The sequence below is a fragment of the Streptomyces sp. NPDC026515 genome, from assembly GCF_055567595.1.
On the sequence record NZ_JBVHQD010000005.1, the window covers coordinates 222972 to 336289 of the forward strand.

At 73.1% G+C, this 113318-nt stretch carries 93 protein-coding genes and 12 pseudogenes (2 of these 105 cut by a window edge); 35 read left to right on the top strand and 70 right to left on the bottom strand.

Annotated features, from left to right (window positions below; genetic code table 11):
- The 10 genes and pseudogenes from ACZ4O3_RS11850 to ACZ4O3_RS11895 all read right to left on the bottom strand — a co-directional run.
- Window positions 1–287: the beginning of an asparaginase gene (locus tag ACZ4O3_RS11850; protein ID WP_467722050.1), read on the bottom strand. Its footprint begins 730 nt before the window's first position; the window shows 287 of its 1017 coding nt (coding positions 1–287); the start codon lies at window positions 285–287; the stop codon falls past the left edge of the window.
- 43 nt (window positions 288–330) lie between these two features.
- Window positions 331–996 (bottom strand): FadR/GntR family transcriptional regulator, encoded by a 666-nt coding sequence (locus ACZ4O3_RS11855; protein WP_362720498.1) that lies wholly within the window; start codon window positions 994–996, stop codon window positions 331–333.
- A 170-nt stretch (window positions 997–1166) separates the two neighbouring features.
- On the bottom strand, window positions 1167–2003 hold the full coding sequence (locus ACZ4O3_RS11860) for an undecaprenyl-diphosphate phosphatase (protein WP_362720486.1): 837 nt from the start codon (window positions 2001–2003) through the stop codon (window positions 1167–1169).
- Between the two features lie 72 nt (window positions 2004–2075).
- The gene (crcB, locus tag ACZ4O3_RS11865) at window positions 2076–2450 is read right to left on the bottom strand and encodes a fluoride efflux transporter CrcB (RefSeq protein ID WP_362720483.1); all 375 of its coding nucleotides are present in this window, start codon (window positions 2448–2450) and stop codon (window positions 2076–2078) included.
- The gene (locus tag ACZ4O3_RS11870; RefSeq protein WP_467722051.1) at window positions 2447–2827 is read right to left on the bottom strand and encodes a DUF190 domain-containing protein; all 381 of its coding nucleotides are present in this window, start codon (window positions 2825–2827) and stop codon (window positions 2447–2449) included. The genes crcB (ACZ4O3_RS11865) and ACZ4O3_RS11870 overlap by 4 nt, the downstream gene beginning before the upstream one ends.
- The gene (crcB, locus tag ACZ4O3_RS11875) at window positions 2824–3285 is read right to left on the bottom strand and encodes a fluoride efflux transporter CrcB (RefSeq protein ID WP_362720477.1); all 462 of its coding nucleotides are present in this window, start codon (window positions 3283–3285) and stop codon (window positions 2824–2826) included. The genes ACZ4O3_RS11870 and crcB (ACZ4O3_RS11875) overlap by 4 nt, the downstream gene beginning before the upstream one ends.
- Before the next feature lie 69 nt (window positions 3286–3354).
- Complete coding sequence (locus ACZ4O3_RS11880; RefSeq protein ID WP_467722052.1) at window positions 3355–4308, bottom strand: SMP-30/gluconolactonase/LRE family protein; 954 nt, start codon at window positions 4306–4308, stop codon at window positions 3355–3357.
- A 29-nt stretch (window positions 4309–4337) separates the two neighbouring features.
- Window positions 4338–4625, bottom strand: coding sequence for an ArsR/SmtB family transcription factor (locus ACZ4O3_RS11885; RefSeq protein WP_362720471.1), 288 nt, complete (start codon window positions 4623–4625; stop codon window positions 4338–4340).
- 202 nt (window positions 4626–4827) lie between these two features.
- Complete coding sequence (locus ACZ4O3_RS11890) at window positions 4828–5238, bottom strand: glycosyl hydrolase 53 family protein (RefSeq protein ID WP_467722184.1); 411 nt, start codon at window positions 5236–5238, stop codon at window positions 4828–4830.
- A 73-nt stretch (window positions 5239–5311) separates the two neighbouring features.
- Window positions 5312–5413: pseudogene (locus tag ACZ4O3_RS11895) on the bottom strand (hypothetical protein); the annotation flags it as partial.
- Here ACZ4O3_RS11895 and ACZ4O3_RS11900 point away from each other — a divergent pair.
- From ACZ4O3_RS11900 to ACZ4O3_RS11915, 4 genes and pseudogenes are all read left to right on the top strand, one after another.
- Window positions 5414–5545: pseudogene (locus ACZ4O3_RS11900) on the top strand (glycosyl hydrolase 53 family protein); the annotation flags it as partial.
- Window positions 5546–5740, top strand: a pseudogene (locus tag ACZ4O3_RS11905) (substrate-binding domain-containing protein); the annotation flags it as partial. It abuts the pseudogene before it with no gap.
- A 130-nt stretch (window positions 5741–5870) separates the two neighbouring features.
- Window positions 5871–6221, top strand: a complete 351-nt coding sequence (locus ACZ4O3_RS11910; protein ID WP_362720469.1) for a VOC family protein — start codon at window positions 5871–5873, stop codon at window positions 6219–6221.
- A gap of 122 nt (window positions 6222–6343) precedes the next feature.
- Window positions 6344–6745, top strand: coding sequence for a MarR family winged helix-turn-helix transcriptional regulator (locus ACZ4O3_RS11915; RefSeq protein WP_384991811.1), 402 nt, complete (start codon window positions 6344–6346; stop codon window positions 6743–6745).
- Here ACZ4O3_RS11915 and ACZ4O3_RS11920 read toward each other — a convergent pair.
- The 4 genes from ACZ4O3_RS11920 to ACZ4O3_RS11935 form a co-directional block, all read right to left on the bottom strand.
- Window positions 6742–6930, bottom strand: a complete 189-nt coding sequence (locus ACZ4O3_RS11920) for a hypothetical protein (RefSeq protein WP_467722053.1) — start codon at window positions 6928–6930, stop codon at window positions 6742–6744. The two genes, ACZ4O3_RS11915 and ACZ4O3_RS11920, sit on opposite strands and share 4 nt — an antisense overlap.
- Window positions 6931–7103: 173 nt before the next feature.
- Window positions 7104–7631, bottom strand: a complete 528-nt coding sequence (locus ACZ4O3_RS11925) for an MBL fold metallo-hydrolase (RefSeq protein ID WP_467722054.1) — start codon at window positions 7629–7631, stop codon at window positions 7104–7106.
- A gap of 61 nt (window positions 7632–7692) precedes the next feature.
- Entirely contained in the window at window positions 7693–8808 is a 1116-nt protein-coding gene (locus ACZ4O3_RS11930; RefSeq protein ID WP_362720464.1) for a hypothetical protein, read from the bottom strand.
- 49 nt (window positions 8809–8857) lie between these two features.
- Window positions 8858–9259 (bottom strand): SseB family protein, encoded by a 402-nt coding sequence (locus tag ACZ4O3_RS11935; protein ID WP_362720461.1) that lies wholly within the window; start codon window positions 9257–9259, stop codon window positions 8858–8860.
- 210 nt (window positions 9260–9469) lie between these two features.
- On the opposite strand from ACZ4O3_RS11935, the gene ACZ4O3_RS11940 reads away from it, so the two are divergent.
- Window positions 9470–10429 (top strand): ATP-binding protein, encoded by a 960-nt coding sequence (locus tag ACZ4O3_RS11940; protein WP_467722055.1) that lies wholly within the window; start codon window positions 9470–9472, stop codon window positions 10427–10429.
- A gap of 107 nt (window positions 10430–10536) precedes the next feature.
- Window positions 10537–10935, top strand: a complete 399-nt coding sequence (locus tag ACZ4O3_RS11945) for an SCO5389 family protein (protein WP_384991822.1) — start codon at window positions 10537–10539, stop codon at window positions 10933–10935.
- A gap of 43 nt (window positions 10936–10978) precedes the next feature.
- Here the strand turns inward: ACZ4O3_RS11945 and ACZ4O3_RS11950 are convergent, their stop codons facing one another.
- The gene (locus ACZ4O3_RS11950) at window positions 10979–11947 is read right to left on the bottom strand and encodes a threo-3-hydroxy-L-aspartate ammonia-lyase (RefSeq protein ID WP_362731566.1); all 969 of its coding nucleotides are present in this window, start codon (window positions 11945–11947) and stop codon (window positions 10979–10981) included.
- 152 nt (window positions 11948–12099) lie between these two features.
- Between ACZ4O3_RS11950 and ACZ4O3_RS11955 the strand changes: the two genes are divergently transcribed.
- Entirely contained in the window at window positions 12100–12783 is a 684-nt protein-coding gene (locus ACZ4O3_RS11955; protein WP_362731564.1) for a helix-turn-helix transcriptional regulator, read from the top strand.
- A 22-nt stretch (window positions 12784–12805) separates the two neighbouring features.
- Here the strand turns inward: ACZ4O3_RS11955 and ACZ4O3_RS11960 are convergent, their stop codons facing one another.
- The 3 genes from ACZ4O3_RS11960 to ACZ4O3_RS11970 are packed head-to-tail and all read right to left on the bottom strand — an operon-like array spanning window position 12806 to window position 16693.
- Entirely contained in the window at window positions 12806–14047 is a 1242-nt protein-coding gene (locus ACZ4O3_RS11960) for a vWA domain-containing protein (RefSeq protein WP_467722056.1), read from the bottom strand.
- A complete protein-coding gene (locus tag ACZ4O3_RS11965; protein ID WP_467722057.1) occupies window positions 14044–15261 on the bottom strand; it encodes an AAA family ATPase in 1218 nt (405 codons plus the stop codon). The genes ACZ4O3_RS11960 and ACZ4O3_RS11965 overlap by 4 nt, the downstream gene beginning before the upstream one ends.
- Window positions 15262–15304: 43 nt before the next feature.
- Window positions 15305–16693 (bottom strand): hypothetical protein, encoded by a 1389-nt coding sequence (locus ACZ4O3_RS11970; RefSeq protein WP_467722058.1) that lies wholly within the window; start codon window positions 16691–16693, stop codon window positions 15305–15307.
- Between the two features lie 237 nt (window positions 16694–16930).
- On the opposite strand from ACZ4O3_RS11970, the pseudogene ACZ4O3_RS11975 reads away from it, so the two are divergent.
- Together ACZ4O3_RS11975 and ACZ4O3_RS11980 are read left to right on the top strand one after the other, a co-directional pair.
- Window positions 16931–17128 (top strand): annotated as a pseudogene (locus tag ACZ4O3_RS11975) (sigma factor); the annotation flags it as partial.
- Window positions 17114–17565: pseudogene (locus tag ACZ4O3_RS11980) on the top strand (hypothetical protein); the annotation flags it as partial. The pseudogenes ACZ4O3_RS11975 and ACZ4O3_RS11980, both read left to right, overlap by 15 nt.
- A 40-nt stretch (window positions 17566–17605) precedes the next feature.
- On the opposite strand, the gene ACZ4O3_RS11985 reads toward ACZ4O3_RS11980, so the two are convergent.
- Window positions 17606–18403, bottom strand: a complete 798-nt coding sequence (locus tag ACZ4O3_RS11985; RefSeq protein WP_467722059.1) for an SAM-dependent methyltransferase — start codon at window positions 18401–18403, stop codon at window positions 17606–17608.
- Window positions 18404–18609: 206 nt separating this feature from the next.
- Here ACZ4O3_RS11985 and ACZ4O3_RS11990 point away from each other — a divergent pair, with 206 nt between their 5' ends.
- Window positions 18610–18999 (top strand): cold-shock protein, encoded by a 390-nt coding sequence (locus tag ACZ4O3_RS11990; protein WP_467722060.1) that lies wholly within the window; start codon window positions 18610–18612, stop codon window positions 18997–18999.
- Here ACZ4O3_RS11990 and ACZ4O3_RS11995 read toward each other — a convergent pair.
- A complete protein-coding gene (locus ACZ4O3_RS11995; protein ID WP_467722061.1) occupies window positions 18923–19810 on the bottom strand; it encodes an LLM class flavin-dependent oxidoreductase in 888 nt (295 codons plus the stop codon). The genes ACZ4O3_RS11990 and ACZ4O3_RS11995 overlap by 77 nt on opposite strands.
- 40 nt (window positions 19811–19850) lie before the next feature.
- Window positions 19851–20084: pseudogene (locus ACZ4O3_RS12000) on the bottom strand (hypothetical protein); the annotation flags it as partial.
- Window positions 20085–20919: 835 nt separating this feature from the next.
- On the opposite strand from ACZ4O3_RS12000, the gene ACZ4O3_RS12005 reads away from it, so the two are divergent.
- Window positions 20920–23952, top strand: coding sequence for a glycine--tRNA ligase (locus ACZ4O3_RS12005; protein WP_467722185.1), 3033 nt, complete (start codon window positions 20920–20922; stop codon window positions 23950–23952).
- A gap of 511 nt (window positions 23953–24463) precedes the next feature.
- A complete protein-coding gene (locus ACZ4O3_RS12010; RefSeq protein WP_467722062.1) occupies window positions 24464–25093 on the top strand; it encodes an NB-ARC domain-containing protein in 630 nt (209 codons plus the stop codon).
- Between the two features lie 41 nt (window positions 25094–25134).
- On the opposite strand, the gene ACZ4O3_RS12015 is transcribed toward ACZ4O3_RS12010, so the two are convergent.
- The gene (locus tag ACZ4O3_RS12015; protein WP_362730294.1) at window positions 25135–25614 is read right to left on the bottom strand and encodes an NUDIX hydrolase; all 480 of its coding nucleotides are present in this window, start codon (window positions 25612–25614) and stop codon (window positions 25135–25137) included.
- A 66-nt stretch (window positions 25615–25680) separates the two neighbouring features.
- Window positions 25681–27294, bottom strand: coding sequence for an apolipoprotein N-acyltransferase (gene lnt / locus ACZ4O3_RS12020; RefSeq protein WP_467722063.1), 1614 nt, complete (start codon window positions 27292–27294; stop codon window positions 25681–25683).
- Window positions 27295–27478: 184 nt separating this feature from the next.
- Here lnt and ACZ4O3_RS12025 point away from each other — a divergent pair, with 184 nt between their 5' ends.
- Window positions 27479–28507 (top strand): O-antigen ligase family protein, encoded by a 1029-nt coding sequence (locus tag ACZ4O3_RS12025; protein WP_467722064.1) that lies wholly within the window; start codon window positions 27479–27481, stop codon window positions 28505–28507.
- 70 nt (window positions 28508–28577) lie between these two features.
- Here the strand turns inward: ACZ4O3_RS12025 and ACZ4O3_RS12030 are convergent, their stop codons facing one another.
- On the bottom strand, window positions 28578–29135 hold the full coding sequence (locus ACZ4O3_RS12030; RefSeq protein ID WP_362731955.1) for a hypothetical protein: 558 nt from the start codon (window positions 29133–29135) through the stop codon (window positions 28578–28580).
- Between the two features lie 89 nt (window positions 29136–29224).
- On the bottom strand, window positions 29225–30016 hold the full coding sequence (locus ACZ4O3_RS12035) for a glutamate racemase (RefSeq protein ID WP_362731953.1): 792 nt from the start codon (window positions 30014–30016) through the stop codon (window positions 29225–29227).
- A gap of 39 nt (window positions 30017–30055) precedes the next feature.
- On the opposite strand from ACZ4O3_RS12035, the gene ACZ4O3_RS12040 reads away from it, so the two are divergent.
- Window positions 30056–31249 (top strand): glycosyltransferase, encoded by a 1194-nt coding sequence (locus tag ACZ4O3_RS12040; protein WP_467722065.1) that lies wholly within the window; start codon window positions 30056–30058, stop codon window positions 31247–31249.
- Window positions 31250–31266: 17 nt separating this feature from the next.
- Here the strand turns inward: ACZ4O3_RS12040 and ACZ4O3_RS12045 are convergent, their stop codons facing one another.
- Window positions 31267–32622: a TerD family protein gene (locus tag ACZ4O3_RS12045; protein WP_467722186.1), complete on the bottom strand. Its 1356-nt coding sequence runs from the start codon at window positions 32620–32622 to the stop codon at window positions 31267–31269.
- Window positions 32623–32918: 296 nt separating this feature from the next.
- Between ACZ4O3_RS12045 and ACZ4O3_RS12050 the strand changes: the two genes are divergently transcribed.
- The 3 genes from ACZ4O3_RS12050 to ACZ4O3_RS12060 all read left to right on the top strand — a co-directional run bounded on the left by ACZ4O3_RS12050 (window position 32919) and on the right by ACZ4O3_RS12060 (window position 37402).
- Entirely contained in the window at window positions 32919–33374 is a 456-nt protein-coding gene (locus ACZ4O3_RS12050) for a DUF6643 family protein (RefSeq protein WP_467722066.1), read from the top strand.
- 807 nt (window positions 33375–34181) lie between these two features.
- Window positions 34182–34787, top strand: a complete 606-nt coding sequence (locus tag ACZ4O3_RS12055; protein WP_362732472.1) for an Rv1733c family protein — start codon at window positions 34182–34184, stop codon at window positions 34785–34787.
- A 176-nt stretch (window positions 34788–34963) separates the two neighbouring features.
- Window positions 34964–37402, top strand: a complete 2439-nt coding sequence (locus ACZ4O3_RS12060) for a right-handed parallel beta-helix repeat-containing protein (RefSeq protein ID WP_467722067.1) — start codon at window positions 34964–34966, stop codon at window positions 37400–37402.
- Here the strand turns inward: ACZ4O3_RS12060 and ACZ4O3_RS12065 are convergent, their stop codons facing one another.
- The gene (locus ACZ4O3_RS12065; RefSeq protein ID WP_467722068.1) at window positions 37403–39733 is read right to left on the bottom strand and encodes a hypothetical protein; all 2331 of its coding nucleotides are present in this window, start codon (window positions 39731–39733) and stop codon (window positions 37403–37405) included.
- Window positions 39734–40028: 295 nt separating this feature from the next.
- Between ACZ4O3_RS12065 and ACZ4O3_RS12070 the strand changes: the two genes are divergently transcribed.
- Window positions 40029–40844: a DeoR/GlpR family DNA-binding transcription regulator gene (locus ACZ4O3_RS12070; protein WP_351712876.1), complete on the top strand. Its 816-nt coding sequence runs from the start codon at window positions 40029–40031 to the stop codon at window positions 40842–40844.
- Window positions 40845–40911: 67 nt separating this feature from the next.
- A complete protein-coding gene (locus ACZ4O3_RS12075) occupies window positions 40912–41370 on the top strand; it encodes an SRPBCC family protein (RefSeq protein ID WP_362729700.1) in 459 nt (152 codons plus the stop codon).
- A gap of 76 nt (window positions 41371–41446) precedes the next feature.
- Here the strand turns inward: ACZ4O3_RS12075 and ACZ4O3_RS12080 are convergent, their stop codons facing one another.
- Complete coding sequence (locus ACZ4O3_RS12080; RefSeq protein WP_467722187.1) at window positions 41447–42571, bottom strand: PLP-dependent cysteine synthase family protein; 1125 nt, start codon at window positions 42569–42571, stop codon at window positions 41447–41449.
- A 356-nt stretch (window positions 42572–42927) separates the two neighbouring features.
- Here ACZ4O3_RS12080 and ACZ4O3_RS12085 point away from each other — a divergent pair, with 356 nt between their 5' ends.
- Window positions 42928–43251 (top strand): hypothetical protein, encoded by a 324-nt coding sequence (locus tag ACZ4O3_RS12085; RefSeq protein WP_362729697.1) that lies wholly within the window; start codon window positions 42928–42930, stop codon window positions 43249–43251.
- 183 nt (window positions 43252–43434) lie between these two features.
- A pseudogene (locus ACZ4O3_RS12090) lies at window positions 43435–43870 on the top strand (ATP-binding protein); the annotation flags it as partial.
- Between the two features lie 342 nt (window positions 43871–44212).
- Here ACZ4O3_RS12090 and ACZ4O3_RS12095 read toward each other — a convergent pair.
- Window positions 44213–44497 carry an SHOCT domain-containing protein gene (locus tag ACZ4O3_RS12095; protein WP_467722069.1) on the bottom strand — a complete coding sequence of 95 codons (285 nt, stop codon included), beginning with the start codon at window positions 44495–44497 and terminating at the stop codon, window positions 44213–44215.
- 164 nt (window positions 44498–44661) lie between these two features.
- On the opposite strand from ACZ4O3_RS12095, the gene ACZ4O3_RS12100 reads away from it, so the two are divergent.
- The 3 genes and pseudogenes from ACZ4O3_RS12100 to ACZ4O3_RS12110 form a co-directional block, all read left to right on the top strand.
- On the top strand, window positions 44662–45231 hold the full coding sequence (locus tag ACZ4O3_RS12100) for a TetR/AcrR family transcriptional regulator (protein ID WP_467722070.1): 570 nt from the start codon (window positions 44662–44664) through the stop codon (window positions 45229–45231).
- Window positions 45232–45297: 66 nt separating this feature from the next.
- A pseudogene (locus ACZ4O3_RS12105) lies at window positions 45298–45850 on the top strand (DUF4865 family protein); the annotation flags it as partial.
- Window positions 45847–46752: pseudogene (locus ACZ4O3_RS12110) on the top strand (phosphotriesterase family protein); the annotation flags it as partial. The pseudogenes ACZ4O3_RS12105 and ACZ4O3_RS12110, both read left to right, overlap by 4 nt.
- A gap of 67 nt (window positions 46753–46819) precedes the next feature.
- Here ACZ4O3_RS12110 and ACZ4O3_RS12115 read toward each other — a convergent pair.
- Complete coding sequence (locus ACZ4O3_RS12115) at window positions 46820–48055, bottom strand: ROK family protein (protein ID WP_467722071.1); 1236 nt, start codon at window positions 48053–48055, stop codon at window positions 46820–46822.
- Between the two features lie 136 nt (window positions 48056–48191).
- Window positions 48192–48842 (bottom strand): alpha-ketoglutarate-dependent dioxygenase AlkB family protein, encoded by a 651-nt coding sequence (locus ACZ4O3_RS12120; RefSeq protein WP_362731354.1) that lies wholly within the window; start codon window positions 48840–48842, stop codon window positions 48192–48194.
- Between the two features lie 67 nt (window positions 48843–48909).
- Between ACZ4O3_RS12120 and ACZ4O3_RS12125 the strand changes: the two genes are divergently transcribed.
- On the top strand, window positions 48910–50040 hold the full coding sequence (locus tag ACZ4O3_RS12125; protein WP_467722072.1) for a methyltransferase: 1131 nt from the start codon (window positions 48910–48912) through the stop codon (window positions 50038–50040).
- Window positions 50041–50139: 99 nt separating this feature from the next.
- On the opposite strand, the pseudogene ACZ4O3_RS12130 reads toward ACZ4O3_RS12125, so the two are convergent.
- Window positions 50140–50262 (bottom strand): annotated as a pseudogene (locus ACZ4O3_RS12130) (fructose-bisphosphate aldolase); the annotation flags it as partial.
- Between the two features lie 380 nt (window positions 50263–50642).
- Here ACZ4O3_RS12130 and ACZ4O3_RS12135 point away from each other — a divergent pair.
- Window positions 50643–51422, top strand: a complete 780-nt coding sequence (locus tag ACZ4O3_RS12135) for a DeoR/GlpR family DNA-binding transcription regulator (protein ID WP_384991951.1) — start codon at window positions 50643–50645, stop codon at window positions 51420–51422.
- A gap of 30 nt (window positions 51423–51452) precedes the next feature.
- Here ACZ4O3_RS12135 and ACZ4O3_RS12140 read toward each other — a convergent pair whose 3' ends face one another.
- The 3 genes from ACZ4O3_RS12140 to ACZ4O3_RS12150 form a co-directional block, all read right to left on the bottom strand.
- Window positions 51453–51848: a luciferase domain-containing protein gene (locus ACZ4O3_RS12140; RefSeq protein WP_362725949.1), complete on the bottom strand. Its 396-nt coding sequence runs from the start codon at window positions 51846–51848 to the stop codon at window positions 51453–51455.
- Window positions 51849–52056: 208 nt separating this feature from the next.
- Window positions 52057–52716: a response regulator transcription factor gene (locus ACZ4O3_RS12145; protein ID WP_362725951.1), complete on the bottom strand. Its 660-nt coding sequence runs from the start codon at window positions 52714–52716 to the stop codon at window positions 52057–52059.
- Window positions 52689–53978 carry a sensor histidine kinase gene (locus ACZ4O3_RS12150; protein WP_362725954.1) on the bottom strand — a complete coding sequence of 430 codons (1290 nt, stop codon included), beginning with the start codon at window positions 53976–53978 and terminating at the stop codon, window positions 52689–52691. Before ACZ4O3_RS12150 ends, ACZ4O3_RS12145 begins: the two co-directional genes overlap by 28 nt.
- Before the next feature lie 262 nt (window positions 53979–54240).
- Here ACZ4O3_RS12150 and ACZ4O3_RS12155 point away from each other — a divergent pair, with 262 nt between their 5' ends.
- The 4 genes from ACZ4O3_RS12155 (at window position 54241) to ACZ4O3_RS12170 (ending at window position 60070) form a co-directional block, all read left to right on the top strand.
- The gene (locus ACZ4O3_RS12155) at window positions 54241–56082 is read left to right on the top strand and encodes an AfsR/SARP family transcriptional regulator (protein WP_467722073.1); all 1842 of its coding nucleotides are present in this window, start codon (window positions 54241–54243) and stop codon (window positions 56080–56082) included.
- A gap of 117 nt (window positions 56083–56199) precedes the next feature.
- Complete coding sequence (locus ACZ4O3_RS12160) at window positions 56200–56715, top strand: DedA family protein (protein WP_467722074.1); 516 nt, start codon at window positions 56200–56202, stop codon at window positions 56713–56715.
- Window positions 56716–56885: 170 nt separating this feature from the next.
- A complete protein-coding gene (locus ACZ4O3_RS12165; protein WP_362729249.1) occupies window positions 56886–57623 on the top strand; it encodes an ABC transporter ATP-binding protein in 738 nt (245 codons plus the stop codon).
- A complete protein-coding gene (locus ACZ4O3_RS12170; RefSeq protein ID WP_467722075.1) occupies window positions 57617–60070 on the top strand; it encodes an ABC transporter permease in 2454 nt (817 codons plus the stop codon). Before ACZ4O3_RS12165 ends, ACZ4O3_RS12170 begins: the two co-directional genes overlap by 7 nt.
- Before the next feature lie 315 nt (window positions 60071–60385).
- Here the strand turns inward: ACZ4O3_RS12170 and ACZ4O3_RS12175 are convergent, their stop codons facing one another.
- From ACZ4O3_RS12175 to ACZ4O3_RS12335, 33 genes are all read right to left on the bottom strand, one after another.
- On the bottom strand, window positions 60386–61330 hold the full coding sequence (locus ACZ4O3_RS12175) for a TauD/TfdA family dioxygenase (protein WP_362732785.1): 945 nt from the start codon (window positions 61328–61330) through the stop codon (window positions 60386–60388).
- Window positions 61327–62112 carry a 4'-phosphopantetheinyl transferase family protein gene (locus tag ACZ4O3_RS12180; RefSeq protein WP_467722076.1) on the bottom strand — a complete coding sequence of 262 codons (786 nt, stop codon included), beginning with the start codon at window positions 62110–62112 and terminating at the stop codon, window positions 61327–61329. The genes ACZ4O3_RS12175 and ACZ4O3_RS12180 overlap by 4 nt, the downstream gene beginning before the upstream one ends.
- Before the next feature lie 4 nt (window positions 62113–62116).
- Window positions 62117–63055 carry a TauD/TfdA family dioxygenase gene (locus ACZ4O3_RS12185; protein ID WP_467722077.1) on the bottom strand — a complete coding sequence of 313 codons (939 nt, stop codon included), beginning with the start codon at window positions 63053–63055 and terminating at the stop codon, window positions 62117–62119.
- Between the two features lie 3 nt (window positions 63056–63058).
- Window positions 63059–63847 carry a thioesterase II family protein gene (locus tag ACZ4O3_RS12190; protein ID WP_467722078.1) on the bottom strand — a complete coding sequence of 263 codons (789 nt, stop codon included), beginning with the start codon at window positions 63845–63847 and terminating at the stop codon, window positions 63059–63061.
- Window positions 63816–65099 (bottom strand): MFS transporter, encoded by a 1284-nt coding sequence (locus ACZ4O3_RS12195; protein WP_467722079.1) that lies wholly within the window; start codon window positions 65097–65099, stop codon window positions 63816–63818. The genes ACZ4O3_RS12190 and ACZ4O3_RS12195 overlap by 32 nt, the downstream gene beginning before the upstream one ends.
- Window positions 65096–66019: an ornithine carbamoyltransferase gene (locus tag ACZ4O3_RS12200; protein ID WP_467722080.1), complete on the bottom strand. Its 924-nt coding sequence runs from the start codon at window positions 66017–66019 to the stop codon at window positions 65096–65098. Before ACZ4O3_RS12200 ends, ACZ4O3_RS12195 begins: the two co-directional genes overlap by 4 nt.
- Before the next feature lie 34 nt (window positions 66020–66053).
- On the bottom strand, window positions 66054–76922 hold the full coding sequence (locus ACZ4O3_RS12205) for a non-ribosomal peptide synthetase (protein WP_467722081.1): 10869 nt from the start codon (window positions 76920–76922) through the stop codon (window positions 66054–66056).
- Window positions 76919–81952 carry an amino acid adenylation domain-containing protein gene (locus ACZ4O3_RS12210; RefSeq protein WP_467722082.1) on the bottom strand — a complete coding sequence of 1678 codons (5034 nt, stop codon included), beginning with the start codon at window positions 81950–81952 and terminating at the stop codon, window positions 76919–76921. The genes ACZ4O3_RS12205 and ACZ4O3_RS12210 overlap by 4 nt, the downstream gene beginning before the upstream one ends.
- Before the next feature lie 43 nt (window positions 81953–81995).
- Complete coding sequence (locus tag ACZ4O3_RS12215; protein ID WP_467722083.1) at window positions 81996–82214, bottom strand: MbtH family protein; 219 nt, start codon at window positions 82212–82214, stop codon at window positions 81996–81998.
- Between the two features lie 98 nt (window positions 82215–82312).
- Window positions 82313–83311 carry a 2,3-diaminopropionate biosynthesis protein SbnB gene (gene sbnB / locus ACZ4O3_RS12220; RefSeq protein WP_467722084.1) on the bottom strand — a complete coding sequence of 333 codons (999 nt, stop codon included), beginning with the start codon at window positions 83309–83311 and terminating at the stop codon, window positions 82313–82315.
- A gap of 134 nt (window positions 83312–83445) precedes the next feature.
- Window positions 83446–84798 (bottom strand): condensation domain-containing protein, encoded by a 1353-nt coding sequence (locus tag ACZ4O3_RS12225; RefSeq protein ID WP_467722085.1) that lies wholly within the window; start codon window positions 84796–84798, stop codon window positions 83446–83448.
- Between the two features lie 6 nt (window positions 84799–84804).
- A complete protein-coding gene (gene sbnA / locus ACZ4O3_RS12230; protein WP_362731655.1) occupies window positions 84805–85752 on the bottom strand; it encodes a 2,3-diaminopropionate biosynthesis protein SbnA in 948 nt (315 codons plus the stop codon).
- A 76-nt stretch (window positions 85753–85828) separates the two neighbouring features.
- Window positions 85829–86098, bottom strand: coding sequence for an acyl carrier protein (locus tag ACZ4O3_RS12235; RefSeq protein ID WP_362731657.1), 270 nt, complete (start codon window positions 86096–86098; stop codon window positions 85829–85831).
- Complete coding sequence (locus ACZ4O3_RS12240) at window positions 86098–87909, bottom strand: acyl-CoA dehydrogenase (RefSeq protein ID WP_467722086.1); 1812 nt, start codon at window positions 87907–87909, stop codon at window positions 86098–86100. The genes ACZ4O3_RS12235 and ACZ4O3_RS12240 overlap by 1 nt, the downstream gene beginning before the upstream one ends.
- Complete coding sequence (locus ACZ4O3_RS12245; RefSeq protein WP_467722087.1) at window positions 87906–91484, bottom strand: AMP-binding protein; 3579 nt, start codon at window positions 91482–91484, stop codon at window positions 87906–87908. The genes ACZ4O3_RS12240 and ACZ4O3_RS12245 overlap by 4 nt, the downstream gene beginning before the upstream one ends.
- A gap of 364 nt (window positions 91485–91848) precedes the next feature.
- Window positions 91849–92592, bottom strand: a complete 744-nt coding sequence (locus ACZ4O3_RS12250; RefSeq protein ID WP_467722088.1) for a DsbA family protein — start codon at window positions 92590–92592, stop codon at window positions 91849–91851.
- A complete protein-coding gene (fabG, locus tag ACZ4O3_RS12255; RefSeq protein WP_362730025.1) occupies window positions 92589–93362 on the bottom strand; it encodes a 3-oxoacyl-[acyl-carrier-protein] reductase in 774 nt (257 codons plus the stop codon). The genes ACZ4O3_RS12250 and fabG overlap by 4 nt, the downstream gene beginning before the upstream one ends.
- Window positions 93363–93373: 11 nt before the next feature.
- Window positions 93374–93877 (bottom strand): 3-hydroxyacyl-ACP dehydratase FabZ family protein, encoded by a 504-nt coding sequence (locus ACZ4O3_RS12260; protein ID WP_362730028.1) that lies wholly within the window; start codon window positions 93875–93877, stop codon window positions 93374–93376.
- Window positions 93874–94314, bottom strand: a complete 441-nt coding sequence (locus tag ACZ4O3_RS12265; RefSeq protein WP_467722089.1) for a 3-hydroxyacyl-ACP dehydratase FabZ family protein — start codon at window positions 94312–94314, stop codon at window positions 93874–93876. Before ACZ4O3_RS12265 ends, ACZ4O3_RS12260 begins: the two co-directional genes overlap by 4 nt.
- The gene (locus tag ACZ4O3_RS12270; protein WP_362730033.1) at window positions 94311–94574 is read right to left on the bottom strand and encodes an acyl carrier protein; all 264 of its coding nucleotides are present in this window, start codon (window positions 94572–94574) and stop codon (window positions 94311–94313) included. Before ACZ4O3_RS12270 ends, ACZ4O3_RS12265 begins: the two co-directional genes overlap by 4 nt.
- A 54-nt stretch (window positions 94575–94628) precedes the next feature.
- Entirely contained in the window at window positions 94629–95744 is a 1116-nt protein-coding gene (locus ACZ4O3_RS12275; RefSeq protein ID WP_467722090.1) for a beta-ketoacyl synthase N-terminal-like domain-containing protein, read from the bottom strand.
- A gap of 60 nt (window positions 95745–95804) precedes the next feature.
- Window positions 95805–96620, bottom strand: coding sequence for an SDR family oxidoreductase (locus ACZ4O3_RS12280; protein ID WP_467722091.1), 816 nt, complete (start codon window positions 96618–96620; stop codon window positions 95805–95807).
- Window positions 96614–97702, bottom strand: coding sequence for a beta-ketoacyl synthase N-terminal-like domain-containing protein (locus ACZ4O3_RS12285; protein WP_467722092.1), 1089 nt, complete (start codon window positions 97700–97702; stop codon window positions 96614–96616). The genes ACZ4O3_RS12280 and ACZ4O3_RS12285 overlap by 7 nt, the downstream gene beginning before the upstream one ends.
- Complete coding sequence (locus ACZ4O3_RS12290) at window positions 97699–98907, bottom strand: beta-ketoacyl-[acyl-carrier-protein] synthase family protein (protein WP_467722093.1); 1209 nt, start codon at window positions 98905–98907, stop codon at window positions 97699–97701. The genes ACZ4O3_RS12285 and ACZ4O3_RS12290 overlap by 4 nt, the downstream gene beginning before the upstream one ends.
- Window positions 98904–99878, bottom strand: a complete 975-nt coding sequence (locus ACZ4O3_RS12295; protein WP_467722094.1) for an acyl-CoA thioesterase — start codon at window positions 99876–99878, stop codon at window positions 98904–98906. Before ACZ4O3_RS12295 ends, ACZ4O3_RS12290 begins: the two co-directional genes overlap by 4 nt.
- A gap of 62 nt (window positions 99879–99940) precedes the next feature.
- Window positions 99941–100828 (bottom strand): alpha/beta fold hydrolase, encoded by an 888-nt coding sequence (locus tag ACZ4O3_RS12300; RefSeq protein WP_467722095.1) that lies wholly within the window; start codon window positions 100826–100828, stop codon window positions 99941–99943.
- Window positions 100825–101889, bottom strand: a complete 1065-nt coding sequence (locus ACZ4O3_RS12305) for a beta-ketoacyl synthase N-terminal-like domain-containing protein (protein ID WP_467722096.1) — start codon at window positions 101887–101889, stop codon at window positions 100825–100827. The genes ACZ4O3_RS12300 and ACZ4O3_RS12305 overlap by 4 nt, the downstream gene beginning before the upstream one ends.
- The gene (locus ACZ4O3_RS12310; protein ID WP_467722097.1) at window positions 101886–103079 is read right to left on the bottom strand and encodes a beta-ketoacyl synthase N-terminal-like domain-containing protein; all 1194 of its coding nucleotides are present in this window, start codon (window positions 103077–103079) and stop codon (window positions 101886–101888) included. Before ACZ4O3_RS12310 ends, ACZ4O3_RS12305 begins: the two co-directional genes overlap by 4 nt.
- Entirely contained in the window at window positions 103076–104362 is a 1287-nt protein-coding gene (locus ACZ4O3_RS12315; protein ID WP_362725776.1) for a beta-ketoacyl-[acyl-carrier-protein] synthase family protein, read from the bottom strand. The genes ACZ4O3_RS12310 and ACZ4O3_RS12315 overlap by 4 nt, the downstream gene beginning before the upstream one ends.
- Before the next feature lie 33 nt (window positions 104363–104395).
- Window positions 104396–104665 carry an acyl carrier protein gene (locus tag ACZ4O3_RS12320; protein WP_362725773.1) on the bottom strand — a complete coding sequence of 90 codons (270 nt, stop codon included), beginning with the start codon at window positions 104663–104665 and terminating at the stop codon, window positions 104396–104398.
- 89 nt (window positions 104666–104754) lie between these two features.
- Entirely contained in the window at window positions 104755–105576 is an 822-nt protein-coding gene (locus ACZ4O3_RS12325; RefSeq protein ID WP_467722098.1) for a helix-turn-helix transcriptional regulator, read from the bottom strand.
- A 346-nt stretch (window positions 105577–105922) separates the two neighbouring features.
- Window positions 105923–106264, bottom strand: a complete 342-nt coding sequence (locus ACZ4O3_RS12330) for a hypothetical protein (RefSeq protein ID WP_467722099.1) — start codon at window positions 106262–106264, stop codon at window positions 105923–105925.
- A 387-nt stretch (window positions 106265–106651) separates the two neighbouring features.
- Complete coding sequence (locus ACZ4O3_RS12335; protein ID WP_467722100.1) at window positions 106652–108271, bottom strand: alpha/beta hydrolase; 1620 nt, start codon at window positions 108269–108271, stop codon at window positions 106652–106654.
- A gap of 370 nt (window positions 108272–108641) precedes the next feature.
- Between ACZ4O3_RS12335 and ACZ4O3_RS12340 the strand changes: the two are divergent.
- From ACZ4O3_RS12340 to ACZ4O3_RS12350, 3 genes and pseudogenes are all read left to right on the top strand, one after another.
- Window positions 108642–108794: pseudogene (locus tag ACZ4O3_RS12340) on the top strand (arginine deiminase family protein); the annotation flags it as partial.
- 23 nt (window positions 108795–108817) lie between these two features.
- Window positions 108818–109522, top strand: coding sequence for a lysostaphin resistance A-like protein (locus tag ACZ4O3_RS12345; RefSeq protein ID WP_467722101.1), 705 nt, complete (start codon window positions 108818–108820; stop codon window positions 109520–109522).
- A gap of 140 nt (window positions 109523–109662) precedes the next feature.
- On the top strand, window positions 109663–110397 hold the full coding sequence (locus ACZ4O3_RS12350) for a maleylpyruvate isomerase family mycothiol-dependent enzyme (RefSeq protein ID WP_467722102.1): 735 nt from the start codon (window positions 109663–109665) through the stop codon (window positions 110395–110397).
- Here ACZ4O3_RS12350 and ACZ4O3_RS12355 read toward each other — a convergent pair.
- Complete coding sequence (locus ACZ4O3_RS12355; protein ID WP_362731197.1) at window positions 110329–110811, bottom strand: MarR family winged helix-turn-helix transcriptional regulator; 483 nt, start codon at window positions 110809–110811, stop codon at window positions 110329–110331. The genes ACZ4O3_RS12350 and ACZ4O3_RS12355 overlap by 69 nt on opposite strands.
- A gap of 86 nt (window positions 110812–110897) precedes the next feature.
- Here ACZ4O3_RS12355 and ACZ4O3_RS12360 point away from each other — a divergent pair, with 86 nt between their 5' ends.
- Both ACZ4O3_RS12360 and ACZ4O3_RS12365 read left to right on the top strand, forming a co-directional pair.
- Window positions 110898–112373 (top strand): MFS transporter, encoded by a 1476-nt coding sequence (locus tag ACZ4O3_RS12360; RefSeq protein WP_467722103.1) that lies wholly within the window; start codon window positions 110898–110900, stop codon window positions 112371–112373.
- A gap of 91 nt (window positions 112374–112464) precedes the next feature.
- Window positions 112465–112754: pseudogene (locus tag ACZ4O3_RS12365) on the top strand (DUF6332 family protein).
- Here the strand turns inward: ACZ4O3_RS12365 and ACZ4O3_RS12370 are convergent.
- A protein-coding gene (locus tag ACZ4O3_RS12370) for a response regulator transcription factor (RefSeq protein WP_467722104.1) crosses the window boundary here: on the bottom strand, window positions 112715–113318 show its 3' portion. 62 nt of this gene lie beyond the right edge of the window; 604 of the gene's 666 nt are visible here — the last part of the coding sequence; its start codon lies off the right edge, out of view; the stop codon is at window positions 112715–112717. The pseudogene ACZ4O3_RS12365 and the gene ACZ4O3_RS12370 overlap by 40 nt on opposite strands.

Genomic DNA, 113318 nt, shown 5'->3' on the forward strand with positions numbered 1-113318 from the left:
TGGCGTTCCTCGCCGGAGTGGCTGGCTGCGGCCAGCGAGAGCAGCTCGCCCTCGAGCGGCAGTCCGGCCCGCAGCATGGCCACGGCCTGGAGGGGTTTGACGGCCGAGCGCGGGTAGAACGCGGCCTCGATGTCGCCGAGCTGGAACTGGACCTCGCCGTCGGCGCCGAGGACGACGACGGAGCCGTGGTGGACACCCTCGACGACCCCGCCGCGTATGAGGTGGGCGACGGGGGCGTGCAGGGGTTCACGGACGACGGGTGCGGCCGCGGGGGAACTGCTGTACATCACTGCCTGGTCTCGGGTGGGCCGGGACGGACCGGTACGCGGTTCACGCGTCGGCTCCGCTGGACGGGTGTGCGGGTCGCACGATGTGGGTGAGGGTCGTCTCGACGCGGTCCAGGTGGTGGCTCATGGCGTCCACGGCGTCGGGTTCGCACCCGTCGACCAGCGCTTCGACGATGGCGCGGTGCTCCCGGTTGGACTGCTCGCGGCGGCCGCCCAGTTCGTTGAGGAAGGCCGACTGGCGCGCCAGCGCGTCCCGGATCTCCTCGATGACCCGGCGGAAGACCGGGTTCTGGGCGGCCTCGGCCACGGCGAGGTGGAAGAGGGTGTCCATCGCGACCCACGCGGTGGTGTCCGTCTCCCGGTCCATGCGGTCGAGGAGATGGGCCAGGTGGTCCAGGTCCTCCGGGGTGCGGCGCAGCGCCGCGTACCCGGCGACCGGGATCTCGATGTGCCGCCGCACCTCCAGCAGGTCGCTGGCCGCGTAGTCGCCGAAGGTGGGGTCCTCGACGGCGCCGGCGACGACGAAGGTGCCCTTGCCGGTCTTGGAGACGGTCAGGCCCATCGTCTGCAGGGCCCGCAGGGCCTCGCGCAGGACAGGCCTGCTGACCTCCAGGGAACGGCACAGCTCCGCCTCGGAGGGGAGTTTGTCGCCGATGGCGTACTCGCCGCGCTCGATGGCGCCGCGCAGGTACGACAGGACCGCCTCCATGGCACTCACGCGCCGCGGGGGCTGTCCGGCTGTCGGGCTGTCTGACAGGTTCACGAGTGAGATGGTCCGGGCTGCGGGACGCGACTGTCAAGGTGCCCCGGAAGAAACACGCACGGGGTGCGACACCTGAAGGGACAGGCGTCACACCCCGTGGCGGAGCGGTGACCGGGTCAGGCGCTGATCGTGTTGGTGGCGAGCAAGCCGAAGAGGGCCAGGCCGACGACGATCCGGTAGATCACGAAGGCGTTGAAGGAGTGCTTGGCGACGAACTTCAGCAGCCAGGCGATGGAGGCGTAGGCGACGACGAAGGAGACCACCGTGCCGACGACCAGCGGGGCGGCGCCGACGCCCGCACCCAGGGCGTCCTTGAGCTCGTAGAGGCCGGCGCCGGTCAGGGCCGGGATGCCGAGGAAGAACGAGAGGCGGGTGGCGGCGACCCGGTCGAGGTCCCGGATGAGCGCGGTGGACATGGTGGCGCCGGAGCGGGAGAAACCGGGGAAGAGCAGGGCGAGGATCTGGGAGGAGCCGACCCACATGGCGTCCGCGAAGGAGGTGTCGTCCTCTCCGCGCTTGTGGCGGCCCATCTGGTCGGCCGCCCACATCACACCGGAGCCGAGGATCAGCGAGCCGGCCACCACCCAGAGCGAGGCGAGGGGGCCGTCGATCAGCGGCTTGGCGGCGAGGCCCACCAGGACGATCGGGACGGTCGCGGCGATCACCCACCAGGCGAACTTGTAGTCGTGGTGGTAGCGCTCCTCCTTGTTGACCAGCCCCCGGCCCCAGGCCGAGACGATCCGCCGGATGTCCTTGAAGAAGTACACCAGCACGGCGGCGATGGCGCCGACCTGGATGACGGCCGAGAACCCGACGACGGACTGGTCGTCGACGGGGATGTTCATGAGCCCCTCGGTGATCTTGAGGTGGCCGGTGGAGGACACCGGGAGGAACTCGGTCACCCCCTCGACTACCCCGAGGACGGCGGCCTGACCGACGGAGATGGCGCTCATGGGATCCAGTTCTGCAGAGTTTGGTCGACAGTGCTGTAGACAGTCTTACAAGGCGCGCGTGTGAAGCAAGTCCTAGGACCACACCGCCTGGGCGATCGCCACTCCGGCGAAGGCCGACCCGAGACCCGCCGCCACGCTCGCGACGACATTGGCCGCAGCGTAGAGCCCGGCGCCGGTCTCGGTCAGCCGCAGGGTCTCGTAGGAGAACGTCGAGTAGGTCGTGAGCGCCCCGCACAGCCCGGTGCCCAGCAGCAGCTGGAGGTGGGGGCTCGCCGCACCCGCCTCGGCCGCACCGGTCAGCAGGCCGAGGATCAGGCAGCCGACGACGTTCACCACGAAGGTACCCCAGGGGAAGACGGAGTCGTGCCTGGCCTGCACGGCCCGGTCGGCGAGGTAGCGCAGTGGAGCACCTACGACGGCACCGGCGACGACCAACAGCCAGTTCACAACGACCTCTTACCCTTCGAGTCCGTTTTGCCGGATTTGACGTCCCGGCCGACGTACCTGATGACCTCGCAGTCGTCCAGGGTGACGAGACCTTCGCTCACCAGTTCGTCCAGCTGGGGCAGGAACGCCCGGATCCGTTCCTCCGTGTCCACGACGACGACCGCCACCGGCAGATCCTCGCTCAGCGACAGCAGCCGCGCGGTGTGGATGCGGGAGGTGGCACCGAAGCCCTCGATGCCCCGGAAGACGCTGGCGCCCGCGAGACCTGCCGCGTGGGCGCGGTGCACGATCTCCGTGTACAGGGGCTTGTGGTGCCAGCAGTCATCCTCGCCGATGTAGACCGTCAGGCGCAGGGCACGGCCGGTCAGTCTCGTCATCGCTGCCTCCGGGTCAGGAGTCGGCGGGTCACCGTGGCCGCGCACCACACCGCGGCGAGGGCCGCACACAGGGTCGCTGCGAGGTAGGCCAGGCCCGTGGCAGGCCTGCCGTGGTCGACCAGCTTCTGGATGTCGACGGCGTAGGTGGAGAAGGTGGTGAAGCCGCCGAGGACGCCGGTGCCGAAGAAGGGACGGACGAGGCGGTGCGCGGGCAGTCCTTCGGTGATCAGGACCAGGAAGGCACCGATGACCGCACAGCCGACGGCGTTCGTCCAGAAGGTCGCCCAGGGGAATCCGCCCGCCGCCGTGGGCAGGGCCTGGGCGATTGCGTAGCGGGCCAGCGCCCCGATCGCGCCGCCGGCGGCGACCACCGCGACGACCGGCGCCTGGGCACGCCACTCGGACCGCCGCTGGGGGCTCGGCTGGACACGGAGGCTCTCGGCTTCCGGGGCTGTCATGGGTCGTAGGTCTCCTGTTCGGCACCGCCCCGACGGGTGCCCCAGGGTACCGCCGCGGCTACCTGCCGGTCACTTCGCGAGGGGGGCCGCGCAGACCGCCACCCCGGGTTCCCGGACGCTGCCGAGGACCAGGTGGCGGCCGGTCACGCAGACGCTGGTGGCCATGCGGAAGCCGGAGTGCTGCCGGGCGAGGTGGTGGACGATCCTGCCGTGGTCGTCGAGGGCCGTCACGGCGACGGTGCCGGCCGGACGGTAGGGGGCGTGCACGGCGGCTCGCGCGGCGGCCCGACGGACGGCGGCCGGGGCCCGGTGGAAGAGGTCGAGCGGCGGATTGCGCGGACCGGCCAGGGCGACCCAGATCAGCTCGCCGTCGCGCCACATGTTGTCGGGCATGCCGGGCAGCTCGGCGAAGAACTCGGCGCGTCCGGCCCGCGGGCCGGACAGCCAGTAGCGGGTCAGGCGGTACGCGCCCGTCTCGGCGACGATCAGGAAGGTGCCGTCGCCGCCCACGGCCAGCCCGTTGGCGAACTGGAGTCCGTCGCAGACCACTTCGGCGCTGCGGGCGCCGGGCGTGAGACGCAGCAGGCGGCCGGTGCCGCTGTGCTCGACGATGTCGCCGATCCAGTGGTCCAGCGGGAAGCGTCGGCTGGAGGACGTGAAGTACACGGTCCCGTCGGGCAGGGCGACCACGTTGCTCGCGAACCGCAGCGGCTCCCCCTCCGCCGAGTCGGCGAGGACGCGGACGGCTCCGTCGGCGAGGCCGACACGCAGCAGGCCGCGCTCCGCGTCGCACACCAACAGGTCGCCGTCCGGGAGGAGTTCGAGGCCCAGCGGGCGGCCGCCGGTGCGGGCCAGCTCCCGGACCCGGGCGGTGTCCGGATCGCCGAGGCCGTCCAGGCGCAGGATGCGGCCGTCCTCGACGCCGGTCAGGACGCCGCCGTCCGGAGCCGTCACCACGTCCTCCGGGCCGCGGCCGCCGATGGCGACGTAGTGGAGCGGGACGAGGCGCGAGGGTCGGTCCATGAACCCCATACTGACAGGCGTGACCGGTCTCACCAGCCCTTCTCGAACATCCGGGCCACTTCGGCGATACGGATCTCGTCACGCTGGTAGTAGGTGCGGTGCCGGATGCGCCGGGTGCGCAGCAGCCCGAGCCGGGTCAGCATGCCCAGATGGCTGCCTGCGGCCTTGCGGGAGATGCCGAGTTTGGCCGCGACGGCCCGGACGGTGACGCCGTTCTCGGTGAGGTCCGCGTGACGCCGGGGCGGGAAGTGGGCCGCCGGATCCTTGAGCCAGTCCAGAATGTCCAGGCGGCTCACGCTCTGGGAGTTCCTCAGCATCCGACCGGCCTCCGTCCGTCCCCTGCCTCCTCGCAGTTCGTTTTCCCACTGTTCCGCAGCCGAAGCCACCATGGCAGCGAGTCGGAGAGCGTTGTCCGAGACCGGACGGCCGGCCGCGTCCGGCCGACGGGGGCCTTGCCTTCGTGCCCGGTCCAGGACCGGTGGAAGGGGCCCGGCCCTCCCCCTGCGGCCGGAACCCTCGTCAGTGGTGGTTCAGCGGCGGCTGAACCGCGCATGGAGGAGAGTGCCTTGCCGTCGTAGCCGAACAGGGCCTGGTTCTCCCAGCCGTTTCCGGACGTGGCGTCGGTCGGGTCCATAGCCGTTGCCGGTGACGGCGGTCCAGGGTCGCCTCCCAGCAGAAGACGCCGAGTCCCCGGCCGTTCGGGACCGTCTCCACGATGTTCGCGACGACGTTCATCCAGGCCGGCCGCGGTGGCCGGGTAGCAGGTGACCAGTTCGCCGCTGGTGTCGATCTGGTTCTGCGGCGAGGCGTCCTGGCCGAGGGTGAACGGGTGGGCGAGCAGGCGGTCTCGGCGACGAAGACCGGCCTGCCGTAGCGGGCGGCCGTGTCGTCCAGGGTGGTCCGGGGCGGCGGCGAGCGAGCCGTGCCGATGCCGTAGGTCCTGGCGTTGCCGAAACCACCAGCGGACCGTGGCGTCCTCGCCCGCGTTGGCCAGGTGCAGGGCGACCTGGGTGGCGGAGCAGACCGCCTTGGCCGCGCCGTAACCGGAGTTGAGCAGGCCGGCGAGCTGGGACCAGTTGCCGGTGGAGCCCTCGGACCGGAGCATGCCTGGTCCGGTCACTCCTACGGTCAGCTCAGGACGGACGTCTACCAGCACACCTACGACGTCCTGAACGCGCTGAAGTCCCGGGGCACCACCGCCGGCACGGTCCAGATCGGCTACGAGACCAACGGCGGCCCGGACGACATCGCTGTCGGCGGTTTCGACGACTCCGCGGTGGCGACGGCGGTGCCGCCGGCGCTCACCACGATCCGCCAGCCCTGGGACCGGATCGGCACCGGGACGGTCCGCGTGCTGCTGGCCCGGATCGGCGGTGAGGACCCGACGGCCGTGATCCTGCCGACGGAACTGGTGCGGCGCGAGTCGGCCTGAGGCGGAGGCAGGGGGCGAGCGGTCCGGCAGCCGGTCAGTTTTCGAGAAGCCGTGGCGCCCCCGGTGCTCCTAGCGTGGGATCCACCGGACGAACCGTGCCGGGCCGCCACGCACGAGGAGCGAGAAGACCATGACCGCAGGCATCCAGACGATCATCTACCCCGTGAAGGACGCGGAGCGGGCCAAGGCCCTGTTCGGCGCGCTGCTCGATGTCGAGCCGTATGCCGACGAGCCGTACTACATCGGGTTCAAGGCGGCCGGGCAGGACGTCGGTCTGGACCCGAACGGGCACGCCCAGGGCCTGACCGGGCCGACGCCGTTCTGGCATGTCACCGATCTGCGGGAGCGGCTCGCGGCGCTGCTCGCGGCGGGTGCGGAGCTGGTCCAGGACGCCCGGGACGTCGGCAACGGCCGGCTGGTCGCCTCGGTGAAGGACGCCGACGGGAACATGGTGGGTCTGCTCCAGGACCCGGTGGCCTGACCGGCCTGCCGCCCCTTGGTACGGCGGTCAGGCGAGTTCGTTCGGCGCCCCCCGCCACGACTGCTTGCATCCGCACTAGTTGCACACTCAATGATTGACCGGATCGGTGCTACGGTGCGGGTATGGCAGTCACAACGGCCGAGTCGCGGCTGGAGGAGCGCTGGCGGGACATCCTGTCGGTGCACGCGCGCACGATGTGCGAGATCGACCGGGTGCTGCACCCGCACGGGCTGGGCGCGAGCGACTTCGAGGTGCTCGACCGGCTGGCCGTCGGATCGCCCGACGAGGGCGACCACTGCCGGGTGCAGAACCTGGTGGGGCAGGTCCATCTCAGCCAGAGCGCCCTGTCCCGGCTGATCGGACGGCTGGAGAAGGACGGCCTGGTGGAGCGGTCGGTGTGCGTCGAGGACCGGCGGGGCGTGTGGGTGGCGCTCACCGAGAAGGGCCGCGCCGTGCACGCCGAGGTGAGGCCGCTGCAGCGGGCCGCGCTGCAGCGGACGCTGGAGGGTCCGGCCGGCGGCTAGAGCGCGGACTCGATGCCGTCCGGAAGTACCTCGATGCCCTCCTCGGCGACCTGGGCGCGGGCCCGGGAGGCCGAGTCGACCAGGGGGTCCGTGTCGTTCAGGTGGGTGTAGATCCGGCGGGCGCGGGGGTGCCGGGCCAGGGCGGCGAGGCTCCCGTGCGGGCCGGAGACGGGGAGGTGGCCCATGGCGGCCTGCCCGGGCCGGAGCGTACCGCGGTGCCCATCTCGTCCGCGGTGAAGACGGTGCCGTCCAGCAGGACGCAGTCGGCCTCCGCACACAGCTGGTCGAGCGTGTCGCTCCAGGCGCCGACACAGGGTGCGTAGAGCAGGACTCCCCCGGTGGCCAGGTCCTCGACCCGCTACGCCGTGACCCAGCGGCCGTCGGCCGCGGCGGGTCCGGCCGGTACGCACTTCGGGGCCTTGGCGCTCACCGGATGCGCGGTCACCACCAGGCCGCCGGACAGCACGAACCCGCCGTCGGCCAGGCTGTCCGCCCACTCCCAGGGAGCGTAGCCGTCGAGGGCCCCGCGGGCCGGGGCCAGCACCGTCCGCACCGGCGGGGCCGCGTACACCTTCAGGTCCGGCGCCCCGCGCAGCACGGTCAGACCGGTGACATGGTCGGCCTCGCCGTCGGTGAGCAGCACACCGCGCACCGGGGTCTCCCGGGGACCCGGGCCCGGCCAGAGCATCGCGGTGGCGGTGAGCTGGGCGCGGATGTCCGGGGAGGCGTTGAGCAGCCACCAGTCCCGGCCGTTGCCGGTCAGGGCGGCGCACTCCTGGGTACGGGACGGCAGCTTGCCGTCCCGGGCGGCCGCGCACGGCGCGCAGGCGCAGTTCCACTGCGGGTATCCGCCACCGGCGGCGGTGCCCGGCAGGACGACCCTCACGACGATCCGCCCCTCTCGGTCTCCCGGCCCCTGCTGGGATCTTCCCTCAGGACGGGCCGCGCTATCCGTGGCCGCCGGGATGAACTTCCGGCTGTCCTTCGGGAGGCTGCCGGTCCACCGGGCGCATCGGCGGGATCGGTTCCGACGGGAAGTCGCGCCTGCCGGTCCACAGCGCCGGTACGGCGTCGCACCGGCGGCACAGTTCGTAGGCGACGGCCTCGTAGTTGACCCGCCAGCCGTGGAAGTGCGGCCAGGCCTCCTCGGGGCCGCGTTCCGCGCGAAAGCCGGTCTTCTCCAACATGGCCACGGCCGCCTCGAATTCGCCGAACGTCAGGTCGATCGGGGCGTCGGGGGGCGGGTCGGCGTCGAAGGTGCCACGTACCGAGACGGCGATGTCGCGCAGCGCGGTGAAGCCGGCGCGGAGCACCAGGCGGGCCTCGGCGGGGGCGGTACGCGGGGCGAGCGCGAGCTGCAGGGCGGCCGCGTCCATGACGGCGATCAGCCCCACCAGCCAGCTGCGGTAGGGGCGCGGCGAGCGGAACGCCAGCAGCACCGGGTAGGTGGCGTGGCTCTCTCCCATGTCCGCGGCCAGCCGCTCCCAGTCCCGGTAGAGCTGGGGCAGCGCGACCTCGGTGTCCACCAGCCACTGCCGGGCCAGGATCTCCGGGCCCCAGGCGGGCTCGCCGGCCCGGGACTGCAGGAGGGTGACCTCCAGTTCCCGGCGGTTGTAGGCGGCGTACAGCGTGGGGAGGTAGGCGATCTGCAGGGCGATGACGACGGGACCGGTGGCGGCGGCGACGAAGTCGAGCGCGGACAGCCGCAGCCGGTCGCCGCTGGCGAACCCGAGGGTGAACAGGCTGGACCCGGCCTCCCGGAAGGCGGTGCCCCAGGAGAGCGGGGAGAACGCGTACAGGAGCATGCCGAAGCCGAGGAACGCCCCGCCCAGCCAGGCGGCGAGCATGCCGACCAGCATCAGCGGGGCGAGCCAGGTCTCCGCCCGGTCGATCGCCCTGTAGTCGCGGCCCCGCGCGACGAGACAGAGCAGCCTGCGCAGGGTCCACCAAAGCCGGTACACCAGCACGGAGTACAGGCCCCGGGGGACCACGAGGGTGCGCAGGATGCTGCGCAGGACCAGGATCAGCACCAGTCCCCCGGCCACCCCGGAGATCCATTCCATGGGGCCATTGTGGCCCGCACGGCGACCTCCCGGTGACCGGGAGGCGGCGTCAGCCCGCCGGGCGGGCCAGCAGGGTGCGCACGCCCTCGGACGTCAGCGTCAGCGCGTGCGCCGAGCTGCCGTCGATGGCGAGCGACAGGTTGTCCTCGGGCCACTGCTGGGCGAGCGCGCCCAGCGGCACCAGGCGGTAGCGGGAGACCGTCGGCAGCAGACCGGTCAGCTCTCCCTCCGAGGTGAACACGGGGACGACGGGATCGCCCTCGGGCCGTTCCAGCACGGGCAGCGCGATCATGGCGGGATCGGCCGTCTCCGCCGCGTCGTCCGGCACCGGGACCAGCACGTCGCTGTGGGCGAGCGTGTCCAGCGCGTCACGGTCCTCGGCGTTCACGGCCAGCGTGTCGAGTGCCCGCTGGGCCGGCGTCGGAAAGTCGTCGTGTGCGGGTGTCTCCATGACAGATCCCCAGGTAGTGGCGGTTCTGGCCGCAGGGACCGGTGAGTACCGGGCGGCCACGGCACGCGTACCCGGTCGGGGCCGCGGCATGCGTCCGGGCTCCCGGCCCCGCCCTCGTGACCCGATCGGCCCCTTCCGATTTGACACCGCCCAACCCCCTCTCCACCCTATGATTATGACATCCATTTTCAAAAGGAGGAGTAACCAGCGATGCGTGTGGCTTTCGTCGGCAAGGGCGGCAGCGGCAAGACCACCCTGTCGGCTCTCTTCGCCCGCCGGCTGGCGCGCTCCGGCGCGCCGGTCGTCGCGATCGACGGCGACATCAACCAGCACCTGGCCCACGCCCTCGGCCTCGACGAGGGCGAGCCGTTCACGGCACCGCCGCTGAGCACGCGGACCGGCGCGATCAAGGACTACCTGCGCGGCACGAACCCCCGGATCGCGTCCCGGGAGGCCATGGTCAAGACGACTCCGCCCGGGCGCGGCTCACGGCTGCTGCGCCTGCTCGGCGACGACGAGGTGCACCTCCACCACGTCCAGGAGGTCGACGGGGTGGCGCTGATGGTCACGGGGGCGTTCACCGAGGGCGACCTCGGGGTGGCCTGCTACCACTCCAAGCTCGGCGCGGTGGAGCTCTACCTCAACCATCTGGTGGACGGGCCGGGCGAGTACGTCGTCGTCGACATGACGGCCGGCGCCGACGCCTTCGCGTCCGGCCTCTTCACCCGCTTCGACATGACGTTCCTGGTGGTCGAACCGACCCGCAGGAGCCTGTCCGTGTACCGCCAGTACCGGGACCACGCGGCCGAGTTCGGCGTCCCGGTCGCCGTGGTCGGCAACAAGGTGACCGGCCCGGACGACCTCGCCTTCCTGCGCGAGCAGGTGGGCGAGGACCTGCTGGCCCACTGCGAACTGTCGTCGTACGTCCGTGCCCAGGAACAGGGCCGGGGCGGCGGCGCGCTGGAGCCGCACAACTCCGGGGCCATGGACCGGTTGCGGGCCGCCGTGGACGCGCAGGCCAAGGACTGGGACGCCTTCCAGCGGCACGCCGTGGAGTTCCATCTGCGCAATGCCGCCGCCTGGGCCGACGCGGCCACCGGCCAGGATCTGGCCGCCCAGGTCGACCCGGAGTTCCGGCACGGACCGGCGGCCCTGCCCGCCTTCGCCTGAGGATCCGCCGCCGCTCACTCCCTCTCGGCTCTCTCCCGGTTCTCTCCCAGTTCCCTTTTCGATTTCCTTTCGGGCACCGCCCCTTGAACAGAACAGGATCCAGCCCCATGTCGCTCGACGTCTCCCCGCAACTGCTCGCCGAAGCCGAGAACGGCCCGGTGCGGGAGGAGGACTTCGTGGAAACCGTGCGTACGTCACTGCCGTACGCATACCGCCTCGTCGCCCATCTGGCCGCAGAACTGCGCGACGGCGACGGCAGCCGCGAGTTCGCCGACAACCAGACCCCGCCGCCGTCGGAGCGGGAGCGCGGGCAGCTGCTGCGGGCACTGTCCTCCGACGCGATCCGGTCCAGCCTGGAGCGCCACTTCGGGGTCGTCCTCGCCTTCCAGAACTGCCACCGGGTGGCGGTGTTCCCGCCGCAGGCGCGGGGAGGCGAGACGCACTCCCGCTTCACCTCGGCACGCTCGCAGATCCTCAACCAGTCACCGGAGTTCCGCGACTGCTGAACCCCACCGGCGCGGACGGGCGGCCCGGCGCCGGGCCGCCCGCTCAGCCGGCGACGATCTCGGCGAACCGCTCGGCACCGACGTTCCCGCCGGAGAGGACCACCCCGATCCGGCGCGGCAGCGGCGCCACCCGATGGGCGAGCAGCGCGGCCAGTCCGCTGGCCCCGCTCGGCTCCAGGACGGTCTTCAGCCGCTCGAAGGCGAACCGCATCGCGTCCCGGATCTGGGCGTCGCTCACCAGTGAGATGTCGTCCACCAGAAGCCGGTTGACGGAGAAGGTCAGCTCGCCGGGGATGTCGGCCGCCTGGCCGTCGGCGATGGTCCTCGGCACCGGGACGGACACCCGGTGCCCGGCCTCCAGGGAGCGCCTGGTGTCGTCCCCGGCCTCCGGCTCCACCCCGACGACCCGGATCCCGGGCAGCACCCCCTTCGCCGCCGTGGCGCTGCCCGCGATCAGCCCGCCGCCCCCGACCGGCACCACCAGGGCGTCCAACTCGCCCACCTCCTCGATGAGTTCGAGAGCCGCCGTGCCCTGTCCCGCGATCACGTGCGGATGCTCGTACGGCGGGACCAGGGCGAGTCCGCGATCGGCCGCGAGCGCCTCGCCGATGGCGACGCGGTCGCCGGTGTACCGGTCGTAGGTCACGATCTCCGCGCCGTACCCGGCGGTCGCCTCCAGCTTGGCGCGCGGAGTGTCCTCGGGCATCACGATGACGGCGGTGGTGCCGAGTTCGCGGGCGGCGAGAGCGACGGCCTGGGCGTGGTTGCCGGAGGAGTAGGCGGCGACGCCCTTGGCCAGTTGCTGCGCGGAGAGGCGGGAGACGGCGTTGTAGGCACCCCGGAACTTGAAGGCGCCGATGCGCTGGAGGTTCTCGCACTTCAGGAACACCTCGGCGCCGACCAGTGCGTCCAGGGTGCGCGAGCGCAGCACGGGGGTGCGGTGGGCCACTCCCTTGATCCGCGCGGCCGCGTCCCGTACGTCCTGGAGGGTCACGGGCGGGGTGTCGGGCATGGTCTTCCTCCGTTCTGGGCGCCGCCGGGCGCCGGATGGCGTCGAGCACGGGCGTTCGACGCCGACAGCATGGAATTATTGTCTATCATCTGGACGAGAAGTCCAGACCCGGTCCGGGCGGCGGCTCCGGGAGGGGACACGGAGGCGGGCGGATGGCACAGGAACCGACGGGCACGGCGCGCGAGGCGGCGGCACGGGCCGAGCAGGACGCGATCATCGCCGCGCTGGCCCCCGTCGTGGACGGGATCGTGGCGACCTTCGGCGCCTTCTGCGAGGCCGTCGTCCATGACTTCCGCCGCCCCGAGCGCTCCGTGGTGGCCATCGCCGGGTCGGTCACCGGGCGCGGGGTCGGCGGGTCGATGAGCGAGATCGGCATGAAGCTGCTGGCCGCCGGGGACGCGGCGGCCGACGAGCTGAACTACCTCACCCGGACCCGGGACGGGAAGCTGGTCAAGTCCTCCACGATGGTGTTGCGCGACTCGGCCGGCACGGCGTTCGGGGCGCTGTGCGTGAACCTCGACGTCACGGCCGTGACCCAGGTCCACGCGCTGGTCGGAGACCTGGCCGGAGTCGCGGCCCTGCCCGATGCGCCGCCGACCACGACGTTCGGCGACGACATCACCGCCGTACTGGACTCGCTCGTGGACGCCCGCCAGCTGCGCGAGACCAGGCCGTGGCCGCAGCTCAGCCGCGCGGAACGGCTGGACCTCTTCCGGGACCTCGACCGGCAGGGCGTCTTCGCGGTGCGCGGGTCGGTCCAGCAGATCGCCGTGCGCCTCGGCATCTCCCGGGCCTCCGCGTACAACTACCTGGCGGCGACCCGGGCGGACGAGTGAGGGGCCGCCCTCGCGAGCGGTGTCATCCGATGTGGACGACCCGCGCCCAGGCGGGCGGTTCGTCCGGCAGGTAGTCGGGGTCGTTCTCGTCGTACGGCGTGCCGCTGTGCGTGCGGGGGAAGAGCCCGACCACCGTCCGGCAGGGCGGCCGGGCCGGCGGCCAGGGTGTCTGTCCGTCGGTCAGGGCCACGACGACGTCCGGGGCGGGGCGCGCCCGCAGAGCTCTGGCGAAGCCCTCGCGCAGATCTGTCCCGCCGCCGCCCACCAGCGTGATCCCCTCGGCACGGCACAGGGGTTGCGCGGTCCGCGCGGCCGCGTCGCAGGAGACCACGCTCACCAGGTCCCGGCGGCCGCCGACGGCGCGGGCGATGGCGGCCACCTCCAGCAGCGCGCCGCCCAGTTCGGCGTCGCTGACCGAGGCCGAGGTGTCGATGACGACCGAGACCCGGGGCGGCCGGCGGCGCAGGCTGGGCAGCACCACCCCGGGCACGCTCGCCGAACGGCGAGACGGGCGGCCGTAGTCGTAGTCGTCGCCGGTGCCCGCGGCGGAGGTCGCCGAGCGGACGGCCGCGCCCAGCAGCTCCCGCCACGGCTGCGGCGGCTGGAAGGCCTCCTCCGCCCAGCGGCGCCAGCCGTCCGGGGTGCTGCCCGGGCGCCCGGTGATGGCCTGCGCCACCCGGAACCGCACCCCGTCCCGCTCCTGCTCGCTGAGGCCGTTCGCGCCGTCCGGCCCGAGGTCCCAGGCGCGTTCGCCGCCGTCGGCGCCGCTGCCGCAGTCCAGCCAGGTGAGGTCCCGGGTCAGGGGTCCCAGCCGGAACTGCCGCAGGTAGTCCTCCATCAGCAGGCCCTCGGCCAGCCTCAGGTTCCGTGGCCGGACGGCACCCTGGGGCCGGGCCAGTCCGTCGCCGTAGGCGTCGTCGTTGATCTCCAGGTCCGCCGCGATGTTCATCCGCAACCGCTCGCCGGCCCCGGCCAGCCCGCGCTGCCGGGCGACCCGGTCGCTGCGCCCGTGGTGGTCGCGCAGCAGGTGCGACACCTCGTGCACCCAGACGCCCGCCAGGTCCTGCACCGGCATCCGGTCCACGAACGCGGGCGAGACGTAGCACCGCCAGTGGGGATCGACGGCCATGGTCGGCACCTGCCGGGACTCCACCACGTGCAGGGCGAACAGCGCGGTGGCCAGGTAGGGCCGGGCCCGGGCGGCCTGCAGCCGGGCGGCGTACAGCTTCTCCAGGTCCAGGGTCCCGGCCGGTTCGGCGCTCATCGTCCGGCCTTCGCGGCTACGCGCTGGGCGGCCCGGTCGGCCCGGCGGGACACGGAGACGGCCCCGGCGAGGCGTTCGACGGCCTCCGGCACGTCCCAGTCCTCCCGACGGAGAGCGGCGAGGCCGGCGGCGGGCACCACCACCAGGTCCGGGGCACCGGTGTCCAGCGCGCGGACCAGCAGCTCCCAGGCCGCGTCCCAGCGGGCCCGGTCGGGCCGCTCGCGCACGGCGGCGACCACGCCGTCGAGCACGGCCTGGCGCAGATCGCCGCGCTCGGGCAGCTCGGCCGCGCCCGGGTCGGCGAGCAGGGTCTCGGGGTCCGGGAGCTCCAACCGGTCCACGCTCGCGAGCAGTTCAAGCCCCGGACCGTCTCCGACCGTGCCCCGCACCAGCAGGGAGAGCACGTCCCGGGAGGAGCCGGCGGCGTGCGCGAAGGCGACCAGCGTCACGGTCATGTCCCAGCTGCGGGGCGACGGCCAGGCGCCGCCCCTGCGCATCTCGCCGCTGGGCAGCCGGTGGACGAGCGTGGGGCGGGTGGCGAGCAGCCCGCACACCGCGCGGCGGGCGAAGTCCACGGCGGCGGGAAGCTTTCCCGGGTCGAGCCGGGGCAGCGTCGCCCGGGGCCAGGTGCCGCCGAGCCCGCGCACCACGACCTCGTGGTCGTGGGCCCACTGCAGGTGCACGAACCGGTTGGCCAGCGGCGGACTCAGCTCCCAGCCGTCGGCCGCCGAGGACCGCGGGTTGGCCGCCGCTACGATCCGTACCCCGGGCGGGAGTCGCAGGGCGCCGACCCGTCGTTCCAGGACGAGCCGGAGCAGGGCGGCCTGCACCGCCGGCGGCGCGGTGGACAGCTCGTCGAGGAAGAGCAGGCCGCGGCCGGCCCGCACCAGCCGTACCGCCCAGTCCGGCGGCGCCATCGGGACGCCCTGGACGGCGGGGTCGTCTCCTACGACGGGCAGCCCGGAGAAGTCCGACGGCTCGTGGACGCTGGCGATCACCGTGGTCAGCGGCAGGTCCAGGGAGTCGGCCAGCTGGGTCAGGGCGGCGGTCTTGCCGATGCCGGGTTCGCCCCACAGGAGGACGGGCAGGTCGGCCGCGACGGCGAGGGTGAGCGCCTCCAGCTGGGTGTCGGGCCGCAGTTCCGTGGCGGAGTCGCCTAGCAGCTTCAACAGGTCGTCGGCAACGTCGAGTTGGGCGGAAACGCGCAGGGGCATGGGTGATCACCTTTGGGTTGGGGGATGAGCGAGTGAGCGTGGGTCAGCGCCGGCCGGCGGGGCGGGGTCCCAGGCGTGGGTCGCGGGACCGCGGTCGCGGCCGTTCCCGGGTCCGGACGGGGCCGATACCGGGTCCGGCGAGGCCCGCCCGGTAGAGGCCGTAGACGACGCGCCGGCGTGCGGCCGACTCCAGTTCGTCCTTCAACGGGCCGTCGCGCAGGACCGCCTGGGGCCCCAGCAGTCCTTCCACGACGGCGAGCGCGCCGGCGATGTCCCCGTGGTCGAGGCGTTCGCGTACACCGGTGAGGCAGTCCGGGCGGCGGTGCGCCTCGTCGATGATCCGCAGGCAGGGCAGCGGCGGGCCGCCGAGCGCCACCAGCAGTTCCTCGCGCCGCAGTTCGGCCGGGTCGTGGTCCAGCGGCGACAGCACCCCGTCGACCAGGCCGATGCGGTGGCGGGCGCCCCGGCACTCCACGAGGCGCGGCTGCCCGCCCAAATCCGGGTGCGGGTCCCGCCCGGCCGGCGCGTGTCCGGGGACGAGCGCGGCCGCGACCAGCGGATGCAGCCGCCCGGCGTCGATCAGCCCGGCGTCCAGCAGCTCCAGGTCGGGAAGGGTCCAGGTCGCCGCGTCGGGCAGGACGGGCAGCCCCCCGGTGTCCCCGTCGCACCCCGCGGCCATCGTCCCGTCGGCCGCGAGGTGCAGGGCGAGCCGCTGCCGTCCGCGCAGGTGCACGGCGACGGTTCCGCTGTCCCGTCCCTCGGCGCGCAGCAGGATGCGCGCCTCCTCCGCCCACCGGCCCGTGGCGCACGACTGCGGGACCGCACCCGCGCCGGACCGGGTGCGCGGTGCGCCGGCGAGGTCCGTGAACGCCCCTTCGCCGCCGGTCCCCCGGTCGCCGCGGGACCGGATCCGCAGGTCGTCGGCGCTGTCCGCGTCCCACAGATGGCGGTGCAGGTCGAAGCGGAACCGGCGGCTGGGGCGCGGATGCGGATGCCCCCGGGCGGCGGGCCCGACCGGGTCCCCGTCCCACAGCGCGAGGCTGATCCGCTGCCCGGCGTCCGCCCAGGCCGGCGGGGTCCGGGCCACGAGGCGCACGGATCCCGGCCCGGCGCCGTAGTGGGCGAGCGGCATGGTCAGCCCGGGCCGCAGCAGCCCGTCGGGCGCGATTCTCGGCAGATGCCAGCGCAGCAGGTCGGGGGCGAGCCGCCGCAGATCGGCACGGACCCGTTCCATGAGGTCCCGGCCCCGGGTGCGGGCCAGGACACGCAGGTCGAGGTCGACGTCGAAGCCGGCGGCGGCGCACGCCCCCGCCCAGTCCCCGGCCGTGCGCCGGGCGGTCGCGGTTTCGATCATGGCGGGCGGTACGGCGAACTCGCGTACCCGCCGCCAGAGGAGCAGCCGGGTGTCCTCGTCCATGGGGTGAGTGGCCATCAGCACTCACCTTGCGTGGACGGGACCCCCCATCTGTGCACAGATTCAGTGGTCATCGCCGGGAGCATACGGCGGCGCCGCAGCGGTCCGCCACGCAATTGTGCCGCGCTCCGCACGTGACGGGGATCACCCCGCCCGGGTGCAGCGTTCCGCCGCTCCCCGGGCCTTCTCCCAGGTGTAGGCAGCCGGGGAGAGCGGGGACCGTGGGAACCGAGGGAACGGAGCAGGCCCGGCCCGCTGGCGGGGTTGTTCCATCTGGCCCGTCTGCTCACCGGTGGCGACCGGCATCGGGCCGAGGACCTGTTGCAGGAGTCCTTGGTCAAGCTGTGGTTCGTCTGGCCGAAGATCGCCGACGAGGCGCCGGAGGCGTACGTCCGCAGGGTGCTGGCGCGCGCCGCCGCGCGCTCGGCACGGCGCCGTTGGTGGGGCGAGCGGATGGGCGACTGGGGCGGCTACTTCAGGCTCCAGTCGGATGCGTGGGGGCACGAGTTCGACTACGGCAGGCAGACCCTGGACGTCCTGACGTCCGTTGCCGTGGGCCGCTTCGACTATCTGTTCTCGCTCCCGTTCGCGGACGTCATCGGGGCCGGTGTCGTGCTGCTCGACCTCGCGCTGCTGCCACTGCTGTTCCGGCTGCGACCGCCGGCGGTGCTGGTCGTGCACACGGTGCTCACCCTGGTGCTGGTGCTCGGCAGTCAGCAGTACTTCGCGAACGTCTCACGCTATCTGCCGCCCGCCTTCCCGCTGTTCGTCCCGCTCGCGGTCGCGCTGCGCCGGGTCGCCCTGCCCTGCCTGTGTCTCGTGCTGAGCGTGGCCGCACTGGCCTCCGGATCGTACGCGGGGTAGCGCTGTTCGAACTCGGGGTGCCCTGAGGGGTGTCCGGCGGACCGCCGGAGACCTCCTGGCAACGGCTCAGCCCTTCTTGACGGCCACGCCGCCGTAGAAGCCGATCTCCTGGGAGCCGTCCGGCGGGGTGGTGTCCGGACGCCAGAACGGGACCTGGACCAGACCGGGTTCGACCAGTTCGAACCCGTCGAAGAACTGCTCGACCCGGGCTCGGGTCCGCAGGTTCATACTGGCCGTCGCGTTGTTGTAGACGGCCTGGGCCTCGCTGCGTTCGGCGAAGTCGTCCGTGGCGTGCGAGAGCACCAGGAAGCTTCCGGCCGGGAGCGCGTCGCGCAGGGTGGCCACGATCCGCTCCGGCTCCTCCGCGTCGCGGATGAAGTGCAGGATGGCGACGAGGAACAGGGCGACGGGCTGGTCGAAGTCGATGATCCGGCGGACCTCGGGGTGCTCCACCACGGACTTCGGGTCGCGCAGGTCGGCGAGGACGATGCTGGTGGTGCCGGCCCGGTTGAGCAGCGCGTCGGCGTGCGCCTTCACGATCGGGTCGTTGTCGACGTAGGCCACACGGACGTCCGCGGCGGCCTCCTGGGCGACCTCGTGCACGTTCGGCGAGGTGGGCAGGCCGGTGCCGACGTCCAGGATCTGGCGGACCCCGCTGTCGACGACGTGCCGGACGGCGCGCCGCAGAAAGCCGCGGTTGGCCCGTACCGAGATCCACACCTCGGGCGCGACGGCGGCGAGTTGGTTACCGGCCTTGCGGTCCACCTCGTAGTTGTCCTTGCCGCCCAGCAGGTAGTCGTAGATCCGCGCGGGATGCGGCTTGCTGGTGTCGATCTCCACGGGGCGATTACCGTCCTGCGTCACGTGCGCTCCTCTCGATGACCGCCCGGCCCCCCTTGGCACACCGACGGCTGGCGACAGCTTTCCACATCAACTTCGGTGTGCGTGTACCGAGTTCTGGCTAGGGACCCGCGTGGGCCGGTGGCCGAAGTCGCCTGCCACGGACCGCCCTGGCTACCATCTGGCCCAGGTGTCCGGGCAGGTTGCCCGAGTTTGGTTGGGGGTTTCACATGGTTACTGGTCGTGTGGTGCGGTTCGACAGCACGCGCGGGTACGGGTTCATCGCTCCGGACGGTGGCGGAGAGGACGTCTTCCTGCATGTGAACGACATGCAGATGCCGGAGTCCTACGTCCGCCCGGGCGTGGCCGTGGAGTTCGAGATCGAGAGCGGCGAGCGCGGGCCGAAGGCGTCCGGCGTCCGGCTCGCCCGGGGAGCCGACGTCCGCACGCCGGGCCCGGACGACGACTCGCTCTGCGATCTGCTGAGCGCGGACGAGTTCACCCGCGAGGTCACCGAGACGCTGCTGGCGTCGGCACCCACGCTCACCGCCGAGGAGATCGTGCGCGTCCGCGGCGCACTGGCCCAGTTCGCCAAGAACCACGGCTGGATCGAGGGCTGACCCACCCACGCCTGGCAGTGTGCCGTGACCGGCGGCACCAGCACCGCCGACGCCGCACCAGAGCGGTGCCCGCGCCGCCGCGCACCAGGCCGACGCCGGCCCAGAGGTTGGGATGGATCTCCAGCGCGTCCCGTCGGCCGCCGTGCAGCGCCGGCATCCGCCGCTGGATCGCGGACTCACTGCGCGCGAGCCCGGCCTGCACCGACCGCACCGTCTCCGGGTCGAACCCGTCGAGCAGCCGGTTGGCCTCCGCCCAGGCCTGCTCCGAGGTGTCCCGGGTGATGACGTGCAGCCGGATCCCGAACCGCAGGGTGCGCCCCTGCTCCGCCGCCGGCCCGCGGATCCACGCGATCTTTTCGGCGACCTGTGTGGGCGGCTCGCCCCAGGTCAGGTACACGTCCACGTGCCGGGCCACGACCTCCCCGGCGACCGGCGAGGACCCTCCGAAGTAGACCTCGGGAACCGGGTCCGGCACCCGGGCCAGCCGCGCGTCCTCGACCCGCAGGTGCTCGCCCGCCAGGTCGACGGTCCTGCCCTCCCACAACTGCCGCACCACTTCGAGGAATTCGCCGGTACGGCGAAACCGCGCGTCCTTGTCGAGGAAGTCGCCGTAGGCCCGCTGCTCATGGCTCTCGCCCCCGGTCACCACGTTGAGCAGCAGCCGTCCCCCGGTCTGCCGCTGGAACGTGGACGCCATCTGCGCGGCGAGCGTGGGCGAGACGAAGCCGGGCCGGAAGGCGACCAGGAACTTCAGCCGTTCGGTGTGCCGGCTGACCATGGCGGTGGTCAGCCTTGCGTCCGGAACCCGCACGCGCGCGGATCTCGTCGGGGGACACGTCCACGCCGTGGTGGCGCAGCACGGTCACGAGAGCGGCGGGACCGCAGTCGCTGACCTGGGTTTGGAAGCAGACCTGCAACCGCGCTCCGCGTGTGCGTCGCCCGAACCGCTCGCGGACCGCGGTGATCCGCTCGGCCGCTCCCCTGGGCCGGGTCACGGCAGGAGCGTCGCCGAAAACCGGTCCCAGGCCGTCGCTCCTGCGATGGTGTTCGAGCGCCTCGGCGTTGCAACGCGAATCGCCAGGCATGAGCCCCTTCCCGTTGTGAGTCGCTGGCCTGTCCGCCCGCGACAGGACGTCCGGACGCGAACCGTCAATCCGTCCGCCGAAGAAGCGCAGGCCCCTTCGGCGGACGGACCGCGGATCTCAGATCGTCAGATGACGCAGGTGAGGGAAACCCCGAACTGGCCGCCGACGATGTCGTCCAGCTCCTCTTCCGACAGGTCGGAAATGCCGATGTCGTCGAAGTTTTCCATGACTTCTCTCTTTCGAATGAGGCCTCTTCGCATCCGTGGATCGGATTCTGTAACCAGAGAAAGGTGTCGAGCCACACCAAGAAATCACCGAAAGCGGTGCCCGGACGAAATCCACTACAGGCACCGAACCACCTGCCGAGAGCATTATGCTCGATCTACGCCGAGTAAGAATTCCCGCCCCTCGGCACCGCGAACTGAATAGCATGGGCCAGAAGGAAGGGAAAGGAGCCACATAAACGTCCACACTCGTGGTGGCATGAAAATCGGCTGCCAGAACGGCGGCCCGGAAAGGCTAGTGGACTCCCTAGATCTTCGAGTTGTGCGCCCTGTTCGGCCGCCGGGCACGCGCGCGTCCGGCGGTGGGACACGGCCGAGGACGACGGGCCCGCGGCGACGGCCGCCGACAGCTCTCCGCCACTCGGGGGAACGTCGACCGGTCCGCCCGGCCGGCCGCCATTGGCCCGGACGTGGCGCCCGTTGGCCATCGGGGATGCCAAGCGGAAACGCCCTGATTGGTAGACTCCCGCAGGCCATGGTCTCCTGAGCGTCAGCCGGGAGATGCTCTGAGCATGCGCGGTACCCGTGGAGGAATGATCTCGGTGTTGACGATGCAAGAAGCACTGCTGGTGCTGAACAAGTACTGGACCGAACACGGGTGTCTGGTCGTTCAGCCCATGAACACCGAGGTGGGTGCGGGCACGCTGAACCCGGCTACGTTCCTGCGGGTCCAGGGACCGGAGCCGTGGCGTGTCGCATACGTGGAGCCGAGCGTCCGGCCCGACGACTCACGTTACGGTGAGAACCCGAATCGGCTGCAGACCCACACGCAGTACCAGGTCATCCTCAAGCCCGAGCCCGGAAACGCGCAGGAGCTTTTCCTGGGCAGTCTCCAGGCCCTGGGCATCGACACGGCGGCACATGACATTCGCTTCGTCGAGGACAACTGGGCATCCCCGGCGCTGGGCGCCTGGGGGCTCGGCTGGGAAGTATGGCTCGATGGTCTGGAGATCACCCAGTTCACATACTTTCAGCAGGCGGGCGGCATAACCCTCGACCCGGTGTCCGTCGAGATCACCTACGGCATGGAACGCATCCTGATGGCGCTTCAGGGCGTCAATCACTTCAAGGACCTCAAGTACGCGCCGGGTGTCACCTACGGCGAGGCGTTCGGCCAGGCCGAGTACGAGATGAGCCGCTACTATCTCGACGAGGCCGACCTGGAGACCCAGCGGAGCCTTTTCGAGGCCTATGCGGGCGAGGCACGCCGCATGCTCGACGCGCGACTTCCCGTACCCGCGTACTCCTTCGTCCTCAAGTGCTCGCACGCGTTCAACGTGCTCGACGCGCGGGGCGCCATCTCCACCACGGAGCGGGCGCGTTCCTTCGCCCGGATGCGCGGACTGGCCCACGAGGTCGCCGAGTTGTGGGTGGCGCGCCGCGAGGAACTCGGCTTCCCCCTCGGTCGCGTGTCCAGCGACGACTCCGCCCCGGCCGGCGCCGCCCTGGGCGGGGCCCCGGACCGGGCGGCGGCCGCCGAGCCCGCCGTGGCCGCGCAGGACACGGTGACCCCGCCGGCCGGGCCGGGGCCGGCCACCCTCGTGGTGGAGATCGGCGTGGAGGAGATGCCGCCGGCGGAGGTCACCCGGACCTCGCAGGCGGTGCGCACCGCGCTGACGGAGAAACTGGGGGCCACCCGGCTGGGACACGGTGAGATCAGGGTCGACGCCGGCCCCCGACGCGTGGTGGCCACCGTCCTCGGCGTGGAACCCCGCGAGGCCGACTACGAACAGACCGTGCGCGGGCCCCGGGTCTCGGCGGCGTTCGACGCGGAGGGAAACCCCACCAAGGCGGCCATCGGTTTCGCCAGGAGCAACGGCGCCGAACCGGCCGATCTCGGCCGTGTCACCGTCGGCGCCAACGAGCACGTCGCGCTCACCCGGCAGGTGGTCGGGCGCTCGGCCGAGGAGGTCCTCTCCGCTCTTCTCTCGGAGGTCGTGACCGGACTCCGCTCCGAGAAGAACATGCGGTGGAACGCCCCGCGGCTGTCCTTCACCCGTCCGATCCGCTGGATCATGGCTCTGCTGGGAGAGCGGGTCGTCCCTTTCACGGTGTCCAGCCTGACGTCGGGGCGTACGACGCAGGTGCACCGTGACGCGGTGCCGCCCACCGCGGAGGTGCCGACGGCCGACGGGTACCTGCCCTTTCTGAAGGAGCACGGAATCCTCGCGGACGCCGCGGAGCGGCGGCGCCTGGTGGTGGACGGCGCGGCGCGACTGGCCGAGGCCGTGGGCGGACATATCCAGACGGAGCAGTACAGCGCGCTGATCGACGAGATCACCAACCTGGTCGAGTCCCCCACCCCGATCCTCGGGAACTTCGACCCGAAGTACCTCACGCTGCCCGCGGACATCCTCGTCACCGTCATGCGCAAGCACCAGCGCTACCTTCCCGTGGTGGACGGCGGCGGCAGCATGCTGCCCCACTTCGTCGCGGTGGCCAACGGAAGGTGCGACCACGACGTCGTCCGCCACGGCAACGAGGCGGTGCTGCGGGCCCGGTACGAGGACGCCTCCTTCTTCTGGAAGGCGGACCTGGAGACCCCGCTGAGCGAGATGAGGCAGAAGACGCACCTCCTCACGTTCGAGGAGCGGCTCGGCTCCATGGCGGACCGCGCCGACCGCATCTCGGCCATCGCCCGCCGGCTGGCGAAGATCGTCGGCCTGTCCGGCACGGACCACGACGTCCTGGAACGGGCCGCGGCCCTGACCAAGTTCGACCTCGGCTCCCAGATGGTCACCGAACTGTCCAGCCTGGCGGGCATCATGGCGCGCGAGTACGCCGTGCGCGCGGGCGAGAGCCAGGCGGTGGCGCAGGCCCTCTACGAGAACGAACTGCCGCGCTTCGCCGGCGACGCGCTGCCCGAGACCCTGCCGGGGGCCCTGCTGGCGCTGGCGGACCGGCTCGACCTGCTGGTCGGTCTCTTCGCGATCGGGGCCGAACCCACGGGCAGCTCGGACGCGTTCGGGCTGCGCCGCTCCGCGCTGGGCGTGGTCAACATCCTCCTCAGCAGGAGCGACCTGTCCGCGATCAGGCTCGGCCAGGCGCTGGCCGTCGCAGCGGAGCATCAGGCCGTCGCGGTCGGGCAGCAGCATCTGGAGGACGCGGCCCAGTTCGTGCTGCGCCGCTTCGAGCAGCAGCTGATCGAGTTCGGGCACTCCACCACCGATGTCCGCGCGGTACTGGTGCGCGGCGACTCGCCGCGGCTGGCCACGCGCACCCTGGAGGAGCTGGAGGGTCTGCAGGGTGACGACCGGTTCGCCACCGTTCTCGCAGCGTTCCAGCGGGTTCGTCGCATCGTGCCAGCCGGCCTGGAGGCGGTGTACGACCCGGAGCAGCTCCATGAGCCCGCCGAGCAGGCTCTGCACGCCGCGTTGGCCAAGTGCCGGCAGGTCCTCGACGGGGAGACCTCACTCGTCCGGTTCAACGCGGAGACGGGCGAACTGGTCGACGCGGTGAACATCTTCTTCGACAACGTCCTGGTGATGGCCGAGGACCCCGCGGTCCGGGCCAACAGGCTGGGTCTGCTCGCCGGAGTGCGCGACCTCGCGGAGGGCATCGTCGACTGGGAATCCCTGGTCTGAGAAGTCCGGCCGCCACTGACGGTTCATGAGCGGGTGCCCGTACGGGCACCCGCTCATGTGTCTGGTCACCGGTCACGCGGCCAGAGCGGTGTCCACGGCATCCCGGCCGGCACGACGAGCACGTGCCGGCCGTTCGCATGTCCTCCCCCAAAGCCGGTGTCCCCGGCCCCCGATCCCGGCGGCGCCAGGTCGTATACACGTTTTCGAGGATGAACCGGCCTGACTGATGGGCTGGTTGCTCGCCGACCGCGGTCGGCTTGCCACCTCAGCGCACAGGCGATCGATCCAGGCGTGAACCGATCCCCACGGCGAGTTCGTGACCATGATGGCGACGACGGCGTTCGGAATGGTCGGGCAAGGAGGGCCTTGGCGAGGTGACGGAAGAACTGATCTTCGCCGTTCTCGGGGCGGTCCGTGCCTACCGGGGCGACACCGAACTGCACCTCGGTCCACCCCAGCTCCGGCGCCGCTGCTGCCCGACTTCGCCGGTCGCAACGACGCCGTCAGCGACATGCATACCCTGCTGACGACACCCGGTCGGCGATCGCCGACCGTCGTGGCGATCGCCGGGATGGGCGGGATCGGGAAGACCTCACTGGCCCTGTTCACGGCCCACGGTGTCCGTCACGCCTACCCGGACGGGCAGCTCTACGCCGATCTGCGGGGAGCGGACGACAACCCCGCCGAGCCCGCCGGAGTCCTGACGGGGTTCCTCCTGTCGCTGGGCGTCGCGGCCGAGGACATACCCGACGCCCTCGAGGACCGCTGCAAACTCTTCCGTTCGATGCTGGACGGGCGCAGGGTGCTGATCGTCCTGGACAACGCACGTGACGCGTCGCAGGTCCTGGACCTGGTGCCCGGATCGGTCGGCTGCGCAGTCATCATCACCGGCAGGTCCCGTCTCTTCGGCCTGCCGGTCTCCAAACAGCTGAGCATAGACACCTTCAGGCCCGACGAGGCCCTCTCGCTGCTCGGCACGGTCATCGGGCAGGAACGGCTGCCGGCGGCCGCGAGGCGCAGCGCGCAGGCGCGACCGGTGCCGCCGGCGGCACCGGTGACCAGAGCGACCCGGCCGCGCAGATCGAGGGCGGACGCGGGGAGGCCGGGAAGGGCGCTGGACGAACTCGTGATCCGACCCTAGGCGGCCCTCCCCCATGACCACATATGGTCAGCGCACATACTTCAGCTGAAAGCCGTAGCGTCGAACCATGTGGGTGCATCCGACATGGCCTGCTTGATACGGAAGACACCGAACTCGTTCAGCTCCGGCAGGGCGTCCACGTCGAACCAGGCCACCTCCAGCGACTCGTCGTCGTTGACGCGGGCCTCGCCGCCGACGGCCCGGCAGCGGAAGGTGATGTCCATGTACTGGCAGACATCGTCGTTGGGGTAGGTGACGGGGTTCAGCGCCTGGACGAGGACCACCCGCTCGGCGACGCACCGCACCGCCGTCTCCTCGAAGACCTCCCGCACGGCACAGGCCGCGGGCTGCTCACCGGGATCCGGGATACCGCCGATGACCGACCACTTGCGGGTGTCGGTACGGCGGCCCAGGAGCACTCTGCCCTCGTCGTCGAAGACGATGGCGGTGATCCCGGGCAGCCACAGCAGCTGGTGGCCGGCGGAGGCCCGGATCGTGTGGATGAAGTCAGGAGTGGCCATGCGCCGACCCTAACCGCCCGGTTCCCCCGGCCGGCCGAAGCCACGGGGCGTACGGCGGGTGTACGGCTACGCGTCACCGGCGCGCCGGGAGCGCAGCCCCGAGCCGATCGCCCAGCCGAGCCCACCCGCCGCGACCAGCACCAACGCGATCTCGGGCAGGATGCCGAGCTTGGTCGCGGGGGTCTGGGAGGTCCGCAGCGGCACCTTCTGGACCAGGTAGGCGGGCACGAACATGCCGGTCCTCTGGGTGATCTTCCCGTCCGGCATGATGACCGCGCTGACGCCGCTGGTCACCGGCACGGTGACGGTCCGGCTGTGCTCGACCGCTCGGATCCGGGACATGGCGAGTTGCTGGTAGGTCATCTCGCTGCGGTCGAACGTGGCGTTGTTGCTCGGCACCGAGATCATCTCGGCGCCGTGCGTGACGGTGTCCCGCACGTCCCAGTCGAAGGCGGCCTCGTAGCAGGTGGCGAGGCCGACCTTGGTGCCGTCGATGTCGAACACACCGGGCCTGGTACCCCGGCTGAAGTCCTGCCGGACCATGCTGGTCCAGTCCTTGTTGACGGCGCCGACCAGACCGCGCAACGGGAGGTACTCGCCGAAGGGCTGGATCTGCCGCTTGTCGTACGTCGCCGTCGGGCCCTTGACCGGGTCCCACAGGATCTGCTCGTTCAGGAGCTTGCCGTCCCGTTCGACGACCCCGCCGACCGAGATGGGCACACCCATGGCCACGGCGGCCCTGTCGATCACGGCGGCCGCGTCGGCGTCGGCGAACGGGTCGACGTCGGAGGAGTTCTCCGGCCACAGCACGAAGTCCGGCCTGGCGGTCTTGCCGGCCTTGACGTCGGCGGCGAGCTTGAGCGTCTCCTTGACGTGGTAGTCGAGCACGGCCTGGCGCTGGGAGGCGAAGTCGAGGCCCGCGCGGGGCACGTTGCCCTGGATGACCGCGACGGTGACGGAGCCGTTCTCCGCCTTGTCGCTCACCAGTGTGCGCGCGGCGACCGCGCCGGCCACGGGGACGGCCACACTCAGCAGGGCCGCGGCCGCCGCCCCGCGCCGGATCTCCCGGCTCCGGCGCCCCTCGACGGCCAGGCGCACCGCCTCGTACAGGCCGAACCCGCACAGCACGACCGCGAAGCCCAGCACAGGGGTTCCGCCCACCGCGGCCAGCGGCAGGAAGACGCCGTCCGCCTGACCGAAGGCGATCTTGCCCCAGGGAAAGCCGCTGAACGGCACGCGCGCGCGTGCCGCCTCACCGGCGATCCACACGGCGGCCGCCCACACCGGCCAGGCCGGCAGCCTGGACACGGCGGCGACGCCGACCCCCACCAGGGCGACGAAGATCGCCTCGATCGCGACCAGCGCGAGCCACGGCCCGGGGCCGACCTCGACGCCGGTCCACACCAGCAGGGGCAGCAGGAAGCCGAGGCCGAAGAGGTAGCCGAGGCCGAGGGCCGCCTTCCAGGAGCGGCCGCGCAGCACCCACCCGAAGCCGGCGAAGGCGGGCAGGGCCAGCCACCACAGCGTGCGCGGCGGGAAGCTGACGTACAGCAGCACTCCGCTGAGCGCGGCGGCGGCGGCCGGGACCGGACGGAGCAGCAGTCGCAAGCCGCGGGCGCGGGGCGCGAGGCGGGGCGTGAGCTGGTCCGACTGGTCGACGGAAGTTGCGGTGGCGGTCACTCCGGGAGTGTACGGCGGCGGCCTTGGGGGCCGACAGCGCGGTCTCGGCATGCAGGAACCACACCGTTCCTGCTCAAGTCATCCACAAAGCGGGCATCACCAGTTACGGTGAGCCGAGGCGGGCGGCGGGGCCTGCCACAGGTCGGGGGACCGGGTACGGGGGGCGACGGTGGGGTCGACCGGGATGACGTCCGCTGCCGGAACGGATGCGGACAGCGACAGACGAAACGTTTCTGATGCGGTCGGCGTCATGGTGCTGGGGGCGTGTGCCGTGTGGCCGCTGCTCTCCGCGGCCGGTCGGGACGGACGGCCCGAGGGCGTACTGCTGGCGGTGCTGGCCGTGGCCGCGGGTTACGCCGCGGGCCGGATGTCGGGGTCGCTGTGGCCGGTGGCCGCGCCCTGCGCCGGAGCGCTGGCCGGTTTGGCGTCGGCGGTGGCGATGCCGCAGGTCGCCACGGGCTCTCGGTTCACCACGCCGCTCGGCCAGGCCGGTGCCGTCGCCGCGCTGCTGGTCCTGGCCGCGGGCTGCATGTGCTGCGCCGCCTGGGCGACGCCGGTTCCGGCGCTGCGGTTCGGACTGCGGACCCTGGCCGCCGGGATCGCGGTGACCGGGGCGGCCGTGGGCTCGGCGGTGGGGTGCGCCGCCAGTGCGGCCGTACTCCTGAGTTCCCTGGCGGCGGGCCGGATGAGCCGTCGGGGCGCGGGCCTCGCGGGGCTGGCCCTGACGGCCGCGCTGGTGGCCGGCACGGTCTGGGCGGTCGCCGCCAACGCCCTGCCCGCCGGCCTCACCGCCGCCCTGACGGGCCCCCTCACCGAACGCCGCGTCCAGCTGTGGCGGGACGCGCTGCACCTCGCCCGCCGCAACAGCGCCCTGGGCGTCGGCCCAGGGCGGTTCGGCGAGCTGAGCGGCGCCTCGTCCGCGACCGTGCTGCCCGACGGCCGGCCGCACTCTGCACCGCTCCAGCAGGCCGCCGAACAAGGTCTGGTCGGTGTCCTGCTGCTAAGCGCCGCGTTCTGCTGGATCCTCTACGCCCTGTGGCGCTCGGCCCGCCGCACACCTGTCGTGCTCACGGCGGGCGCGGCCCTCACCGCACTGGCCGTGGTCGCCGCGGTCGGTGACGCCCTGAGCTTCACGGCGGTGTCGGCGGGCGCCGGCCTGCTGGCGGGCCTGGCGACGGCCCGGCCGTGGCCGGCGGGTCTCCCGCGGAGTTGAGACGCGCGGAGCGGACGCCGACGTCCCTGTGGCGCGCACCCGTGTCCGCCCCACCATCCCGTCGGCTGCCTCAGTGCGCGGCGCCGGGTGTGACCGTCCGCAGGCGTTCCCTGATCACCCGGACCGCCGACTCCGCGTTGTCCACGGTGATCGTGAAGGTGTGGCCGTCCCACAGGCGCAGCACGATGCCCTCGCCACGACGGACGACGACGGCAGTGCCCTTCTCGGGCCGCCAGCGGTAGCCCCAGCCGCCCCAGTGACGCGGTGTGATCTGCGGGGTGAAGTCGGCGCCGACCACATGGGAGAGCGGAATACGCCGACGCGGTACTCCTATATGACCGCACCGGACTTCGAGGCACTCCTCGTCGAGCTTCAGATCGACGTGCACGAAGGCCAGGGTGCCGAAGAGGACCAGCAGTCCGGCGGCGATGCAGCCCACTACCGACATCACCAGCGGTGCGATCCCCGAGGTCCAGGCCGATTCCACGGCCAGTTCGACGCCGAGCGCCAGGCAGGCCGCGCCGACCAGGGCCATCAGCCACTGGACCCGGTTGGTGGCGCGCCCCGTCCAGACATCCGGGGGTGAGGCGTCCTCGTCCGGGGAGCGGTCGTGGGAGTGGTCCCTCATGCCTATGAGATTACTCAGGTTTCGCTGCGCGGGTACCGCGTCGCGGACGGTGACTGCTCACATCGGCGGTATCCGGGGACCCGAAGGGCTCACGGGGACGTGGCGGGGCTGGCCGTCCGCAGCAGGCGTGCCTCGGCGTAGCCGAGCGCGGTCTCCGGGAGTTCGCCCTCGCGGCCGTTGAGCAGCACGGTCACCGTGCCGGTGGCCGGGGCACCGGGGTCGGGCTGCGCGCCGATGCGGCGCAGCGCCTGCGCGGCCACGGCTCCGGCGGAGCCGTGCAGGACGAGGGGTGCGGCACCGGGGGGCTGCACGGCGGCGCGGATACGTTCCGCCAGGAGTTCGTAATGGGTGCAGCCCAGGACCACGGTCCTCACGTCGTCCGGGGTGAGCGCGGCGGCGGCGCTCACTGCGGCCTCGACGCCCGCCTGGTCGGCGTGCTCGACGGCCTCGGCCAGGCCCCAGCACGGCACCTCGGTGACCGGCACGCCGTCGGCGAAGGACTCGATGAGGCCCCGCTGGTACGGGCTGCCGGTGGTCGCGGGGGTGGCCCAGATCGCGACGGGGCCACCGCCGGCCGCGGCCGGCTTGATCGCCGGGACGGTGCCGATGACGGGGATCCCGGGTTCCAGGCGGGCGCGCAGCGCGGGCAGGGAGTGCACGGTCGCCGTGTTGCAGCCGATGATCAGTGCGTCGGGACGGCGGGCGGCGGCCGCCTCGGCGACGGCCAGGGCACGCTCGGTGACGCCCTCGGGGGTGCGGGGCCCCCAGGGCATGCCCTCGGGGTCGAAGGAGAGGACGAGATCCGCGTCGGGGCGCAGCCGCCGTACCGCTGCGGTGGCCGCCAGCAGGCCGATGCCGGAGTCGATGAGCGCGATCTTCACCCGGCCACGATAGACGATGGGCCGTTGGGGGCAGATCGCATGGGGCAGACTGCGCGGGTGAGCGCCATCGTGTGGATCGCCGCCGTATCCCTCGCCGCCTGGCTGTGGCTGCTGCTCTGCCAGGGCTTCTTCTGGCGCACCGACGTCCGGCTGCCGCCCCGGGGCCGTCCCGGTCGGTGGCCGGACGTGTGCGTGGTGGTGCCGGCCCGGGACGAGGCGGCCGTCCTGCCCCTGAGTCTGCCCTCGCTGCTGGCCCAGGACTACCCGGGGCGGGCCGAGGTGTTCCTGGTGGACGACGGCAGTACGGACGGCACCGGGGAACTGGCCCGGGAACTGGCCGTGCGCCACGGCGGGCTGCCGCTGAGCGTGGTCTCGCCCGGCGAGCCGCCGGCGGGCTGGACGGGCAAGCTGTGGGCGGTGCGGCACGGCATCGCGCTGGCACGCGCGCGTGGCCCCGAGTACCTGCTCCTGACGGACGCGGACATCGCCCACGAGCCGGACAGTCTGCGGCTGCTGGTGGCGGCCGCGCGAACCGGGGGTTTCGACGTGGTCTCGCAGATGGCCCGGCTGCGGGTGGAGAGCCTGTGGGAGCGGCTCGTGGTCCCCGCCTTCGTCTACTTCTTCGCCCAGCTGTACCCGTTCCGCCGGATCGGCCGGCAGGGGTCGCGTACGGCGGCCGCGGCGGGCGGCTGTGTGCTGCTCCGCGCCGACGCGGCGGAGAGGGCGCGGATCCCGGACGCCATCCGCCACGCCGTGATCGACGACGTGGCCCTCGCCCGCGCGGTGAAGGGGTCCGGAGGGCACATCTGGCTGGGGCTGGCGGACCGGGTGGACAGCGTGCGGCCGTATCCGCGCCTGCACGACCTGTGGCGGATGGTCTCCCGGAGCGCGTACGCGCAGCTTCGGCACAACCCTCTGGTGCTCCTCGGTACGGTCGCGGGTCTCGCGCTGGTGTACCTGCTGCCCCCGGCCGCGGTGCTGACGGGAGCGGTCACCGGCAGCGCGGCGGCGGCGCTCCTCGGTGCGGCGGCCTGGCTGGTGATGACCGCGACGTACCTGCCGATGCTCCGCTACTACCGTCAGCCGCCGTGGCTCGCTCCCCTGCTGCCGTTCACCGCGTTCCTCTATCTCCTGATGACGGTCGACTCGGCGGTACAGCACTACCGCGGGCGCGGGGCGGCCTGGAAGGGCCGTACGTACGCACGTCCGGACGCAGTGGCCGACGAGGGCTGACCCGCGTCCGCGCGGGGCTACTTGCGGCCGGGTGTCCAGTTCATGCCCCAGCCGTAGGCGCGGTCGACGGTCCGCTGCGGGCTCACCCCGCGGTCCGGGACCAGATAGCGCGCCTCACGCTGTACGACGAGGTCGCCCCCGGTGTTGGTGAGCAGGGCGAGCGCGCACACGGTCGAGGGGACCGTGCACTCGTCCAGGGAGAAGTCGATCGGCGCGCCGTGCTGGGGCTGGAGGGTGACGGTGGCGTGCAGGTCGGCGAAGGACCTGGCGCCCTGGTAGATCGTGACGAAGACCAGGATGCGCCGGAAGTCCTGCCGGTGGTCGAGGTTGACGGTGAGGTTCTCCCCGCTCGCGACGGCGCCGGTGCGGTCGTCGCCGTCGAGATGGATGTACGGCGGCCTGCCGAGCGAGCCGAAGGCGTTGCCCAGCGCCTGGACGACGCCCTTGCGGCCGTCGGCGAGTTCGTACAGGGCGCACAGGTCGAGATCTAGGCCGGCGCCGCCCTGCCGACCGCCCCGGCCCGGCGACTGTGCGCGGACCTGCCAGTTGAGGTTGACGCGCAGTGAGCCGGAGGTGCCGCCCTGCTTGGCCAGCGAGACGGAGGGCGTGGCCTTGGTGAGCGTCACCTTGGACAGGCGCACGGGTGCGGGCGGCGGGGGCGGCGGGACGGGCAGGCCGCCGGTGGTGGGCGCCGGGTACTGCGGGACCGGCAGGCCGCCCGTCGTCGGCGCCGGGTGCTGCGGGAAGGGGAGGCCGCCGGGCGGTGGGGGCGCCGGGGCGGTGAGGGGCGCGGTGGTCACCGTGGGCTGGTCCGCCGGGGCGGCCTGCGGCGCGGGCGGCGACGCCGGGTGCTGTGGTTCGTCCACCGTGATCCCGAAGTCGGTGGCGAGCCCTTCGAGCCCGCTGCTGTAGCCCTGTCCCACGGCCCGGAATTTCCAGCCGCCCTGGCGCCGGTACAACTCACCGAGGACGAAAGCGGTTTCCACCGTGGCGCCGGTACTGTCGAACCGGGCGACTGTCTTCCCGTCCGCCGCGTCCCGGACCTCGATGTAGAGACCGGGGACCTGGCCGAATGTCCCGCCGTCGGCGGAGGCCGCGAGAACGATCTTCTCGACCGGCGCCTCCACGCGCGCGAGGTCGACGAAAAGGGTGTCGGCGACCTGGCCGCCGGAGTGGCGTTTGCCCTCGTGACGGACCGCCCCGGAGGCGTGCGCGGGCTGGTTGTAGAAGACGAAGTCACCGTCGGAGCGCACTTTTCCGGCGACCAGCAGCAGCGCCGAGGCGTCCGTGTCGGGCACACCGGGACCCGAGCCCCAGCCCAATTCGACACGCAGTGCCGTGGCCGGCACCGGTGTATTGGATCCTTTCGACATTGTCATGTCCGCCCCCATCACGTGTCGGCATGCCGGGCCTGCCCGGCGGTCCCAGGTCATCCCTACCCGCACAACCTATTCCGGGGTACGGCCAAGGCCCATGAGTGGCACCGGAAGATCCCCGTCCAACTGCCGGTAACCACCTCGGAACTCGGCCTTTACACGATCAGTACGATGATTGCCGTCCTTTTTTGCCGAGTTCGCTCGGATTGGGGATCCGGCGTCACTGCCGACACGGAAAACAACCCTCTTATCGGTCTCCCCAACCAGCACATCGTGGGCTTAACTTATGTGCCATGACCTCCCCCCGCTCCACCTATGGCGGCGGCTACTACTCCGCCTCCTTCCCGGACACCCCGATCTACGACTCCCTCGTGGCCGAACGGGGCACCCCGCAGATCGCCCCGATCCGGGTCCCCCCCGCCTACGACGCGCCGAGCGGCCTGAACCTGCCCGCGCTCCCGTCGGCACTGCCCGCCCTCCCCGCGGGCCCCTCCCAGCCGGCCCCCGGCTACGGCTACCCGCAGATGCAGCAGCCCGTTCCGATGCAGCAGGCGCCCACGGCGTACATCCCGCAGCAGGCGACGGCACCGCGCGGCTACCCCGGCCAGCAGCAGCCGCAGCCGCCGCGCCCGATGATGGGCGGCACCGGCTACGAGGCGATGCGCCCGGCGGCCCCGCGCCCCGCGCAGCCGGCTCCGTACCAGGACCCGTACAACAACCAGCAACAGCAGCAGTACCGCGGCTACTGATCGGCACCCCCTGATGTCGGTGCCGCGCGGCACGACGACGTCATGGGGATCGCCGAACCGGGGTCGCCGCATGTCCTCCCGGTCCAGGCACTCCGGGGCCTCTTGCCCCGGCAGGCCGTCGCAGGGACCTGGGGGCCGGCCGGTGACCGGCGCCTGGCTGATCGACGACGGGGGAAAGGTCGTCACCCAGCGCGCACACCGGCGCGTACGCGCGCGCTTCGCGCCTGCCGCCGCGGAGTTGCCGTCCAGCGGCGGAATCCCCCTGTCCGTGCCCGGGCAGGCCGCACGGAAGACGGCCCGTCCCGGAGGCGACGGCCACGGTGTGGACAGACTTCCTCGGCACGAGGTGGGGAAGGAAGGACGGACCTCGGCGCCTCACCGCGCGGGATCGGCGCAGTGACGGACAGGGAACCGGCACCGGTCACGCCGCTTCCGCACGCGCCCCTCCCCCTGCCCGACCGGCCCGAGTCACGCACGGCCGGGTGAGACCGTGCGCCGCACGGCCGCCCGCCCGCCGGCGGCCACCGCACGGACACCCCGTTCGACGCCCTCGCCCGCCTCCTGACACGCGGGGTCCGCGCCGGCGTGAACCCGCTCCCCTTCGGTCTCCTCCTCCCCCCTGAGCTGCCCCTGCTCCGGCTCGAGCGATCTCCACCCGTCGGGAACCCAAGCCCGCGGCCCGGTCGTTGGGATCGTGAGAAGTTCCTGAGAGCCCTTGCCGGGGTGGTTTCGCTCTCCCTCCGGCCTGGCTCGCGGGTGAACGGCTCGGGCGGGGGCTGTCACGGAGCGGAAGGGGGGTGGTGGACGGTGCGAGCGATCCGCGGCCTGTGGCGCTGGCGGCGCAATCCGCTGCGCCGGACGACCGACCTGGTCGAGGCCTGGGTGGCGCTGGTGACTCTGCTGCTGATCGTGGTGGCCGCGCCGGTGCTCGGCTCGCTCGTCGGGGTCGCCGCCCAGGACGCCCTCCAGCGGTCCGTCCGGCAACAGCACCACGACCGGCACCTGGTCACGGCCACCGTCGTGCGCAGGCTCGGCGGCTCCCCGGTCGAGCCGGACCCCGACGCCACCAACGCCCACGACCCCCGCAGCCGCGTCCTCGCCGACTGGACCGCGCCGGACGGCACCCGGCGGCACGGCTCGACCCTGACGGCCATCAAGTCGCCGCACAGGGGCGACCACTTCGGCCTCTGGACGGACCGGCAGGGTCTGCTGACCGCCCGGCCGCTGGACTCGGCCACCGCCACCACCCACGCCGTGCTGGCCGGGTTCGGCGCGGCCCTGCTCGCCGCGGGTCTGGCCGACAGCGGCCGGCGGATGATCGTCTGGCGTATGGTCCGTCGCAGATACGCACGTTGGGATCAGGCCTGGGACCGGGCGGGTCCGGACTGGGGCAAGGCCGGCACCGGCAGCTGAGGGCCTTTCCCCCTCTGGTCCGTGCACCACCTCGGCGCACGCTACGGTGGACCGGCCGAAGCGCATTCGGCATCGACCCGCGCGCGAGCGGACCGCAGCGGGCGGACACCCTTGCAGGTGACCGTCCCGAAGGCGAGCAAGCGATCTGTACGACGAGGTGGGGGCTCAGCAACGCCATGGCACAGGGCACGGTCCAGGTGACGCACACCGGCACATCGAGGTGGCGGCGCCGCACAGGTGAGTACGCATCGCTCGCCGCCGCCCTGGAGGCCGCCGCGGACGGCGACGTCCTGACGGTCGCGCCCGGCACCTACCGGGAGAACCTCGTCGTCCAGCGCGCGGTGACGCTGCGCGGACCGGAGGGCTCGCCCGGCTCGGTGCGCATCGCGCCCGCCGACGGGGTGCCGCTGACCGTGCGGGCCTCGGCGGTCGTACAGGACCTGCACGTGGAGGGCCAGGACGCGGCCGCGCCCGCGCTGCTGGTCGAGGAGGGCACACCCGAGCTGCTCGACGTGCGGATCGTCACCCGCTCCGCCGCCGGCATCGAGGTGCGCGGCGGCGCGCGACCGACCGTGCGGCGCTGCACCGTGGACAACCCGGCCGGCATCGGCATCGCCGTGCTCGACGGCGGCGGTGGCGTGTTCGAGGAGTGCGAGATCGTCGCGGCCGGTCAAGCGGGCGTGGCGGTCCGCGGCGGGGGTCACCCGCGGCTGGAGCGCTGCCGGATCCATCACGCCTCGGGCACGGGGGTGACGGCGACCGGGGAGAACACCGCGCTGGAGGCGGTGGGTTGTGAGATCTACGAGGTGCGCGGATCAGGCGTGCAGGTCACCGCGCGGGCCACTGCGCACCTCACCGACTGCGATGTGCACCGCACCACCGCCGACGGGGTCACCCTCGACACCGACGCGGTGCTCACCCTCGCCGACTGCCGTATCCACGACATCCCGGAGAACGCGGTCGACCTGCGCTCGCGCTCGGTGCTGACGCTGACCCGGACCACCGTGCGTCAGTTCGGGCGCAACGGGCTGTCGGTGTGGGACCCGGGCACCCGCGTGGACGCCAACCAGTGCGAGATCTTCGACAGCACCGGCGACTACCCGGCGGTGTGGGTGAGCGACGGCGCCACCGCCGTCCTGGACTCCTGCCGGGTGCACGACGTGCCGGACGCGCTGTTCGTGCTGGACCGCGGCTCGCGCGCGGACGTCGTCGACAGCGACCTCTCCCAGGTGCGCAACACGGCGGTGTCGGTGAGCGACGGGGCGACCGCGCAGCTGGACGACTGCCGGATCCGGGACGCGGCCACCGGCGCCTGGTTCCGCGACCACGGCAGCGGCGGCACCCTCAACAACTGCACGGTGGACGGCACCCAGACCGGAGTGATCGTCACCAAGGGCGCCGACCCCACGCTCGAACGCTGCACGGTGGACTCCCCCGCCGAGGCGGGCTTCTACGTGTCGGCGGGCGGCCGCGGCACCTTCCAGAACTGCCGGGTCACCGGCAGCGGCGGCTACGGGTTCCACGTGATCGACGGCTGCCGGACGACACTGCGCAAGTGCCGTACGGAGCGGTGCGCGCGCGGCGGTTACGAGTTCGCCGACGGCGGCCCGGACACGGGCTCCGGCACCGGCCCGGTGGTGGAGGACTGCACCAGCGACGAGAGCGGCAGTCTGCGCCCGTCCGCCATGCACGAGCCGGTCGTACAGACCGCGCACCAGACCCCCGGCCTGCTGGGCGCGATCCCCGTCCAGCGCAGCACCGAACAGGAACCGCTGCCGGCGCCCGCCGAGCCCCGGGAGCCGGCCCGCACCTCCCAGGCCGTGCTCGGTGAACTCGACGCGCTGGTGGGCCTGGAGAGCGTCAAGCGCGAGGTCCGCGCCCTGACCGACATGATCGAGGTCGGCCGGCGCCGTCAGCAGGCCGGCCTGAAGGCCGCCTCGGTCAAGCGGCACCTGGTCTTCACGGGCTCCCCCGGTACCGGCAAGACGACGGTGGCCCGGCTCTACGGCGAGATCCTCGCCTCCCTCGGGGTGCTGGAGAAGGGCCATCTGGTCGAGGTGTCCCGGGTCGACCTGGTCGGTGAGCACATCGGCTCCACGGCGATCCGCACCCAGGAGGCGTTCAAGCGGGCGCACGGCGGTGTGCTGTTCATCGACGAGGCGTACGCGCTGTCGCCGGAGGACGCCGGGCGGGACTTCGGCAAGGAGGCCATCGACACACTGGTGAAGCTGATGGAGGACCACCGCGACGCCGTGGTGGTGATCGTCGCGGGCTACACGGCGGAGATGGAGCGCTTCCTCTCGGTCAACCCCGGTGTGGCGTCCCGGTTCTCCCGGACCATCACCTTCGGCGACTACGGCCCGGACGAACTGCTGCGGATCGTGGAACAGCAGGCCGACGAGCACGAGTACCGGCTGGCGCCGGGGGCCTTCGAGGCGCTGCGGACGTACTTCACCGTGCTCCCCAAGGGCCCCGCGTTCGGCAACGGACGCACCGCGCGGCAGACGTTCGAGGCGATGGTCGAGCGGCACGCGAGCCGGGTCGCCCAGCTCGCCGACCCGAGCACCGACGACCTCACCCTGCTGTACGCGCAGGACCTTCCGGAGCTCGCCTGATCATTCCGCCTCCCGGGGCCGCTGCCCGGGCAGTTCCGGGCGCAGCCGTGCCAGCAGCCGTTCCCGTTCCCCGGCGAAGACCGGGTCCGCCTGGTAGTCGGAGTGGCCCAGGATCGGAGCGGGCAGCGGATGGCCCGGGGTGCGTCCGTAGGCCAGGGGGTCCTTCAGAGGCGTGTGGTCGACGGACGGGCCGTCGCCGCCGACGATGCGTACCGGGCCGCCGATGGGGTCGGTGAGGCGGTAGAGATTGCGCCAGCAGGCCACCTCGCGGTGCAGGAAGCCGAGTTCGGCCGGCCCGAAGTGGGCGGGGAACCAGCGGCCGTACAGCCGCTCCAGCGGGGAGCCGTACGTGAGCAGGCCGACCCGCCCGCGGACCGACGGGGTCAGCTGCCAGGCCGCCGCGGCCGCGAGGACGCTGCCCTGGGAGTGGCCGGAGAGGACGAGCCGGCCGCCGGTGCGGCGGATCCAGGTGTCCATGCGCCAGGTCAGGTCGGGCACCGCGCGCTCGGCGTAGCAGGGCGGGGCGAAGGGGTGGGCGGCGCGCGGCCAGAAGGTGCCGACGTCCCAGAGGATGCCGATGGTGCGCCGGGCGGAGGCGTCCTTGTAGGCGCGCCGGCCCCAGGTGACGAAGAGTATGAAGCCGAGCCCGACCAGCCAGGAGCCGAGCGCCTGCGAGGCCTGGGCCGCACCGTGCACCAGCGCGTACGTCCGGTCCGCGGCCGCGTCCGGTGTCTTGCCGGTGGCCAGCGCGCCCACCAGCGCGCCGGCGCCCAGCACCAGGGTGGCGGCGCACAGCACGGTGACGACGAGCGGCGTCCGGTCGGTGAGGGCCGCCATGGCACGGACACCGGCGATACGGCGGGTGCGTGCGGTGTCCTCCGGCTCGCCTGCGTGGTCGAGGCCGACGGCGGCACGTTCGGCGTGGCCGAGCCGCGAGGTTCGCCAGGAGAGCCAGGCGACCGCGGCGAGCAGCACCACGAGGACGGGCGGGATCACCGACGCCTGCCAGGTCAGCAGAACCGGCGGCCCGGCGATGGAGGTTGCGGTGCCGTCCAGCCAGTCGGAGACCCGCTGGGCGACCCCGCCGGAGATCACCCCGCCGAGCGCGCAGGCGAGCAGGGCGACCGCGGGGCCGCCGAGACCGCGCATCGCGGCGCGCGGATCGGGTCGCCGGCGGTGCAGGTCGTGGGCGACGGCCCCGAGGACGATCACCAGGACGCCCTGGGCCAGGACCAGGCCGCCGAAGGCCGGGTCCCCGGCGAGCCGCCCCACGGAGCGCCAGCCCGGCCGGGACCAGCCGGCGTACACCGCGACGAGGACCAGCAGGGCGAACGCGCCGAGCGGCAGGCGTCGTACCAGGTGCCGGTCGAGTTCCTGGTCGAGGATGTTCTCGCTGCGGCCCCGGCGGCACACCACCCCCACCGCGGCGGCCGCCAGGACGGCCAGTGCGCCGGACAGGAGCCACCCGGCCGCGTCCAGTAGGGCGGACCCGCCGGTCCGGCGGTCGAAGGCGGCCGCGGGTGCCAGGACCGCGGCGGCGACGGTGAGCAGGCCCACCGCGGTGTGGGCGGCGCGCAGCCGGGCCACCAGCCGGCGCCCGTACCAGAAGCCGGGGCTGCCGAGAGAGGTCCGCCCGGGCTCGGCGTCGTGCGCCAGGGGCCGGGTGGACTCGTAGGCGCTCCAGGTGCGGTGCGAGAGGTACCAGAGCAGGCCGGTCAGCGCGGCGGGCACCAGGGCGGCCAGGGCGAGGCGGCGGCCGGGGGCGCTCCACCAGCCGCCGGCCGTGCCGGTGGGTGAGAGGAAACCGAGCCAGGAGTGCCGGCGGGCGCAGGCGGCGGTGCCCGCGCACTGCCAGGCGGCCAGGTCAAGGGCGACCTCGCAGGCGGCGGCGACCAGCAGCACCGTCAGGGTGAGTCCGGCGAGCCGGACCAGCAGGCCGTAGCAGCGGACGGTGCGCGGCCGGTCCTGGGCGGCGGGGCGCATCCAGTGGGCGAGGTTGACCACCATGAACGGCAGGAGCAGCAGCCACAGGGCGCGGGAGGCGTTGCCGGAGGTGAGGTTGCACCAGACGTACGCCTCGGCCACCGGGCGGTCGCGGTAGTCGCCGGGCCGGGCCTCGGCGTCGGCGTCCACGGCGCGCCGGAAGACGGCCGCGGTGTCGTCGCCGGTGATCCGCACCGTGCGTGGATCGCCGAGCATCTTCTCGGGCGTGCTGCCGCCGACGCCGTGCACCCTCAGTTCCAGGTCGAGCTCCGGTGCGGCGGGCCCGGCTTCCGTCACCGCCGGCCGCTCCGCGAGGGCGTCGGCGGTGCCTTCCTGCGCGCGTTCCACTGTTCTCGCACTTCCCCCGTAGCCGCGCCGATGGATCTGTCTGCGTGAGGTTCCAGGATCTCCGATTCCGGTGTGACGTACACCACTCGCCACGGAATCTCCCCCGTTGTGTGTGACACCTGAGGGAACACGCGGTGACCGAATGACATGTGCGCACTGGCACAGGGAGTGGCGCAACCGGTGCACTCCCGTGAAAGGATGAGGCGCCCACGCACCGGAGCCGAGCGGAATGTCCTGGTCGGAGCCGGTACGCAGGGCGTGTCGGACGGCTTTAGGCGAGAGGACCGGAGCGTACGTGAGCGAGAACCAGAACCTCCTCGCGGAGCAGCGCCGCGCCCTGATCCTGGACGAGGTCCGGCGCCGGGGCGGCGTCCGGGTCAACGAACTGACCCGCAAGCTCGGCGTGTCGGACATGACGGTACGCCGGGACCTGGACGCGCTGGCCCGGCAGGGCGTGCTGGAGAAGGTGCACGGCGGTGCGGTGCCGGTGGTCGAGGCGAGCACGCACGAGCCGGGGTTCGAGGCCAAGTCGGGGCTGGAGCTGACGGCCAAGGAGGACATCGCCCGGGCCGCCGCGGAGCTGGTCGTGCCGGGAACGGCGATCGCCCTGTCCGGCGGTACGACGACGTACGCGCTGGCCCATCAGCTCCTGGAGGTCCCCGACCTGACCGTGGTGACCAACTCGGTGCGGGTCGCCGACGTCTTCCACGCCGCCCAGCGGGTCTCCGGGCAGCGGCAGGGCGCGGCGACCGTCGTCCTCACCGGCGGGGTGCGCACCCCGTCCGACTCGCTGGTCGGCCCGGTGGCCGACCAGGCCATCGGGGCCCTCCACTTCGACCTGCTGTTCCTCGGCGTGCACGGCATATCGGTCGAAGCCGGGCTCTCCACGCCGAACCTCGCGGAGGCGGAGACCAACCGCCGTCTGGTGCAGTCGGCCCGGCGGGTCGTGGTGGTCGCCGACCACACCAAGTGGGGCACGGTGGGCCTGAGTTCGTTCGCCAAGCTGGAGCAGGTCGACACGCTCGTCACGGACGCGGGGCTGCCCGCGGCGGCACGCGCGGAGATCTCCGAGCACCTGCGCCGGCTGGTGGTGGCGGGCGAAACCGACTGAGGGCGCAGACAATTGACGGACCGTCAGCTACCTTTTCGGGACAGCGTCCGTCGAGGAGGTCGGTCCATTGGTTCACCAACTGCGCCCGGTGGGAATCGACTTCGTCGAGACCGCACCCGTACGGCTGGTGTTCGGACGGGAGATGACGGCGGCGCCCCAGGCGGTCTTCCGGGCCCTCGCGGAGGACGTGCCGGGGTGGTCGCGGTGGATGACAGGGGTGAAGTCGGCCCGCCCGACGGAGCACGGCCGTGCGGTACTGCTCCGGGGCGGTGTCCGCTTCGAGGAGACGGTGATCGCGTCGACGTCGCCCGAGGTGTACGCCTACCGCGTGGACACGGCGAACGTACCGGGCGCGGGGGCCTGGCTGGAGGAGTGGCACCTCACCCCCCAGGGCACCGGAACCCGGGTGCGGATGACGTTCGCCCTGGACGGTACGGCGCCGTTCCGTGCGGTGTGCCGCCTGGCGGCACCGGGCATGGGCCGGGCGATCCGCGAGGGGATACGGGCCCTGGACGCCGGGCTGTGAACGCCGCGGGCCGCAGCGCCGCTCCAGAGGCCAGGACACCCGCGCGGCCGGCGGCCGACGGCTCGCGCCCTCGAACCTAGTCCGGCCACACCCCCGTGGCCAGCAGGGACTCGATGGCGGCCGCGAAGGGAGCGATGTCCAGACCCTGCTCCTCCAGCCAGGAATCGGAGTAGTACTTGTCGAGATAGCGGTCCCCCGGATCGCACAGCAGCGTCACCACGCTTCCCGTGCGCCCCGCCGCCACCATCTCGGACACGATCTTCAGCGCGCTCCACAGGCCGGTCCCGGTGGAACCGCCCGCCTTCCGTCCGATCGCCCACTCCAGCGCCCGCACCGCCGCCACGCTCGCCGCGTCCGGCACCTTCATCATCCGGTCGATGGCCCCGGGCACGAAGCTCGGTTCCATCCGCGGCCGCCCGATGCCCTCGATCCGGGACCCGCAGTCACAGGTGACGTCCTGCTCGCCGGTGGTCCAGCCCTCGAAGAAGCACGAGTTCTCGGGGTCCGCGACGCAGATCCGGGTGTCGCGCTGGGTGTAGTGGACGTAGCGCGCGAGCGTCGCCGACGTACCGCCGGTCCCCGCCGTGGCGACGATCCAGGCCGGCTCCGGGAACCGCTCCAACTCCAGCTGACGGAAGATGGACTCGGCGATGTTGTTGTTGCCGCGCCAGTCCGTGGCCCGTTCGGCGTAGGTGAACTGGTCCATGTAGTGGCCGCCGGTCTCCCCCGCGAGGCGCGCGGACTCCTCGTACATCTTGCGGGAGTCGTCCACGAAGTGGCACTGCCCGCCGTGGAACTCGATGAGCCGGCACTTCTCCGAACTGGTCGTACGTGGCATGACGGCGATGAAGGGAACGCCGATCAGCTTGGCGAAGTACGCCTCGGAGACCGCCGTCGAGCCGCTGGACGCCTCGATCACGGGACGGCCCGGCCGGATCCAGCCATTGCACAGACCGTAGAGGAAGAGCGAACGGGCCAGCCGGTGCTTGAGGCTTCCTGTGGGATGGGTCGACTCGTCCTTGAGGTAGAGGTCGATGCCCCATGCCTCGGGAAGCGGGAAGCGCAGCAGGTGGGTGTCCGCCGAGCGATTCGCGTCGGCCTGGACTTTGCGGACGGCCTCTTTGAGCCAGTCGCGGTACTCGCTGTCGCTGTGGTCGACGTCGAGGGTGGCGCCGGTGCGGATCTGCGGGGTGGTGCTCACGGCGGACTCCTTGCGCTGGGCGCCGACGGCGTCGAAGTGCGGCCGGCGCACCGATCATAAGCATCCTTCGCAGCGCTTCTCACCTGCATAAACGCATCTTTGGGCGTCTCAAAGGCACCCTGGGGAACGGTGGCTCGAATCCAACGGGGGCGCATTGTCCCGAGTGCTCCGGGCGCCCCCTGCCCGGCCGCCCGTGCGTACTGGTGCTCCTCGCCGGGGGCGGGCAGACTGCCACCGGACGGGACGAACGTCCCGAACGGGGGCGCACACTGGATCACCACACGATCCGGAGCACGCCGGCCCGGGCCACAAGCCCGCGGGCCGGTCAGCGAGGTTCTCGAAAAGGGGCGGGCAGGATGGCGGAGCCGGAGTTCACGGCGAAGGGCGTGCGGATCGACAAGCGGCTGCGTTCGCTCACCCGGGCCGGGCAGGTCCGGATAAGCGACGGCAGGCTGCAGTTGCTGACCAGCTACGGCAGTGAGATCGACAGCGCGCCCGTACAGGCGGTACGTGCCTCCAAGCCGTGGTTCGCGGCGCAGGACCGGGCCCTGGCCGACCTCAACGGCCAGCGCTACTCGCTCACCCTGGGCGAGCACGACCCGGCGCCGGGCGAGCCCGGGCCGCCCGCGGCGAGCCGCTTCATCGAGGCGGTGCGGCGGGCCGCCGGACGGGACCACTGAATCACGGCGAGTTGCGGGACCGTGTGCACTGGGTCACGCTTGTCTCACGTCACTCTGGGTTTACCGGCGATAACGCTGCGAACCAGCCCGCCGGCCACGACAGCAGGCGGCCCCATGGACGGCGGCACCCTGCTGGATCCGTTCTCCGTGTTCTTCCGGACCTCACGTCGGGGAGTCGCAGTCGTGATCGAACACCCAAGCAGACACTGCTCGGTGGAGCTCCAAGCCCTGCCCTCGCGGATCGGCCAGGTCCGCAGAATCGTATCTGCACAGTTGCGCTACTGGCGCCTGGACCCGTTGATAGACCGGGCCGCGCTCGGTGTGACGGAGTTGCTGACCAACGTCCACCGGCACGCCCAGCCCGACAAGAACTGCACCGTGGAGATCGAGCTCCAGCTCGACCGGCTCACGGTGTCCGTCCGCGATCACGATCCACGGCTCCCGGTGGTCGAGGACGGGACGGACGTCGCCCCCATGGCCACCTGCGGACGGGGCCTGGCGATGGTGGCGGCGGTCAGTGAGAGCTGGGGGGTGCGACCGCACGACGACGGCAAGGTCGTGTGGTTCACCCTGCCCGCGTCGGCCGCCGCGTCCAAGGCAGGCCGCCCGCAGCACCGTACGCCCGAGCCGGCACCCCGGCGGGTCGTGACGGCCGGACCGGCGGCCACCGGAGCGCCGGCCGTCGCGCACGCGACCGCGGGCACCCCCGCCACCGCCACCGCACAGGTCGGCGCCGGTGCCCCCGCTGCCGCACACCTGTCCGCCGGTACCGCCCCCGTCGCACCCCCGGCCACGGGTCCCTCGGCTGCCGTACCCGCGACCGCCGGTGCCTCTGACACCGCACACGCTCCCGCCCGCTCGGCTGTCGCCAGTTGAGCGGGCGGTGAGTTTCCCTCCCGGGCGCCCCCGCACGGCAACCGGGCGCCCGAAGCGGGGTCGCCCGGTGGCGCCGTCGTCGCGCTCAGGCCGCACCGCCCTTGCCGATGCGGCCGAACTGCTCCTCCAGGACCGACAGCCGCCGCCAGTACTCGTCCTCGTCGATCTCGCCGGAGGCGAAGCGCCGGCCGAGGACGGCGAGCGGTGAGTCGCCGGCCGGGCGCGCGACGCCCATCGGCCGCCAGGGGCCGCCGCGCCCCGCGGTGCGGCGCAGGACGGTGACGACGCCGATCACCACCGCCGCCCAGATCAGCGGGAAGAACAGGATCCACGGGCCGGGCCCGCCGTCCCAGTTCGCCAGGGTCTCCATCTCGGCTCAACTCCTTTGCCGCAACGTCTCGGTGTGTCGCATCGAGACTGGCCCGGCGGAGGGGCGCGGGTCGTCGTGCGGCCGGCGGCAGTCGCCGTACCTCCCGGGGAGTACGCGGCGGCGGCCGGGCCGCTTCCGCAGGCCGGCATTCTGTAACTACCAGTATGTACATCGGTCGTGTGAGCACGCCGGAGCGTCTGATCGAGTCCACCCGTGAGCTGCTCTGGGAGCGCGGCTACGTCGGCACCAGCCCGAAGGCGATCCTGGAACGCGCCGAGGCCGGCCAGGGCAGCATGTACCACCACTTCAAGGGCAAGCCGGACCTGGCCCTGGCCGCCATCCGGCGCACCGCCGAGGAACTGCTGGCCGCCGCGGAGGGTGTCCTCGCCGGGCCGGGCTCACCGTACGAACGGATCGAGGCGTACCTGCGGCGCGAGCGCGACGTACTGCGCGGCTGCCCCGTCGGACGGCTGACCATGGACCCGGACGTCATCGCGAGCGACGAACTGCGGGCACCCCTCGACGTGACCCTCGACCGGATCCGGAGGCTGATCGCCGGGATCGTCGAGGAGGGCAAGGAGCAGGGGCAGTTCGGGCCGCGGGTGGACGCCGCGGAGATCGCCGCGACGGTCCTGGCGACCGTGCAGGGGGGTTACGTCCTCGCCCGTGCCTCCGGCTCGCCCGCCGCGTTCGACGCCGGCGTACGCGGACTGCTGTCACTGCTCAGGAGCTGACGTACGTGCGCGGAGGTGCGCCGCCGAACGCCCCCTCGCCCGAACGCCCGAGAGAGAGGTCCGTTCATGCACGCCCTGCAGTACGAGCTGACGCTGCCGGCCGACTACGACATGGGCGTCGTCCGTGACCGGGTGGCCCGCGTCGGGCATCTGCTCGACGACTGGGACGGCCTCGGCTTCAAGACGTACCTGGCGCGCGAGCGCGGTGTGCACGGCTCACCGGTCGACCAGTACGCGCCGTTCTACCTCTGGAACACCGTGGCGGGCATGAACCGCTTCCTGTGGGCAGGCGCCTTCCAGGGGCTCGTGAACGACTTCGGGACTGGTGTACGAGGAGGGCGGTGCGGCCGATGCCCGTGCCGCCCTCGCGGTCCGGCGACGGGAGCCGGTGCCGGAGGGGACCGAGCTGTCCGGGCTGATGGCGGACGCGGTGCGGGAGACCGGGCGGGTCGCGGCCGAGGACGGGGCGGTGCTGGCGGCGGCCGTGGACACCGCCCGCTGGGAGCTGGTCCACTTCTCGCTCTGGGCGCACGAGGTCCCGGAGGCCGAGGGGGACGTGTTCCAGGTGCTGCACATGTCCGCGCCCGGCCGGGACCGGCTGCCGCGCGGACGGCAGTGGCGAGCACCGTCCGGACCGTCCTCGGCGACCTTCGGCCCGAGGACCTCGGCGTGTGCGACGCGCACGACCACCTCTTCCTGCGCAGTCCCCGGCTCCCGGGCCAGGAGCTGGACGACGCGGCCGCCGCGCGGGCGGAGCCGGCGGCGTTGCGTGCGGCGGGCGGGACGGGCGTCGTGCAGTGGACGCCGTACGGGATGGGGCGGCGGGCGGCCGACCTGCCCCTGCTGTCCCGGGCCACCGGCGTGCATCTGGTCTGCGCGACAGGACTGCATCAAGCGGCCCACTACACACCGGAGTTGCTCGAGGTGCTGGGCGGTCGGCTCGCCGGCGTCTTCGTCGCCGAACTGACCGAGGGCATCGGGACGCCCGGAGCGCGCGCCGGTCTGATCAAGGTGGCCGGCGGTTTCCACGCGCTCGACGCGCCCGCCCGCTGGACGATGACGGCCGCCGCGGAAGCCCACCACGCGACGGGCGCGCCCATCGGCGTGCACCTGGAGCTGGGCACCGGCGCACTCGACGTACTGGACCTGTTGTGCGGGCAGTTGGGCGTCCCCGGCGACCGCTTGATCCTCGGTCATCTCGACCGCTCCCCCGACCTGGCCGTCCAACGGCAGGCTGCCTCCTCCGGCTGCCGGCTGGCCTTCGACGGGCCGTCCCGGACGAACCACGCCACCGACCGGCGGATGCCGGCCGTCCGGGCCCTGGCCGAGGCGGGCTTCGGGGACCGGCTGCTGCTCGGCGGGGACACGGTGGTGGCGGGGGCCCGGTCGGTGGACGGCGGGCCCGGGATGCCGTACCTGCTGCGGCGGACCCGGCCGCGGCTGGAGGCGGAACTGGACGCGGAGGGGGTTCGCCGCATCCTCGTCGACCACCCGGCCCGGGCGTTCGCCGTCGACTGGCGTCGGTCCGCCTGGACCTCGGCCGAGAGCCACGGGGGCCCGACGGCGCGCGGGCCTCAGGGGCGGACGGTCACCGCAGCGCCCCCAGTGGGTCGTCCAGCACCGGCTGCCATGCCAACTCGGCCGCTCCCACGAGGCTGTTGTGGCTCAGCGTGCACGGCAGGATCGGTACGCCACCGCTCTGGCCCCACAGGCTGCGGTCGGCGACGACGGCACGCAGCCGCTCGGGGTCGGCGTCCAGCAGGGTGCGGTGCAGGCCGCCGAGGATGATGCGGTCGGGGTTGAGGATGTTGACCAGACCGGCCAGGCCCAGGCCGAGGCGGTCGATCAGGGCCTCGGCGGCCCTGCGCACGGTCGGGTCGGCGTAGTGGCCGCGGACCAGGTCCTCGGCCTGCCGGAGCAGCGACACCTCGGGGCCGGGTTCCCGGCCCGCCTCGATGAGCAACGCCAGCGGATCCGCCTCCACGTCCAGACAGCCCCGGCCGCCGCAGTGGCAGGGGCGGCCCTCGGGGTTGACGGTGAGGTGGCCGACCTCCAGGGCCAGCCCCGAACTCCCGGTGTGCAGGCGCCCGTCGAGGACCAGTGCGCCGCCCACACCCCGGTGCCCGGTGGCCACGCACAGCAGATCACGGGCGCCCCGGCCCGCGCCGTGCCGGTGCTCGGCGAGTGCGGCCAGGTTCACGTCGTTGCCCGCGAAGGCCGGGCCGGTGATCCCGGCATCGCGCACGCACTGGGCGAAGATCCGGCGTACCGGCGCGCCCACCGGCCAGGCCAGGTGCAGGGGGTTGAGGGCGAGGCCCTCCGGTTCGGCGACGGCGGAGGGCACGGCGAGACCGGCGCCGACGCAGTGCAGGCCGGTGGTGCGGAGCAGGCCGGCGCCGGCCTCCACCACCGAGCCGAGCACCTTCGCCGGGTCGGCGTCGACGGTCTCGCAGCCGGGTGCGGTGGCCAGGATCCGGCCGCCCAGGCCGACCAGCGCGGCACGGAATCCGTCGGCGTGGACCTGCGCCGCGAGCGCGACGGGGCCGCGTTCGGCGACCTCCAGGCGGTGCGAGGGGCGGCCCTGCGAGCCGGCCGCGGCCCCCGGGTGGGCGTCGACCCTGATCAGGCCGAGCGCCTCCAGTTCGGCGGCGACGGCGCCGGCCGTGGCCCGGGTGACACCGAGTTCGGCGGTGAGCACGGCGCGGGTGGGGGCGCGGCCGGTGTGCACGAGTTCCAGCGCGGGGCCGAGTGCGCCGCGCCCTCGGTCCAGCCGGGGCTTCGAGGTTCCGTTCCCCGTCGGGCCGGGGGCCGCCTTGCCGCTCATGAGAGGGAGTCTGCCATGATCCGTAGGAGCGGCCGTAGCGAAGGTACGGCGGCGTCGGGGCTGGTCGGGCCCACGCGGCGCGGCCGCACATCGGTTCAGCCGCGCGCCCCCGGCGGAGCGCTCCGGCCCGGGCACGTCACCATCCGCCGACTCTCAGTGTGATGTTCAGACGGCCGGTCAGGCCCAGCTCCGCCGGTCCGGTCCCCGGGTGGACCCGCGGTACCCCGTGATACGCCAGCCTGCTCTCGCCCCCGAACACGAACAGGTCGCCCGAGCGCAGTTCCACGTCCGTGTACGGCTTCGTCCTGGTCTCGGTGTTCCCGAAGCGGAACACGCAGGTGTCGCCGAGGCTCAGTGACACCACCGGTGCGTCGGACCTCTCGTCGGCGTCCCGGTGCATGCCCATCCTGGCGTCGGCGTCGTAGAAGTTGATCAGTGCGATGTCGTACGACAATCCGTCCGCCGCCCGCGGGCCCAGCGCGTCGGTCACCGCGCGGCGGCCCAGTTCGTCGAGCCAGGCCGGGAACGGCTTGACGGGGCTGTGGTCGCCGTCGACGACGGTGCGGGCGTAGGCGTACGGGTACCAGTGCCAGCCCAGGCAGACCTGGCGGGCGGTCATGGTGCCGCCCTGGGGCGTGCGGACGGTGCGCAGTCCGGCGGGTGGCCGGGCCCACGTCCGGCATGCGTCCAGCAGCTCACTCTGGCCGCGCGCGCTCAGCCAGCCGGGGACGTGCACGGCGCCCGGCGCGACCTGGGCGCACGCCCTCGGAAACAGTTCGTCCTCCATGCCCCCATCCTGCCCGACCGGGTCTGAGCTGCGGCTCCGCTAGCCTGGACGCACGATGAGCGACCGTATGACGACTGCGTGGGGCGAGTACGAGCTGGCCCGCTTCCCCGAGGAACCGAGCGACCGGCTGCGCGCCTGGGACGCCTCCGACGCGTATCTGCTGAGGTATCTGGCCGAGGAGCGGACCGGGCTGTCCGGGACCGTCGTGGTCCTCGGCGACCGCTGGGGCGCCCTGGTCACGGCGCTGGCCGCGCACCGGCCGACGCAGATCACCGACTCGTACCTGGGCCAGGAGGCGACCCGGGCCAACCTGGCGCGTGCGGGCGTCGAGCCGGGGGCGGTACAGCTGCTCACCACCCAGGACCCGCCGCCGGAGCGGGTGGACGTGCTGCTGGTGCGGGTGCCGAAGAGCCTGGCGCTGCTGGAGGACCAGCTGCTCAGGCTGGCGCCCGCCGTGCACGCGGACACGGTGGTGATCGGCACCGGCATGGTGAAGGAGATCCACACGTCGACGCTGCGGCTGTTCGAGCGGATCCTCGGCCCGACCCGGACCTCGCTGGCCCAGCAGAAGGCCCGGCTGATCCACTGCTCCCCGGACCCCTCGCTCCGGCGGCCGGTCAACCCGTGGCCGCTGAGCTACGAGCTCCCGGACGGGATCGGTGCGGCCGCCGGGCGTACGGTCGTCAATCACGCGGGGGTCTTCTGCGCCGACCGGCTCGACATCGGCACCCGGTTCTTCCTCCGTCATCTGCCCACGGGCGGACGCCGGGTGGTGGACCTGGGATGCGGCAACGGGGTGATCGGTACGGCGGTGGCGCTGGCCGATCCGACGGCCGAGGTGCTGTTCGTCGACGAGTCGTTCCAGGCGGTGGCCTCGGCGGAGGCCACCTACAAGGCGAACGGGGTGCCCGGGCATGCCGAGTTCCGGGTCGGGGACGGGCTGGCCGGGGTCGCGGCCGAAAGCGTGGACACGGTGCTGAACAACCCGCCGTTCCACTCCCACCAGGCGACCACCGACGCGACGGCGTGGCGGATGTTCACCGGGGCGATGCGGGCACTGCGGCCGGGCGGCGAGCTGTGGGTGGTCGGCAACCGCCACCTGGGCTACCACCTGAAGTTGCGCAAGCTGTTCGGCAACAGCCAACTGGTCGCCAGCGACCCGAAGTTCGTGGTGCTGAAGGCGGTCAAGCGGGGATAGTCCCCAGGGCACCGGTGATCCTCGTGATCTCGTGGACCACTGCTTCCCCGGCCGACGCCGAGGGCCGCGGTGCGGGTGGTCATGGCGTGCACGCGGCCGGACCGCGACGGGCACGCAGGCCGGGTCGACGGCCGTGGCGGCCGCGCGGGCGAGCGGGCGGAGTTGTCCGTGGCGGAACTTGACGGCGTTCTCGCAGGCTTGGAGGACCACGGGCGAACCGGCCCCGCCGACGGCCCGGTCACGCCTCACCGAGCGGGCGGGGTTCACCGAGCGGGCGGGGTGGCTCGGCCGGCCGGGGTCGAGGCTCCGGGCGGCGGCGATCCCGAGACGCTGGGCGCGGACGGGTGCGGCGAGCGGGTCGAGGCTGCCGGGGGCGGCGGTGATCGCGGGCGTGCGCAGGTGCCCCTTCAACTGGGCCGGCCGTCACGGGACTTCGGTGGTGGCGGCGGGGCGGGTCAGGGTGGGCAACCGGGTTGGTCGCCGCGCCCTCCCCGGATGTGACTGTTCCTGCACGATGGGTGCGGCTTGCGAGCGTGAGCGAGCATCTGGGCGTGGACGGGGTGGGTTAAGGTCGCCGGGAGATCGAGGAACGGAGGCGGCGGATGTCGCGCGACGCCCGCTGGAAGGCGCTGCTCGAGCTGCTGGTCGAGCGCGGCCGCCTGGAGGTCGAGGAGGCGGCGGCGGAGCTGGCGGTGTCGGCGGCGACGATCCGCCGGGACCTCGACCAGCTCGCCGAGCAGCAGATGCTGGTGCGCACCCGGGGCGGGGCGGTGGTGCACGGGGTCTCCTACGAGCTGCCGTTGCGCTACAAGACCGCCCGACGGGCCTCGGATAAGCAGCGGATCGCCACGGCGGTGGCCGAACTGGTCGCGCCGGGCGAGGCGGTGGGACTGACCGGCGGTACCACCACCACGGAGGTGGCCCGCGCCCTGGCCGTGCGCGGGGACCTCACCACCGGCACACCGGCGCTCACGGTCGTCACCAACGCGCTCAACATCGCCAACGAGCTGGCCGTGCGGCCCCAGTTCAAGATCGTGGTGACGGGCGGGGTGGCGCGTCCGCAGTCGTACGAGCTCATCGGGCCGCTCGCGGACGGTGTGCTGGGTCAGATCACCCTCGACGTGGCGGTGCTCGGGGTGGTCGCCTTCGACGTGCTGCACGGCGCCGCGGCCCACGACGAGGCGGAGGCCGCGATCAACCGGTTGCTGTGCGAACGTGCCGCCCGGGTGGTCGTCGCCGCCGACTCCAGCAAGCTGGGCGGGCGGGCGTTCGCCCGGATCTGCGCGGCGGAGCTGGTGGACACGCTGGTCACGGACACGACGGCGGCGCCGGAGACGGTGCGCCGGTTCGAGGAGGCGGGGATCCGGGTCCTGACGGTGTGACCCGGCCGGCACCGCCGGTGTCCGTCCGGGTCAGACGCCGCTGGTGTCCGCGCTGACGAAGCCGGCCCCCCGCTGGTCGTTGCAGCCGAACACGGGCCGGTCGGCCGGGTCCGGCCAGCTCTGGTGGGCCTGGAGGGCGACGCTCACCAGGGTCAGCAGCAGATCCACGTCGCTCGCGGCGTCGAGTCGTATGGTCACCCACTGCGAGCCCGGGACGATGCGGATCGCCCCCGTGCTCTTGAGGTCCTTCGCGAAGTGCCGGATGGCGTGGGTGGTCAGACGCAGGTCCACGTCGCGCTCCGAGTGGAAGTGCGCGATCTCGCCCTGCGACGACCTCACGGCCTGACCCAGACCACAGCTCGGTACCGCCTGGGTCAGGTCGGGCCAGGTCGCCAGTTGCGCAAGAGCGCGCGAGGCCAACGTCATGGGGCCATCATGGACCGCTCACTCTCCGGTAACCAACCGGCGAGCAGTTATTAACCGAGCTGTTGCCGGGCTCCGTCCGAACACGGGCGCTCGAGACGAGTGAATATCCGCAGTGTTTCAGCGGTTTGAGTGACGGAAGGCACCTCTGGGACATCCGGGAACGCGCATGGTGGACGCCACGTTCCGTCCAGGTATCGCTCGCTGGGCATCACGCCCTCAGGTAGGCGAGGACCGCCAGCACCCTGCGATGTGTCTCCTCCGCGGGAGGCAGATCCAGCTTGGTCAGGATGCTGCTGATGTGCTTGCCGACGGCCGCCTCGGAGACGACCAGTTCGCGGGCGATCGCCCCGTTCGACTTGCCCTCGGCGATCAGTGCCAGAACCTCACGCTCGCGGGGGGTGAGCCGCTCCAGCGGATCGCGGCGGCGGCGCAGCAGTTGACGTACGACCTCGGGGTCGACGACGGTGCCGCCTTCCGCGACCTCCCACAGGGCGTCGATGAACTCCTCGACCTGACCCACCCGGTCCTTGAGCAGGTAGCCGACGCCGGTTCCGTCACCGGAGTCGAGCAGTTCGGAGGCGTACGTCCGCTGCACGTACTGGCTGAGCACCAGGACCGGCAGCGTGGGCCGCTTCTCCCGCAGCCGCACCGCAGCGTGCAGCCCCTCGTCCTGGAAGCCCGGCGGCATCCGCACGTCCGTCACCACGATGTCGGGACCGTGCTCCTCGACCGCGGTGATCAGCGCCTCGGCGTCCCCCACGGCCGCGACCACCTCGTGGCCGCAGCGGCTGAGCAGACCGATCAGCCCCTCCCGCAGCAGCACGCTGTCCTCGGCCAGAACTACGCTGAGTGATCGGTCCGTTCGCAAGGAAACTCCACACGCAACTGGGTCGGTCCGCCGGACGGACTGGACAGGGAAAGTCTGCCATCCAGCACCGACACCCGGTCCGCGAGCCCGGTCAGCCCGCTGCCGGACCCGGCCCGCGCCCCGCCCCTGCCGTCGTCGCGCACCTGCAGGAGCAGCCGCCCGCCGTGGTGGCCCCCCGTCACCTCGGCCCGGCTCGCCCCGCTGTGCTTGGCGATGTTGGCGAGGGCTTCGCAGACCACGAAGTACGCGGCGGACTCCACCGCCGGGGGAAGTCGTCCGTGCAGTTCCAGGTCGACGTCCACGGGGACCGCGGAACGGTCGGCGGCGTCGGCGACCGCCGCTTGGAGACCGTAGTCCGTGAGCACCTTCGGGTGGATGCCGTGGATGAGTTCACGCAGCTCCGCGAGGGCCTTGCCCGCCTCCTCATGGGCCTTGGCGAGCTGGTCGGCGAGCGGTCCCGGCGGGACGTCCAGGCGGGCCAGGCCGAGGGTCATCGTCAGTGCCACCAGCCGTTGTTGAGCCCCGTCGTGCAGATCGCGTTCGATGCGCCGCCGTTCCGCCTCGAAGGCGTCCACCAGACGGACCCGCGACCGCGTCAGTTCCATGACCCTGGCCCCCAGATCGCCCCCGCGCGGCGCGATCAGCAGCCGCGTCAGTTCCGCACGGGCACCGGCGGCGACCCCCAGGGCATAGGCGCCCAGGAGCAGAGCGAGCAGTCCGAGCACGGCGATGCCGAAGGCCGTCGGCCAGGTCGTGACGGTCCACGCCTTGAGCACCTTGGTCTCCTCGCCACCGCCGACCGTGGCCATCAGCAGCGGGGTCGCGACCATGGCCAGCGGGAAGAGCAGGCCGACCGTGATCGCGAGGGCGTCGACCGGCCACAGCAGACCGGCGAAGATCAGGGCGTAACCGAGCTCCCGCCAGGTGGCCTGCTCCCTCAGACGCACGGTCAGCCAGGACCACGGGCCCGCGGCGGCGGGCCCGTGGTGCCGGTCGGGAGCCGGATCCCGGTCGATCAGGCGTAGCCGGTACCGCTCCGCCCGGGCCACCGGGATCCCGGCGAGGGCCACGACGACGAGGAGCGGAAGCCCCACCAGCACGATCGCCAGGGCGCCGCTCACCGTGATCGCCACCAGCAGTCCCGCCAGGGTGACGACGCCCGCCGGCACCCCGGTGAGCAGGAAGCCGGCCGAACGCCACGGCCACGACGACAGCAGGAAGCCCGGCCGCGACATGGCCTGCCACACATTGCGAGGGTGCATGAGCGTCACCGTAGAAGGCGTGGACCTCGGCTGCCATCGGTTCAGCGGGACTCCTGAGGTAGGGCCAGCACTACCGCCGGGGGTGGGGGCGCGGAGCACGGCACGCTCGTCGCAGGCTCTTGCCAGCGCAGCCTGCTGCCAGCCAGAAGGCGAAATTCCGCCAGTTCCTGGCACAAGCATGGGGCCGGAACGACGCTTCGGCGTTCCGAGCCGACCAGGACGCGCTGCGCGGCCCGGGTCGTATCGAGGTGGGGGATGACTCATGGAATTCCGGCTTCTCGGACCGGTGGAGGCACGAGAGGGCGCGCGCCGCATTCCGCTCTCGGGGTCCAAGGTGCACACGGTACTGGCCGTGTTGCTCCTGGCCCGGGGCCGGGTGGTGAGCGACGAGCGGCTGAGCGGACTGCTGTGGGGATGGCATCCGCCCACCACCATGAACGCCCAGATCTACACGTACGTGTCGCGGCTCAGGAAGCACCTCGGCCCCTGCGTCGACCTGGTTCGCAGGCAGCCCGGCTACCAGTTGATCGCCGCCGACGCGGACGTCGACGTGCTGGAGTTCGAGCGCCTGGAGCAGCTGGGCCGCACGGCGCTGGAGGAGCGGCGGTTCGACGAGGCGTCCGGTGCCCTGCGGCGCGCGCTGGACCTGTGGCACGGCCCGGCGCTCGCCAATGTGACGCCGTTTCTCACCGACGCGGAGCTGCCGCGGCTGGAAGAGGCACGGACCAGCGCCCTGGAGCACCGCATCGACGCCGATCTCGAACTGGCCAGGCACGAACGGCTCGTTCCCGAACTCAGCGGTCTGGTGGCCCAGTTCCCGGTGCGGGAGCGGCTGCGCGCACAGCTGATGACGGCCCTGTACCGGTGCGGCCGGCAGGCCGACGCGCTCCAGGTGTTCCAGGAGGGCCGCCGGGTGCTCGCCGAGGAACTCGGGGTGGACCCCGGTCACGATCTGACCGCCACCCATCAGGCGGTCCTCACGGGGAATCCGAGCCTGCTGCCGCAGTCCGCGCCGGTGACGGCGTCCGCGCCGCCGCACGCCGCGCCGCCGGTCATGGTGCCGCCCGCACTCGCCGACTTCACCGGCAGGCAGGGTGAACTGGCCGAGCTGCACGCACTCCTGACACCCGCCCCGGGGCCCTCCGAGGCCGCCCCCCGGGCGCGCCGCATACTGATCACCGGTATGGCGGGGATCGGCAAGACCGCGCTCGCCGTGCAGGCCGCGCACGCCGTGGCCGGCGAGTTCCCCGACGGTCTGCTGCACGTCCGGCTCCACGACGAGGACGGTACGGTCAAGGACCGTGCCACCGCCCTACGGCAGTTGCTGCGCGCGCTCGGAGAGCCCGGTGACGACGCGTCGGCGTCCGGCGAGGGTCCCGAGCAGCTGGACGACCTGATCAGCCGCTACCGCACCCGTACGGTCGGGCGGCGGATGCTGATCCTGCTGGACGACGCGCCGAACGAACTCCACCTCGACGCACTGCTTCCGGCCACCAACGACGCCGCCGTGGTCGTGACCAGCCGCAGCAGGCTCTTCACGATGCCCGGCTTCCGTACCATCGCGCTCGACCCGATGCAGACCCCGCAGTCGCTCTCCCTGCTCGCCGCCGTCGCGGGCGAGCCCCGCATCCTGGCCGAACCCGGCGCCGCCGGTGTCGTCGCCGAGGCGTGCGCGGGACTGCCGCTCGCCCTGCGGGCCGCGGCGACCCGGCTGGCCGCCCGTCCGCACTGGCCGGTGGCCCGCCTTGCCCGGCGTCTGTCCGATCCGGCGGAGCGCGTCGCGGAGTTGCGCGTCGGCGACCTGGACGTACCCCGGGCACTCGGCTCCGCCCTGGACCATCTTCCCGTCGGCGAAAGGGAGTTGGCCTGCGCCCTGGCAGCCGCGGCCCACGGGACGTTCGGCGCGGTCGCCGCCCTGGAGTTCGGCCTGCCCGAGGAGCCGGCCGAGGAACTCCTGGAGCGGCTGGTCGAGAAGTCCGTGCTGGAGCTGGCGGGCATCGACGGGGAGGGCGCGCCCCTGTACCGCTTCAACGAGCTGACGCGACTCGTCGCGGCAGGTCCGCAACGGTGCCGGGCGGACGTGCGGCTGACCAGGGTGAGTTGAGGCGAGTGCTGCGGGTATGCCTGGCCCTACCCCAGGTGTCGTTCCTGCCGCAGTGCGCGACGGTGCCCCCACACGGTTTCGTGGAGTCATCGAGCGGACGAGAGAGGCGGCGCCCCGATGACGGGATGGCTCACGGAGCACATGGCGGCGCACGGGAGCTCCGGCATCCTCGCCGCGGTGCTGCTGCTGCCCGCGCTGGAGGCGGCGCTGCCCATGGTGGGCGCGCTGCTGCCCGGGCAGACGGCGGTGGTGCTGGGCGGCGCGCTCGCCAGTGGGGGCCACGTCTCCGTCGAGGCGGCGCTGTGTACCGCGGTGGCCGGCGCGGTCCTCGGCAATGTCGCGGGATACGCCGTCGGACGCCACTGGCGGACGCGGGCGCTGGCTCCCCGGCGTGGCCGCGACCGCCGGCGCCGGTACACCGAGCGGGCCCTCGGGCTGATCGAACGGCACGGCGGCTGCGCGGTGTTCGTCGCCCGCTTCACGGCGGTGCTGCGCACGCTCGTGCCGACCCTGTGCGGGGCGACCCGCATGCCCGTCCGGGCCTACCTCCTGTGGTCCGTGGTCAGCAGCGTCGTGTGGGCACCGGCCTTCGTCCTGATGGGGTACCTGCTGGGGGCCGCCGGCCCCGGGTGACTCCCCGGTGGCCGGGGCCCCGGCCGGCCGCGCAGCTTGCTGCCGCCGCAGCCATCTGCCACCCGCCCCACCCGACCGGCCGCCCGGCGACCGGTCCGGCACGACCGCAACGAACACCTTTCCGTCGCGCCGGACGCGCCGGAGTACCGACACCGAACGAGTAGGGACAGATGAACAAGGACGCGATCCAGTTGCGCTCCGTCAGCAGGCGTTACGGGGCGGGTGACAGCGTGGTGACAGCGCTCGACCAGGTCTCGCTCTCCTTTCCCGCGGGAACGTTCACCGCCGTCATGGGCCCCTCGGGCTCGGGCAAGTCGACCCTGCTGCAGTGTGCCGCCGGGCTGGACCGTCCCACGTCGGGCTCGGTCTCGGTGGGCGGGACCGAACTGACGAAGCTGAGCGAGACCAAGCTGACCCTCCTGCGGCGCGAACGCATCGGCTTCGTCTTCCAGGCGTTCAACCTGATGCCCTCCCTGACCGCCGAGCAGAACGTGGGGCTGCCGCTGCGTCTCGCCGGCCGCCGCCCGTCCAGGGCCCGGCTGCGCGAGGTCCTCGAACAGGTCGGCCTGGCCGACCGGGCCGGCCACCGGCCGACGGAGCTGTCCGGCGGCCAGCAGCAGCGGGTCGCCCTCGCCCGCGCCCTGATCACCCGCCCCGAGGTGCTCTTCGGGGACGAGCCGACCGGCGCCCTCGACTCGCAGACGGGCCGCGAGGTGCTGAAGCTGCTGCGCGACATGGTCGACTCCGAGGGCCAGACGGTCATCATGGTCACGCACGACCCGGTGGCCGCGTCGTACGCCGACCGCGTCGTCTTCCTCGTCGACGGACGCGTCAACGGCGAGATGGTCGGGGCGAGCGCCGACGACATCGCCACCCGCATGACCAAGCTGGAGGCGTCCCCGTGCTGAGTGTCGCCCTGCACACCCTGCGCAGCCGCTGGATCACCTTCGTCGGCAGCTTCGTCGCGCTCTCGCTCGGTGTCGCGCTGATCGCCGTCATGGGCCTGGCCCTCGCCTCGTCGCTGGACGCGCCCGACCGCAGGCCCGAACGGTTCGCCGCCGCACCGGTCGTGGTGAAGGGAGCGGACAGCCTGCGGGTGTCCACCTCGATCGGCGTGCGGGTTCAGAAACTCGCCGAGCCGCGTGCCGTACCGCCCGAGGCCGTCGCGAGGCTGCGGGGGATCGGGACCGTCGTCCAGGACCGGTCGTTCGCCGTACGGGCCCGGGGCGGGCCGGCCGACCTGGTCGGTCACCCCTGGTCCGTCGCCGCCTTCGCCCCGTACCGCATCGACACGGGCCGGGCTCCCCGCTCGGCCGACGAGGTCGTCGTCAGCGGCGACTGGGCGACCACCGGCGAGCAGGTACGGACCGATCGCGGCACCGTCCGGGTGGTCGGCACCGTCGCCCCGAGAGGCTTCGAACACGCCGTCTTCTACACCGACGCACGCGCCACCCGGCTGGCGCCGAAGAGCACCCAGCTGGTCGTGGACGCGGACGCGGCGGCCGTACGCGCCGCGGTGCGCGGAGCCGACGGCGTCCGGGTTCTCACCGGTGACGGACGCCGCTACGCCGACGCGGATCCTGACCGGGACAAGGAGGCCCTCGTCGCGATGAACGCCATGTTCGGCACCGCGGGCGGCGTCACCACCTTCGTGTCGGTGTTCGTGGTGGCGTCCACCTTCGCGTTCTCGGTGGCGCAGCGGCGCCGGGAGTTCGGGCTGTTGCGCACGGCCGGGGCGACGCCGGGGCAGATCCGCAGGATGGTGTTCGCCGAGGCCCTCCTGGTCGGTGTGCTCGCCTCGGCCGCCGGCTGCGTGCTCGGCGCGTGGGGCGCGCCCCGGCTGGCGTCGTGGGTGGTCGACGGCGGGCTCGCTCCGAGCTGGTTCACCATCGGTGGCGCCACCTGGCCGTACTACATGGCTTTCTCGGTGGGGCTGGTGGTCGCCCTGTGCGGCGTGGTGGCCGCGTCCTGGCGGGCGGGCCGCACCGGGCCGGCGCAGGCACTGCGCGAGGCGTCCGTGGACACCCGGACGATGACGTGGGGCCGCTGGCTGTTCGGCGCGGGGCTGATGCTCACCGCCGTCGTGACGCTGGCCCTGGCGCTGTTCAGCGATCCCGGTGACCTGCTCCACCGCAAGACCTACGTGAGCAGGCCGATGCTGCTGATCACCGCGGTGGCGCTGCTCGCGCCGGTGGTGGTGCGCCCGCTGACCCGGTTGCTCGCCTGGCTTCCGGCCCAACTGCCCGGCGCCGGCGGCATGCTGGTGCGGGAGAACGCCGCCGCCGGGGTGCGGCGCACCGCCGCGATCGCGGCGCCGGTCCTGGTCACGGTGGCGCTGGCGGGTTCGCTGCTCGGTGCCACCGCGACACTGAACGAGGCCAAGGCCACCGAGACCCGCGAGCAGACGACCGCCGCCTTCGTCGTCGCCCCGGGGGGCGGTGCCTTCGACGCGGCGACCCTGCGGCGGCTGCGCGAGGTGCCCGGCGCCGAGGTGTCCCCCAGCTCGACGAGCGCCGTCTACGTCATGGAGGACGGTGTCGCGCTCAGCAGGGACGAGGCCCGCGCGGCGGAACCCCGTCCGCTCCTCGCCACCACCCGTCTGCCGATCGCTTCCGGCCGGGCCGGCGACCTCGACGACGGCTCGATCATCGTCAACGAGGAGTGGCAGCGGCACACCGTCGGGCAGCGGGTGCGGGTGTGGCTCGGTGACGGTACGCAGAAGACCCTGCGGATCGCCGCGGTGATGACCGCCGGGACCGGCAACAACGGCGTCTACGTCACCCCGCGCAACGCGCCGGGCGCCTCCGTGGACCGGGTCGACGTGGCCCTCGTCGACGACGCCGACGCGAGCGCCGTGGCCGCAGGTCTGCGTTCCGCGGTGCGCGCCTCGGGCGGTGAGGTCCTGACCAGGGACCAGTGGGTGCGGGCCAGTTACCCCGAGACGAACCGGACGACCCGGATGGGTTTCCTGCTCGTCCTCGGCATCGCCCTGCTCTACACCGGTATCTCGCTGGTCAACACCATGGTCATGGCGACGTCGGACCGGGTGCGCGACCTGGCGGTGCTGCGGCTCGCCGGAGCCACCCGGTGGCAGGTGCTGCGGCTGGTGGGCGCCGAGGCGCTGATGGTCGTGGCCGTCGGCGCGGTGCTCGGTCTGCTCGTCGCCGCGCTCAATCTGGCGGGCATGTGGAGCGCCCTGGGCCTGTTGTCGGTGTGGACCACGATCGAGCTTCCCTGGACGGCCATCGGCGCGACCGTGGCCGCCTGCGCGGTGCTGGCCGTGGTCTCGTCCCTCGCCCCCGCCGCGGTGGCCCTGCGCCGCCGCGCGGTGGAGCTGGCGGGCGTCCGCGAGTGACCTGCCGACCCGGCGCCGGACGGTACGTTCCCCCGCCCCGGCCGGCGCCGAACCTCCGCGGCACGCGCGGCGTCCATCCCCCGTGGCCCGCGCGGCGGAGCACCGACGGCCGGGACGACTCCGAGAGGGCGTCCCGGCCGTCCTCGTCCTGCCGCACGGTCCCGGCGATGCGAACGGTCGCGCGGACGCCGGAAGGCGGCTCCTCCGGTGTCCGTGGAGCCGCGGGGGTGTGCCCCGCGTTCCCGGCCGGCCGGAGGAACCGCCTGGTGGTCCTCGTCGGGCGAGTGGTGACGCCGCTTCTCGCCGAGCGCGACGTCAGCCCGGCACGGCGGCCGTCGTGCCGGACAGCTCGGCCATCGCCACCGCGATCTTGCGGGGTCCGGTGAACGGCTCCCGGCCGTGCGCGGCCAGCATGTTGTCCACGATCAGTACGTCGTCGCGCTGCCAGTCGAAGCGCGTGGTGGCCGAGCGGTAGGCGTCCCGCAGGTGTGCCACCGTCTCGTCGGGGATGGGCCCGCCGTCACCGAAGTACGTGTTCGTGGGCAGGTCCTCGTCGGTGAAGATCTCCCGCAGCCCCTCCCGGACCTCCGGTGCCAGCGAGGTGACGTGCCAGAACGTGGCGTGGTTGAACCACACCTCCTCGCCGGAGACCGGGTGACGGCGTACCACGGGCCGGACCGCCGTGGTGCGCAGCCCGCCGTCCGCACGCCATTCGGCCGTGATGCCCTTGTCCCGGCAGTAGGCGACGACCGCGTCGCGGTCGCCGGTGCCGAACGCCTCCTGCCACGGCACGCCGAAGTCCCCGTGGAAGTTGCGCACCACACGCCAGCCTCCGCGCCGGGCGAACTCCTCGCGCACCCCGGGATCGATGGCCCGGTACACCTGGCGGATGTCCGCGAGCGGGGTCGCGCCCTCGGTGCGGGCGGGCTCGATGCAGTAGAAGTACAGGCTGTTGGGCCAGACCGCCTGGTAGGAGTTCTCGTTGTGCAGGAAGATCTCCTCGTCGGCGGGGTAGTCCGTGGACGTGTAGACCTGTCCCTTGATGGTGGACCGCGGCGAGGACCGCTCGGCGTAGGTCAGCGGGGCGCTGCCGGAGAACGCGTGCACCACCGCGTCGAACCCGTCGACTCCGCCGACCGCGAAGCCGCGCAGCAGAATTGCCCCGCGCTCGCCGAGGACCGTCCGCAGCTTCTCGCGGTGGGTGCGGAGGAAATCGTGGACCGGCGTACCCGGCTCTCCGGTGTACTCGATCGCGGTCATCGGACCCCTGCCTCTCTCATGTGTACGGTGTCTGCCCCGCCGTCCGTGGCGCGGGAGTAGTGCCGGACCACCACCGGCCCGGCCCGGCGCGCCTCCTGGGCCACGGCCGCGAAGACGCCGTCGAGGACCGGCAGGTCCTGCACCAGCCAGGTGTCGGGGCCGGGGCCCTCGGCGCAGGTGACCAGCACCGGTTCGTCCTCGGCGGGCTGGGTGTCGACGCTGCCGAGGTCGGTGGCGATGCCGACGCCGACCGCCTTGACCACCGCCTCCTTGCGCGTCCAGCACCGGAAGAAGGTGTTTCGGCGGGCGGTGCCGTCCGGCGCGGACCGGACGTGGGCGAGTTCGGCGGCGCTCATCACGAACCGGGAGGCGCCGTCCACGTCCAGCGGACGGCCGCCCTCCAGGTCCGCGCCCACCCGTCGCCCCGCGCCCAGGGCGAGCAGCCAGTGCGGGCCGGACCGCGAGAGGCTGAAGTCGAGGTCGGTGGGCGGCCATTCGATCCGGGGCCGGCCGTGCCCCGGGTGGGCGCAGCGCGGACACGGGTGCCTGCCGAGGACCAGGTCGCGCGGTGGCACGCCGAGTTGTCCGGCCAGTACCCGGCGCACGGCCGTGTGGGCGGCGGCGTACCGCAGCGCGGCCGTGGCCGGCAGCCGCCGGACCTTGTGCGCCTCCTCGGCGGACAGCAGTGCGGTGTCGCCCGGCCCGAGCGCGTCGGGGGCCCGGCCACGCCAGACGTGGACCGCGCCCCCTTGCCCGGGCGACGCGGGTGTGACGTCGTTCATCGCCTCAGTCCGACATCGCGACCAGGACCCGGCGGTCGCCGGTGAACGGGCGGCGGCCGTGGGCGAGCAGGACGTTGTCGATGAGCAGCAGGTCGCCGGTGCGCCAGTCGACGTCGACGGCGTGCTCCAGGCCGCGATCGCGGATCTGGGCGACGTACTCGGCGGGAATGGGGCTGCCGTCGGCGAAGGTGACGTTCTGCGGCAGGTCGTCCTCGGGCATGATCTGTGCCAGGGCGGCCGCCGTGTCGTCACCGAGGCCGGCGGGGTGCCACTGGTCGGCCTGGTTGAACCACACCTCGGTGCCGGTGACCGGGTGCCGGGCGGTGGCCGGACGCACCGAGGAGACCCGGATGCCGCCGTCGGCCTGCCACTTCCAGTCAGCGCCGGCCGGGGCGAGGAACGCCTCCACCTCCTCGCGGCTGGTCGTCTCGAAGGTGTCCTGCCAGCTCTTGCCCAGGCCGTAGCCGTCGTGCAGGTTCTGCACGTACCGCACGCCGCCCGCGAAGGCCTCACGCACCTCGGAGTCCAGGGAATCGAGCCACAGGGCGGCGTCGACGACCGGGGTGGCACCGCCGCCGCCCGGCTGGACCTGGCAGTAGAAGGCGAGACGGGCCGGCCAGGAGTGGGCGTAGCTCATCTCGTTGTGCATCGAGATGGTGAACTCCCGCGGGTACTCGGTGGAGGTGTAGACGTTGCTGCCGACCTTGGTGCGGGGCGAGTTGCCGTGCACATAGGCGAGGCGGTTCGGCAGCAGCAGGCCGAGCACCTCGTCGAGGCTCCCGTGGGTGACCTCGAATCCGCGGAAGACCAGGCCCTTCTCCTCGGTGAGCATCCGGGTGAGCTCCCCCGGCCCCATGTCGTCGAGCCGTTCGACCAGTTCGCCGGCGCCGCCGACGCCTTCGGACTCGATCTCCAGGGGGGTCCAGATGTTCGTCTGCGTCATGGTTCAGGTCTCCAGGTCCTTGGTGATGTCGGCGACCAGCTCGGCCTCCCGTGCGGCGAGGTAGAAGTGGTCGCCCGGATAGGTGCGCAGGGCGAAGTCCCGGGCACGGGTCAGCTCGGACCAGGCCAGTACGTCGTCTCGGTCGCAGCCCGGGTCGTCGAGCCCGAGGCACGCGGTGATCGGGGCCCTGACAGGCGCGGGCGGTGCCGGGGGGCGGTAGCCCTCGATGAGCCGGTAGTCGGCACGCAACGCGGGCAGCAGCAGTTCACGCAGTTCGGGAACGTCGTACGCCTCCGAGCCCAGGGAGCCCAGTCGGCGCACCCCGGCGACCAGTTCGTCGTCGTGGCGAAGGTGCAGCCCGGTGGGCCGGGAGCGGTGCGGAGCGGAGCGGGCCGAGACGACCAGGCGTCGTGGCACGGTCCCGTGCCGGTTCTCCAGCCGCAGGGCGGTCTCGTAGGCGACGGACGAGCCCATGCTGTGCCCGAACAGGGCCACGGGCCGGTCGAGGTGGGGCAGCAGCGCGGCGGTGACGGCGTCGGCGAGCGTGTCCATGTCCGGGGCGAAGGGCTCGGCGAGCCGCTCCTGACGGCCCGGGTAGCAGACCGCCAGCAGTTCCACGTCGTCCGGCAGCCGGGCCCGCCAGCCGCGGAAGAGCTGCGCGTTGCCGCCGGCGTGCGGGAAGCACACGAGGCGGATCCGGGGCGGCCGGCCGGACGCGGCGCGATGGCTGAGCAGCCACGGGTCGGTGCGCACCGGCCGGTCAGCCGGCCGTGGCGGTGTCGGTCCCGTCATCCGGTATCTCTCCCCTCAGGTCCGGTGCCACTGCGGCGAGCAGGGCCAGGACGGCCATGGCGGCGGCGATCGCACGGACCGTGGGCAGGGCGCCCCAGGCGGCGAGGAGCAGCCCTCCCCCGAAGGAGCCGAGCGCGTTGGTCCCCGAGCCGATGAGTCCCGCGGTGGCGGCGACCCGGCCCTGGAGCTCGTCGGGAGTGGTGCGCACCTGGTAGACGGCGGCGGCCACGTTGAACACGGCGCCCACGAACCCGGTGCCCGCGTACAGTCCGCCGAGCGGCACGGGTCCGCGGGTGAACCCCATGCCGCCGATCAGCACCGCCCAGACGACGGCCCCCCCGATCAGCAGCGTGCGCTGTCGCATCCGGCGCTGGATCCGGCCGCCCGCGAGCGCCCCGCACAGACCGCCGACGCCGCCGATGCCCAGCACGATCGCGAGGGTCGCCGGGGGCATCCCCGCCTCCTTGATCCGCAGGATCAGGGCGAGGGCGAGCATCTGGAAGAGGATGTTGGTGCCGGCGACGTAGCCGAACGCCGCGCGCAGGAAACGCTGTCGCCACAGCCAGCGCATCCCCTCGGCGACCTCGCCGGCCATCCGGTGTCCGCCGCCGGGGGCGGTGCGTTCCCGCTGGAAGTCCTTGCGGATGAGCAGCAGGCTGACGGCGGAGACGAGGTAGCCCAGGGCGCCGAATCCGAACGGCACCCAGCGGCCCGCCGACTGCAGCAGTACACCGCCGGGCTGGCCGAGCAGCCCGGCGGCCCGCCCGCGGGCCTCGTTCTGCGCGAAGGCGGTGGACAGCTGCGCCGGGTGGACGATGTTGCGTACGGCGCCCCGCTCGGCGAGCCGGTAGAAGACGGCGAGGGACGCCTCCGCGAACGCCACGGCCGCCAGGTGCGCGACCGTCACCCGGCCCGCGGCGAGGGCGAACGCCACGCTGCCCACCGCGGCGAGCCGGCCCGTCTCGCACACCAGCATCAGCCGGCGCCGGTCCCAGCGGTCCACCAGCGCGCCGGCCGGCAACTGCACGAGCAGCAGCGGCAGCAGCGCAGCCGTGGACACCACGGACATGGCCAGGGGAGAGCCGGTGTGCCACAGCACGATCAGCGGATAGGCGACCGCCGTGACCCGGTTCGCCAGGAACGACATGCTCGCCCCCGACCACAGGAGCATGAAGTCGCGGTTGCGGCGCAGCGGCGCGGTGGGGTTCCGGGCCGCCGCCGGGCCGCTCCCGGCGCCTTCGACCAGGGTCATGTCCGGCACCACTCGAGGACCGCCATCGCGCTGTGCATCTTGTTCTCGGCCTGCTGGAAGGCGATGCTGGCGGGCCCGTCGAGCACCTCGGCGGTCACCTCGTCGCCGCGGTGCGCGGGCAGGTCGTGCATGAAGACGGCTTTCGGGCTGGCCTGCCACAGCGTCTCGGTCACCTGGAACGGCGCGAACAGCGTCCGCCAGTCCGGGTCGGGCTTGCTGGTGCCGGTGGTCTGCCAGCGCGTGGTGTACACCACGTCCTGGCCCGCCGGCAGGTCCGTCATGTCGTGGTGCTCGCGGAACACCGCGCCGTAGCGGGCGGCCTGCTCGGTGGCACGCTCGCGGTAGTACGGTGCCAGGCCGTACCCCGGCGGGGTGCGCAGTTCGAACTCGACTCCCGGGAACCGGGTCAGGGCGAGGGACAGCGCGGTGGCGGTGTTGTTGCCCTCGCCGACGTAGAGCACCCGCAGTCCCTCGACCCGGCCGAACCGCTGTCGCAGGGTGGTCAGGTCGGTGAGTGCCTGGGTGGGGTGCTCGTCGGCGCTCATCGCGTTGATCACGGCCATGCGGTCCTGGGTGGCCCACGCGCGCATCTCGGTGGGGTCGCCCGCGGTGCGGGCCACCAGGACGTCGAGCATCCCGGACATCACCCGGCCGGTGTCCTCGCTGGTCTCACCGGTGTTGAGCTGGAGGTCACCGGGGCCGTAGGAGACGATCCGCGCGCCCAGGCGCAGCGCGCCGCTGGAGAACGCGGTGCGCGTCCGGGTCGAGGTCTTGCTGAAGTAGACACCGACGATGTCACCGGCGAGCGGGTCGGGCCGGCCCGCGGCTCCGCCGGAGAACTCGGCACCACGGGCGACGATCGCGTACAGGTCGGCGTCGTCGAGGTCGTCGATGGAGATCAGATGCCGTACGGAAGCCACGGGCTCCTCCTGGAGGGTGCGTGCGGGGCGCGGGTCATGCCCGCTCCTCGTCGGTGACGACGGGGGCGAGAACCGCGGGGAGATCGGCGGACGGCCCGGCGGAGCGCCATTCGGCCGCCAGCCGCCCGCCGGCGAAGCCGGCGTCTTCGTGACCCAGTTCGGCGGTGAGGTGCTTGACCACCGCCTTGCCGGAGCCGGCGTTGGTCAGCGCGACGAAGCCGGTACCGCCGTGCAGCCGGCTGATCGCCATGTTCCAGTAGCCCGAGGGTTCGCCCCCGTGGCCGAACTCCAGGTCGTCGCCGCTGTCGTCGACGATCGTGCCGAGCCCGTAGAACGTGCCGGTCTCACCCGCCAGCAGTTCCCGGGCGAGGGCCTGCGGTATCAGGGCGCCGGGTGCTCCGAGCAGCGCGTCCCGTACCGCGACCACGAACCGGGCGGTGTCGGCCGCGGTCGTCCACAGCCCGGCGGCCGCCAGGTGGGCACGGTTGCGCCAGCCGCCCTTGAGCGGAGCGCCGTCGGCGTCGTGGCCGAGGGCCACGGGGAGCCCGGAGGTGCTCGGATGGTCCTGGTCGAAGCTGGTGTCTGCGAGGCCGAGCGGATCCAGCACGAGACGCCGCATCAGGGGCTCGAACTCCTCGCCACTGGCGTCCTCCAGGACCTGTTGGAGCACCCAGTAGTGCGTGCTGCTCTTGCGGAACGCGGTATCGGGCGGCAGCTCGCGGCGCACCGGCGAGGTGACCGCGGGCGGCCTGCCCGTCAGCAGGTCGAGGAGGCTCGGCACGGGCTGACCGGGGCGGAACCCGACGCTGCGCTGCCGGACGAGGCCCGCGCGGTGCCCGAGCAGCATGCGCGGGGTGACCGGGCCCGGTGCCTCGGCGGCGTCGGCGAGGTGCCAGGACGTCAGATACGTCTCGATGTCCGCGTCGAGTGCGAGCAGGCCCTGGTCCACCAGGCGCAGCACGGCCAGCGCGGTCACGTGCTTGCTGAGGGAACCGGCCTGGAACAGGGTCCGGGCCGTCACCGGCTCGCTGCCGCCCGCGGCCAGCACGCCGTGGCCCGCCACGGACGCCACCGCGCCGTCCCGCAGGACGGCCAGGGCGAGGCCGGGCACACGGTGGTCGGCCATGACGGCGTCGACACCTGCCAGGCGGCCGTTCCGTCCGGCCGTGGTGCCGCCCTGGTCCGGCGCGGCCGCCTCGATCAGTGCGGCCGCCTCCGCCGGTGCCCCGGTCGCCAGTGCGGCGGGATCGCCCGCCGCGGCCTGCTGGAGCAGGCGGGCCAGCAGCTCGGCGGGGACCTCGACGGTGGCGGGACGGCCGTCGGCGTCGCCCGGGACCGCGCCGGCCGGCCCGGTGTGATTCCCGGCGGGGGCGTCCGTCGCCGCCGCGGTGGGACCGTTCCCGGGCGCGTCCTGTGGCCGCGCGTCCGCGTCGACCGCCGCCGCCAGTTCGATCAGGGTGTCGTGCTGGTACATGCGGTAGATCGACACGGCCAGTCCGGCCGCGCGGGCCGCCGCCAGGACCTTGATCATCAGCAGTGAGTGGCCGCCGAGGCCGGAGAAGCGGTCGTGGACGCCGATCTGGTCGACGCCGAGGACGTCGGACCAGATGGCGGCCAGCGCCTTCTCCGTGGGCGTGCGCGGCGGCACGTGGTCGGTGCCGGTGCGCAGCGCCCCGCGGTCGGGCGTGGGCAGGGCGCGGCGGTCGACCTTCCCGTTGGCGTTCAGGGGCAGCGCCTCCAGCGCCACGAAGGCCGCGGGCACCATGTAGTCCGGCAGACGCACCGCGCAGTGCCCGGCCAGCTCCTCCGCGGTGGGTCCGGCGGTGTCCGTCGTCGCGGTCCAGTGGGCCACCAGACGGCGGTCGCCGGGAACCGGCTCGTGGACGGAGACGAACGCCTCGCGGACGGCGGGGTGTTCGGTCAGTACGCTCTGGACCTCGCCGAGTTCGACCCGGTAGCCACGGATCTTGACCTGGTCGTCGATCCGCCCCAGGAACTCGATGTTCCCGTCCGCCAGTTGACGCACCAGGTCACCGGTGCGGTACATCCGCGCCCCCGCACCGGCACCGTACGGATCCGGCAGGAACCGCTCCGCCGTCAGATCCGCCCGACCCGCATACCCACGCGCCACACCGGCACCACCCACGTACAGCTCACCCGCGACGCCCACCGGAACCGGCTCCAGAGCCCCGTCCAGCACATACGTCCGCATGTTCGGCAACGGCCGCCCGATCGGGACGACCTCACGCCCCACCGGTTCCAGGACCGGAAAGACCGTGGAACCCACCGACGCCTCCGTCGGACCGTACTCGTTGATCAGCCGTCCGGGGCCGAGGATCTGCAGCGACCGGTCGGCGGTGGTGCCCGGCAGCGCCTCGCCCGCGACCACCGTCACCGCGCAGAGTTCGTCCGCCTGCTCGGAGGTGAGTTGAGCGGCCAGCAGGTCGAGGTGTCCGGGCGTCAGCTTCACGAAGCTGTAGGGCGCGCCGGCCAGCAGCGCACGGCCCAGCTCCGCGGGGGCGGTGTCCTGGGCCACCGTGAACACCCGTTGCCCGGTGACCAGCGGTGCCCACAGGTTCGGGACCACCAGGTCGAAGGCGACCGAGGAGAACAGCGGCGCACCACCCGACCCCCGCGACGCCAACTCCCGCGCCGCCCACGCCACATGATTCACCAGACCGCCGTGGGTGACCTCCACCCCCTTGGGAACACCCGTCGAACCGGACGTGAAGACCACATACGCCAGCCCCGCCGGATCGTCCCCGCGCACCGGCGCCGTCGCCGGCAGGGCGCTGAGGTCCTCGTCGGCGCGGAGCACGGTGACACCGTGGAACCGCTCCGCGTACGCCCCGGTCGTGACCGCCACCCGGGCGCCCGAGGTCTCCACCAGGGAGGTGACGCGCGCCGAGGGGTAGGACGGGTCGACCGGCACGTACGCGCCGCCCGCCTTCCACACCGCGAGCAGCGCCGCGATCAGAACGGGACCGCGGTCCAGCTGGACCGCGACCCGGGTCTCCGCTCCGACACCGAGGGCACGCAGCGCGTGGGCGAGCCGGTTGGCCCGGGCGTCCAGCTCCGCGTAGGTCAGGGTCTCGGCGCCGAAGGTCACGGCAGGGGTGCCCGGGACCCGGGCCGCCTGCTCCTCGAACCGCTGGAGAACGGAGGCGTTCCCGTGCTCACTGGCCGTCTCGTTCCACTCCACCAGCTGCCGCTCGCGCTCGCCGGCCGGCAGCGGCGCCACGCGGGCGTCGCCGTCGGGGTCCCGCGTCATCGCGGACAGCACCTCCGTGTACAGGGCGGTCAGCCGGTCCGTGTTCGCCCGGGACAGGGCGTGGGTGTGCGTGGTCAGCAGCAGGTAGCCGGAGACGGCCGACACCGCGAGGTCGAACTCGGTGGCGCCCTCGGCCGAACTGCCGCCCACGTCCACGCGTTCGGTGTCGACGTGGTCGAAGTCCTGGTAGCTGAAGCGGACGTCGAGCAGTCGCTCCGCTCCGGCGTCGCGCTGGATCGCGGGCATCGGGTAGCGCCGGTGTTCCCACATGCCCGCCTCGTGGGCGAAGACCTCGCGGACGAGTTCCTGCCAGGTGCGGGCGCGGTCCGCGTCGAAGGCGAACGGCAGGGTGTTGAGGTACATGCCGTACACCCGGTCGGCGCCCGGTGCCTCGGGGCGGGCGCTGAAGACGAGGCCCGTGTGGAAGCGGCTCTCCTCGGTGAGCAGGCTCAGCACCTTCAGGTGCGCGGCGAGCAGCACGCTCTTGACCGAGACCCGGGCCCGTGCCGCCAGGGCGCGCAACCCCGGCTCGAACTCCCTGAGTTCCACCGCCGACCGGTACCGCTCGCGCGGGGCGGTGCGGTCACCCGCCCAGGCCGCCGGCAGCCGGAAGCGGGCGTAGCCGCCGGTGACCCGCGCCCAGTGCGCCCGGTCGGGTGCGGACTCCAGGGAACGCAGTTCGGCGGCGACGAAGTCCGCGTACCGCACGGGGGGCGGGGGCGGCGCGGTGGACCGCCCTCCCTCGCGCAGGGTCCGGTACTCGTCGAGCAGTTCCATCAGCAGGGCGCGGTGGCTCCAGCCCTCGGTGACGGCATGGCAGACGGTGACGCCGAGCCGCCAGCCGTCGTCCTCGACGTGCGCGGTCAGCCGCAGCAGCGGGGCGCGCTCCAGGTCGAACAGGTCGGCGCGCTCCCGGGCGAGGAACGCCTCGACGGCGCCCCGCCGTCCGGCCTCGTCCAGGCCCCTGAGGTCCTCGACGGTCACCGGGATCGCGGCCTCGGCGTGGACCACCTGCAGCGGCCCGGTGCCGCCCTCCAGGTGGAGGGAGGTCCGCAGCATCTCGTGCCGGGCCGCGACCGCCCGGGCGGCGGCACGCAGCGCGTCCGCCGAGAACGGCTCAGGCTCCGTGATCCGGAAGGACGACACGTTGTGGTACGCGTGCTGGGTGTCGTCGGCCAGCATCTCGAGCACCATGCCGAGCTGCACCTGGGTCAGCGGGTAGGCGTCGACCGCGTCCTCGGGCAGCCGTTCCCGGTCCGCGGCCGGGATCAGGGCGAACCGTTCGACGGGCGTGTCGACCTCGGTGCGGGCGGGCCGCCCGGTGAGGAACTCGCCGAGTTCGGCGACCGTGCGGTGCTCGAAGACGTCCCGCACGCCGATGTCGTACCCGGCCGAGCGCAGCGCCCCGACGAGGGCGACGGCGCGGATCGAGTGTCCGCCGATCTCGAAGAAGCCGTCCTCGACGCCGACCCGCTCGAGGCCCAGTACCTGGGCCCACACCTCGGCGATCCGTTCCTCGGTCACCGTGCGCGGGGCCACGTATCCGTCCGCCGTCTCCTCGCCCGCCACCGGGGCGGGCAGGGCGCGGCGGTCGATCTTGCCGTTGGCGTTGAGGGGCAGCGCCTCCAGCGCGACCAGGCCCGCGGGCACCATGTAGTCGGGCAGGTGGTCGGCCAGGTGTGCGCGGACCGTCTCGGTGGACGCCTCGGCCGGCGCGTAGTACCCGGTCAGCTCGCCTTCGTGGGTCGTCACGAACGCCTCGCGGACGGCGGGGTGTTCGGTCAGTACGCTCTGGACCTCGCCGAGTTCGACCCGGTAGCCACGGATCTTGACCTGGTCGTCGATCCGCCCCAGGAACTCGATGTTCCCGTCCGCCAGTTGACGCACCAGGTCACCGGTGCGGTACATCCGCGCCCCCGCACCGGCACCGTACGGATCCGGCAGGAACCGCTCCGCCGTCAGATCCGCCCGACCCGCATACCCACGCGCCACACCGGCACCACCCACGTACAGCTCACCCGCGACGCCCACCGGAACCGGCTCCAGAGCCCCGTCCAGCACATACGTCCGCATGTTCGGCAACGGCCGCCCGATGGGTACGACTTCGGCGTCGGAGTCCGCGGGGACGGCGAAGACGGTGGAACCCACCGACGCCTCCGTCGGACCGTACTCGTTGATCAGTTCCGTGCCGGGGGCGAGCGCGCGCCAGCGTTCCAGCGTGGCCCGGGTGAACGGCTCGCCGGCCACGACGAGGACCGGGGCGAGGGCCGCCGCCTGGTCGGTGGTGAGCTGCCGGGCCAGCACGTCCAGGTGTCCGGGGGTGAGCTTGACGAAGCTGTAGGGGCCGGCGGCGGTCAGGTGCCGTCCCAGGTCGGCCAGGTCGACGTCCTGTCCGATCATGTGCACGGTCTGCCCCACGACCAGGGGTGCCCACAGGTTCGGGACCACCAGGTCGAAGGCGACCGAGGAGAACAGCGGCGCACCACCCGACCCCCGCGACGCCAACTCCCGCGCCGCCCACGCCACATGATTCACCAGACCGCCGTGGGTGACCTCCACCCCCTTGGGAACACCCGTCGAACCGGACGTGAAGACCACATACGCCAGCCCCGCCGGATCGTCCCCGCGCACCGGCGCCGTCGCCGGCAGGGCGGCCAGCGTCTCGGCGTCGGGAAGCTCGGTGAGGGTCAGCACGGCCGCTGCGGCCTCGCGCATGGCGGTGACGCGCGCCGCCGGGTGGGACGGGTCGGCCGGCACGTACGCGCCGCCCGCCTTCCACACCGCGAGCAGCGCCGTGAGGAGGTCGAGGCCCCGGTCCAGCCGCACCAGGACACGGGAGTCCGCGGTCACTCCGCGGCCGCGGAGATGGTGGGCCAGCCGGTTGGCACGGGCGTCGAGTCCCGCGTAGGAGACGGTGGCACCGGCGTGCTCGACGGCGACCGCGTCCGGGGTCCGGGCGGCCTGGTCCTCGAAGCGCCGGAGCACGGAGGCGGGCCCCTGCTCGTACGCCGTGTCGTTCCACTGCGTCAGCTGCCGGTGCCGTTCGCCCTCCGGCAGGAACGAGGCCCGCGCGTCGCCCTCCGGGTCCGCGGCCATCGCCTCCAGGACCTGCCGGAGCATGGACGCCAGCCGGTCGGTGCCGGACGGGCTCAGGGTCCGCGGGGCGGCGGTGAGGACGAGATGGCCGATGCGGGCCGACACACCGAGCGAGAACTCCGTGGGGCTGTCGTCGATGCTGGCCAGGTAGTCGACCTGATCGTGGTCGACCTGGTCGAAGTCGTGGTAGCTGAACCGGATGTCGACCAGCCGCTCGCCGTCGGCGAGTTCCCGCTGGATGACCGGCATCGGGTACGCCCGGTGCGGCCACAGCTCCACCTCGCGGGCGAACACGGCGGCGACCAGCTCGCGCCAGGTGCCCGCCGAACGGTCGTGGGCGAAGGGCAGGGTGTTCAGGTGCATGCCGTAGACCCGGTCGGCGCCGAGCACCTCGGGGCGGGCGTTGCACACCAGCCCGGTGAAGAAGCGCTCCTCCTCCGTGAGCATGCTGAGCGTCTTGAGGTGTGCCGCGTGCAGCACGCTCTTCAGGGACGCGCCCGCCTTGGAGGCCAGGGCGCGCAGCCGGTCCTCCAGGTCGTGGAACGGCACGGGCACGCGGTAGGGGGCGCCGGTGTCGTCGGGGTCACCGCGCCACGGGGCGGGCACGGACAGCCGCGCGTGGCCGTCGACGACGGACTGCCAGTAGGCGCGCGACTCCTCGCAGGCGAGGGCGTCCAGCTCGGCGGCGATGAAGTCGGCGAACCGGACGGCGGGGCGGGCGGGTTCGGCGCTCTCCCGGCCGTCGCGGGCACGGCCGTACTCCTCCAGCAGCTCCATGAGGAGGGAGTGGTGGCTCCAGCCGTCCAGGATCGCGTGGAACTCGGTGACGGTGATCCACCAGCTGGCGTCGCCCGCGATGTGCGCGGTCAGCCGCAGCACCGGCGGCACGGCCGTGTCGAACAGCTCGGCACGCTCCTGCCGGACGAACTCCTCGAGGACGCACCGGAGTTCGTCCTCCGACAGGTGTGAGACGTCGTGCACGGCCACCGGCAGCTCGGCCGTGGCGTGGACCAGTTGCACCGGCACGGAGTACCCGGTGAGGGCGAACGAGGTGCGCAGCACCTCGTGGCGGGCGGTGACCGCCGCGGCGGCCGCCCGCAGCGCCTGCGCGGAGAAGGGCCGGCCGTCACGGATCCGGAAGGACGTGGCGTTGTGGTAGGGATGCCGGCCCTCGTCGGTCAGCATCTCGACGGCCATGCCGAGCTGCACCTGTGACAGCGGGTACGCGTCGACGACTCCCTCGGGCACCCGGGCCGCGTCCTCGGCCGTGACGGACGCGAACGCGGCGACCGCGCGGTCCGCGCCGGCCGGCGCCGGACGCCCGGTGACCAGCTCGGCGATCCGGGCGACCGTGCGGTACTCGAACACATCGCGTACGGCGACGTCGTAGCCGATGGCGCGCAGCCGCCCCACCAGGGTGACGGCGCGGATGGAGTGGCCGCCGAGGTCGAAGAAGCCGTCCTCGACGCCGACCTGCTCCAGGTCCAGGACGTCGGCCCACACGGCGGCGATGCGTTCCTCGGCGACCGTGCGCGGGGCCACGAGGCCGGCGGAGCCGAGGGCGTTCTGGCCGGGGGCGGGCAGCGCACGCTTGTCCAGCTTGCCGTTGGTGGTCAGCGGCAGCGCCTCCAGCGCGACGAAGGCCGCCGGAACCATGTACTCGGGCAGCCGCCCCGCCAGGTGCGAGCGGAGCCCTCCCGGATCCGGGGCGTCCCCGCCGGCCGGGGTCACGTACGCGACGAGCCGCTTGTCGCCGGGGGTGTCCTCGCGTACCAGCACGACCGCGTCGCGCACCTGCGGGTGGGCGGCCAGGGCCGTCTCGATCTCTCCGAGTTCGACACGGAAGCCGCGGATCTTGACCTGGTCGTCGATGCGGCCCAGGAACTCCAGGCTGCCGTCGTCCAGCCGCCGGGCCAGGTCACCGCTTCGGTACAGACGTGAGCCGGGCGGCCCGAACGGGTCGGGCACGAACCGCTGCGCCGTCTGGCGCGGCTGGTTGAGGTAGCCGCGGGCCACGCCGGCACCGCCGACGCAGATCTCGCCGGGTACGCCCAGCGGCGCCAGACGGCCGTGCTCGTCCAGCAGCACGATCCGCAGGTCGTCCAGCGGACGCCCCACCGGGTTGCCCGCCCGCGGGTCCAGGTCCCGCTCCGTGAGCCGGCGGTAGGTGGTGTGGACCGTGGTCTCGGTGATCCCGTACATGTTGACCAGGGCGATCCGGTCGAGGCCGAACCGCTCCACCCACGGGCGCAGTTCGGAGACCTCCAGCTTCTCGCCGCCGAAGACGACCGCGCGCAGGGCCAGGTCCGCGTCGGTGCCGGCCAGCGCCCGGAAGGCGGTGGGCGTCTGGTTGAGGAACGTGACCCGTTCACGCGCCAGCAGGCCGAGGAACTCCTCGGGGGACCGCACGACGGAGTCCGGGACGACGACGAGACGGCCGCCGTACAGCAGTGCTCCCCACATCTCCCAGACGGAGAAGTCGAAGGCGTAGCTGTGGAACAGCGTCCACACGTCGCCGGCGTCGAAGGCGAAGTGCTCGTGGCCGCGGTCCATGAGACGGACCACGTTGGCGTGGGTGAGCGCGACGCCCTTGGGCCTGCCGGTCGAACCCGAGGTGTAGATCGTGTAGATCAGGTTCTGCGGGCTTCCGGTGACCACCGGGTCGGTGTCGGGCTGCCCGGCGATCAGCTCCGCGTCCGCGTCGAGCAGGAGCGGTTCGCCGTCGAAGAGCCCGGCGTGCGCGCGGGTGGTGACGACGAGGGGTGCGCGGGCGTCACGCACGATGTAGGCGATCCGGTCACGGGGGTTCGCCGGGTCCAGGGGAAGGTACCCGGCCCCGGACTTCAGGATGCCGAGCAGGGCGGGGATCAGGTCGGGCCCGCGATCCAGGCTCAGGCCGACCAGGGTTTCGGGGCGGGCGCCCCGGGCGATCAGGGTGTGTGCGATGCGGTTGGCGCGCGCGTTGAGCTCGGCGTACGTCAGGTCGGTGCCGGCGAAGGAGACGGCGACGCGGTCCGGGGTCCGCGCGGCCTGCGCCTCGAACAGCTCGTGCACCCGGTGCGCCACCGGGCTGGGCTGCCGCGACGGGCCGGTCAGCAGGGCCCGTTCGGTCGCGTCGACGATCTCCAGCGCGGACAGCGGCGCACCGGGGTCGGCGGCGACGTGTTCGAGCAGTCGCAGCAGATGCCCGCGCAACCGCTCCACCGTCGTACGGTCGAACAGCGCCGTCGCGTATTCCAGGTGACCGCCGAGCGTTCCGTCCGCGCCCTCGCGCAGCTGCAGGTCCAGGTCGAACTTCGCGAACCGGCCCGAGCCCTGGAACGGCGACACCTCGATGCCGGGCAGGTCGAACGTGGCGCTCCGGTCGCCGTGCATGGTGAACGCGACCTGGAACAGCGGTGTGCGGGACAGGTCGCGTTCCGGGGCGACCGCCTCCACGATCTGCGCGAAGGCCACGTCCTGGTGGTCGTGAGCGTCCAGCACCGCGGCCCGGGTGCGGACGAGCAACTCGGTGAACGCGGGATCACCGGAGAGGTCGCCGCGCAGGACCAGGCTGTTGATGCCGTACCCGATCATCCGCTGGAGCTCGGGGCGGCCACGGCCGGAGACCACCGTGCCGACCGCGATGTCCGACCGGCCGGTGTAGCGGGCGAGCAGGGTCTGGAACGCGGCCAGGAACAGCATGAACGGCGTGCTGTCGTGGGCGGCGGCGAGTGCGCGCAGCCGGCCCGCGAGCGCGTCGGGCACGTCGAAGGGCACGGCGTCCCCGGCGCCGTCGCGCACCGCCGGACGTGACCGGTCGGCGGGCAGGTCCAGGGGCGCGAGTCCGGCCAGTCGCTCGGTCCAGTACCCGAGGTGACGCGCGATCACCTCGCCGGTGACCGTCGAGCGCTGCCAGGCCGCGTAGTCGGCGTACTGCAGGTCCAGGGGTGCCGGGGTCGCGCCCGCGTACAGGTCGCCCAGCTCCTGGCCGAAGAGCTCGGCGGACCAGGCGTCGCAGGCGATGTGGTGGAACACCACGGCGAGCACGTGCTCGTCGGGGGCGATCCGGATGAGCCGGCCACGCACGGGCCAGTCACGGCGCAGGTCGAACGGCCGGGCCAGGTCGGCCTCGACGAGTGTGCGCGCGGCGTCGTCGTCGGCCGCCGTCGAGTGTGCCAGGGCCGGCGGCGCCGGGGCGTCGACGATCTGGACCGGTTCGTCGCCGTCGAGGGCGTAGCGGGTGCGCAGGATCTCGTGCCGCTCCAGCACGCCCTGCCAGGCCCGTTCCAGTGCCTCGGCGCGCAGGTCGCCGCGCAGCCTGAGGACCAGCGGCACCAGGTATTCGGCGCTGTCGGGCTCCAGCCGGCTGAGGAACCACATCTGCTGCTGGCCGTGCGAGAGCGGGAGCTGGGCGTCCCGGTCCGCGCGGGGGATGACGGCGCGGCGCCCGGCGCCGCTGTGCCCGCCGGCCAGTCGCCGGCGCAGCAGTTCGGCGCGGAGCGCGTCGGCATCCGTGCCCGAGTCGACGTGCTTTCCCATGTCCCCGGTGCTCATGCCTGGTGCTCCTTGGTCGGCGGGGTGAGGTCGGCCGTGGCGAGGGGGCCGACGGCGTCGAGCAGGTCGTCGTCGGAGAGCGCGGCCACCTCGGCCGTGACGCGCTCCTCGACGGTGGCCGCCAGCCGGGCGACCGTCGGTCCCTCGAAGACGGTGCGGACGGCGAAGTCGATCCCGAACTCCTGCTGGATGCGCGAGATGAGGCGGATCGCGAGGATCGAGTTGCCGCCGATGTGGAAGAAGTTGTCCTGTGCCGAGGCGCGGACGCCGAGCAGGTCGTGCCAGAGCTCGGCGATGCGCTCCTCGACGGGACCGTCCGGCGGCACGTACGCCCCGCTCACGGCCGGTTCGGGCCCGGGCTCGGGCAGGGCCCTGCGGTCCACCTTGCCGTTGGCGTTGACGGGCAGGGCGTCCAGGGCGGTGAAGGTCGCCGGGATCATGTACTCGGGCAGCAGTCCCGCGCAGTGCGCGGCGAGATCGGGCAGCGGGGCACCGGGCTCGGCCGGCACCGCGTAGCAGGCGAGCGCGGGTTCGCCGGCGGTGGGCCGGTGGACGGTGACCACGGCCTCGCGCACACCGGGGTGCCGCTCCACCACCGCCCGGATCTCGCCGGGTTCGACGCGGTAGCCGCGGATCTTCACCTGGTCGTCGAGACGGCCGAGGAAGGCGACGTTCCCGTCCGGCAGCCGGCGCACCAGGTCCCCGGTGCGGTACAGGCGGCTCCCGGCCGCTCCGAACGGGTCGGGGACGAACCGCTCGGCCGTCAGGCCGGGGCGGCCCGTGTAGCCGCGGGCCACACCGGTGCCGCCGGCGTACAGTTCGCCCGCGACACCGACCGGGACCGGCCGCATCTCCGGATCCAGGACGTACATGGTCATGCCGGGCAGGGGCCGGCCGATCGGCAGCACATCGGGGACCGCCGCGTCCTCGTCCTGCGGCACCGGATAGACGCTGGTGCCGACGGTGGCCTCGGTGGGACCGTACTCGTTGACCAGCAGCATGTCGGGGGCCAGCTCGCGCCAGCGCTCCAGCGCGGTCCGGGTGAACGGCTCGCCCGCCACCACCGTCAGCGGGGTCAGCGCGCTGGCCTGGGCCGGGGAGAGCTGGTGCGCCAGGATGTCCAGGTGTCCCGGCGTCAGCTTCAGGAAGCTGAACGGGGCGGCCTCCGTCAGGCGCTCGCCCAGTTCGGACAGGTCCGTGTCCTGCGGCAGCAGGAACAGCCGCTGTCCCGTGACCAGGGGCGCCCACAGGTTCGGGACGACCAGGTCGAAGGCGACGGAGGAGAACAGCGCGCCGCCGCCGTAGTCCTGGCCGGCGAGTTCGCGCGCGGCCCACGTCACGTGGTTGGCCAGACTCCGGTGGCCGACCTCGACTCCCTTGGGCACGCCGGTCGAGCCGGAGGTGAACACGACGTACGCGAGCCGCTCCTCGACGCTGACCCGGGCGGGCGCGGAACCGGGGCGCCCGGCGATCTCGTCGGCGTCCGTGTCCACGCACACCACCCGGGCCCCGGGCGGGGTGAACCGGTGCGCGTAGGCGGCGGACGTCACCACCGTGCGGACCCTGGCCGCCGCGCAGATCGCGGCGATGCGCTCCGCCGGGTACGAGGGGTCGATCGGCACGTAGGCACCGCTCGCCTTCCACACCGCGAGCAGCGCGGTGACCAGGTCCGGCCCCCGGTCCAGCAGTACCGCGACCCGGGACTCGGCGCCCACGCACCGGGTGCGCAGGTGCTGGGCGAGCCGGTTGGCGGCGGTGTCGAGTTCGCCGTAGCCGACGGTGCGGTCCTCGAAGGCCAGCGCGACGCGCTCCGGATCGCTGCGGACCCGGTCCTCGAACAGGTCGAGGACGGTGCGGTCGCCGGGGTGGGGCGGGGTGTCGTTCCCGTCGGCGAGCAGCCGGCCGGGTTCCGCCTCGCCCAGCAGGTCCACGGCTCCGAGCGCCCGGCCGGGGTGGCGTGCGACCTGGTCGAGGAGGGTGAGGAAGTGGCCGGCCATGCGCTCGGCGGTGGTGCGCTCGAACAGCGAGGAAGCGTACTCCAGTACGCCGTCCAGGGCGCCCTCGGGGGTCTGCCGCATGAACAGCGACAGGTCGGTCTTGGCCACCTGCCAGGCCTCGGTGAACGCGGCGAGGTCCGCGTCCTGCGTGACGACGCTGGTCACGCCCTCGCTGTGCAGGTCGAAGGCGACCTGGTAGAGCGGTGTGCGGGACAGGTCGCGCTCGGGCTGCAGTTCGTCGACGAGCCGCTCGAAGGGCAGCTCCTGGTGGACGAAGGCCGCACGGGCGGCGTCCCTGACCCGTCGCAGGGCCTCGGTGAAGCTCAGCTCGGCGGTCAGACCGCAGCGCACCACCAGGGAGTTGAGGAAGAAGCCGACCATGTGCTCGGTCCCGGGCCCGGTGCGGCCGGCCACCGGCGTACCCACCGGCACGTCCCACTGGCCGGTGTAGCGGGCCACGAGGGTCGCGTACGCCGTCAGCAGCGTCATGAACGGCGTCGCACCGTGCGCGCGGCCCAGTTCGGTCAGCGCCGCGGCGGTCGCTGCCGGGACCCGCAACGGCACGACCGCTCCGCGTGGGTCACGGACCGCCGGCCGGGGGTGGTCGGCGGGCAGGTCGACGGGGGCGATGCCGTCGAGGGCGGTCCGCCAGTGGGCCAGCTCGCGCTCGACGGTCTCCTCGGTGAGCCGGGCGTGCTGCCAGGCGCCGTAGTCCGCGTACTGCACGGCCAGGGCGGGCAGTTCGGGCCTGCGTCCGGCCAGTCCGGCCGCGCAGAGTTCACGCAGCTCGCGCTCCAGCAGCACCGTCGACCACCCGTCACAGGTGATGTGGTGCAGGGTCAGCAGCAGCAGGTGGTCCTCACCGGGCAGGCGTACCAGCAGGGCCCGGCACAGCGGTCCCGCGGCCAGGTCGAACCCCCGCCCGAACTGCTCGGCGAAGAGCGCGGGCACCTCCTCGGGGGTGGCGTCCGCCACCCGCAGCCCGACCCCGGTGGTACCCGGTGCGTCGATGACCTGGCGCACCTCGCCGCCCTCGGCGAGGTAGCGCGTGCGCAGCGGCTCGTGCCGGGCGGCCAGGGCGTCCAGGGCCGCGCCCACGTCCGCGGGCGTCAGTTCGGCGGGCAGCCGCAGGAAGAGCGGGGCGACCCACTCGGGGCTGCCGGGGTGCATCCGGTCCAGGAACCACAGGCGGCGCTGGCCCGAGGACAGCGGCAGCCGCCCGTCGCGCGGCACCGGCCGGATGCCGGCTTCCCCGCCGGACTCGGTGGCGGCCCCGACCAGTTTCGCCTGCGCCTCGACCGTGGTGGCGGCGAACAGGCCGCGCAGTGCGACCTTCTCGCCCGACGCGGCGCGCAGCCGGGCTGCCAGCCGGGTCAGCTGGAGCGAGGTGCCGCCCATGGCGAAGAAGTCGTCGTGGGCCCCGATCCGGTCCTGGCCGAGCAGGTCCGCCCAGACGCCCGCGACGAGTTCCTCCGCCGCGTCGCGCGGGGCCGTGAACGCGGGCCGGTGCCCGGCGGCCAGGTCGTCGGCGGTCGGCAGCGCGGCCCGGTCGACCTTGCCGCTGGGCAGCAGCGGGAACGCGTCGAGGAACTGGAAGTGGGCGGGGACATGGCTGTCCGGCAGCTGCGCGGCCAGGAAGACACGCAGGTCGGCGGTGGACACGGTGTCGCTCGCGGTCAGGTGTGCGGCCAGCCGCGTGCCGCCGTCCTCGGTCCGGTGTGCCGTGACGACGGCACCGGTGACCAACGGGTGGGCGGCCAGCGCGGCCTCGATCTCGCCGGGTTCGATGCGGACGCCGTTCACCTTCACCTGGTGGTCGAGGCGCCCGAGGTACTCCAGCGTGCGGTCGGTACGCCAGCGCACCTGGTCGCCGGTGCGGTAGAGGCGGGCGCCCGGCTCGGTGGCGTAGGGGTCGGGGACGAACCGTTCGGCGGTCAGATCGGGGCGGCCGGCGTAGCCACGGGCGACGCCGACGCCGCCGACGTACAGCTCGCCGGGGACACCGACGGGCACGGGGGTGCCGTTCGGGTCGAGGACGAGCACCCGCAGTCCGGGCAGCGGACGGCCGATGGGCACCGGCCCGGTCGTCGCCGCGGTGTCGACGGGGTGGGCGGTGACGTCGATGGAGCACTCGGTCGGGCCGTAGGTGTTCCAGACCGCCAGATCCGTGCCGGCCCGCTCGCGGAGCCGGGCGACCAGTTCGGCGTGCAGGGCCTCGCCCGCGCAGAAGAGGAGCCGCAGCGATCCGCAGCGGCCCCAGTCGCCCGCGGTGTCCTCGACGAGCAGGCGCAGTACGGAGGGCACGACCTGCAGCACGGTGACGCCGTGGTCGGCGACCGCGCGCAGCAGTGCGGCCGGGTCGCGCTCGGCGCCCGCCGGGGCGAGCACGACGGTCCCGCCGCTGACCAGGGGGGCGAAGATCTCCCACCCGGCGGCGTCGAAGGCGATCGTGGTCTTCTGCAGCACGCGGTCCGCGGGGCCGAGCCCGTGGCGCTCGACCGTCCAGCCGACCCGGTTGGCGATGCCCGCGTGGGTGACGGCGACGGCCTTGGGCCTGCCGGTCGAGCCCGAGGTGAAGATGGCGTACGCGAGGTGGTCCGGGTCGACGGCGGGCAGCGGCGTGCCGCCGTCCGGCTCCGGGGCGTGCGACGGCTCCCCGGGACCGACGCGCCGGGCGCCGGCCTGCGCGACGGCGGCCTGAAGGTCCGGGCCCGCGAGCACCAGGGCCGCCCCGGAGTCCTGGATCAGACCGCTCAGGCGGGCCGGCGGCTGGGCGGGGTCGAGCGGGACGTAGGCCGCCCCGGCCCGCCACACGCCTAGGAGGGCGACCACCAGTTCGACACCGCGGGGCAGGCCCACGGCGACCGGGGTCTCGGGGCCCGCTCCCAGGTCGCGCAGACGACGGGCCATGCGCAGGGAGGCACGGTCGAGTTCCTCGTACGTCACCGTGCGTTCGCCGTCCACGACGGCCACGGCGCGGGGCGTGCGGAACGCCTGCTCGGCGAAGCGTTCCGGAAGCAGTTCGGCGTTCACGGCAACTCCTGTCACAGACCTGGGTGTCGGGCGGGCTCGGGCGTCAGACCGCGGAGGACTCGTGCATGCGGCGGCGCAGGCTCAGGGGGCGCATGTCGGTCCACACCTCGGCGATCCGGGTCAGGCACTCCTCACGGGTGCCTTCGGTCCCCTCGGCGTGCCACCCGGCGGGCAGCTCCCGCCCGACGGGCCACAGCGAGTACTGCTCCTCGTCGTTGAACACCACGCGCTGGCGGGGGCCTTCGGTCTGCTCGGCGGTCATGGGTACTCCTTCGTGGATACGGTCGGCGGCCAGGGCCGGGCCGCCGCTCGGGGTGGCGGTGCGGTGGGTGCGCGCCGGGCGGGGGGCCCGGGCGGTGCTCAGGCGGGCAGGAAGCCGTCGACGCGGACGCCCAGAGCGCGCCGTTCGGCTTCCTGGCGCACGAACTCGGCCAGCGCCACGTCCAGGACGCCGAGGCCGAACGGGGAGTAGACGACCGGCCGGTGCGGCTCCCGGCGCAGGTCGGCGGTGCCGCGCAGCAGGGCACCGATCGGGGCGGCGATGAAGTCCCGGTTGCCGGAAGCCTGTTGGGCGAGGTCGAGGGAGGTGCGCTCGCGGCAGACGTGGTCGGCGTCGTCGACCACGTTGACCGCGCCGAGGATCGCCTCGGGGGTCAGGTCCCGCAGCGAGACGTGCAGCACGGTGGTGTCCGGGCCGCAGGCGGCGAGGTCCATGTGCGGGGTGGCGGCGGTGGTGGCCAGGGACACCAGCCGGTGCGCGCCGAGCGCGGCGGCCAGGTCGGTGACCGAGCGTGCCTTGACGGCGGGCACCTCCTCGGCGCAGCGGGCCCCGAACGCCTCGGCGCGCGCGGGGTCCGTGTCGTAGAGGGCGGCCTCGCGCAGGTCGGGCAGGGCTGCCGCGAGGAAGCGCAGGATCTCCAGGTTGATCACGCCGCAGCCGATGAGCAGCACGGAGGGCGCCGGCCGCGCGACGGTGAGTTCCGCGGCGGCGAGCGCGGCGCTCGCCGCGGTGCGCTTGGCGGAGATCACCGCCCCCTCGACGAGGGCGACCGGGTGTCCGCTCTCCAGGGAGTTGAGCAGGACGGCGGCGCTGGCCCGCTCGGTCCCGCGGGCCACGTTGCCGGGGAAGGAGGAGATCCACTTCATTCCCGCGGCGGGCCGCTCACCGCCGCGGTAGGCGGGCAGGCCGATGATGCGGTCGCGGCTGTGGTCCTCCTCGGGGAACCGGAGGAACACCGAGTGCGGCAGGGACGTCTGCCCTGCGTCGTGCAGCCGGTAGGTGTCGGCGACGAGGTCGATGATCTCCGTCTCCCGGCCGGACAGGACGTCCGTCACGTCGGTGCGTCGGAGAATCAGCATGAGGTTCCCTCTCTGCGGGAAGGTCGGGGGCGGGAAGGCGCGGGGCAGAGCCTTGATGACGGAGAGATGGTGGGTTGCGGCGCTATATGCGCCCTATACGGTCCGTACACCTCGGCGTCGTGCGGCCGCGGTGCTCATGGCGCGTCCGACCCCAGCGCGAGAAGGAACTCCAGGTCGTCGTGGGCGACGAGGACGACGTCGGCCACGGTGGTGGCGGGCGCGTCGAGGGAGACGTCGAGCAGGCGCATCCAGGTGTGCCCGAACCGCTCGACGGTGGCGGGGTCGAACAGGTCGGTGTTGTAGCGCAGCATCGCCCGGAAGCCGCCGGAGTGCTGCAGGATCTCGGTGGCCAGGTCCAGCTGGCCCTCCTGCTGCGGTACGTCGCACAGCTCGGCCCGCAGTCCGCCGAGCCGTACCGGCCCCTCGTACAGGCCCGCGATCGGCAGTCTGTCGGCGGCGACCAGGGTGCAGGAGATCCGGAACGGCGGACCGACCGCCGGGCCGCCGCCCGCCGTCAGTTCGACGGGGTGACGGGCGTGGCCCACGCCGGTGCGCAGCTGCCGCTGCGCGGACTCGACGCTCTCCAGCAGGGTCGTCGCCGGCGTGAAGCGGCCGGCGACCGGGAGGGCGTTGACGTAATAGCCGACGGCCTCCCGGGTGCCGGGTGAGAAGCGGGTGGTGACCGGGCAGCCGATGAGGAAGCCGTCGCCGCAGCCGGACCGGTGCAGGGCGGCCTGGAAGGTGCCGAGCAGCCAGGCGAACGGGGTCAGACCGAGCCGTGCGGAGCAGTGCCGCAGCCGCCGTGCGGTGTCCGGGTCGAGCACGACCTCGTGGGTGGCCCCGTTCAGGGTGCGCCGGGCCGGCCGTGGCCGGTCGCTGGGCAGCGCCGCCGCGTGGAGTCCCGCACGGACGGTCCGCCAGTGCGCGGCGGCCCGGGCGCCGCGCGCGGAGGCCACGAAGTCCCGTTCCGACCGGACCTGTTCGTCCCAGCCGGTGACCGCAGCGGGTGCGGGTTCCGCGGACCCTCCGGTACGCGCCCCGTACGCGGCGAAGAGGTCGCGGACGAGCAGCCACTGCGAGGTGGCGTCGCTGACGATGTGATGGGTGACCGTGACGAGGACCGCGTCGTCGGCGGCCCGGCGCAGCAGTACCGCGCGGAAGGCGCCCGTCCGTTCGAGCCGGAAGGGCTCCCTGGCGGTCCGGTCCGCGAGGCGGAACAGTTCGGCCTCGTCGGCCCCCGGGACCTCGCGGACGTCCAGGCGGGCCGTCGTGGGCGGTGCGACCCTGCGCACGGGACCGTCGTCGCCGGCCGGGAAGCGGGACCGCAGCAGTTCGTGACGGTCCACGAGAGCGGTCAGCGCGTCCTGGAGGACGTCGGTGCGGACCCGGTCGCGCAGCCGCACGGCGAGCACCACGTGGTACGCGGCGCTGTCCGGGTCCAGTTGGTGGGCAAGCCAGAGCGCTTCCTGCCCCGCCGACACGAGCATGGGGCGTCAGTCCTTCCACAGGTGCGAGACGTCACCGAAGTTCTGCCGCACCCAGGTGTCCGAGTAGATGGTGTCGAGGTAGCGGTCGCCGCCGTCCGGGAAGACGAGGACGCAGTTGGAGCCCTCCGGGATGCGGTGCCTGATCTTCCACAGCGCGGCGACGGTCGCCCCGGACGAGCCGCCCGCCAGCACCGCTTCCCGGGCGATGAGCCGCCGGCACGCGACGACGCACTCCAGATCGGATATGTGCACCACCTCGTCGGCGGCGGAGGCGTCCATCAGCGGGGGCACCACCGAGGCGCCGTGACCGGGGATGAGCCGCTGGGTGGACTCCAGTCCGAAGATCGCGCTGCCCATCGCGTCGACGGCCACCAGGGTGGTGTTCAGACCGCGCGCCCGGATGTGATCGCGGCAGCCTCGCAGGGTGCCGAAGGTGCTGACCGAGCAGAAGAGGTAGTCGACCCGGCCGTCCAGGCTCTCCTCGATCTCCCGCATGGTGGTCTCGTGGGCCTTGGGATTGAGAAGACTCTCGTACTGGTTGGGCCAGTACGCGTGCGGGGTCTGTGCCACGAGTTCCCGCACGCGTCGCAGGCGGACGGGCAGGTACTCGCTCGTCTTCTCGTCACGTTCGGTGACGACCTCGACCTCGGCGCTGAACGCCCGGAGGATGGCGAGGTTCTGCTCGGTGGTCTTGCCGTCCACCACGCAGATGAAGCGCAGACCGAAGTAGCGGCAGATCTGGGCGAGTCCGACGGCCAGATTGCCCGAACTCGACTCGACGATCACGGAGCGCCCGGGCTCCACCTCGCCGCTGCGGATCGCGGCGAGCAGCATGCCGAGCGCGGACCGGTCCTTGATGCTGCCGCCGGGGTTGAATCTTTCGATCTTTCCGAAGACGCGCGAGCCGAAGTGGGGTATCACTCTTTCGAGTCGGACCAGTGGGGTGTTCCCCACGGTCGAGAGAATGCCTGGGAACGTTTTCTCGGGCACGGCGCCCCTTCCCGGAGAGGTCACGGCGAAACGGGCTGGTCTACCGGGCCAGTTCGGCCGCGAGGTACGCGGTGATCGCGTCGACGGTCGGGTGGTCCCAGGCCATGGTGGGCTCCACGACGAGCCCGTAGTGGTCCTCGACGTCGCCGCAGAGGCTCAGCGCGTACACGGAGTCGAGTCCCAGTTCGGTGAGTTGCGCGCTCGCGTCGACATCGGCCGGCGCGCACTCCAGGTAGTAGGCGACGCGGCCGACCAACCAGGTGCGGACCGGCTCGGACGAGACGGCGGACGGGACAGTGGCTTCGGTCATCAGTCAACTCCCTTGTCGGGCCCTGCCGGTGTGGCGAGCCCGGTACGGAACATGTCGAAGGTGCGGGCGCCCCGGTGCCGTTCGGTGAGTTCCTCGAACATCGCCTCGGCGGCGGGGTCGGGCAGCGGACCGGGGCGCAGCCCCAGGTGTTCGGCGAGCCGCCGCAGCGCCGCGGTGACCCACAGCGGATCGGCGAGGAAGGGATCGCCGGAACCGGCCGCCCGCCACACGCCGAGGCAAGCGGCGGCCGCGAGGAGGAGGACGTACCGCTCGGCCAGCAGGAAGGCCCGCCGTCCCGCCACCGGCGTGCGGTCCCGGGGCGGCAGCGAGCCGGCCCGCCGAGCCAGGTCGGCCAGCGTGTCCGTGAACATGGCGGCCAGTCGGGCGAGTTCGGCGAGCTCCGGCCGGTCCGCCGACTCCTCGGCGAGCTCGTCGGCGAGCCCGGGGAGTGCACCGGCGAGGCCGTCCGCGCCACGGCTGGTGAGTTCGAGCCGGGCGAAGTCGAGTTCGGGCAGCGGGTCGTGGAGGCGGAACAGGGCCTCGGGGGCGGTGGATACGGAGGGTGCACGGTCCAGGGCCGGTTGCCAGGCCCGCTCGGCGAGCCGTGGCAGCTGCGGCACGATGTTCGACAGGCACACGGCCCCGCTCGCGTGGGCGAGCGCGACCACGGGCAGGTCGCGGGCCGCCTTCTGGAAGCCGGCGTACGGGCCTTCGCGCAGGTAGCCGCGCGCCCCCAGCAGCACACCCAGCCGGTACGAACTCTCCTGCAGGATTTTCGGCACCAGGTACTTCACGGCCGCCGACCGGACACTCGCCTCCTCGGGCAGCAGATGCAGCGACCGGGCGGCGACCATGGACAGCGCGTCGCAGATCAGCAGGTCGGTGAAGGCGTCGGTCAGCACGGAGCGGGGCAGTGGCAGGGCGCTCACCGGCCGCCCGTACAGCCGGCGCTCCCCCGCGAAGGCGAGGACCGCGCGCAGCTGTGCGTCCCCGACGCCCACCACCATGCCCGGCAGCACACACCGGGTCACCTGGAACACCTTCAGGACCGTCTCCAGGGCGCCGCCCTCGGCGCCGAGCAGCGCGTCGGCCGGTACGGCGCAGTCGTCGAAGGCGATGCCGCCGAGCAGGCAGCCGCGCACGCCCGAGGTGGCGTACCGGGCGGAGCGGTCCACGTCCCCGGCGGGCAGCGCGTCGAGGTCCACCAGCAGATGCGAGTGGCCGCGGCTGCCCGGCCGGTCGTCGGTACGGGCGAACAGCACGGCGGCCTCGGCCCGGCCGACGTTGTTGACCAGCTGCTTTCCTCCGCCGAGGAGGTAGCCGCCGCCCGGTGCCGGCCGGGCGGCGAGCGACACGCGCGCGAAGTCGCTGCCGTGGTCGAGTTCGGTGTAGGCGGCGACGATCCGGCCGCCGCCGCACAGCAGCTCGGCCGCTCTGCGCTGTTGCCCGGCGCTGCCGTCCGCCCAGACCGGCAGGCCCGCGATGAAGCTGGTGACCCCGTGGCCGATGCCCAGGCTGCAGTCCCGCCGGAACAGGCTCCGCATGAGCAGCGCGAACCGGTCGGCGCGCACGAAACGCCCTCCGAGCGCGGCCGGGACGAACTCGGCCCCGAGCCCGAACGCGGACAGGGCCCGCTCCCCCTCGGGCAGCAGTTCCCCCCGTTCGTCGGCGTCCAGGACGGCCCGCAGGCCGAGCGGGTTGTCCACGTCGTCCGGGTCACCGAGCAGGTCCTCCAGACGACGGATGCGCTCCAGGGTGGTGTCACGGCGCACCGGGCGCCCGGTCGCGCCGGTGGTGAGCAGGTCCGTCATGCCGCGTCCTTCGTCGTACGGGAGGGGTCGGGCGCCGTGCCGTGCGGTGCGGTGCTCTCGGCCGTCGGGCACCGCAGCAGCGAGAACAGCAGTCCCTGCTCGGCCTGCGCGTACAGCGCGGGCAGCAGGCGGTCCAGGGCCGGGCCGTCGGCGTCGTCCAGGTCGGGCACCCGGGTCAGGCGGTACAGCAGACGGGCCAGCACGGCGTCCAGCCAGGCGGCGCCCTCCCACAGCGGGCCCTGGGCCCGGGCGGTGCCCTCGTTCTCCAGCCACAGGTGCAGGCTCGCCGCACCCGCGTACACCAGGGCGTACCGGCGGGCCGACGCGAAGGCCGAGGCGGGCACGGCGCGCGCGCTGTGCCGGTGGGCGGCCATGTCCTCGTGCACCTCGTCCGCGGCGGCGAGCAGCGCCCGGGCACGGTCGGCCACGGCGGGCGGCGCCGTCTCGCGGACCCGGCGCACGGCCTCGGGCAGGGACTGCACGACGCCGGCACCGGACCGGGCGTACAGGGTGAGCCGGCCGTGGTCGAGGACGGGCGCCGGTGCGTCGAGCCGGGCGGCCGCGGCGACGCCGTCGAGGTCGGCGAGCCGCCTGTGCCAGCCGCGGCACAGCACGGGGAACTGGTTGATCAGGGAGTTGAGGTTGACGGCCGTACTGCCGTCGAAGATGCCGACGATACGGTGATCCCGCTCCAGCTTCTGGAAGGCGCCGTCGGCGAATTCCGCCACCAGCATCGCCCGGGCGCCGAGCAGTCCGCGCAGCGTGCCGATCACCTCGTCGCCCAGGGTCGGCACCAGGTACTTGACCGCGGCCGACACCACGCTCTGCTCCTCGGTCAGGGTGTGCACGGAGCGGGTCGCGACCAGGCTCACCGCCTCCATGGCCAGCAGGTCGGCGTAGCACTCGGCCAGAGTGCGCGCGGCGTGCGGGAGTTCGGTGAGCGAGCGCCGGTACAGCTGGTGGGTACGGGCGAAGCCGACGGCGACGCGCAGCGCGTGGTCCGTCATTCCCAGGGACATCGCGGAGCACAGCGTGCGGGTGATCTGGAAGCCCTTGAGAACCGTCTCCAGCCCCTCGCCCTCCCGTCCCACCAGGGCGTCGGCGGGTATCTCGGCGCCGTCGAAGGCGATGCCGCTGATGTCCGCGCCCCGCACGCCGTGCGTCGCCACCCGCGGCAGCGGACGCCAGGCGTCCCGGTCCAGCCGGGCCTTGTCGACCAGGAACAGGCTGAAGCCGCGGCTGCCTCCCTCCGGGCTCGTGCGGGCCAGGACGCAGACGAGGTCGGCCCGGGTCGCGTTGTTGATGAGCCACTTCTCGCCCCGCAGCCGCCAGCCCCGCTCGGTGCGTTCGGCCAGGAGCCCGCCGGCCAGCAGGTCGCTGCCATGGGCCTGTTCGGTGACCGCCAGCGAGACGACGGCACCCTGGTCGATCCGTCTGGCCAGCGCCTTGGCCTGCTCCCTGCGGCCCGCCACCCATATGGACACGGCCCCCAGATAGGTCTTGGCATGGACGAGGGCGGAGGTGAAGTCGCGGCGCGAGAGAGTCCTTATCAGCTGCGACAGCTCCTCGCTGCTGCGTAGTGCGCCGCCGTGTTCGGCGGGCACGAACCAGCGCGGCACCCCCAGTGCCTCCAGCTCCCGGCAGGCCGCCCCGGGAAACGCCTCGGTCCGGTCGAGTTCCGCCAGGCGCCGGTAGGACAACTCCCGGCCGTCGTCGCGCGGGTCGCCGAGGCGGGCCTCCAGCTCCCGGGCCAGCGCCAGCGGGTCCCAGTCGGCCCCATCCGGCGGGGACGGCACGGTCATCCGGCGACCGGACCGGGCGGGGCGTGCCGTGGCTCGGAAGGCGGCACGCAGTTCGGCTGACAACTCCTCGTGGAGCACCGCCAGTTCGCCGCTCTCGAAGAGGGTCCGCATCCGGGTGCGCCGGATCTTGCCGCTCGTGGTCCGGCTGATCCGTCCCGGTCTGACCAGGACGACGCCTCCGACCCGGGCCCCGAGGCGCCGGGCGAGCCCGGCCCGCGCGGTACGGGCCAGCGCCGTCAGCTCGCCGGCGGAGCGGCCACGGCCGCGTACCTCCTGCACCGCCACGACCTGTTCGGCGGCTCCGTCGCCGGGCCGGCACCCGAAGACGGCGGCGGGCAGTTCGGTGAACGCCTCGTCGAGGTCGCGCAGTTCGCGTTCGATGTCGTGCGGATAGAGGTTCCGCCCGTGCACGATGATCATTTCCTTGAGACGGCCGGTGACGTAGAGCTGCCCGGACCGCAGTGCCCCCAGGTCACCGGTGCGCAGGAAGGGGCCGTGACCGTCCGCGGTCACCGCGTGGAAGGTCCGCCGGGTCTCCTCGGGACGGTTCCAGTAGCCGAGGGCGACGCTGGAGCCGCGGATCCAGATCTCTCCGACCGCCCCTTCGGGGAGTTCGGTCGCGGTCGCGGCGTCCACGACCCGCACGTCGAGGTCGCGCACCACACCGCTGCTCGCCAGCGGCCGCACCGCCGCGCCCGGCCCGGCTTCGGCCACCTCGTCGCGGGCCAGGGCCGCGGCGTCGGCGCGCAGGACGGTCGGCGGCTCGTCGGCCGGCGTGCCCGAGACGTAGAGCGTGGCCTCGGCCAGTCCGTAGCCGGGCAGCAGGGACCGTGCCGAGAAGCCCGCGCCCGCGAAGCGCTCCGCGAAGCGGGTCAGGGTCGCGGCGTCGACCGGCTCGGCGCCGTTGCACGCGTACGTCCACCGGGACAGGTCGAGTCCGGCGGTCTGCTCCTCGGTGAGGTGCCGTGCGCACAGGTCGTAGGCGAAGTTCGGGGCGCAGCTGATCTCGGCACCGTGCCGCTCGATCAGCCGCAGCCAGGAGAGGGGATGCTTGAGGAAGTCGGTGGGTGACATCAGCACGGCGGTGCCGCCCAGGTGGAGCGGGGCGAGCATCATGGCGATGAGCCCCATGTCGTGGTGGGCGGGCAGCCAGCTGCACCAGGTCATGCCGCCGTGCCAGCCGTGGCTGTCCCGCATCAGGCGCAGGTTGTGCAGGAGCGCACCGTGCTGGACCATGACGCCCTTCGGGTCGCTGGTGGAGCCGGAGGTGTACTGCAGGAAGCACAACGTCCGCGGCTCCACCGGACGTTCGCTCCAGAGCGTGGCGTCGCCCGCGCGTTCGGCCGTCTCCAACGAAGCCACGGCCAGGGCCGGCAGCTCGGCCGGGTCGGCCGCCGGCCAGCGGGTCACGGACGGCAGTCCCGCCTCGTCGGTCAGCAGCAGCCGCGCCCCGGTGTCGGCGGCGATCGCCGCGGTGCGCGACTCCTGGCGCCCGAATCCCCCGGGCAGGGGCACCGGTACCGGCACCGCACCCGCGTAGAGGCAGGCGAGGAAGGCGCGCACGAAGCCGGTGCCGGGGCCGCAGCACACCAGCACCCGCTCGCCGGGCGCCGTCCGCCGCCCGAGCCACTGCGCGGCGGACCTGGCCAGCCGGTCGAGTTCGCCGTACGACAGATCCTCCTCGGTCGGTCCGGCGAAGCGGACGGCGCTGTGCGCGGGCTCCTGTGCAGCCCTGCGGCGCAGTGCGCCGACGAAGCTCTCGAAGTCGGTCACCCCAACTACTCACCCTCTGCGGCCTTACCGGCCGCGTTCGCACAGCAGCGGTACGGGCGCCAGCCAACCGACGTCCGCTATGCGGCTCCTATACGCGGTCTTGCGGCACCCCGACGACGGACGGGACGGACCTCGGATCCGCACCCGGTGGCGGCCCGCCGTACGACGCCCCCGACAGGCAGGCGCCACACGACGAACCGCGGTGTCCCACGCGGCAGCCCCAGGGACGAGCCGCCGTACGACACCCCCCAACAGGCAGGCGCCACACGACAGGCCGCGACAGCACACGCGGCGAGCCCGGGACCGGGCCGCCGTACGGCACCGCACCCCGAGCACGGCGGTGCCGCACGGCGGTCCGGGTGGCTCAGCCGCAGCCCCCCGCGTGTCCGTCGTCGACGGACCGTTCGGGTGCGAGCGGGGTCCCGGGGGCATCCGGGTCACCGTCCGCGGGCCCGGCGGGCGACGGGTTCGACCCGGCGAGTGCCGCGACGAACGCGGGCAGCCGGTCGACGCCCCAGTACTTGTCGTAGTGATCGACGAAGAAGGGGACACCGAAGACACCGTCGCGTTGTATCTCCAGCAGGATCCGCACCCCCTCCGCGCGGAGCTCCGGGTCGTCGCAGGCGCCGGCCAGTTCCCCGGGGTCCAGGCCAAGTTCGCCGCCGAACCCGGCGATCACCGACCGGTCGCAGATGTCCTGTCCCCGTTCCCAGCGGGCCCGGGCGGCGAGTGCGATGTACTCGGGTCCCCGGCCGTACCGGGCCGCCGCCAGGTACCCGAGGTGCGGAATCTCCCACACGGGATCCCGGTCCACCGGCCAGCCGAACGTCAGTCCCCGGTCCTCGGCAAGGCGCCGGACGTCCTGGAGGATGTAGCGGTGCTTCTCCGGGGACATGGGGGTGTAGGGGAAGCTGCCGCCGGCCTCGGCCAGCAGTTTCCGGCTGAGCTCGTCCGGTTCGAAGAACGGCACCCACTCCAGGGCGCCGGCGGTGCGCGGATGCGACCGGAGCAGGTCCCGGTAGGCGAGCCAGGAGTACGGGCTGCGCAGCGAGAAGTAGAAACGCGGGGGCCGCCTGGTGCGCCGGCCCCCCCGGGCCCCGGTGCTCACAGGGCGATACCGCCGTCCACCTGGAACACCTGGCCCGTGATGTACGACGCTTCGGGCGAGACCAGGAAGGACACCAGCGAGGCGACGTCGTCGGCGCTGCCGAAGCGCTTGAGCGGGATGCGGCCCAGCATCTCCTTGGCCGTCTTCGGCGGCAGCACCGACGTCATGTCGGTGTCGATGAAGCCGGGCGCCACCGCGTTGGCACGGATCCCGTGCCGGCCGGCCTCCTTGGCGAAGGAGCGGGTGAAACCGATGATCCCGGCCTTCGACGCCGAGTAGTTGGTCTGTCCCGCGTTCCCGGCCACACCGGCCACCGAGGAGAGGGTGACCACCGTGCCGCCGCCTCGTCTGACCATCGGGAAGACGACCGCGCGGCACAGGTGGTAGGTGCCGTCGAGGTTGGTGCGGACGACCGCGTCCCAGTCCTCGTCCGGCATCAGGACCAGCGGGCTGTCCCGGGTGATGCCGGCCGAGGTGACCGCGGCCGACGGCGCGCCGAGTTCCTCCTCGGCCGCGGCGACGAAGTCACGCACCTGTGCGCCGTCCGCCACGTCCACGCGGCGCGCGAGCACCCGGCGTCCCGCCGCCCGTACCTGCTTCTCCACCAGGGCCGCAGCCTGGTCGTCGGAGCGGTAGCAGAAACCGATGTCGTAGCCGTCCCTGGCCAGGCGCTCGACGACCGCCCGGCCGATGCCGCGCGACCCGCCGGTGACCAGCGCGACCCTGCCGCTCTCCGCGTCCCGCGGGGGCTGTGCATCCTGTGCAGACATTGCGTCCCTCCTCAGACGTTCAGCGCGGTGCGGTCCGCTGCCGGGCGCAGGTCCTCGACGTCGCGCAGCGCCACCACGAACGAGCCGACCCGCAGCACCTCGCGGCCGGCGGCGTACGTCTCACCCGCGAGGACCGCCGTCTCACCGGCCGACTTCACCAGGCGCACCCGGTGTTCCAGCACGTCACCCGGGTAGGTGCGGACGCCGACCGTCACCTCGTTGATGGCGCCCGCCAGTTCGAGCTTCCCGGCCAGCACGTCCGGATTGGGGGTGTCCCACACCGACAGCAGCACCGCGGACTGCGCCCACGACTCGATGACGAGGGAGGTGGGGTAGGCGTAGTCGGCCGCAGCCGCTTCCGGGCCGAGCCGGGCGTAGCAGGGCTCGTTGCCGGAGACCGCCTTGAGCGCGGTCAGGGTCTCACCCGGCCTGACCCGCGTGACGCGGTCGACCAGGAGGATCTCCCCCCGGTGCGGGATGGTCTTCTTGATCCGGCAGACGCCGTACCCGGTCACGGGGTGTCCTCTTCCTCGTCGTGCTCGTGCTCGTGCTCGTGCTCGTGCTCGTGCAGGCGGTAGCGCAGGCGGATGTCGGCGACCTTGCCGCGGTTGGTGGCGACGGCCGCCTTGAAGAGCAGCCCGGCCGCGTTGTCGACGACGGACACGTCGGACAGGACGCGGTCGCCGGGGAGGACGGGCCGGTGGAATCGGCAGCGGTCCATGGCGACGAGCGCGATGTCGGCGCCGTCCGCCGCGGGCACGTTGGTCCTGGCCCACTGGCGCACCGTGCGATCCGTGGCCTCGATGAGGAACACGCCGGGCAGCACCGGAAAGCCCGGGTAGTGCCCGGCGAGGACGGGGTCGTCGTCCTCGGGGGCTTCGAAGACCGTGGCCGCGCCCGTGGCGCCGGTGCGGATCAGTTCCAGGTCGCCCAGCGGCGAGGCGGCGCTCACCGGGTCTCCCGCAGCTTGCCGTCGAGCAGTTCGTAAGTGCCCTGGAGGGAGGTGATCGAGGTCAGCTCGGTCTCGGCGAGCCGGACCCCGTACTCCTTCTCCAGGCGCACGGTGATCTCCAGTGCCATCAGGGAGTCGACGTCCAGGTCGTCCATGAAGTGGGCGTCGTCGGTGACCTCGGCCACGTCCAGATCTAGGACGTCGGCCACCAGGTGACGCAGTTGCTCCTTGTCGAGCCCGGATGTGGTGATGTCGGCCATGGCCTGCACGTGTCCTTTCGGTGGTGGTGGATTACGGGCGGGGGTGCGCGGGCGTCAGCCGGTGCCGGCGCGCAGGACGACCGCGCCGGTCTGGCCGTCCGGGTCGAGGGAGGTGACCAGGACCGGCCGGTCCGCTTCCGTGGTGAGGGCGGCGGCGAGCTGGAGGGACGCGGAGGCGGCACCGCAGTCGCCGGTGAGTCTGCGCAGCCGCAGCCGGTCCGGCCGGTGCTCGCCGAAGATGCCCGCGAGCGCCGCGTCCTCACGGGCGCCGAGCGGTCCTCCGCTGTCCGAGGGCACCAGCAGGCCGACCTCCTCGGGACGCACGTCGGCCTCCTTCAGGGCCTCGGTGACGGCCCGCCCGAGGGCCTCGTCGGCCCGCTCGGGGTCGGCGAAGGAGATGAACCGGGCTCCGCCCAATACGGCGAGAGCGGTACGGCCGTGGGCGCGGGCCCTGGCGAGCGGTTCGAGCAGGAACAGCGCGCAGCCCTCGCCGAGGGGACCCGCGGGCTGTCGGTGCGGGCCGCCGGTACGGGCCCGGTACTCCAGCCAGGCGCGCTCGGCCGAGAACTCCTCGACGGCCCCGCACAGCGCGGCCTCGCAGTGTCCCTGCCGCAGCAGCCGCGTCGCGTAGTTGAGCGCCAGCAGTCCGGTCACCGCACCGCCCGCCACCGTGGTGTTGGGGCCTCGCAGCGTGTGCCAGATGGCGCTCTGGCCGGCGGCCCGGTTCATCACCGTGTTCGGGAAGAGCGCCGGATCGACGTGGAAGGGCTTCTCCCCGGTCAGGGAGTCCCGGGTGAAGTCCATGATGCTCTGCACGCTGCCGTGCCCGGTGCCCAGCACCATGCCCACCGCCTCCGGGTGGTCCTGCGCGAGACCCGGGCCCGCCTGCTCCAGCAGCAGGCCGGCGGTGGCGACGGCGAGGGCGGTGGCGCGGTCCATGGCGCGGGTTCCCTTGCGGCCCAGCACGGCGCGGATGTCGAAGCCGGGTATGCGGCCCGCCCGTTCGTAGGGACCGAGGTCCGCGGCGCCGTCGCCGGTCCGCACCGCCGTCCGCTTGTTCCGTACGCCTTCGGTGAACGGACCGGCGCCGAGCCCGTACGGCGACGTCGCGGACCAGCCGGACACGACCAGGGTGTCCGGGTCCGCCCCGGTGGCGGGACTGAGACTCATCGCTGTCTGCTCCTGAAGGTGGAAGTCGGTGGAAGTCGCAGGGGTCACGGCCGGCGGGGCTCAGCCCCACGCACCGGCGGCGGCGTGCAGTTCCGCGCCGTCCACGCCGATGGTGTTGCCGGTCAGCCACGAGGACTCGGTCCGGGAGAGCAGCGCGACTGCGTCGGCGACGTCCTCGGGGCGTGTCAGACGGCCGTGCGGGTTGTTCTCCGCGGCACGCTCGAGGTACCCGGCGTGTTCGGGGATGCGGCGCAGGGCGGGGGTGTCGGTGGTGCCCGCGCGCAGGGCGTTCACGGCGATGCCGCTGGTGGCCAACTCGCACGCCAGCTGGCGGACATGGGATTCCAGGGCGGTCTTGGCCGCGGAGACCGCGCCGTAACTGGGCAGGTGCTGCGAGGTGCCGGCGCTGGTCATCGCGTAGACCTTGGAACCCGTGCGCAGCAGTCCCGCGCCGTGCAGGTCCTGCGTCCAGTACACGAGGCTGTTGGCCATGACGTCGAGCGTCATCTCCAACTGCCGTGCGGTGACCGGCTTCTGCCGGCCGTCGCGCGGCAGGAAGGGCACCAGGGTCCCGAAGGCCAGCGAATGCACCAGGATGCGGACACCGCCTCCGGCACCGGTCAGTCCGGCCAGTTCGGCGACGACCCGTTCGCGGGTGGCGCGCGCTGCGGCGTTGGCGTTGAAGAAGTGCGTCTCGACGCCCCGGGCGCGAAGGCCGCAGACCAGTGCCTCGACCTCCTCGGTGCGCGCCGCCGTGTCGAAGTGCACCCCGGCGATGTTGACGCCCTCGTCGGCGAGGCCGCTGGCGATGGCCCGGCCGATACCGCTGGAGGCCCCGAGGACCAGGCACCAGCTCCCCTCGAGCGGCTTCAGCATGGTGTCACTCCTGTGTGTGGTGGGGGCGGTACGGGGCTGACGCCGACCAGGGCCACCTGACCGGCACCGGTCGCGCAGACCACGAGCCGCTCGCCGCCCCCGTGCGCGGTGACGGCCCGGGCGACGGCGAGGGCGGGGCCCAGGCAGCCGGTGCGGTACGGCGGGAGGGGGCGGCCGGTTCCGGCGGGGTCGTCCTCCTCGGGCACCCCGTCCGGGTTCGGGCCTTCGGCGGCCGGCTCCGGTGGATGGACCCGGATGCCGGTGACCGCCGCGGCCACCGCCTCGGAGACCGCCGAGGAGTCCAGGTCCAGGTGCACGGTCGGGGGCGGGCCCGCCGGAGCGAGCACCTGGGTGAGCGCGGCGGCCAGGACGCGGCCGGCACGGGCCCGCCCGGTGGCGTCCGCCAGCGCGGCGGGCGGTACGAACAGCGAGCGGGTCCGCAGGAGGGCGCGCACCTCGGTGTCCCGGGCCCGGGCCGCGGCGGCGAGTTCCAGTGTGAGGGCCACGGCGCCCGTCTCGCCTCCGCCGCCGCGGGCGGCCGCGACGGGTTCCTCGGCCGCGGCCGTCACCAGCGTGTCGGACCGTCCCGAGGCCAGGGCGAGGGCACCGGTGGACAGGGCGTCCAGGGCTGCCGTGCGGGCGGTGGCGACGGTCAGGGCGAAGCCGTTCAGCGAGAGTTCGGCGGCCAGCCGGTTGCCGAGGACGTTGACCGCGAAGTACGGGGCCGAGGCCGGCGAGATGCCGCCCGAGCCCTCGGCGGCGACGGTGGCGTCCATGCTGTCGAACAGGCCGGCGAGCCCGGCGTTGGTGGCGAACACGAGGCCGCGCCGGTCCGCCGGGTGCGCCTTCGGACGGCCGCCGTCCGCGAGCGCGGCGCGGGCGGCGGCGAGGGCGTACCGGGCGGCCGCGGGCAGGTACTTGTAGCCGCGTGGACCGAGCCGCGCACGGTGGTCGAACCACTCGGTGTCCGGGGACGGGGCGGCCCCGCCCGCCGCGGCCGTCCGCGGGTCGTCACCCCACGGGGAGACGACCCCCACACCGGTGACGGCCAGTTCGGCGGGGGCCGGATGCCGGGTGCTCACCACGGCTCACCCCCGTCGTCGGGTCCGGGTCCGGCGGCCAGTACCAGGGAGGCGTTGTTCCCGCCGAACCCGTACGCGTTGACCAGCACCCGGCGGGCCGTCGTGGGCAGCGGCACCGCGTCGCCCTGGGGCAGCAGCACCTCGCACTCGGGGTCCTGCTCCTCGAGCGGCACGTTCGGCGGGATCACGCCGTGGCGCAGGATCTGCGCCGCCGCGACCGCGGCGAGCGCGGCGGACGCCCCGCCGGTGTGGCCGAGCAGCGCCTTGAGGCTGTACAGCGGCACGCGTGCGGCGCCTGCGCCGAGGACCCGGTGCAGGGCGCGGCTCTCCAGGACGTCGTTGAGCCGGGTGCCGGTGCCGTGCGGGACCACGCAGCCGACCTCCGTGCTGCTCCCCAGGGCCTCGCGCATGGCCCTGACGATCTGTTCGCCGTCGGCCCGGGGAGCGGTCGGATGGTCGGCGTCGCAGCTCCAGGCGGTCCCGGTCAGCCGCAGCACCCGGCCGGGATCCCGCGCTGCTCCGCCGTCGGGGGGCAGGACACCCCGCGCCCGGGCGTGGGCGGCCGACTCCACGACGAGGATGCCCGCGCCCTCGGCGAAGACCGTGCCGCCGCGGTCCTTCTCGAAGGGACGGCAGCGCTCGGGGTCGACGGCGCCGAGCCGGTTGAAGCAGCCGAGGGCGACGCGCGAGTACGGGTCGGAGCCGCCGGCGACGACGACGTCCGCCTCGCCGGCGCGCACCAGGTCCGCCGCGATGCCCAGGGCGTATCCGCCGGCCGCGCAGGCGTTGGCGACGTCGTGGACGGTGGCGAACAGACCCAGTTCAGCGGCGAGCGCCGACGCGAGGCGGAACGGCGGCAGCCAGCCCCCGCCGCCCCGGCCGCGCTCGTTGGACCCCGGCTCGCCCATGCAACTGCCCACGACCACGGCCGTGCGGGCGGCGGCCAGCGACGCGGCGTCGAGGCCGGCGTCGGCCAGCGCCTCGGCGGCGGCGAGCGAGGCGAACCGCGTCGCTCGCTCGGCCGTGAGGTCGGGATCGGGCACCAGGCTGATCAGGGGCAGGTCCATCCGGGCGAGCGGGTCAGCCGGCCGGTCGGGCGGGCGGCCGGCGGCCGTCCGCATGGCCTGCCACAGCGTGTCCGCGCCGGCACCGTGGCAGGTGACGGCGCCGACCCCGGTGACCACGACCTCGGCCTCACGGCTCATGCCGTCCGGCCCTCCAGGGCCGCGTTCATCCGGTCGTCGAAGGAGACCAGCGACCAGTCGCGGCGGTTCTCGATCACCGCGTAGCCGTGGGTGATCCGGCCGGTGGCGGTCTGCACGAGCTCGCCGTCGCGCACCACGTAGGTGTCCATGCGGGAGTCGTAGGTGAACCCCTTGAAGACGCTCTCGACGGTGAGGACCACGTACAGGTCCTCCTCCATGCGGGCCTCGTCGAGGACGGTGATCCGCGAGTGCGGCACCACCGGGATCCAGTTCTGCTCGTCCAGGAGCGTCTTGATGGACACACCGCGGTCGGCGACCAGGCGGTCCTTGGCCTCCTCCATCAGACGGAGGTAGCCCGACATCTGCTGGCGCTCGGTGAAGTGGCAGTACCAGTAGGGGATCCGGAACTTCCAGGCGTACGCGTTGCGTCCGGCGGTCAGCTGCTTGACCAGGTCGGCGGCGGCGAGGTCCACCTCCACGGGCTCCGCCGTCCAGCCGGGCTCGGCGCCGAGCCGGTCGACGGCGAAGGGCGCGAGCGCGGCCGGCACGGGTTGCGCGCCGCCGCCGCGCGGGTCGAGGCGGAGTTGCACCCGCACGGTCGAGGTGACGGCCTTCAGCACGGTCTCGCGGCGTACATGCAGAGTGACGGCGAAGAGCAGGTCGCCGTCCTTCGCCCTGCGGTGCGGCCGGACCTCGGCGACGGCCGTGTCGTCGATGTGGAAGGCGTGCAGGATGCGGGTGTCGATGTCGACGATGTCCGTGCACAGGCCGTAGGTCTCGTAGAGGGTGCCCGGAGCGATGCCGGCCTGCCGGAGATGGTTCAGGACGGCTTCCTCGACCAGGTAGTTGACGTGCTTGAATCCGATCCAGGTGCAGATGTTGGAGCCCTCGTAGCGGGGGCGGATCTCCAGTCGGCTGGGCTCCTTCAGGGCGGGGACCGAGGCGGCGAGGTCAGCGGTGTGGGTAGTCACGTCGACTCCGGTGTGTGGATGTGGAGTTGCCAGGAACAGGGCGAGCCAGGGGGGACGAACGGTCAGGAGGCGGCGCGGGTGCCGGGCGTCGTACCGCGTGCGAGGCCGGGCAGCACCTCACGCAGCAGTTCGTGCAGGGCGTCCGCGAAGTGCTGCGGCTGTTCGGCCATCGGGAAGTGGCCGCAGTCCGCGAGGAGCCGGAACCTGCCGTCGGGCAGGGCACCGGCCAGCGCCCGGGCGTCGTCCGGCGGGGCGGCGAAGTCGTCGGCGCCGGCCAGCACGAGCACCGGCAGGCGCAGCGCGTCCACGTCGAGCCAGGGGCTGCGCAGGTACGAGCCGAAGAACTGCTGCCAGCCGTACGGCCCGATCCGGTCCCGCACCCGCAGAGCCATGGCGCTGCGCAGTTCGGGACCGATGCGGTCGCCCGCGCCGATCCGCAGCCCCTCCTCCAGGATGCGGTGGAAGCCGCCGAGGTAGTACTGGGCGTCGTCCCAGCGGAAGTCCGCGGGACTGCGCCGGTGGAAGGGGGCGATCACCACCGCGGCCCGCGGTCCCCGCCCGGCACCCCGGCCGGCGAGCACCTCCAGCGCGGGCCCGGCCGTGAAGGAATGCGCGACGAGCACGTCCACCCCGCCGGGCACCGCGTCCAGGGCGTGCTCCACGTGGTCCGACGGGTCGTCCCGCAGGCTCCAGCCGGGGTCCCCCTCGGCGCCCCACGGCAGCACGGCCTCCCAGATCTCGGCGCCGTCCGCCGCCAGCCGGTCGTACGCGCGCCATACGGACGTGCTGCCCGCCAGGCCGTGCAGCAGCAGGACCCGTCCCGACGGCCCGGCGGCCGGGGCCGCACGCCGTCTGCGGACGACGGCCCGGTGCCCGCCGGTCCTCGGCAGGCCGCCGGGGCCGGCCGGCCCGGCCCCGGCGTTCTGGCCCGGCGGGCCCTGCGCACTCATCGTGTACTGCCCGCGAGCCGGGGGGCGAGGACGTCCGGCGCGGTCAGGATCAGCGCCGCGCTCGCGTCGTCCCCGCCGGCGTCACCGGTGCCCGCGCTGACCAGGACCGTCCCGTCGTCCACGCCGTTCCTGTCGTCCAGCCAGACGGCCGCCGCCGCGCACTGCAGCACGCCGAGGGCGCCGGACGCCGCGCCGTGGAGCGCGCACAGGTCGTGCACCGGGACACTGCCCGCCGCGGCCCCGAGACCCGGCGCGGGGGCCCGTACCCCGTAGGGGTGTTCGGGTACGCACCACAGTCCGACCGGGCCCGGGCACCGGCCCCGCACCTCGGCCACCGCCTCGGCGTGGTCGCCGCGGCGCGCGTACGGGCCCACGGCGGCCAGCGGGCGCACGCCCCGGGCCTCGGCCGACGCGGCCGACTCGAGGACCAGCGCCACCGCGCCGTCGAAGAGGTCGGGGGCGCCGCCCGTGTCGTCCGGGGCCTCCTCGGGGACGTCCGTGACATGACGCACGGCGGGGTTGTCGGGCTCGACCCCGACGACGAGCATCCGCTCGACCCGGCCCGAAGCGATCATCAGCCGGGCCCAGTTGACGGCGTCGAGACCGGAGGTCGGACCGTTGCACAGGGTCAGGTTGACACCGCGCAGCCCGTGCGTGATGGCGACCCAGGAGGCGACGACGTTGCTGGAGGTGGCGGGCAGCATCATGGGGCTGGTCGCCAGGTAGCTGTCGTCGGCGATCGTCCGCACGGTCTCGCAGACCGTGTCGACGTTGCCGTAGTTGGTGCTGGCGCTCACGCCGACGCTCTCGCCGGGGACCGTAAGGTCGCCGGCGTCGTCGGTGAGCGCGGCCGTGCGCAGCGCGTCGCGGGCCGCGACCATGGCGAGTTTGGTGGCCCGGTCCTTGTAGCGCAGGCCGCGTCCACTGAGCCGGCTGACCGGGTCCGCCGCCCGGCGGAGGTCCGGGGGCAGCGGATCGAGCAGGCCTCCCGGTCCCGTCACCCCGCGAACGGCGCTGCCCAGCCCCGTGATCACGGCGTGCGCCGTGGATGCGCTCGTCACTGGTTTGCTCCCTCCGCTCGGCCCGCGCTGTCACCGGGGTCCTCGAACCGCTCCACGACGGCCACGGCGTTGAGTCCGCCGAACCCGAACGAATCGATCTGTGCGAGCCGCAACGGCTGCTGTGCGTGCTCGGCCGTACCGCGCACCAGCCGGAAGCCCGCCACCGCGGCCACGGGCTCGTCGAGGTACACGGTCGGCGGGACGATCCCCGTGCGCAGGACGTCGACGGCCGCGACCAGGCTGTGCAGGCCCGAGGCACCCGCGGTGTGGCCGGTCATCGACTTGATGGCGGTCATGTACGGCGACGGGGTGAGCCCCGCGAACACCGAGCCCAGTGCGGTGGATTCGGCCTCGTCGTTCAGCGGCGTACCGGTGCCGTGCAGCATGACCAGGTCGATGTCCGCGGGTCGCACACCGGAGCGCCGGTGCGCCTCGTGGACCACGGTGGTGATGCTCTTGGCGTCGGGGGCCGACGGGTGGTAGGCGTCGCAGTTGACCGCGACGCCGCGCACCCTGGCGTGCACCCGGGGTGCGGGTCCGGGGCCGTCGGCCTCTCTGCGCAGCACCACGGCCACCGCCCCCTCGCCCTGCAGCATTCCGCGCCGGCCCCGGTCGAAGGGCCGGAGCCGGTCGGGGGCTTCGGGGTAGCAGCGGTCGAGCAGCCCGTAGGTGCTCTCGGTGAGGGTGTCGACGCCGGCGACCACGACGGTGTCCGCCTCACCGAGGTCGAGCAGGTCCGCGCCCAGGGCCAGGGTGTACAGCGAGGCCGAGCACGCGTTGGCCACGGTGTGGGTGTCCGCCGCGCCGAAGCGACGCCGCAGCATGGTGCCGAAGTGCAGGTCGGACGCGTCGAAGGCGATCCCGTCCCGCCAGGACAGCTCCACCGAGCGCAACTCGCGCAGGGTGGTGCCCACCAGGACCGGTACGCGGGAGAGGTCCTCCCCGAGTCCCGCGTCCGCCGCGGCCGCCGCGACGGCCTGCTCCAGCCAGCGCGTCGCGCGCAGCGGCACGTCCACGCCGGGTTCCGGGCGGTCGTCGATCTCGTACGCCATCCGCGCGCGGAACTTGTCGTGGTCGTAGCCGCGCAGCGGTCCGAGGCCGCTGCGGCCGAGTACCAGCGAGTCGAAGATCTCGCGGACGCTGCCGCCGATGCTCGCGACGGCGCCCGTCCCGGTCACGATCCAGCTCATGCCGCGCTCCGGTACGCACCGAGGATCAGGACGGCGTTGTTGCCCCCGAAGGCCAGGGCGTTGTTCTGCACCACGTTCAGTTCCGCCTCGACGGCCCTGTTGGGCACGCAGTCGACGGCGCACTCGGGGTCGGTCTCCCGGTGGTTGATCGTCGGCGGGATGAACCCCTCGGTGATCGCCAGCGCGCAGGCCGCCGCCGACACGGCGCTGGCCGCGCCCATGCTGTGGCCGATCATCGACTTGATGGAGACCGTGCGCGGCATGGCCTGTGGGCCGAACACCTGGCGAACCGCGCCCGCTTCGGTGATGTCGTTCGCCTTGGTCCCGGTGCCGTGCGCGGAGACGAAGTCGATCTGGTCCGGGGTGACGCCCGCGTTGCGGTGGGCGATCTCCATGGTCCGCGCGATGCTGTCGCGGTCCGGGGCGACCGGGTGCAGGGCGTCGCAGGCGAGCCCGTACCCGAGGACCTCGGCGTAGATGCGCGCCCCGCGGGCGAGGGCGGACTCCAGGCTCTCCATGAGAAGGATGCCGGCGCCCTCGCCGGTGAGGATGCCCTCGCGGTCCTTGTCGAAGGGACGGCAGACCTCGGGGGCGACGGTGCCGAGCCGGTAGAAGCCGGTGAACGTCTTGCGGCAGGCGGCGTCGGCGCCGCCGCACAGAGCGATGTCGACGTCGCCGCTGCGCAGGGCGTCGTAGCCGTACCCGACCGCGTAGTTGCCCGCCGCGCACGCGGTCGGGATCGTCACGGCCTCCACGTCCTGCAGCGCGAGTTCGCGGACGATGCCGGCCGACAGCCGGCCGGCCGGCACACGCCGGGCCACGCCGGGGTCGTACTCCTCGGGACCGGTCTCCATGCCGGCGGCGACCAGCTGGTCCAGGTCGCGGGACTCGCCGTCCGTGGTGCCCACGGACACCAGGGACCGGCGAGAGCGTACGTCCGCGTCGGTCAGGCCCGCGTCCTCGACCGCCATCCGTGCGGCGGCGACCGAGAACTGGCTGGCCCGGCCCAGCTCTTCGGGGTGCTGCCGGGTGATCCAGCGCCCGGGCTCGAAGTCGGTGACCTCGCAGCCGTTGGCATGGGCGAATCCGGTCGTGTCGAACGCGGTGATCGGCTTGACGCCGCTGCGCCCTTCACGAAGTCCGGCGGTGAAGGCCTCGACCCCGATGCCGATGCTGGTGACCACACCGAGACCGGTGATCACCACCCGACGGCCGCCGGTCCCCCGGCGCGGGCCCCGGGACTCGCTGTGACCTCGTGCGTCCGTGCTGATCGAAGCGTTCATCGAAGCTCACCCATCTGGCGGTCGGGACGGCGATCAGCGGCGGGCGGCTTCGGCCACCACCGCGTACACGCCCTCCAGGTTGACCATGCGGCTGAGTTCGGCCTGGTCGATGGTCACCTTCTGGGTCCGCTCCAGAGCGGCGAGGATCTCGATCGCACGCAGCGAGTCCGCGTCGTGCTCCTCCTTGAAGAGGCTGGTCTCGGTGACCTCGTCCTCGTCGATCTCGAGAATGTCGCAGACGATCTCCTTGATCTCCTGCTTCCGGGCAGCGTCAAGGCCGTTCGTCACGCTCGCGTTGGTCATCTCGACTCCAATGAGGGATCCGTGCCGGAGTTCGGCGACTGAGCCATCCATGTGATGGGTCGAGAGTGGAATGAGCGGCTATACCCGGCCTATACGGCCTCTGCTTCGTCGATCCAGCCCAGCTGTGCCGCGCGCAGCCCCGCCTGGAAACGGCTGCGGGCGCCGAGCCGGCTCATCAGCTCGGCGGTGATCCTGCGCCCGGTGCGCACGGACACGCCCAGTTTGCGGGCGACCACCTCGTCGGTGAGCCCCTCGCCGAGCAGCTGTACGACGGCCTTCTCCTGCGGTGTCAGCTCCCCGTCGCTGCGCTCCCGGTACTGCGGTCTGCCGCCGGCGAACGGGGCGGAGTTCGCCCAGGCCCGCTCGAAGAGGTCGCAGAGCGCGACGATGACGCCACGGCCGTTCAGGACGAACGCTCCGGCGGCGGAGTCGTCGGGATCGGCGGGCACCACGGCGTGGGTGCGGTCGAACACCAGCATCCGGCACGGCAGCGAGGCCGTGGTGCGCACCTCGTCGCCGTGCGCGTGCAGCCAGCGCAGATGCTCCACCGTCGCCGGGTCGTTGTACACGCTCTCCAGATAGACGCTGCGCCTGCCCACGCCTCGTGCGGCCAGGTTCTCGGTCAGGGGCTGACTGGCCAGGCGGGCGGCCTCGCTCTGCGGACCCCCGGTCGCGAAGGCGAGGAGCTCGGACTCGCACTTCCCGGTCAGCTCCTCGATACGGAACCGGATCTCCTCCAGGCCGTGGAGCCGTTCGATCACCGCGCCCCGCAGGTCCCGCTGGACCGCGTGGTAGTCGTCGATGAACCGGGACACTTCCGTCCGCGCCTCGGCGAGCTGCTGCTGCCGCTCCAGGACCTCGTTCTCCTGGCGTGCCAGGAGCGCCGCGAGAGCGACCTCCGGGCTCACCACGCGCAGATGGCCCGGTGCGCCCCACGCGGGTTTTACGAGAGAAAGACGGACACATTCATCCAGCGCGGAGCGGACCGACTCCCGCGTCCATCCCAGCGAGGCCGCGAGTTCTTCTGGGCTGCATTCAGGATCCCTCAGCATGGTTCGGTAGATCTCGGACACGTGGGATGACAGGCCTAACGGGTCCAGCATCGGTGCTCCTCCCCCGTGGATCGCACACGCTTCCGAACATCATGCTCAAACGGAAACAGTTTCGCAACGAATATGCGACGCGGACGGGGCGGCGGGCAGCACGAGGGGGCCCACCCTCACGGGCAGGCCCCCACCGGTCACTGATGGCCGAATATCAATCCCATATGGGGTCGCTCTGCCCCGAAACATCCGATTCGACCGACACCACGTCCCAGATCGGATCCTGATCGGACGCAGCCGCCGACACCGCCGCTCTCGCCGCCGGCGCCGGGCAGATCGCCGAGACGCTCACGACACCGAAGACGCCCGCAACCGCGAGAGCCGAAACGATGCCGGCGACACGCGGCAGACCCATCCACATGAGATAATTCCCCCTTGAAAAAAGAACATCTTTCAAATCACCGGCCGGAAGCATTCCGGCCGCCGCATAAATTATCATCGATATGCGTGGGAAATTTCCACGAAAACCGAACGCAGGCACCTGCACTGGCAGCACGTTGACAGCGGAATCCGCAATTCCGAATTCCCTGTCAGAATTCTGTGATACACAGGCACAGACCTGACCTGGATCTTCTTCGAGCCACGACGAGCCAGAACGGGCCACTCCACACCGCCACCGGCGTGCCCCCTTGCTCGTGTTCGAGGCGCCCCCGCCCTCCCTCGACCACCCGGTGCAGCTTGGTGCCAGAGAGCGTGCGCGGCTTCTGCGGTGGCCGCCGTCCGCCGGGGCGGCTCGGCTTTGGAATAGCTCGAAGCCATGGTGCGGCAGCACGGGAGTAATGCGGGCGGCCCGCCTTTGCGGCGTGGACGAATGCCGTGCTGCCGGTCGCGGTCGCCGCGCTCGTCTCGTCGGTCCCAGTCCGGTCAGTCCGGTCAGCCCCAGTCAGTCCAGCAGTCCCGGTTCCCGCACCGACTCCAGCAGCCCGGCCAGCCTCGCCGTGTCGGCCGCCGTCCAGCCCGGTGGCCGGGTGACCTCCGCCCACGCGCTCGTCGGCAGGGTGCCGTACCGGTGTCCGTATCCGTCCGGGACGCTGTCGGCGCCGGCCAGATCGCAGGCCACCTGCCAGAACGTCAGCAGCGGGTACCAGCGCATCGCCGGTGAGACGTCCCGGGCGCGCGGCGGGTCCAGCCAGTCCGGCCGGTGGAAGGCGAGGGCGGGTGACCACCAGACGACGGGGTCGGAGCCGTTCTGGAGATAGACCGCGCGTGGGTCGCCCCAGGGCGCGGGCGGGATGGCGTAGTCCGCCGGTACCTGCGCGAAGCGCACGTGCGCCCCGTCGCCGACCACCGGCCGCCACTCGGGGCTGCCCGGCTGCCGGTCCGCGGTGACCTTCTTCCACAGGGGGTTGTCGTAGGTCGGCCCGACGAACAGAGCGCCGCCGGTCTGCGAGATGAGCGTGGCCGGGGAGCCGCCGAGGGCGGACTCCATGGAGAAGGAGCCGAGGCTCTCGCCGTATACGACGAGCCGGGGGCGGGAGCCCGCGGGGAGGGTCCGCCACTTCTCGTGGACGGCGTCGAAGAGGGCGCGCCCGGTGGCGGCGGCCTCGTCCTCGGTGAGCGCGGAGACCCAGCTGGGCAGGTAGGAGTACTGCATGGCGACCTCGGCGGTGTCGCCGTCCCACAGGTACTCCAGTGGTCTGCTGCCCTGGTCGTTGATCCAGCCGGTGCCGGTGGTGCCCATCACGGCGAGGATCTTGCGGGAGAAGCCGCCGGTGCGTTCGAGTTCGCGGACGGCGAGGGCGGCGCGTTCGCCGGGGGTGTCGGCGGTGCGCAGGCCGACGTAGACGCGTACCGGGTCCTTGGCCGGACGGCCGGTGAAGGCGGTGATGTCGGCGCGGGTGGTGGCCGTGCCGACGAAGTCGCGGCCCCTGGCTCCGAGGGTGTCCCAGGGGGCGGCGGACCGGGGGCTGCCGGAGAGGGTGGGCAGGCGGGGCTGGTGGACACCCTCGGCGGTGCCCTGGTCGGCGAGGGACGCGGCGCTCTCCACCGCGTCCAGCGCGCCGCGCAGCAGGAAGCCCTGGAGGATGCCGACGATCACGAACGCGGCGAGGGCGACCCCGGTGGCGTAGGCGACCGGGCGCGGGACGCGCAGGCCGAGGGGGCGGACGACGAGGCGGGTACCGAGCCGTACCGTGCGCCCGATCAGGAGCAGCACCGTCGCGACCAGGGCGGCGGCGACCGGGACCAGCGCCCACTGCCACCAGACCACCTGGGGGGGCAGGGTCACCGCGCGCCGGACCTCGCCCTCCCAGCGGACGCTCCAGGCGGTGACGGCGACGACCGCGGCCGCCCCGAGTGTCCCGAGGGCCGCCCGGACGATCCTGCGGACCCGCGGGCGGATACGGAAGCCGGCCCAGCGGAGCAGGGACCGGGCGAGGGTCTCCAGTACGGCGCCGACCGCGTAGCCGACGACCGCCGAGACACCGGCGACGATCCCCTGGAGCCACCAGGAGCGCGGTAGCAGGGAGGGCGTGAGGGACAGGCAGTAGCACAGGACCGCCACGGCGATTCCGCACGAGCACGGCCGCCGCCGGACCACCCGGTCCGGGCCCGTCGCATGCCGGTGCACCCACTCCGTCACCCGACGGGGCCAGTCCCTCGTACGATTCAGAGCCTTGCCCGCTGCACCCACTTGGCCACCTCGGGACCACGATCGGCCACCGCGCCCGCCGCCGCATCCGGAAGGCCGCCCGGCCCCTCCTGATGGCCGACAGGAGGTGCGGAGCGGTACGGGATGTCCCAATGTGGTGGGCATGGCCCAGGCCCGGACGACCGAGCGTCCCCGTTCCTCGCCACCTGCGGCCAGGCTCACGCCGATCGCGATGGTGGTCGCCGGGATGCCCAGGCCGCGTTCCGCGATGCACCTGGACACGGTGTTCTTCGCCGACCGCAACACCCAGACCACCACCCTGCCGCGCCAGGCGGGGGGCGAGGTCATCACCATCGTCGGCGCCGGACTGGGCCGGGGGCGGGGCGGCGGGCACTGTATGACCTGCCCGCTGCTGCGCGACCCGGTCGAGTTCTGACCCGCCCTGGCCCGGACCGGGAGATGCCGGCCTCCCGGGTCCGCACCCGGGCCGCCCTGCCGGCGGCCGTGGCCGTGCTGGTGGCGGCCAACCTGCTGGACAACCGGTGGGCCCAATCCTGGATCCTGCTCACCGCGGTCGCCGCCTCGGCGGTCCTGGTGGCGTTGCTGTTCTGGGCCGGGGGCGACTGGGCGGAGCTGGGACTCGGCAGGAACACGCTGGTGGACGGGATACGTTGGGGGGGCACCCTGATCGGGATCGTCGCCGCCGTCTATCTGTGCGGGGCCCTGGTCCCGGTCACCCGCGGACTCTTCGCGGACCAGCGGACGGACACCCTGAGCGGGGCGCAGATCGCCTTCAAGGCGCTGGTGGCGGTGCCGGTGGGGACCGTACTGCTGGAGGAGATCGCCTTCCGCGGGGTGCTGTTCGCGCTGCTGCGCCGGCTGCGTACGGCGACGACGGCCGCCGTCCTGTCCTCCGTGCTGTTCGGTCTCTGGCACATCCTGCCCTCGCTGAACCTCAACAAGGACAAGCCGACGCTGGGTTCGGTCTTCGGGCAGTCGGCCGCCGGAGCGGTCCTGGTGGACGTGGGAGCGGTGCTGTTCACCGCCGTGGCGGGGTGTCTGCTGTGCTGGCTGCGCGACCGCAGCGACTCCCTGCTGGCGCCGATGGCCCTGCACTGGGCGGTCAACGCACTGGGCTACGCGGTGGGGTTCCTGCTGCGCTAGAAGGTCGATGAAGATCTTGGTGAGGGGTTGTCCGGCCTGACGGCCGGACAACCCCTCACCAAGATCTTCATCGACCTTCTAGGACGCAGCGGTCCGGGGCCTGCCGTACCGGCGGGTGTCCCGTCGGGCAGACTCGCCGCATGGAGACTGCCGAGTACCTTCAGATCCTTGACCGGGAGGGCCGGGCACTGGCCGCGGCCGCGGAGGCCGCGGGCCTGGACGCCGAGGTGCCGACCTGCCCGGGCTGGCGGGTGCGCGACCTGCTGCGGCACACGGGCACCATCCACCGGTGGGCCGCGGGAGTCGTCGCCGACGCCCACCCCGGCCCCCGGCCCATCCCGGACCCGCCCGGCCTCGACGGCACCGAACTGACGGCCTGGTTCCGGGCCGGCCACCGCATGCTCGTCGACACCCTGGCCGGTGCCCCGCGGCAGGTGACGTGCTGGACCTTCCACCCCGCCCCCGTCCCCTCACCGCTCACCTTCTGGACGCGGCGGCAGGCCCATGAGACGACCGTGCACCGGTACGACGCCGAGGCCGCCCGGGGCGGGCCGCTCTCGCCCGTCGCCGCGGACTTCGCGGTCGACGGCATCGACGAACTGCTGCGCGGCTTCCACGCCCGTTCCCGCAGCCGGGTCCGCTCCGAGTACCCGCGGGTGCTCCAGGTGCGCACCGCCGACCGGGACGCGGCCTGGACGGTGCGGCTGTCGACGGAACCGCCCGTCACCGAACTCGGCGTACTCCCCGGTGCGACGGCGGAACTCTCCGGCCCCGCGGACGAGTTGTACCTGGCGCTGTGGAACCGGCTACCGGTGCCGAAGGTGATCGGCGACGCGGAACTGGCCGACCTGTGGCGAACCCGGTCCGGAATCTGACCGCCGGTCCGACAGCCGGCCCTGCCCGGCCAGCATCCGGGTGAGCACCGCGCGCTGCACCGGCAGCACCTCGCCGTGCAGCGCGCGCCCCCTGCCGGTGAGCGCCACCCGCACACCGCGCCGGTCCTCCGCGCACATGGCCCGCTCGACCAGGCCGTCCTTCTCCAGCCGGGCGACCAGCCGGGACAGCGCGCTCTGGCTCAGGTGCACCCGCTCGGCGATCTCCTGGACGCGGTAGCTGCAGCCGCCGTCCTCCGCCGTACCGTCGGAGAGCAGGTCGAGGACCTCGAAGTCGCTGGCGCACAGGCCGTGGCCGTGCAGGGCGCGGTCCAGTTCGCACTGGGTGCGGGCGTGCAGGGCGAGGATGTCCCGCCACTGCTCCACGAGTGCCTGCTCGGGCTTCTTCGCCGCCATTCCCGCACCGTAGCAGAGACATGGAATTATTGCATCGTAATTAAATGCGCTTGCATTCGATGCATGTGCATGTAGTGTCTGTCCCCATGACCTCTCCGCTCACCGCCCCTGCCACCGAGGGACGCTGGACCCCCCGCCTGTGGGGCACCCTGCTGGTGCTCTGCGCCGCCATGTTCCTGGACGCCCTGGACGTGTCGATGGTCGGCGTCGCGCTGCCCTCGATCGGCTCCGACCTGCAGCTGTCGACCTCCACGCTGCAGTGGATCGTCAGCGGCTACATCCTGGGCTACGGCGGCCTGCTGCTGCTCGGCGGCCGTACCGCGGACCTGCTGGGCCGCCGCCAGGTGTTCCTCGTGGCGCTCGGCGTCTTCGCCCTCGCCTCACTGCTCGGCGGCCTGGTCGACTCGGGCCCGCTGCTCATCGCCAGCCGCTTCATCAAGGGCCTGAGCGCGGCCTTCACCGCCCCGGCAGGCCTCTCGATCATCACGACCACGTTCCCGGAGGGCCCGCTGCGCAACCGCGCCCTCGCCATCTACACCACCTGCGCGGCCACCGGCTTCTCCATGGGCCTGGTCCTGTCCGGCCTGCTCACCGAGGCCAGCTGGCGCCTGACCATGCTGCTGCCCGCCCCCATCGCCCTGATCGCGCTCGTCGCCGGCCTCAGGCTGCTGCCGCGCAGCGCCCGCGAACGCGACCACAACGGCTACGACATCCCCGGCGCGGTCCTCGGCACCGCCTCCATGCTGCTCCTGGTGTTCACCGTGGTGGAGGCCCCGCAGGTGGGCTGGGCATCGGCCCGCACCCTGCTGTCCTTCCTCGCGGTCGCCGTCCTGCTGACCGTCTTCGTCCGGGTCGAGTGCCGCTCCCCCGGCCCGCTCGTCCGGCTCGGCGTGCTGCGCTCCGGCAGCCAGGTCCGGGCCCAGCTCGGCGCGGTCGCCTTCTTCGGCTCCTACGTCGGCTTCCAGTTCCTGACCACCCTGTACATGCAGTCCCTGCTCGGCTGGTCGGCGCTGCACACCGCCCTGGCCTTCCTGCCCGCGGGCGCGCTCGTGGCGGTGTCCTCGACCAAGGTCGGCGCGATCGTGGACCGCTTCGGCACCCCACGGCTGATCGCGGCGGGCTTCGCGTTCATGGTCCTCGGCTACGCCCTGTTCCTGCGCATCGACCTCGACCCGGCGTACGCCACGGTGATCCTGCCGTCGATGCTGCTGATCGGCGCGGCCTGCGCGCTGGTCTTCCCCTCGCTCAACATCCAGGCCACCAACGGGGTCGACGACCACGAGCAGGGCATGGTCTCCGGGCTCCTCAACACCTCGGTGCAGGTGGGCGGGGCGATCTTCCTGGCGGTCGTGACAGCCGTGGTCACCGCGGGCGCTCCGGCGCACCCGACCCCGCAGGGGATGCTCGACAGCTACCGCCCCGGCTTCATGGTGGTGGCGGGCGTGGCCCTCGCCGGTCTCCTGATCACGCTCACCGGGCTGCGCACCCGGCGTACCCAGCAGAGCGTGGTGATCGCCCAGTCCACCTCCCTGGAGGCGGAACGCGTGTCCGTGCGCGACTGACGCGCGACCGGTACGCGACCGACGGGGGCCGCCTCCCTACGTGCGCCCGGCGGGGCCGGTTGCCCCGCCGGGCGCACGCCTGTGACACCGCCTGGACGACGGGTCACGGGGACGGCGCGGTCAGGCCGAGCGGGACGCGATCACGGTCGAGATCGGATACGCGCTGTGCCGTGCGGTGTGTTCGCGGCGCTGGTGATCTTCGGAGCGGTGACGGGGCCGGCCCTGCTCATCGGCCTGCCCACCGGTCTCGAACGGACGCTGCCGCCGGTGGGCGCGGTGCCGGCCGTCGTGCTGTTCTTCGCCCGGGAGGTCAGCGTGCTGGTCCGCTTCCGGCCCTCCCCTCAGCCCAGCCAGCCGGGCCGCACCAGCCCCGACTCGTAGGCCAGGACGACCAGTTGGGCCCGGTCGCGGGCGCCCAGCTTGACCATCGTGCGGCTCACGTGGGTCTTGGCGGTGAGCGGGCTGACCACCAGGCGGCGGGCGATCTCGTCGTTCGACAGGCCCATGCCGACCAGGGCCATCACCTCTCTCTCCCGGTCCGTGAGCCGGGCCAGCGCGCCGGCGGCGGCCGGCTCCTTGGAGCGGGCCGCGAACTCCGCGATCAGCCGGCGCGTCACCCCCGGCGACAGCAGCGCGTCCCCGCCCACCACCGCCCGGACGGCGCGCACGAGTTCTCCCGGCTCGGTGTCCTTCACCAGGAACCCGGAGGCGCCGGAGCGGATCGCCTCGAAGACGTACTCGTCCAGTTCGAACGTCGTCAGCATCACCACCTTGACGTCCGTCAGCTCCCGCTCACCGGTGATCCGGCGGGTCGCGGCCAGGCCGTCCAGCCGTGGCATGCGGATGTCCATGAGGACGACGTCGGGGCGCAGTTCGCGCACCTTGCGCAGCGCCTCCTCGCCGTCCGCCGCCTCCCCGGCCACCTCGACGTCCGGCTGCGCGTCG

Bases quoted from the DNA above. Each gene is read 5' to 3' on its own strand.
- ACZ4O3_RS11855 (WP_362720498.1), bottom strand. From the start codon at position 996: ATGGAGGCGGTCCTGTCGTACCTGCGCGGCGCCATCGAGCGCGGCGAG.
- ACZ4O3_RS11860 (WP_362720486.1), bottom strand. From the start codon at position 2,003: ATGAGCGCCATCTCCGTCGGTCAGGCCGCCGTCCTCGGGGTAGTCGAG.
- ACZ4O3_RS11870 (WP_467722051.1), bottom strand. From the start codon at position 2,827: ATGACGAGACTGACCGGCCGTGCCCTGCGCCTGACGGTCTACATCGGC.
- crcB (WP_362720477.1), bottom strand. From the start codon at position 3,285: ATGACAGCCCCGGAAGCCGAGAGCCTCCGTGTCCAGCCGAGCCCCCAG.
- ACZ4O3_RS11880 (WP_467722052.1), bottom strand. From the start codon at position 4,308: ATGGACCGACCCTCGCGCCTCGTCCCGCTCCACTACGTCGCCATCGGC.
- ACZ4O3_RS11885 (WP_362720471.1), bottom strand. From the start codon at position 4,625: ATGCTGAGGAACTCCCAGAGCGTGAGCCGCCTGGACATTCTGGACTGG.
- ACZ4O3_RS11910 (WP_362720469.1), top strand. From the start codon at position 5,871: ATGACCGCAGGCATCCAGACGATCATCTACCCCGTGAAGGACGCGGAG.
- ACZ4O3_RS11915 (WP_384991811.1), top strand. From the start codon at position 6,344: ATGGCAGTCACAACGGCCGAGTCGCGGCTGGAGGAGCGCTGGCGGGAC.
- ACZ4O3_RS11920 (WP_467722053.1), bottom strand. From the start codon at position 6,930: ATGGGCCACCTCCCCGTCTCCGGCCCGCACGGGAGCCTCGCCGCCCTG.
- ACZ4O3_RS11930 (WP_362720464.1), bottom strand. From the start codon at position 8,808: ATGGAATGGATCTCCGGGGTGGCCGGGGGACTGGTGCTGATCCTGGTC.
- ACZ4O3_RS11935 (WP_362720461.1), bottom strand. From the start codon at position 9,259: ATGGAGACACCCGCACACGACGACTTTCCGACGCCGGCCCAGCGGGCA.
- ACZ4O3_RS11940 (WP_467722055.1), top strand. From the start codon at position 9,470: ATGCGTGTGGCTTTCGTCGGCAAGGGCGGCAGCGGCAAGACCACCCTG.
- ACZ4O3_RS11945 (WP_384991822.1), top strand. From the start codon at position 10,537: ATGTCGCTCGACGTCTCCCCGCAACTGCTCGCCGAAGCCGAGAACGGC.
- ACZ4O3_RS11950 (WP_362731566.1), bottom strand. From the start codon at position 11,947: ATGCCCGACACCCCGCCCGTGACCCTCCAGGACGTACGGGACGCGGCC.
- ACZ4O3_RS11955 (WP_362731564.1), top strand. From the start codon at position 12,100: ATGGCACAGGAACCGACGGGCACGGCGCGCGAGGCGGCGGCACGGGCC.
- ACZ4O3_RS11960 (WP_467722056.1), bottom strand. From the start codon at position 14,047: ATGAGCGCCGAACCGGCCGGGACCCTGGACCTGGAGAAGCTGTACGCC.
- ACZ4O3_RS11965 (WP_467722057.1), bottom strand. From the start codon at position 15,261: ATGCCCCTGCGCGTTTCCGCCCAACTCGACGTTGCCGACGACCTGTTG.
- ACZ4O3_RS11970 (WP_467722058.1), bottom strand. From the start codon at position 16,693: ATGGCCACTCACCCCATGGACGAGGACACCCGGCTGCTCCTCTGGCGG.
- ACZ4O3_RS11990 (WP_467722060.1), top strand. From the start codon at position 18,610: ATGGTTACTGGTCGTGTGGTGCGGTTCGACAGCACGCGCGGGTACGGG.
- ACZ4O3_RS12005 (WP_467722185.1), top strand. From the start codon at position 20,920: ATGCAAGAAGCACTGCTGGTGCTGAACAAGTACTGGACCGAACACGGG.
- ACZ4O3_RS12010 (WP_467722062.1), top strand. From the start codon at position 24,464: ATGCATACCCTGCTGACGACACCCGGTCGGCGATCGCCGACCGTCGTG.
- ACZ4O3_RS12015 (WP_362730294.1), bottom strand. From the start codon at position 25,614: ATGGCCACTCCTGACTTCATCCACACGATCCGGGCCTCCGCCGGCCAC.
- ACZ4O3_RS12025 (WP_467722064.1), top strand. From the start codon at position 27,479: ATGACGTCCGCTGCCGGAACGGATGCGGACAGCGACAGACGAAACGTT.
- ACZ4O3_RS12030 (WP_362731955.1), bottom strand. From the start codon at position 29,135: ATGAGGGACCACTCCCACGACCGCTCCCCGGACGAGGACGCCTCACCC.
- ACZ4O3_RS12040 (WP_467722065.1), top strand. From the start codon at position 30,056: ATGGGGCAGACTGCGCGGGTGAGCGCCATCGTGTGGATCGCCGCCGTA.
- ACZ4O3_RS12045 (WP_467722186.1), bottom strand. From the start codon at position 32,622: ATGTCGAAAGGATCCAATACACCGGTGCCGGCCACGGCACTGCGTGTC.
- ACZ4O3_RS12050 (WP_467722066.1), top strand. From the start codon at position 32,919: ATGACCTCCCCCCGCTCCACCTATGGCGGCGGCTACTACTCCGCCTCC.
- ACZ4O3_RS12060 (WP_467722067.1), top strand. From the start codon at position 34,964: ATGGCACAGGGCACGGTCCAGGTGACGCACACCGGCACATCGAGGTGG.
- ACZ4O3_RS12085 (WP_362729697.1), top strand. From the start codon at position 42,928: ATGGCGGAGCCGGAGTTCACGGCGAAGGGCGTGCGGATCGACAAGCGG.
- ACZ4O3_RS12095 (WP_467722069.1), bottom strand. From the start codon at position 44,497: ATGGAGACCCTGGCGAACTGGGACGGCGGGCCCGGCCCGTGGATCCTG.
- ACZ4O3_RS12100 (WP_467722070.1), top strand. From the start codon at position 44,662: ATGTACATCGGTCGTGTGAGCACGCCGGAGCGTCTGATCGAGTCCACC.
- ACZ4O3_RS12115 (WP_467722071.1), bottom strand. From the start codon at position 48,055: ATGAGCGGCAAGGCGGCCCCCGGCCCGACGGGGAACGGAACCTCGAAG.
- ACZ4O3_RS12120 (WP_362731354.1), bottom strand. From the start codon at position 48,842: ATGGAGGACGAACTGTTTCCGAGGGCGTGCGCCCAGGTCGCGCCGGGC.
- ACZ4O3_RS12125 (WP_467722072.1), top strand. From the start codon at position 48,910: ATGACGACTGCGTGGGGCGAGTACGAGCTGGCCCGCTTCCCCGAGGAA.
- ACZ4O3_RS12135 (WP_384991951.1), top strand. From the start codon at position 50,643: ATGTCGCGCGACGCCCGCTGGAAGGCGCTGCTCGAGCTGCTGGTCGAG.
- ACZ4O3_RS12140 (WP_362725949.1), bottom strand. From the start codon at position 51,848: ATGACGTTGGCCTCGCGCGCTCTTGCGCAACTGGCGACCTGGCCCGAC.
- ACZ4O3_RS12150 (WP_362725954.1), bottom strand. From the start codon at position 53,978: ATGCACCCTCGCAATGTGTGGCAGGCCATGTCGCGGCCGGGCTTCCTG.
- ACZ4O3_RS12155 (WP_467722073.1), top strand. From the start codon at position 54,241: ATGGAATTCCGGCTTCTCGGACCGGTGGAGGCACGAGAGGGCGCGCGC.
- ACZ4O3_RS12160 (WP_467722074.1), top strand. From the start codon at position 56,200: ATGACGGGATGGCTCACGGAGCACATGGCGGCGCACGGGAGCTCCGGC.
- ACZ4O3_RS12165 (WP_362729249.1), top strand. From the start codon at position 56,886: ATGAACAAGGACGCGATCCAGTTGCGCTCCGTCAGCAGGCGTTACGGG.
- ACZ4O3_RS12175 (WP_362732785.1), bottom strand. From the start codon at position 61,330: ATGACCGCGATCGAGTACACCGGAGAGCCGGGTACGCCGGTCCACGAT.
- ACZ4O3_RS12180 (WP_467722076.1), bottom strand. From the start codon at position 62,112: ATGAACGACGTCACACCCGCGTCGCCCGGGCAAGGGGGCGCGGTCCAC.
- ACZ4O3_RS12185 (WP_467722077.1), bottom strand. From the start codon at position 63,055: ATGACGCAGACGAACATCTGGACCCCCCTGGAGATCGAGTCCGAAGGC.
- ACZ4O3_RS12190 (WP_467722078.1), bottom strand. From the start codon at position 63,847: ATGACGGGACCGACACCGCCACGGCCGGCTGACCGGCCGGTGCGCACC.
- ACZ4O3_RS12195 (WP_467722079.1), bottom strand. From the start codon at position 65,099: ATGACCCTGGTCGAAGGCGCCGGGAGCGGCCCGGCGGCGGCCCGGAAC.
- ACZ4O3_RS12205 (WP_467722081.1), bottom strand. From the start codon at position 76,922: ATGAGCACCGGGGACATGGGAAAGCACGTCGACTCGGGCACGGATGCC.
- ACZ4O3_RS12215 (WP_467722083.1), bottom strand. From the start codon at position 82,214: ATGACCGCCGAGCAGACCGAAGGCCCCCGCCAGCGCGTGGTGTTCAAC.
- sbnB (WP_467722084.1), bottom strand. From the start codon at position 83,311: ATGCTGATTCTCCGACGCACCGACGTGACGGACGTCCTGTCCGGCCGG.
- ACZ4O3_RS12225 (WP_467722085.1), bottom strand. From the start codon at position 84,798: ATGCTCGTGTCGGCGGGGCAGGAAGCGCTCTGGCTTGCCCACCAACTG.
- ACZ4O3_RS12235 (WP_362731657.1), bottom strand. From the start codon at position 86,098: ATGACCGAAGCCACTGTCCCGTCCGCCGTCTCGTCCGAGCCGGTCCGC.
- ACZ4O3_RS12240 (WP_467722086.1), bottom strand. From the start codon at position 87,909: ATGACGGACCTGCTCACCACCGGCGCGACCGGGCGCCCGGTGCGCCGT.
- fabG (WP_362730025.1), bottom strand. From the start codon at position 93,362: ATGTCTGCACAGGATGCACAGCCCCCGCGGGACGCGGAGAGCGGCAGG.
- ACZ4O3_RS12270 (WP_362730033.1), bottom strand. From the start codon at position 94,574: ATGGCCGACATCACCACATCCGGGCTCGACAAGGAGCAACTGCGTCAC.
- ACZ4O3_RS12275 (WP_467722090.1), bottom strand. From the start codon at position 95,744: ATGAGTCTCAGTCCCGCCACCGGGGCGGACCCGGACACCCTGGTCGTG.
- ACZ4O3_RS12280 (WP_467722091.1), bottom strand. From the start codon at position 96,620: ATGCTGAAGCCGCTCGAGGGGAGCTGGTGCCTGGTCCTCGGGGCCTCC.
- ACZ4O3_RS12290 (WP_467722093.1), bottom strand. From the start codon at position 98,907: ATGAGCCGTGAGGCCGAGGTCGTGGTCACCGGGGTCGGCGCCGTCACC.
- ACZ4O3_RS12300 (WP_467722095.1), bottom strand. From the start codon at position 100,828: ATGAGTGCGCAGGGCCCGCCGGGCCAGAACGCCGGGGCCGGGCCGGCC.
- ACZ4O3_RS12310 (WP_467722097.1), bottom strand. From the start codon at position 103,079: ATGAGCTGGATCGTGACCGGGACGGGCGCCGTCGCGAGCATCGGCGGC.
- ACZ4O3_RS12315 (WP_362725776.1), bottom strand. From the start codon at position 104,362: ATGAACGCTTCGATCAGCACGGACGCACGAGGTCACAGCGAGTCCCGG.
- ACZ4O3_RS12320 (WP_362725773.1), bottom strand. From the start codon at position 104,665: ATGACCAACGCGAGCGTGACGAACGGCCTTGACGCTGCCCGGAAGCAG.
- ACZ4O3_RS12345 (WP_467722101.1), top strand. From the start codon at position 108,818: ATGCCGGCCTCCCGGGTCCGCACCCGGGCCGCCCTGCCGGCGGCCGTG.
- ACZ4O3_RS12350 (WP_467722102.1), top strand. From the start codon at position 109,663: ATGGAGACTGCCGAGTACCTTCAGATCCTTGACCGGGAGGGCCGGGCA.
- ACZ4O3_RS12355 (WP_362731197.1), bottom strand. From the start codon at position 110,811: ATGGCGGCGAAGAAGCCCGAGCAGGCACTCGTGGAGCAGTGGCGGGAC.
- ACZ4O3_RS12360 (WP_467722103.1), top strand. From the start codon at position 110,898: ATGACCTCTCCGCTCACCGCCCCTGCCACCGAGGGACGCTGGACCCCC.